Raw genomic sequence first — 115,343 nt, 5'->3', positions numbered from 1 at the left:
CGGCATGGTCTTCCAGCGCTTCAACCTCTTTCCGCACAAGACCGCCCTTGAAAACATCATGGAAGGCCCTATCCATGTCCTGGGCGAGCCTGTGGCAGACGTTCGTAACCGTGCCCTTGAGCTACTGGCCAGGGTCGGTCTGTCGGATAAAGCCGATCATTATCCTTCACAATTGTCGGGCGGCCAGCAGCAACGAGTCGCGATTGCGCGGTCAATGTGCATGCGACCCGATTTGATCCTCTTTGACGAACCAACCTCTGCACTTGATCCGGAACTGGTGTCCGAAGTGCTTGACGTCATGAAGGCGCTTGCCGCGAGCGGCATGACAATGATCGTGGTCACCCACGAACTGGGCTTTGCCCGCAACGTCGCCAATACCGTTGCCTTCATGGAGGCCGGAAAGATGGTCGAAGTCGGTCCTGCGGCCGAGGTGTTGGGAGCACCGAAAAGTCCGCGCACTGCCGAATTCATCAAGGCCGTTCACAGTTAATGCCAGCAGGAACGGCCAAAACCGTCGCCTTGCGATAATCCTATCAACCCAACCACGTTTCAAAACAAAGGGGAACAACGTGAAAACAGCTCTTATCTCTCTCGCCGTCATTCTGGCTTCGACTGCCGCGCAGGCAGAAGGCCTGCCGGAGCGCATCAAAACCGCCGGCAAGGTTATCGTCGCGAACCAGCCTAACTACCCGCCAATGGAATATAAAGACCCTGCTACCAACACGCTGATGGGCGTCGACATCGATCTCGGTCTGGCACTTGCCAAGCAGTTGGGCGTCAGCGTCGAATGGGCCGACATTGGCTTCGAACAGATGGTGTCCTCGCTCCAGACGGGTCGTGTCGACCTGATCCACAGCGGCATGAGCGACTTGCCCAAACGACGCGATACGCTCGATTTCGTTGACTACATGAAGTCCGGAGCGCAGTTCTACACCTCAGTGTCGCGCAAAGACGAATTTAAGACTCTTACTGATTTCTGCGGCAAGACCGTCGGCATGAGCCGCCGCACGTCCTTCCCAGAAGAAACTGCAAAATGGAGCGCCGCCAATTGTGAGGCCAAGGGTCTGGCGGCAATCAAGGTGGTTGGCACCGAGGGCTCGGCAGACGCGCGTGCACAGCTCAAGCAAGGCCGTCTGGATGGCGCAGTACAGGGATCGGAAACGCTGCCTTATCTCCTCAACCTCGAGAAGGACACCTACGCTGTTGTCGGCGAACCCTTCACGGCAGTGTTCCAGGGCATTGCATTCCCCAAGAAAGATACTGAGCTGCGCGATGCCTATGCTGCTGCCTTCAAGGCTCTCATGGCATCTGGCGAATATAAGTCAATCTTTGCCAAGCATGGCCTGGAAGGCACCCTGCTTGACGGCCTCTATATCAACGGCGAAGCCGTCAAGTAATCGACCTGCAGAGATCAACGAAAGAACGCCCGACCGCCTATAAGCGGTTGGGCGCACCCTTCGCTTTGCCCTTTTTGCCCGAAAAATTCCCTTCAATCGAGCATTGCCATGAACCGTTCTCTCGCCGACACGCCGGTCGACAGGCTGGCCCAGTTTGTTTCTGCCCTCGATTACGATAACTTGCCCGAAGACGTTGTCACCAAGGCTAAAGTCCACATTGCCGATACGCTCGGTGCGGCTTTGGCCGGTGCGCGATCGCGCGAGTTTGCCATTGCAGTCAAATCGCTTCGGCCAGATGGTCCGGTGCGGCTATGGGGAACCGGTCTCGCTGCCTCTCCTCGTGACGCATCACTTCTCAATGGCTGCGCCGCGCATGCCTTTGAGCTGGACGATTCCGGCGGTTGCGACCATTCCGGCGCTGTGGTCATGCCTGCCCTGTTTTCAGCACTGCATCATATCGGCCAGCCTGTCAGTGGCAGGCAAATGATTACTGCCGTTGTCTCGGGCTACGATGTTGGGCGCCGTATACTTGAAGCAACCGGGGGCTATGACGCGCACAACAGTCTCGGCTGGCACTCCACCGGCACCTGCGGCACGCTGGCTGCTGCGGCGGCGTGCGCTCAACTGTTCGGACTCGATGCTGCCGCGACACGCGATGCCATCACACTCGCCACCAGCTTCTCATCCGGTCTCTGGGCCTTCATCCACGACGGATCTCAGGCGAAGAAACTGCACGCTGGGCGTGCGGCCGAAGGCGGCTTGCTGGCAGCACAACTTGCAGCCAATGGCTTTGCCGGACCATCCCGCGTCTTCGACGATGTCTGGGGCGGCTTCTTCAAAGCGTACAATAAGTCGGCCTGCCAACCAGAATTTCTGGCCGAAGGTCTAGGCGATGTCTGGAAAATCAGGCGCGCTGTCCTGAAACCCTACGCTTCCTGCCGCGGCGCGCATTCGGCCATCGACGCACTTGAGGATCTCCTGAACGAAACGGGACGCAAGGCCACGGAGATCGTACGGATCGATCTGCGGATGAGTGCAATGCTCAAAGACATGTGTGGCGCAAAGGTTGGGGGCGCGATGGCGCCGACGCAGATGAGCCTGCCCTATGCGCTGGCAGCGCGTTGTGTGTTTGGGACGGCTGGGCTTCAGGCCTACACTGAGGAAAATCGTCTCCATGCAGGCGTCCATGCGTTGATGGACGGCATGAACGTCAACATTGATGACAGCATGGCTCCAATGGCAGAACCCCTGGTGACGCTGACGTTCGGTGATGGAGTGGAGATAGAGCGGATGGTGCCTCGTGCCACGGGCTCAGCCGAACGGCCAATGCAATCGACTGCGATCGAGGCAAAGTTCCGCGAACTGGCCGGCATGAGCCTTTCGTGCGAAAATCGAGACGCTCTTTGGAACGCGCTTGGCGAACTTGAAGACGTCAAGGACTGCTCCCTGATCGAAGCCCTTATGGTCGGCAATGCCGACAGCATCCCTACCTTCCGATGAAAGCGTGAAACATGACGTTCGACCTCTCTCCCCGCCCATTGAACCCGGCTCCCCCGACACCAAAGATGATCTGGCCAAATGGCGCCAAGAGCGCTCTGTTTATCGGCTTCGATGTGGATGCCGAAACCGCATGGATCGGCAATAATCCGTCTAACATCGACAGAATGGTGACAACCTCGCACGGCGGATATGACGCGCGGGTTGGCATCGCAAAAATCCTAGAGCTCCTGGACGAACTGGGCTTGAAGGGTACGTTCTTCACACCGGGATGGACGGCCCTTGCCCATCCTGCTCAGTGTGAAGCGATGGTCGCGGCCGGTCATGAAATTGGTCATCACGGTTACCTTCATAAACTACCGGATCGCACGAAACTCGATGAAGCATTCGAGGAAATTGATCGCGGGTTTGAAGCGTTGCAGACCGCGCTTGGGGTACGTCCGGTTGGCTACCGTGCACCGTCGGGCGAAAACTTTCCGGAATTGCTCGCCTATCTCAAAAAGTCAGGCATCCGTTATTCGAGTTCCTTCCGCGACGACATCCTCCCCTATCGTCATGCTGGCGCTGCCGGAGCGGTCGGTCCGGTCGAAATCCCGGTCAACTTTGCTTTCGACGACTGGAACTTCGGCATGAAAAGCCGTCTTAGTCCGGGGACGTTGTTCGGCCGTGAGGCGGTCCTGCCACTCTGGATCGATGAATTCGAAGCAACTCATGCCTGGGGTGGCGTTACGACGCTTGTCCTTCACCCTCAGGTTTCCGGTCGGCCGATGCGCTGGCACATTCTCCGTGACTTCCTGAAGCACGTTCTCGACAAAGGCGATGTCTGGATCGCGACCGGCAAGGAAATTACTGACCATTACGAAGCGCTGGAGTCCGCCTCCGGCACCACTCGCAGTTGATCGAGCAATACGGTTCGAGGCACGCGTCCAAAGGCAAGGACCGCCGCAACGACTGCGGCGATCCAAATTCTATAGCAGTGGTGAAAGCAGACCATCCACCGGTCATTGTGGTGATTTTGACGCCGCACTTTCGATATAGGCGATCAGATTATCCAGGTCTTCAGCTTTGCTGACACCCGCCGAAGCCATCTTGTTTCCGGGTATTTTCTTCTTCGGTGCGCTTAGAAAATCGCGCAATTCTTCAGCCGTCCAGATCTGTCCGTCCTCACCGGCCTTCTTCATCGCATTGGAATAATTATAGTCGGCAGCGCTTCCAGCGCCACGGCCGATGATGCCATTGAGTTGCGGACCGACCCTGTTTTTTGCACCTTCGCCGATGGCGTGACAGGCGGAACAGCGCTTGAAGACTGTTTCACCCTTGGCGATATCGCCCTCTGCGAAAGCGGGGGCGCTGCCTGCGGCCAGAATTGCTGCCGCGAAGAACATCACATTACGCATCTTATCATCCTTGTCTTGCCGTATGGGAACGATCCGCCCGTAAACCGAGCGGATCGGACGATCGCGGTGTCAGGTGGTGCCCCACGCTGGTGTCCCCTTTTGATAGGGAACACGATCTTCGAAGCCGCCGGGGATTTCGTCGTAAACGAGCACTTCCGTCGCGCCGACTTTCGAAGTAAAAAAGCCGAGTAACGTCAATTGCTTGACGAGCGTGAACGGGTGCGGCGCGGTCGGCGTTTGCTCCGTTCTGGCTTTTTTATCCAGTGCAGAGAGAAGCGCCTGCCGCTGCTCTCCCGTCAGGTCCAAAAACGCTTTCTTATGGTCTGCCTGGCTGCGGCTTTCGATCTCCGTGATTGCCGAGAGGAAAAGTTTTCTCTGCTCTCCCGTGTAACAATCAGCGGCGTAAACAGCCATGAATTCGCCGACAGCAGCATCCTTCGCACCCGGCGTGGATGTACGGGGGATAATGGTTTCCGCAACTTCGTCCAGAAACAGGATGTCTTCCTTGCTGAAGACATGGCTTTCCCCTGCCGGCTTGGTGGCGTTTTGCGCCGCCGTCACAACGTCCGCACCAATCAAGGGAAGACCGGTTGCGATGGCGATCATTTTCAGCAGTTCGCGTCTGTTCATCACAGATTTCCCTTCTTGAGTTCCGAAACGGCAAAATCGGCGGCACGGGCAGTCAGCGCCATGTAGGTCAGCGATGGATTGACGCAGGATGCCGACGTCATGCACGCCCCATCGGTCACGAAGACGTTTGGTGCGTCCCAGACCTGGTTGTTACCGTTGAGAACGGAGGTTTTCGGGTCGCGTCCCATACGGGCCGTTCCCATTTCATGAATACCCATGCCAGGAGCGTAGGTGCCTCTGCTTGCCTTCACATTCTTGATCCCGACCGCCTCGAACATTTCAACGGCGTCGTTGACCATGTCTTCACGCATATCGAGTTCGTTTTGCTTCATCTCGACATTCATCGACAGGACAGGCAGCCCCCATTTGTCCTTCTTGTCGTGGTCAAGCTTCACGCGGTTTTCGTGATAGGGCAGCATTTCCCCAAAGGCGGTCATGCCGATTGTCCAGGCACCCGGCTCGGTCAGTGCCTCCTTGTAGTCGGCGCCGATATTGAGTTCGGCGATTTCCCGCTCCCAGCGGGTACGGCTGGCTGACCCCTGGTAACCGAAACCGCGCAGGTATTTGCGCTTGTCGTCGCCGGTATTGCGGAAGCGCGGAATGTAGAAACCTGCCGGACGACGACCCTTGAAATAGAAATCCTCGAAACCCTCGACCTGACCGGTGGCGCCCATCCGGAAGTGGTGGTCCATCGCATTGTGGCCGAGTTCGCCCGAGCTGCTGCCCAACCCTCCTTCCCACACATCCGTCGCCGAGTTCATCAACACCCAGGTCGAATTCAGGGTCGACGCGTTCAGGAAGATCACGTCGGCGGTGTACTCGTAGGTCAGGTTCGTTTCTGCATCGATGATCTCAACGCCGCGCGCCTTCTTCTTGTCCTTGTCGTACAGAATCTCTTTCACGATGGAAAACGGGCGAAGGGTGAGATTTCCGGTGGCGACTGCGGCAGGCAGGGTCGAGGCCTGTGTGCTGAAATAGCCGCCGAAGGGACAGCCCAACCGACACTTGTTGCGGAACTGACAGCGCGTACGATCCTGATCGGGAAGCTCCTGAGTGATGTTTGCGCAGCGGGAATTGATCAGGTGGCGTGTGCCCTTGAAGGCGGTCTTCAACCGTCGAGCAACATCCTCTTCCACAAAGTTCAGCGGAATAGGTGGAAGGAATTCACCATCTGGCAGAATGTCCAAGCCATCGCGGCTTCCGGAAATCCCGGCAAAACGCTCGACATAGTCATACCAGGGGGCAACGTCCTGGTAGCGAATGGGCCAATCGACGGCGATGCCTTCTTTGGCGTTGGCCTCGAAATCAGTTTGGGACCAGCGGTAGGTCTGGCGCCCCCAGAGAAGCGAGCGGCCGCCAACGTGATAACCGCGGAACCAGTCGAAGCGCTTTTCCTCGACATAGGGTGTTTCCTGCTCATTGGCCCACATTCCAAGTGTGGCCTCTTCCAGCAGATAATCGCGGCTGAGGACGGGATATTTCGCCTTCATTTCCTGCGTGGCACGGTTGCGATGGGGATAACCCCAGGCTTCCTTGTCAGCGTTCTGATAGTCGGTGATATGCTCGATGTTTCTGCCGCGCTCCAGCATCAGAACCTTCAGGCCCTTCTGCGTGAGCTCCTTTGCAGCCCAGCCTCCACTGATGCCCGAGCCGACAACAATCGCGTCGTAATGATTGTTTGCCATGATAACTCCTCCGATTGGTAGTGGGTAATATGTCGACGAGACAACTAGCTCCCCGTCGCGATGCGGCGGGAACTTCGGTCTCCATCTATCGAACCTGCGCTCCCCGGCGGAGCGATCGCCGGGGAGCTGTTCTGGTTTTACTGAAGTGTCGGGAGGCGCTCGTTCAGGAACGCGTTGCCCTTGGTCAGAACAGCTTCGGCATCAAGCGGAAGGTCGTGTTCAAGAATGAACCATTTTGCACCAGCCTTTTTGGCGGCCGGCAAGATTGTCTTCCAGTCGAGAACGCCGGTTCCAAGCGTTGCAAAGCCACGCTCATTTTCCGCCGTGCCCGCAGGCGCATTGTCCTTGGCATGGATCGCGAAGACCCGGCCATTCAACGTTTCGAGAAACTGTGCCGGATCGTTACCGCTACGGGCAACCCATGCGACATCAAGTTCGCTCTGCAGCTTCGGGCCGGCTGCATTGAGCAGCAGTTCGAGAGCCGTCTTTCCATCAAACTTCACCAGCTCGAAATCATGGTTGTGGTAGGCCATCGCAAGGCCAGCAGCCGACAGCTTGTCCGCATATCCGCCCAGTTCCTTGCCGAAAGCAGTCCAACCGGCTGCATCCTTCGGGCGATCTTCTGGCTTGAGGAAAGGCACGGTTACAACAGGATTGCCAACAGCCTTCTGCTCGGTGATGACCTCATCAAGATTGCCGCGAAGCTTGTCGATCGGCACGTGCGATGAAATGACCTTGATCTTGTGCTTTTCCAGAAGCGTGTTCAGCTCGTCTGCGCTGACCTTTTGCATGTCCACCGTCTCTACGGCCGCGACACCAGCGCGGTTGAGAATGGTAAACTGCTCTTCAAGCGTGCCAGCATTGCGCAACGTGAACATTTGAGCGGCGATCGGCAGCGTCTTGCTGTCATCGGCAAAAACCGGGTTTGCGACACCGGCCACCAGGCCGACGACAAATGCCATGCTTGCGAATTTTGACTTGAACGTTTTCAAACGCGTAACTCCCTTTCCGTTTGACCAATGCGAACGACACACGTGCTCTTGCCCTCCCCGACTTCACAGCCGGGAAATCCCACAGCAACCTCCAATGCCTGGTGTCGTCCTTCTCCGATGTCCTGCGGTCTAAATGTCGATCGTGACCCACGACGAGCTTCGACTGGATCGGACGGCCGCATCAATGAATGCGAGCCCCGCAAGACCGTCCTCTATACCGGGATAGGTTGCGTCCCCGGCCGATGTCTTTCCCTCCCTTTTGGCGATGATTGCATCTGCGGCTTCGCGGTAAATCGTTGCGAAACCCTCGAGATATCCTTCCGGGTGCCCAGACGGCACACGGCTAACGCGGTTGGCGGCAGCACCTGCACCCGCGCCATTGCGCGTGATGAGCCGTTTCTCTTCTCCGTAAGGCGTAAACCAAAGTTCGTCAGGCACTCGATGGTGCCATTCGAGCCCACCCTTGTCGCCGTAGACGCGCAGCGACAAAGCGTTCTCGTTACCGACCGCGATCTGGCTTGCCCAAAGCATACCCTTCGCGCCACTCTCGTAGCGCAGCAGAATGTTGGCGCTGTCATCGAGTTGCCGGCCCGGTACGAACGATGTCAGGTCGGCGTAAAGGCTTTTCGGGATTTCGCCAGTGACGAATGCAGCCGCATTGAAGGCATGCGTGCCGATATCGCCAATGGCGCCTCCAGCACCCGAGCGGCTTGGATCGGTGCGCCATTCGGCACCCTTTGCACCCGTCTTTTCCACTGCTTCAGTCAGCCAGTCCTGCGCATATTCCGCCTGGACATGACGCAGCTTGCCGATGGCGCCGTTGGCGATCATTTCCCGCATCTGACGCAACATGGCGTAACCGGTGTAGTTGTGCGTCAAGATGAACAGCCTGTCGGAGGCGCCGACGATCCCGGCCAGTTCTCGCGCCTCTTCGATCGTCGCCGTCACGGGCTTGTCGCAGATGACGTGGATACCTGCGTCAAGGAAGGCCTTTGAGGGCGCGAAATGCAGATGGTTCGGGGTCACGATGGCGACCGCCTCGATCCCGTCTTCACGAGAGGCCTCGGCCGCCGCCATTTCCTGAAATGTCGCATAGGATCTCTCCGGTGCGATGCCGAGCAGGACGGCGGAAGCGCTGGCCCGTTCTGCATCAGAGGAAAGCGCCCCGGCCACCAGTTCGTACCGATCATCCAGTCTGGCCGCGATCCGGTGTACAGCCCCGATAAAGGCACCCTGACCACCGCCGACCATACCGAGCCGGATCCGCCGGCTATCGAATTTCGCTGTTGTGGAGGACATGACTACCCCTTTCAAAGACCAAGCAGACGACGGTTTGCGGCATCATCGACGCCGCTTTTGGCGAAGTCGTCAAATGCCCGCTCGGTTATACGGATGATGTGGTTCTGGATGAAACCGGCACCTTCCCGCGCTCCGTCTTCGGGATGTTTCAGTGCACATTCCCATTCAAGAACGGCCCACCCGTCGAAGTCATATTGGGTGAGTTTCGAAAACACGGCGCCAAAATCGACCTGCCCGTCTCCAAGCGAACGGAAACGCCCCGGCCGATCGACCCAGCTCTGGTAACCACCATAGACCCCGGAACGGCCGGTCGGATTGAACTCGGCATCCTTGACGTGGAATGCACGGATGCGCTGGTGGTAAACGTCGATAAAATCGAGGTAGTCCATCGCCTGTAGGACGAAATGCGATGGATCATAGAGGATATTGGCACGCACGTGGTTGCCGGTCGCCTCGAGAAAGCGCTCGAAGGTGATACCGTCGTGCAGGTCCTCGCCCGGATGCAGCTCATAGCAGACGTCGACGCCATTTTCTTCGAACGCATCGAGGATAGGTGTCCAGCGTTTGCCAAGTTCGGCGAAGGCCATCTCGACAAGGCCGGCGGGACGCTGCGGCCACGGATAAACAAAAGGCCAGGCAAGCGCGCCGGAAAATGTGGCGTGGCTCGAAAGGCCGAGATGTTGAGAGGCTTTCGCCGCGCATTTGAGCTGATTGACGGCCCATTCCTGACGCGCCTGGGGTTTCCCACGCAACGCGGCCGGGGCGAAACCATCAAACATTTCGTCGTACGCCGGATGAACGGCAACCAGTTGACCTTGAATATGGGTGGAAAGCTCAGTGATCTCGACACCTGTATCAGCCAGGCGTCCCTTGATATCGTCACAATAGGTTTTCGAGGCTGCAGCTTTTTCGAGATCGAAAAACTTTGGGTCGGTCGGCACCTGGATGCCCTTGTAGCCGAGCGAAGCCGCCCATTGGCCGAGATTGTCGAGCGTGTCGAAAGGCGCGTTCTCTCCGACAAATTGTGCGAGGAAAATCGCCGGGCCCTTGATCGTCTTCATATCCGTACTCCTTGCAGTCTCAGTTCGGCATTGGCAGTTATTTATCCGGCAGGCGGCAGGGCGCGACGGAGCCGCGCACCACCAATTCGGTATCCAGTATGATGGTTTCAGCAGCACGTTTGCCGTTCAGACGGTCGACCATCAGCGCCATGGCTTTACGGCCCATTTCCTGTCGGGGCTGACGGACCGTCGTCAGAGGCGGCTCGAAGGCATTGGCAAAGATAATATCGTCAAAGCCGATGACAGAGATGTCGCTCGGTACGGACAGCCCCCTGGCACGCAACTCACTGATGGCGCCAATCGCCATCTGGTCACTCGATGCGAAAATCGCAGTGAAGGAAATGCCGTTTTCGATCAGGGCGGCGATCGCCTGCCGTCCGGCTTCGATGCTGTAATCGCCAGTCACCACCAGTTCATCGGAGAAACCGATCCCTGCTTCCAAAAGCGCATCCTGATAACCGTCGAAACGTTCTTTCGCCAAGCTCTCCGGGAAAGGACCGGCGAGATGCACGATCCGTTTGTGACCGGCTTCGATCAGATGCCGCATCGCATTTTGGGAAGCGGCGCGGTTGTCGACCTTTACAGTTGGCAGCGTGATTCCGGCGACGGTTTCCGACGCAATCACAATCGGCGGCAATGCATCGCCCTGATCAAGAAGGTCTGAAGGGAACTGCCCGGTCATCAGGATAAGACCGTCGGCGTGTTTCTGACGGACCATGTCGATGTGGGTCGCAACACGATTTTCATCGTTGCGGGCGTCACCCATGAGAACCTTGTAGCCAGCCTCGCCGGCCGCTTCTTCAACACCCTTGTAGATTTCGAGATAGAACGGGTTGCCGATATCGCGAACCAGGAGAATGACGGTGTTGTTGGATTGACGCCTGAAGCTTGCCGCCTGGGCGTTAGGGACAAAGTTCGCCTGCCTTACGGCGTCAAAAACCTTTTTTCGAGTTTCCGGGCGCACCTTGTCGGGTTGTTGCAACGCCCGCGATACCGTCGCGATCGAAACGCCGGCGAGCGCTGCAACTTCTCTGATATTCGAACTTTGGTCTTTGCTCATCTCAAACACGCAACTGCTTTTGGCGTCCATAAAGCAGCATCAGCGCAAGCAACGTGACACCGAATATGATCTGCCGGGCCCATACATCAAGGTTGAGCGTTATCAGTACGCTTTGCAGAATGGTCAGCGCAACTGCCCCGGCCATGGTTCCGATATATCCACCGGCACCGCCGGCAAGAGAGGTGCCGCCGATAACCACCGCGATGATGGATGGCAGAACATATTGGTCGCCGACGGAGATGAAGGAAGTACCGGTATAACCGATGACACAGACCCCGGTCAGACCGGCGAACAGGCCCGAAAAACCGTAAAGCAATGTGCGGATCAACGAGACCGGCAATCCGACAAGTGTAGCCGCGCGCTCATTTGAACCTACGGCGTAGATGGCAAAGCCGAATGCCGTTCTGCGCAGGACGAACATCATGATCGCTGCAATGCCGAGCCAGACGAAAAGGACGCCGGGAATGCCGAAAACCAACGGCTTGTTGATGAACCCGGCAAGGAGCGGAGCCGCAGCACCGGAAGGAACACCCTGAGAATAGACGACCAGTCCACCCTGGATGACGGCCGTCATGCCCAGTGTCATCACAAGTGGTGGGATGCGCACGAAGGTGATGCCGATACCGTTGATGAGGCCGATCAGGAAAGGAATGCCACCGGCGACCAGTATCGCGAGTGGAATGCCAATGTTTTGGCCATTCATCATATTACCGGCCAGCACCGCACCAAGGGAGATCATGGCGCCGACGGAGAGATCGATACCTTCGCGACCGCCGAGGATCACAAGGTTCTGTCCTGCTGCAACAATACCGAGGATCGCGGCGATCGTCAGTAGTCTAACGATCTGTGAGCCCTGTGCAAAACCGGGAGACAGCAATTCGCCAACAAGCAGCAGGAAAGCCGATGCGCCGATTGCAATGGTCAAGGGATCGGTAAGGAGAGATTTGATTTGCAGGCCCTTATTGGTCATATCAACGCCTCGTCACCAGTACGCCGCCGGCAAGCGCCGTCAGCACTATCAAGCCCTGCACCAGTGTCTGGTACTCGAATGGCAAGCCCGCAAAGAAAATCACATTCCCGATCATGCCAAGGACGAGTGCCCCGGCGATCGATCCCGTCGAGCTGCCGAACCCACCGGAGAGCGCCGTCCCCCCAAGCACCACCGCCGATATGGACGACAACGCAAGGCTCGCACCGAGCAGAGGGTCACCCGATGCGGTTTCGCCCGTAAGACACAGTGCCGCCAGTGCCGAAAACAAACCGGAGATCATGTATGCACCGATGCGAATACCGGAGAGACGCAAGCCTGTTTGGAAGGCGCCGGTACGATTACCGCCGACCGCTAACAAATGGGTATGAAACGGAATGCGCGACACGATCAGGGTAAAGGCGATCCCGGCAATCAGAACCCACAAGACGAAGGGTAAGCCAATGAAGTTGCCCGAATAGGTCTGCCAATAGGCTTCCGGGACGGGAAGCCCGGCCTGCGGCAAAACCCAGATTGCCAAGCCGGCAAAGATGATACCAGTTGCGAAGGTCGTCACGATTGGCTGGAAACGCAAGCCGGAAATGAAGAGACCGTTGACCAGACCGCAGAGCAGACCGACGGCAACACCCGCTGCCATACCAGCGATGACAGCACCTCCAGAGCCACCTAGCGCGGCAATGACGCTGACGGTGACGACATTGGCGAGCGCCACGATGCTGCCGACCGACAAATCGATGTCTCCCGCCAGGATCACGTAGGTTTGTCCAATGGCAACCAGGATCAGGGGGAGAAATGTCGTCAGGTTGGATTGCAGTACGGCAGGCTGAACGAAGGACGGCTGCAAAACCGTGTTCACGGCAACAAGGAGGACGAGAACGACGAGAGTGATGATCCAGGGTTGCTTGCGCAGAAGGCCGGGGGAAATCATGCGGCGTCTCCATAGGCGGCGCGGGTCATGTTGACAGATGTCATTTCAGCTCCGGTCAGTTCTGCAGAAATACGCCCGCCGTTGAACACCAGAATGCGGTCGGCATATTCAAGAATCTCAGCGTCTTCCGAGGAGTAGAAAAGAATGGTCGCACCTGCATCGGCCTGCTGTCGCATCAGCGCAAACAGATCGGCTTTTGCGCCGAGGTCGATCCCTTTCGTCGGGTCATCGAGCAGCAGAAGTTTCGGCGATGTTGCGAGCCAGCGCGAAATGAAGATTTTCTGCTGATTGCCGCCGGAAAGCGTGCCGATTGGCATGTCCATTCCGGCAAACTTCGTTTTCATATCGTCGGCGACTTTTTGCACCTGCGGCTTCAAAGTTGCCGGCCGTATCAGTTTCATTTTCTCGCGCACCATTAGAGCGGCAACGAGATTTTCGAAGATTGACCGTCCCTGCAAAGACGCATCGCGCCCGCGATCGCCAGAAACATAAGCAAAGCCATTGTGAACCGCCTGCGTAGGTTTGCCGATCGCAATGGCCTGCCCTTCGAACTGGATATCTCCGGAAGCGAAGGGATTGGCGCCGAACAGACCTTTCAGCAGCGCAGACTGTCCCTGTCCTTGCAAACCTGCCAAACCAAGGATTTCACCCGCAAACGCCTCGAGCGTCACACCACGGACGCCCTCACCGGCTGCATTGTCGACCTTCAAACTGGCCTTTGCATCGAGGCGCCCATGCTGACGAGCCGGCGCGGCACGAACATCACCAACCATGTCATGCACAACGGCTTCACGCGTAGTGGTCGACGTATCGAGCTCGGAGATGGTCGCACCGTTTCGCATCACAGTGATACGGTCGCAGACAGCAAACACCTCATCGAGACGATGGGATATCATGATGGTGGAGACACCCTCGGCCTTCTTGGCCTTGAGAATTTCGAAGAAACGCTGTGACTGACGGCCATCGAGTGCCGCTGTTGCCTCGTCCATGATCATGAGGCTGGCATTCTGGGCGAAGACCTTGAGGATTTCGACAAGCTGACGCTGATCAGGTGGTAGATTACCAACGATCGCATCCGGCTCCAGCCCATCTCCAGCGACACCGTCGAAAAGCGAGATCAGTTTGTCCGTTTCTTCTTTCAGCGCCTTGCGATCGACGAAAACACCGCGCTTCGGCTCGCGTCCAAGGAAAATATTGTCGGCGACGGAAAGCTGCGGAATGAGGCTCAGCTCCTGGTAAAACAGGGCGATCCCGGCATTTTCTGCGTCGCGGGGGCTCTTGAAGCGCACCTCGTCGCCATTGAAGCGAATTGTACCGCTGGTAGGCACCACTGCACCTGCAACGATCTTGCAAAGCGTACTTTTACCGCAACCGTTCGCGCCCAGAAGCGCATGGATTTCACCGCGGCCGACCGTCAGTTTACCGGCAGAAAGCGCACGCACGGCGCCAAAATTCTTCGTTATGCCGGCCGCTTCCAAAGCGTTCGCCATCGCATGTCTCCGAATTGTTCTTGTCATTGGCGGACGTCGAAACAACGCGCTGCCCGCAATCGAGATTCCAAAATTCGGGCTGGCTGCTAGCGCCAGCCCGAAGGCGGTCTTACTTGAAGAACTCGCCAGCCTGTTCCGGCGTCACTGTTGCCGTGACGGACCAGTAGCCCGGTTTGCCTTCAGCGGCCTTGATGTTGTCCGCAAGGTTCTCGTTGTTCACGAACGGGATCGGAATGTAGATGGCGTTCCCGTAGGTGCCGCCAAAGATGCCGTCCTTGAACTCCTTGCCCTGAAGCTTCAACACCGCAACGTTGAGCGCACTGGCCATGACGCCGGGAGGGTTGACCGATGCACCGGAATTGAACTTTTCCGCTTCCCAACGGGTCATGAAGTCCTTGCGGATTTCGCCGGTGGCAGCAATGTCCTTCGCCTTGCCTGCAGATTCGATGGCGCGCCAAGCGCCATCAGCCATGCCGTCCTGCACCCATACACCGCTAATGTCGGGATAAGTCGCAAGAAGGTTCTGCATGGCCTGCTGGCCCTGTGCCTGATCCCAGCTCGCATTGGCTTCGTTCAGGACCTTGATGTCAGGGTACTTTTTGAAAACTTCGCGATAACCGGCGACACGCGCTTCGTTTGCAGGGTTGCCAGCGATGCCGTTGATGGCAACAACGCTTCCCTTGCCCTTCAGCGTATCCGCAAGCCACTGGGCCGACTGAGCTGCCCAGGCCTTCTGGTCGATACCGACATAGATCGCATCTTTCGAGGAAACCTCTGCGTCAGTGGCGATCACGAGGATATTGCGAGCCTTCGCCTGGGCAAAGACCGGATCAAAAGCAGTTGGGCTACCCGGGTTGATCAGGATTGCATCAACGCCCTGGTTCATGAAATTGCGGATGTGTCCGATCTGGCCCTGAACGTCGACATTGCCGCTCTGAACAACCACTTCGACCTTGACGCCCTTTTCACCCCACGCCTTCGCGGCAGCCTGAGCTTCCTCGATCATCTGCGTGCGCCATTCGCTTCCGACGAACGAATTGGAAAGACCGATCTTGAAGCTCTGTTCCTGCGCGTGCGCGGACGTGCCCGCTGCCAGCACCATCGCGGCAGCAGCCATCAAATGTCTAAACATGAAATTTGCTCCTCCAAGCAACGGAAATCGATAATGAAACCGTTTACATCAACGAATGTAACCGGTTTCATTATCGTGTCAATCCCTGACCTCTTTTTTCCGCACCGGTAGCTCGGCGCTTCCGAGCCGCATGTCTCATTGTCACGGCGAAACGCCCAAATCCGCGCGTTTTGAGGGAGATATGCGTTGTAAGAGAGAGTTTTTGATAGGGAGCACCAAATTCACAAGGGTAAGTTTTTATGCCTGATAGAGCACTGAAAACTTCCGCTTGGGTCTTGTTGCGTGACCGGCTACCTTTTGATTTCAGACGGAACTCAAATCAAATGTCATCGGTTAGCAAAGCAAAAAGATTGCGGGCGGAGCAAGGCATTGAGCAAGGAAGAACCAAGGCTTGCGTGGTGGATGGTGCGATGGTTGTTACTGGCGCTCGCCATTCCCGGAGCGTCACAGTTGGCGCTGGCCGAAGCGCCGCGGCTCGGCCCCTTCGAACTGCCCAGATCACGCGCACTGACTATTTTCCAAAATGAGACCGCCTTCGACGCCAGAGAGGCCCTCAACGGCTCCTTCTCTTCTTCCCAAGCCTGTGCCGACATTCCCTATGGGCTGTGGATTGAAGTCGAGGGCAAAGGCGACTGCATCAGATATTATCCTCACGGATTGGCGGATGGTGAAAACCGCAAGGTTCTGGTCTATTTCGGCGGCGATGTAATGTTGCGCAACTCAAAAGGTGTGCGCTTCATCACCGGCTCCTACATCCGGCAATCGCCCGCAACAATTGCAGCCGAAATGGCGGAATGGTCAAAAAAGGCGGGGCATCCCGTAATTTTCCTAGCACGGCCCGGAATATATGGTTCTTCTGGCGACCACAACAACCGCCGGCACCGGCGCGAGCTTTCCCTGATGAGCCAGGCACTCGACAGGATCAAACAGAAGCACGATGTATCGTCCTTCATTTTGACTGGACATTCAGCCGGTGGTCAGATTGTAGCGGGGCTTTTGAACCAGCGCACCGATGTTTCTGCGGCTGTCATCACGTCCGGACTGGTCTCGGTGAAACAGGTATCCAAATTCTGGGAACGGCGGCGTCGCCTTCCCGGCAAACTTCTCTACAATGCCGCAGCCTTCTATGATCCCGTGGACGAGATTTCCAACGTTTCGACCGCCGACCGCCCGGATATTTATGTCCTCTCTGATCCCGAAGATCGTGTCGTGCCATTCTTCAGTCAGCTATTCTACGTCAGGCGCTTGCGTACAGCGGGGTTCGAGCCGCACCACATCTATGCTCATGCGACTGATCCACAGCGTCATATCCTAGCCTACCACGGCCGCCTCGCAGCCGCATTAATCTCGAAGGGACAATCGACCGCCGAAGTTCGCCGTGCCGTCCACGAGATGGATCTCGAACAGTTCAAATAAGATCATGCGGCGAAACTGCCATCGGCATTCGTCTTCAGCCAATCGACCATTTCATGCACTCCGGCGCTGTTCGAACCTTTGAAGAGTACAACGTCCATATCCTCCAGCTCTTTACGAAGAACGCCCTTTAGGGCGTCGCACGAGCCCACTTTTTTGCCACGTAAAGAGACGGGAAGCGCACGCCAGAAATCTTCGTACAGATGACCGATAACATAGACCCGGTCGATTGAAGTCTCTTTCAACACGGTAGCGAGTTCGGTGTGGTAGCCGGAAGCCCCAGGCCCTAGCTCCGCCATCTCGCCGAGGACTGCAATCTTTCGCCCACCCCCTTCGTGGTCGTTCAAGCGTTCGAGGGCGGCGCGCATTGAGCCGGGATTGGCGTTGTATGCGTCATCGATCATTATCAGTCGCCGGCCATCGAGCGACAAAGATGTTTCCTCGCCACGCCCAGGAAGCGCCGAGAAGCTCTTGAGCTTTGCAATAGCTGCCTCAAGGGGGTAACCGAGCGCCGAAATGGCAGCAAGAACAGCAAGGCCGTTGAGTGCCATGTGCCGGCCAGCCGCGCCAACGCTATAGGTAACGTCTCCCCCCTCTATGTGGGCGCAGGCATCTCCGCTCCCCGCATCGTATCGTGTTAGTTGGAAAGCACAGCCATCCGACGTGCCGTAGGTGACAATGTCGAGCCCACGGCTGCGGGCTGCATTATGAACAATTTCCCATTCCAGCATATCGCGATTGAGCACTGCCTTGTCGCCCGGAGCCATACCGAGGAAGATTGCGCTTTTCGTTTTTGCGATATCCGAAATCGTACTGGACTCGTCGAGGTGGGCCGGAAGGATATTGGTAAAGACGGCAACCTTTGGACGCGCCATCCGTGCGCTGACCCCCATTTTACCCACTGCCAATTCAAGCACGACATGGGGCGTATCCCACGGGATCGAGGCGAGGTTCCAGGCAACACCGGTTGGTAGGTTTGCATTGTGGTGGCTTTTGCCCACGCGCCCCCACGAAGAAAGAGCATGGGCGAGCATGCTAACAACGGTGCTCTTGCCGGCACTTCCCGTCACACCTAGCACGGTGCCACTCATCTGACTCCGCGCATAATTCCCCAGAGCAAGGACGGCGCGCATGCCGTCATCGACCTGCAGCACCGGCGCCGGATGCGCTTGCGCAAGGGTCGCATCTGTCGTGATGAGGCCTGCCGCCGTCCGCATCCCCCTCACGGTATTTACGGGAACACCGGCATCGCCCCTTTGACTGCGTACAACCACAAGCGCACCCGGCTGCATGGCTGGTGCATAGGTGCAGAGCCCGTTTGGAGTCCAGTCCGCCGGCGGTCGACGAATCCAACGACCGCCGGTCGCAGCCTCAACATGCGCCGCCGTCCATTGCCGCTCCTGGTGAAAGACTTCGGGCTTTGTCCGAACAGCGCGTTGACAAACAAGCTCGCGAAACGACGCCTGCTCCCCGAGGTAGGTGAGATAGGCGACAAAACCGGAAAGATAATGTTCGACATCATCGATACGCACACGGAAAGCATGGTGCCGAATGAAAAATGATCCGGCTATGCGGTCGGGTTTTCGGCAGTACATGGCCATTTCCGGCCAGAAATGGCCGTTCAGCAAATGCTGCACACGTTTTTCAAGCGCCCGCTCGAAATGTGCAAGATCGATGTCCTCGAGGAGGTGGTTCAGTTGAGGTTCGGCTGCTATCCGCGACAGCGTTTGACGCGCCGCCATCATCAGCTCAAGCAAGGTGGGAAACGTCGTAATCCGGTTTTCGACAAAGTCGAGATAGCCGGCAATATTGCGAATAGCGAAGCGGAAATAACGTTCTTCCGGTCTATGGCGGGTCAGTTCATTGACGCAATAGCCAAGCCAATGGTCGTGGTGTTTCCAATGGTCCTGGGCAATGAAGTACTCAAAGGCTTTCTCAACGGTCGCGAGCCACCCCGGATCGAGCGTGAGAGCGTAAAGGCGCATGAGCCCGAACGCTGCCTCGCCCTCATAATAGATGGTCCGGTATTTTTGCTTGATAGCGAGATCCGGATAATTGAGGACATGCACGAAAGACCCGGTTTTGCAGTTCTGCATGTGTCGGATGCCATGAGCAAGTTTGTCGGTCAGGCAGCGCCATTGGTTGCCACCGGTTGCCTTCATGTATTGAACGAACGCCAGTATCGCTACGGCGTTCCCGCCCAACTTGATCTCGTTGTCAGCCTCCACGACAAAGGCAGCCTCCTGTCCATCGGGAAGGACAGCGGACTTAATGAGCGTTTCAGCCAGGTATTTGAGCGCGCGCTCAATAGCCTCTTTGAGGAAAGGAGAACCCGTCACCTCCCACGCTTCAATCATCGCATAGGTCGTACTGGCATGGCGTAACGCATTGTAGGCATGGATGCGCCTGTCGAAGCAAGCGTGATAACCGTAGACGAAACTGCCATCATGGTTGACCTGGCGGGCAAGATAAGCGGAGGAATCCTGCACCAGGGACAGGATCACGCCGTTATCAAGTCGTTCAACCGTCCGTCTGCCTGTCTCAAGGCCCTTTCCGTCGAGCCGATGCAATCGGCCTGCCTTGTCGCAGAACACGCCCTTTGTCTGCAGAAGATAAATCGTTTCCTCATCTTTAAACGCCGGCGGTGACAGGTCCTGAAAACGGGCCGCAGCGTAAAGCCTGAAGTTGTTTTCGTTCACCACGGCATGACTGACGCTGTTGCCGCCATAAAGCATTGCATTGGCATTCAATTCCTGTTCGGTGAACGCGAAGCGGAAATCTGGATCGAGAGCCAGTCCGAAACGGAAATAGTTGCGTTTGACCTTGCCAAGTAGAGCTCGCAAGCGCTTCCAACTCGTTGCCTCGGCAACATCTATCCAGTCCACCCGAAGCCAATCTCCTTTGATGCCCTCGGTCTTCATCGTGGCAAGCAGTGAGGTTATTCCCTTTTGCCACGCAGATTCGAATGAAGGACCGGATGCGTTGATGACACGCGCACGTCTTTCGCCATCCGATACCGAAAAGAACAAAGTTACGGCTGGAAGCGGCGTTTCCAAAGGCTGAATGCCACACCGCAGGAACGTTCTGATGCGAGCGAGTTTTTCTTTCACGTCCTGCGGCTCGATTACAGATCTCGCAGCGGTTTCAACGTTCACGTAACGCCTCCCGAGCCTTGTTGAAGGGCTTGATAAGATATTCCAGCACGGTCTTTTCGCCTGTGTGGATGTCAACCGTTGCGACCATGCCCGGTACGATTGGAAACTCCCGGCCGGCCGCATTGATCAGCGCGTCCTTCTCCGTCTTGATAAAAACGCGGTAATAATAAATCTCCCGGTCGACCTCATCCTGAATGGTATCGGGTGAGATGGTCGTCACCTGCCCTTCGAGACTACCGTAAACAGCGTAGTCATAAGCACTGATTTTGACGCTCGCGCGCTGTCCAGGATGTATGTAGGCGATATCGCGAGGGGAGATCCGCGCTTCGATGAGAAGCTCATCACCCAGCGGAATGATATCCATGAGCTTGCCGTTTGGCGGCACCACACCACCGATGGTCGAAACTTCGATGTTCTTGACGATACCGCGCACCGGAGAACGATGGGTGAGTCGTGAAAGGCTGTCTGTGCGACCAGTTACGACAGGCGAAAGCGAATTGACCTCCGCGTTCATTTTGGTCAATTCTTCACGGGCCTGCACCACATATTCCGATTTGATCTCAACCTTCTTGAGTTCCATTTCCACGATCTGTCTGCGCAGGCGAATAACCTCCACGTTGCTCGCAGCGCCAACAGCCCGGAGCTCTTCGTTAAGTGTCAACTCGCTGCGGACAAGGCCAAGGGATTCCTCAACCCAGTGCAAGGACTCCTCCAGAGCGCGCTTTCGCGCCGTGTAAAGCTCTGTCTCGGCGGTGATGAGCGCGGGATAGGCATCGAGTGCCGGCGGAAAGGCAAGTGATGTGCTATTGACCTCTGCTTCGAGCCGTGCAGAAGCGGCAAGCGCGGCCCGATATTTGGCTGCACTTTCTTCCACGTCAGATGCACTTCTGGTGGGATCAAGTTGAGCAAGGATCTGTCCCGGCTCGACAACCTGGTCTTCACGGACATGCAGCGTCGCAAGAATACCGCCTTCAAGAGACTGAATGACCTGCTCTCGGCTGGTCGGCACAACACGGCCATCCCCACTGGAAACTTCATCGAGCGTGGCGAAATAAGCCCATATCAGCAGGACAGCCAAGAGGACGACGAAGACCTGCACGACACGTGTCGATCGGGACAGATTTCGTCCATCGTCGTCGCCAAACACCCACCCTGTCTGCCCGGAGAACTCGCGATTGCCGACTGTCGCCATTCATATCTCCCCGATTGTCTTGAATGGGAATCCCGCCACGCTGGCGCCTTTGTTTACGCCGGTCGCTTTCCCTCTTGCGATATTTGGGGGTACGACCTTGTTCACACCCCGCAACGTGTTGAGGATCTCCTCTTTGCCACCGTCGAGCAGTACGTGACCGCTTTCGACAACCAGAATACGGTCGACCAGTTCCAGAACACGCATTCGATGCGTGGCAACAACGACTGTTTTTTCTTCGTTCCATACCCTGAAACGGGCAATGAACTGGCGTTCGGTGGCCTCATCCATCGCAGCGGTCGGCTCATCCAGGAGAACAACGGAGGGATCTCGAATGAGAAGCCGTGCCAATAGCAAGGCTTGTTTTTGTCCACCAGAGAGACCCCGCCCCCCTTCAAGAATGGGATGATCAAGGCCACGTGGAAGCTTACGCACGAACTCATCAGCACCGGTCATCGCGAGCGCGTCGAGCAACACCGTTTCTGGAGCATGCAATGCGCCAAGGGTGACATTCTCACGGATCGTGCCGTGGAATAGCCGCGAATCCTGGGTCAGTAGTCCGACATTGCGACGCACATCTGCAGGATCGATCTGTGACAAGGCGAGATCGTCAAGCATGACTTCTCCGGCAGCGGGCTCCACCATGCCGGCCATGGCCATCAGCAGGGTAGATTTTCCCGCACCGTTCTTTCCTAATATTGCGATCTTTTCACCTGGAGATACTGCCAGATCGGCGACAGCAAGCGCGGGTTTGCCCGCCCCATTTCCGTAGTGGAACGCCGCTGCCTTCAATCGGTAAGCGCCTCGAAGCGTAGGCGCGCTGACCCGCGTTTCGGTTTCCGGATGGTCCGAAGGCATGCGCAGGATCGCATCGATACTGTTAAGACCGACGCGCGCCTGTTGAAATCTACCAAGGATCTGCGTGAGCTGCGCCATCGGTGCCATCATACGTGAACCGAGGATGGAGCAGGCGACAAGTGAGCCGGTAGTCATGTCTCCTTCCATAACGATTGGCGCACCGACAAAGACGACGGCTGCAAAAGTGCCGGTCTGGACAGTGTGGCTCCAGGCGGAAAGACCATTAGTGATGGCGCGCAACCGCAATTGGCCATCAGCCGACACGGCGTTGTAATGGTTCCATCGCTGCTGGAAATGATCTTCTGCCTGCAGGGATTTAATATCCTCGATCCCCTGCACCGCCTCGACAAGCATGGCGTTGCGCAGCGATGATTCCCGCATGGCCTCGTTTGCGGCCGCACGCAACCTGCCTTGGAGCAGGAGGCCGGGCAACAGCAGCAACAGCAACGCTGCTACAGGAATGGCCACAAGTGGCCCGCCGATCAGCCAGAAAATAAAAAGAAACAGGAGGAAAAACGGAAGATCGGCAACGGCAGCCACGCTGGTGGACGTCAGCAGTTCGCGAACCTGCTCAAGATCTCGCAATTGTGCGATGAAAGTGCCCGTGGATGTTGGGCGTGCCTGGTTCTTTACGCGTAACGCATGGCCAAAAACGAGATCGGAAACGCGCATATCTGTACGCTTGCCCACAATATCGATGATGCGAGTGCGCAAGCGTCGCATGATGAAATCGAAAAGCGCTGCGAGCAGCACTCCAACGAAGAGCACATAAAGCGTGTTGAACGATTTTGAGGGTACGACCCTGTCGTAGACCTGCATGGAAAACATAACGCCCGCCAGCGCCAGAAGATTGGCAACCAGCGAAGCCAGCATGACATGTCCGTAGGAGCCGATGTCGCGCAAGGCTATGACGCGGAACCAGTGTTCGCGATACGGAGCAATGTAGTCGTCAACGCGTTCATCCGCCGTTCCACGTTGCGGCCGGGCCACGACCACGAAATCGGTCTGCGACAAAAGCGCATCAACCGGGAGCGTGGCTGCACCACCACCCTCGCCGCTGACAACCACAGAGGTATTCCGGTCGGAAGAAATCGCCGTAACGACACCCACCGCACCGTCGGCCAGTTGGAGGATCAGCGGGAGGCGCCAACTCGTTAGAAGATGTGGCGAGGGCGCAGTCTTTTTGATCCTCAGCCCCAACTTGCCGGCCATACGCGCAAGCCCGTCTTCCGCATTGGCGATGTGCAGTGTACCGGCGAGCTGTTGAAGCCCGCCGGCAGAAAACGGCACGCCATAGTGACGCGCTACAAATTGAAAGGCTTCGCTCCAACCTTCCATATCGATACCGGTCACGTCGGCATCTGGATGTTCATTCGTCATGTCGGAAAGAGGCATTTATATTCCTCTGTAGCGGCACACGGCCATCTAAGGCGCACAGGCCGTTCCTAAATTTCAAACTACATTCGAAGCAGTGGTATTCCATTCATCTTCAGTTACGAGGTGTCCAAACGGATCGAGTGGGACGTCCGACGTGTCTACGGCAACCATCGTGTCGAGAGTTTCCCCTGTGATCGTATGGTCGGCATCAGCATCGACCGGCTCGGACAGCGACGTCAGCCCGTCGAGGGAAACAGTCAAATCCTCGGCGCTGTCTTCGACAAGTTCGGAAAGATTATCCTGACTGTCAGGCTGCGCATCCGACGGAAGAGCATCATCGCCGACGGTCGCGTCAATGGTGTTCAGACCGATGAAATCATCTGCCGCGAACATCATTGCCTGATCGGGAACACCCGCGCCTGATGGCTCCACGTTAACAACCAGAGACGACTGCTCAATAGCACCAGACGGATGGACAAGCTGATATTCAAATGTGTCCGTTTGCGCTTCGGCGAAATGCGCCAAATCAGACGCCGGCGCATAACTGTAATTTCCGTCGGCATCGACAGTGAGGGTGCCAAATTCGCCCTCGATGGTCATCGCACCGGTGACCTTCACGTAACTCGTGCCATCAAAGATCTCGAACGCCGTAAATGTGGAGCCCGTTTCGTCATTGGCGAGCAGATTGCCACTGTCGCCGACCCCATTCTCGAATTCAAACTGATCCGTGTAGGTGACGTCAATGTCGGTGGCGATCGTGGCGGAGACATTAACTAGCGAACCGGTCAGTGTTGAGTGGATACGATAGTTGCCCGCCGTAAAATCGACCTCGGAAAGATCAATCGATGCCACGACACCAAGTCCACCTACAAGAACATTGAAGGTATCGGTGGCGACCGTTTCCCACGTGCCAGGGGCAGTCTCCCTTTGAAGCGAGACAGCCCCACTGGATAGGGCCGCAAGCAGCACCGACACTGTGACACTACCTGAAATCACCATGCTGTCGGTGATGACGAAGGTCGCGCTGTCATATGTGCTCGTTTGTCCGAGGCTGCCCGAGAGCAATGTCGAACCGCTAGCCGTGAAGAAATCGGTGTCCGTCACGTTGTCCCATACGACGGATGCCTCAGCACTATCGCCTGTCGCTGCAAACTCAAACACTGCCGGAAGCCCCGGATCAGTGCCATTCCATGTCATGGTGACGCTATCACTGCCGATCTGCACGTTCAGCGTTGCGGTGCCTGTGTTACCGCTGGCATCTACGAGCGTGTACTCGAACTGGTCGACCTGACCTATTCCTGCACCATTCGCGAGGGGCGTATAGGTGAAGGTACCATCGGGGAGGATCGATAATTCTCCAAAGTCGCCCTGGATAACGGTCCCTCCGGGATCAACGGACTGAGCATCAACGCTCTGCACGGTAGTGCCCGTTGGCACGTCATCATTATCGATGACGTTTCCACTCACTTCGACAGCTTCGTACCCTCCGGCCTCCGTGAAATCGTAATCGGTAGCCGTCACTGTCAGGGTACCACCCACGCCGGCGCCAAGCAGGCCATCATAGCCCATGAAGGCCCGATATTCTCCCGCATCGAGTCCTTGTACGGTACCGCTCGCTCCGCCGAAAAGATCAAGGGACAGAATCGTGGCGCTCGTTTGACCATCAATACTGGTCCACTGTTGTGTCGTCGCATCCCACTTCTGCACGACGAGATTGTAATCGCTGAGGACACCTGCCCCGAGAATGCCGTTGAAATCGAAAGCTAGGTTCTGCGTGTGACCACTTTCCACTTCAAACTCTACGGTATCGGCAAATAGCTGCAGATCGATCCCCGCAAGACTGACGACAGCCAGATAAGTCTCGCTGCCATGCGGTACGCCCTCGGTAACGGTCGGCAGAATATTCACCTGGGCAGATGCCACATCGTCCGTCGGCTCGAGATCTGCATCGGCGTCCGCATCAGCATCTGCATCTGCATCTGCATCGGCGTCCGCATCAGCATCTGCATCTGCATCTGCATCTGCGTCGGCGTCAGCATCTGCGTCGGCATCGGCATCGGCATCAGCGTCAGCATCTGCATCCGCGTCGGCATCAGCGTCAGCATCTGCATCTGCATCTGCATCTGCATCTGCATCCGCGTCGGCATCAGCGTCAGCATCTGCATCTGCATCTGCATCCGCGTCAGCGTCAGCGTCGGCATCAGCATCTGCGTCAGCGTCAGCGTCCGCATCCGCATCGGCATCTGCATCTGCATCCGCGTCAGCATCAGCATCCGCGTCGGCATCTGCGTCAGCGTCAGCGTCAGCATCAGCATCAGCATCGGCATCGGCATCTGCATCAGCGTCAGCATCCGCATCAGCGTCAGCATCTGCATCCGCATCAGCGTCAGCATCTGCATCCGCGTCGGCATCTGCATCCGCATCAGCGTCGGCATCTGCATCAGCATCTGCGTCAGCATCCGCATCAGCGTCAGCATCAGCATCTGCATCGGCATCTGCGTCAGCATCCGCGTCCGCATCCGCATCAGCATCTGCGTCGGCATCAGCATCTGCGTCAGCGTCCGCATCGCCATCATCTCCCGATGAACTGCCACCGATGGCAGCACCACCTGCGAGAAGTCCGAGTGCAGCTAATCCGAGAACGGAGCCACCACCGCTCGCAGAAGCACCAACAAGTTGATCGACACCTTCAATCTGCGAAAACTCGAAATCTGCCAAACCATCGCTGTTTTCGCCAAGCCAAAGATTTCCATTCTCGTCCTCAAGCACGAGTTGGCTATGTTCGCCGTCAACCTCTCGATAGAAATTTCCGATCCGGACGGTCTCACCGGACCGCATGCGAAGCAACAGGTCATCTCCATCACGAACGAAGTCGGCGACATCATTGCGGGACGCGCGAATTTGCACGAGGCTCGGCTCATCAATCGTCAATTTGTCGAGTGGAACGGTCCGAGAATTTCCGGCGGCCATATCGGTTACGATTGCAACCATAAAACTGTCCTCCTGCAACGCGGCAACATTCGGCGACAGAAAACCACTGCCGCTTGAAACGCCAAGCAACATTCAAAAAAATGGATTTTTGCGAACGGCTGAACCGCTGCAGAGATAGAGCCCGAAATCCTCCAACTCTACTCTTTTGCCTCGAAGGGAAGCTTCCCTCTCAAGAACCTCTCCCGCTTCCATAATCGCATAAAAACGAGGCATCGCAAGACAAAAAACAACCCCTGAGAGCATTAGCGTGTGCTTGTTAAGGATTCTGCTTCAGCCACCTACGGAAATTCATCCCTCAAAAATGATTGGTTTTTGATCCACTCGTGGGCTTCATAGAGCGTGAAAATTTTCAATCGAATGATCTTTTGGCAACCTTTTTGCGTCGCGCGATACTCGTTAAAATAGCACCGCTTTCAAACCAAACGAAAGGACGGCTGATCCTAAGAAAGGACCAGAAAAAGGGGGGGGGGCTGGAGTTTGTAATACCGCAGGCAAAATAGCCATTTCCAGCAATTTGGAATGACGCAAGACAGCCACAAAAATTGACAAAAATCAAAAAGATAAAGGTCATTTCGCGGCGATGGCAGTGGTATGCTCTACAAAGATGTACCTTGGACGGTCTGGCCTTCCAATGAAAATGCTTCGCGCATTCGTCCGGCACTGAAGGTGCAGTCGATGTTCAACCTGTGCAGATCATATTGAATGTTAGAGATATCGAACCTTGCTGCATGTAATTCCTGATCGGCATTCAGCAGATCGAGCAGACTGCGCGTTCCCAGTTCAACATATTGTGTCCGATAAAGGTCCCGTGTCTGTCGCATCGTGGATTGGCGTGTTGAAAGCGAGCGGCTCAAGCTTTCTTTGCTCGAAATCTGACTGCTTGATTCCGTCAGGTTTCTCAGAATATCGACCCGCGCACGAGCTTCTGCCGCCTGCGAAGCGCCAAGTGCCTGCACTGCCATATTCCGCCGGGCACTTGTTGCACCACCATTATAGAGGCTTCCTGTGACCTTCAATCCGATAGTGTAGTCAGGGTCAGGTGAGCCAATCTCCGAAACATCAACCCCAACTCCCGCGTCCAGTGACAAGGTAGGAAGGCCTTCGGCCTTGGCAAGGTTTATCTGCGCGGCCGCTGCCTCGCGGTCTGCCTCTGCCTGCATAACTGCCGGAACACGCGACCAGTCAAGTTGTGTGGAACCGCAGGATTTCGAAAGCCAGCCTGGCATTTTGTTCGAGACGTCGATACGTCCGCTTATTCCGCTGACGTTAGCCAAAACGGCTTCCCAGCGCGACAGTTGCCCGTCGATTTCCAGCAACGTGGCTTCTGCCGCCTGCACACGTGCTTCAGCCTGCAGAAGGTCGGAGCGCGTACTTGCGCCCTTGTCAGTCCGAGACTTCACCAGTTGCACGATTGCCTTGGTATCATAGATCTGATCACGAGCCACACCTCGTAGTGCGCGGTTGCGCTGGATTTCGATAACAGAGTAGGCCGCTTCGCGTGCGAGATCATCCACCGCCATCAAGACCTGCGATTTTCGGCCTGCAATTCCGGCCGTCGCAATCTTTATCTTGTTGTCGACCTTGCCAAAATCGTAGAGCATCTGGGAGACGTTGAGGCTGAGATCTGGGCTATATCGATCCGATCGATAGGTATTGTAGGAGGAGTCCAGCCCCCAACTGACGCTTGGAAGATAACCGGCCCTCGCCTCGTTGACCGACTCTGTTTGCTGACGTAACCGGCCAACGGTTTCCGTAACGGCTGGGTGCCATTCGACAGCCTTCCTCACAGCAGTCTCGAGTGACAGAGGCCCTCTATGCTCTGACTTGCGATATTGCACGGGTTCGGTTTGCCGCTCTGTTGATCCCGTCACACCAGGCAGATCGATCCTTTGTGATCCGCCCGTATGGTTGGCTGAAATGTCTGGACTTCCTGGTGATCCCTGTCGGTTTTTTACATTCGAACCGTTGGCGCACCCCGTTGCGAGCGCGCAAAGGGCGATCGTGCACAGAAAGGGTGAAAACCAAGAAAACCGCATGCAACGTTCCACCTTCAAAACAGAAGAATGAGCAACTTGCCAGCACGCAGAACGGAAGAATGGCCACTGAAGCGCCGATACAGAATTCGGCCTTGAGCGGCAAAGCTAGGAGAGCATGGTTAACGGTTGGTTAATAGTTGCACCCAAGCATTGCAGGGTAGAAAGCACGGGTTAGCATGGTTGTTGCCTTTCCGGTATGAGAGCGCCCCATCTGATCGGGCCGAAATCCGGCCAGATCATAGGTTTCGACTTAGTTTCCAACCTAAAATCCGCTGATGATTTCTATTTTTGAACCATCCGAAAACCGGTTGAACCGGAAGTTATGCGGGTCAACGAGTGGCGCGGTACCCGCCACGATATCTGCCATGAGCCTGCCGGCCGCCGGACCGATACCAAATCCGTGTCCGGAGAACCCTGTCGCGATGAAGAAACCCGGGATTTGATCAACACCCGAAATCACGGGGATTGCGTCTGGCGTGACATCTATTTTCCCTGCCCATCGCTGTGCTATTTCGGCTTTTTCAAAGGCAGGAAAGGCCTTGCGCAAATTTGACAGTGCCTTGTCCTGAAGACTGAACGACGGTTTGGGGTCGAGAACACGGTTATATTCGAAAGGCGAAGCCTCATCGTTTTTCCATCGGCGAGGAAGCCGTGCTTCGTCTAGGAAACCCAGACCGCCTCGCAACATCAAAGCACGCCATTCATGGCCAAGCGCTGGGAGGAAATCGCGGAAGAAACGGAAGCTATCTGGGACAATATCGACGATATTCTCGAAACCGTTGGCGATCGTGTAACCGCCGTCCTGTCGTTTGCGAATGGCAAACCCATTTGTCCAAATCGCCGATTCCGGCCCGCCTTCCATTGGTTTCGTCCTGATGACGGAATTGATGACCTTCAACTGTGGAAGCCTGATACCGGCGTTTCCGGCAAACAGGCTCGACCACGCACCACCGGCCAGAACCGCCGCATCGCAGGCAATGTAACCGCGCTCTGTAAAGACACCACACACCTTGCCAGCTTTGGTATCGATGCCTCTTACGGCACATTCAGTCATGATGTGGGCGCCACGATCACGAGCCGCCTGCGCAACAGCCGGAGCTGCCTTCTGCGGTTCGGCCCGCCCGTCAACGGACGTGTATAACGCCCCCTTGATATCGAGCTTCGAGCCAGGGTTCATTTCTGCGAACTGCTGCGGCGTCAGCATTCTCGTATTGAGTTGATAACCTTCAAGATTGCGCATCCAGCGCTCATGATCTTCGACCTCCTTGTCGGTCAGGCAGGTAAAAGTGATGCCTGCTTGCGTGTATCCGACATCCCTGCCGAGCCGCTCGTTCATGCCCGGCCATATGCGCAATGCTTCCGCCATCAGCGGCACTTCGCGCGGGTCTCTGCGGGTTATGCGCACCCAACCCCAGTTGCGGCTCGATTGCTCATGACCAACGCCACCCTTTTCGCACAAAGCGACCTTGAAACCCCGCTCTGCCAACTCGAGCGTCGTCGACGTTCCGATGATGCCACCGCCAATGACGACGACATCCACCTTCTGCGGCAGATCGGTATCTCCATGAAACGGAACGACGAAGGGACCGGGCATTTTTGAAAACTCCTGAGATATTTTGAGTATCGAAGACTGGCTAACCGTGAAGCTCGAGCTTCGCCTGGGGGGTATTTGAGCCAAATCGGTTGAACTTGAATGAAGAGAGGTCATGAGTAGGCTGACGGCCCGTCACGAGATCGGAGAGTATTTGGCCCGTGACTGGCCCAAGGCAGAAACCATGGCCGGAAAAACCCATGCCGATGACGAGGCCGGAAATTCCGGGTGCATGGTCGAGAACAGGTAGCGCATCCGGAGTAAGATCGAGAAGACCCGCCCAACACTCCTCGATCGGTGTTTCGGAGAGACCTGGCAGCAAATGGTCGAGCGTTTTGATGATCGCGTTCAAACTAGACAACGGCGGACGGATAAGCGGTCGATCTCCGGCGCTTGTCGTGACAGTTTCCATGCTCCCCGACCAGTCGAGCATACCGCTTGTGATCCGAAGACGACCGTTCACTTCCTGCCGGCCGGCCCAGTCTCCGCCGCATACGCCGATGACCTGATCGAGAACTGGTGGAACGGGTCGGCTGCGAATGACCGCAACCATCGGGGTGCGGATCGGGACAGAAAGGCCGAGCGGTTCGAGCAGTGCGTTTCCAAGCATTCCACCGGCGAGCACCACGCTGTCGACACCAAGTTTGCGAACATCCGTCCTGATGCCCACGACCCTGCCGCCAGAGACGGCAATCGCCTCGACGTTTTCGCCCATAGCCAGCGCTACGCCATGTCGCGACAGCGCCGCGATATAGGCAGCACTGACCGCCTGCGGATCAGCGTGGCCATCCGTCGGGCAAAAAGAGGCCCCGGGAACGGCCTCTGAAACTGCAGGTGCGATATCCCTCACCGCCTGATTATCCGCTAGGAACGCAAGGTCGAGGCCAAGTCCCTGCTGTTCGGAAACCATCGAACGGATTACCCCGTATTCGTTCCCGTTGCGGGCAAGTCGCAGATTGCCACGTCGAGTGTAATGCGTTGGAGCACCAAGCTCCTCATGCAATGTCTGCCAAATATTGACGGCATCGAGAGCAAGCGGCATTTCCGCCGGATCTCGGCCAGATTGCCGCACACCAGCAAGCGTCCAGCCAGATGCCATGGCCGCCGGGCCGAAACGATCGACCAGAACGACTTTGGCTCCCATTTTTGCCAGGGTATAAGTGGTCGCGCAGCCGCTGATGCCCGCGCCGATGACGGCAACATCAAATCTGTCCATCGCTGGTTCCCCTCACCGTCTGCTATCACGAGCCCAGACGATCACGCCGCTCATGATGGCCCTTGGCCATCACCAAAGGCCTTGTCGCACCTGTCCACAATGCGGCTAGGCACAGATCAGGCGTTACCCGCGCCGCCCTTGGGCACAACCATCGCGAATTTGCGGAAGGGCGTAAGAACAGTCAGCGAGATTGCAGCGTTGACTGGAATCGTGACGATATCTCCAACGCCAATGCGACGGATCTCGCCATCTGCCACCTGGCAATCCGCCTCACCTTCCATCACCACAAAGGTTTCGGCCAGAGGTCGGGCGGGATAGGCATAAACGCCGGGCGGCGCGATCCAGACTGCAGCTTTTGTGGCGGTTTCGGCGTCGCCTTCATCTACCCAGATCATGTTGCGATAGGATTGTGCACCATCCGCAGCCTTGGCCGCTTCCATCAGGCCAGTGTCATCGCCGACTTTTGCATAGATCGTCATCTGCTTGTTCCTTAAAAAAAAAGAGAAAATCAGTAGTGAGGGGGCAGCTCGACGCCACCGCGTTTGCTCATGAAATTGTCGACGAAGCGCATCTCGCGCAGCTTGTAGGTCGGGCCGTAATCCATCCACCACGGTGCTTCCTCAAGCGGTTCGACTTCGAGATCGAGGTCTTTCTCAGGGATGCCGATGGCCCAGTCAGCAAGGATACCGCCAAGCATCGTGCCTGTCGGGACGCCACGACCCGATAGCCCGGTGAGCGCCACGACGCCAGGCGCAAGCCCGTAAAGGCGCGGCACCGTGCGGTACTGCATGTCGAGCTCACCGAACCAGAGATAGTCCCAGCGCACATCCTCGGTTATTTGCGGGTGCAGCCACTTCAGCTTGTCCGTCATAACCTTCTTCGTATAGTCGAGGTCGCGTCCACGCGGTCCCATCAGAAACATCGAGGCGACGATGCGGTTATCTGCTGACCACTTGTAGCAATAGAAGTCACCGCGCCCATCAATCATCGAGGTGTTGCGTGGAAGAACCGTTTCTCTGAGCCTGTCCGAAAGAGGATTGGTGGCGCAGACGTAAACCGGCAAAATGCGGAAGCTTTTTTCAAGTTTTGGCCAGCCGTCGACGGTATAAGCGCCCGTCGCAAAGATCACCTTGTCGGCGATAACATGGCCGGTGCTGCTCGTGACCTTCCACTTGTCACCTTGCCGCTCGCATCCGATGGCAGGTGAACTGGTATAAAGTTTCGCTCCTTCCGAAATCGCTGCACGAGCCAGTCCGCGTGCATATTTCAGCGGGTGGAGGTGCGCGCCTTCTTCGTGAAGCCAGCCGCCATACATGCGTGGCGAACCGGTAATCGCGATTGCCTCGTCACGGCTGAGAACGCGGGTGCGCGCGCCGACTTCGTTGTAGCCGTCGGCCTTGTGCTGCAAATGGGGAATATGTCCCGGCCGCATCGCTCCAATGACAAGACCATTTTGAACCCATTCACAGTCGATATTGTAGTGACTGATATATTCAGCCGCCTTGTCTGCCGCCCTCGTCTGCCGTTTGATCAGACGCTCTGCGAAGGGCTGACCAACCAACGACCGAACCTTTTCCAGTTCGTAGTAGGAAAAGGTCGGGCTGCAATGGCCGGCATTACGGCCCGAACCGCCGTAACCGGCTTCCTCCCGTTCAAGGATAGCGACGGAGACGCCCTTCCGTGCAAGCTCGATTGCCGTCGTCATGCCGGTATATCCCGCACCGACGATACAGACATCAACCTTCTTTTCTCCGGAAAGGCGTTCCGTCTCGGGGGCAGGCGGGGCCGATGCGAACCAGTAGGACGCATCGAAAGGCGAGAACTTTGGCATGTTTGATCCTTCTGCCTATATGCTTGGCTTCATAGGTCGATTTCTGAGATCATGGACGAGCGGCGCGGCTCCCATCATCAGGCGCTCCATCCCGGAATGGCATCCACAAGGCTCTTCGTGTACGGGTCCTTCGGAGCCGAGAAGAGTTCGTGGGCAGGAGCAAGCTCAACGAGACGCCCCCTCTGCAATACGGCAATACGGTCGCAGATCTGACTTGCGACCCGCAAATCGTGAGTGATGAACATCATCGAAATGCGGGTTTCCTGCTGGATTTCGTCGAGAAGCTGCAGGACTTGCGCCTGGATCGAAACATCGAGAGCCGAGACGGCTTCGTCTGCGATCAGCAGAACAGGATTGAACATCAAAGCACGGGCAATACCGATACGCTGGCGCTGACCGCCTGAAAATTCGTGCGGATAGCGTTCAAGTACCTGTTCGGGCAGACCAACCCTTTTCAGCAACCGGACGGCATTGGCGCGCGCTTCACCAAGCGAGGTTCCAAAGCTCATGGGGCCGCAAACCAGCGAATGTTCGATGGAATGGCGTGGATTGAGCGAGGCGAACGGGTCCTGAAAGACCATCTGGATATAGGGCCTCTTGCGCCGGAAACTGCTTTCCTTGAGCGGGACCACATCTTCACCATCGAGAATGATCTGTCCGGAATCACTGTCCAGCAGCTTCATGATCATACGTCCAAGCGTCGATTTTCCCGATCCGGATTCACCGACCACCCCTATCGTCTCGCCCTTGCGAAGAGTAAGGCTGACGCCATCCACGGCCTGCACGGTGCGTGCCTTGCCGAATAGACCGCCACCCGTCTTGTACGTCTTGTGGAGATCCTTGATGTCGAGAACTGTCGGCGCGTCATCCCGCACGGGTTTGCGCGCCTCTGTCCGCATCGTTGGAATGGCGGCGAGCAGACGCCGGGTATAGGGTTCGCGCGGGGCATTGAGCACCTGCTCGGCCGAGCCATGCTCAATGAGCCTCCCCTTTTCCATGACGATGACCTTGTCAGCAATATCGGCGACCACACCGAAATCGTGGGTGATGAACATCACCGCCATCTTTTTCTGCCGCTGCAGGCGTTTGATGATTTCGAGAATTTGCGCCTGCGTCGTCACGTCGAGTGCGGTCGTCGGTTCGTCTGCGATGAGCACGTCCGGATCGAGCGCCAAGGCCATGGCAATCATCACACGCTGGCGTTGGCCACCCGACAATCTGAACGGATACTGGTGCGCCATTGCAGGCGGATTGGGCAAGCCAACCATTTCAAGAAGCTCGATCACCCGCCCCCAGCGGTCAGCAGGAGCAGCATCCGGGTGGGTCAGCATGACCTCTTCGATCTGCCGGCCGATCGTCATCAGCGGGTTCAGCGCCGACAGCGGATCTTGAAAGATCATGGAGACCACGCGGCCGTTAAAGCTCGAACGATCCTTTTCGCCGAGAGCCAGAATATCGCGATCGTGCAGGCGGATCGAACCGCTTTCGACCTTGAGTGGCGGCGGCAGCAATCCCATCACGGCATTGGCCGTAACAGACTTTCCAGAACCGGATTCGCCAACGATGCAGAGAATTTCGCCGGCCTCAAGCGTGAAGGATATGTTCTGGACAGCATGCGTGCGGTCGGCAACGCGTGGCAGGCTTACAGTCAGATCGTTTACAGTCAGGACAGGGGTCATTGGCAGCCTCACTTTCCATCACCGCGGACATCGAGCGCATCGCGCAGCCCGTCGCCGACAAAGTTGAAACCGGTAACCGCCAGCGTGATCGCCATGCCTGGAACGATTGCAAGCCAGGGAGCCTTGTCGAGATATTGCTGAGCACCGTTCAGCATGTTGCCCCAAGAGGGTAACGGCGGCTGGATGCCGTAACCGAGGAACGAGATATAGGCTTCGAGAAGAATGGCATTGGCGATGGTGAGGTTCGCTGAAACGATGATCGGGCCCATGACGTTCGGCAGGATTTCTCGAAACATCACACGGCTTGGCGCCAGGCCCAGCATCGTTGCGGCCAGAACGAATTCCCGGTTGCGAAGCGAGCGAACTTCGGCATCGACCACGCGAGCCACCTGCATCCAGCTCGTGATCGCGATAATGACAGTAATCATCAGCGGGCTTGGCTTGATAAAGGAGGCAAGCGTCAGCATCAGGAACACACTCGGGAAAGCGAGGAAGCCATCGACGATGCGCATCAATACCGCACCGATACGACCACCGTAGTAACCGGACACCGTGCCGACCAGCACGCCAATAACGGTCGATATAAGCATCGCCGCGACGCCCGCGGTCAGTGAAACTCGGCCAGCCATGAACAGCCGTGCCGCGACGTCACGCCCAAGAGGGTCCGTGCCGAAAATATGCGCCCCGGTCAGAGGGGGAGCGTTGCGCGCCCGCAGATCGATAAAAAGCTGATCGTAGGGGATGAGCCAGGGGCCTGCGATACTGGCAAGGATCAGTATCGTTACGATGATCAGTCCAAGCACGGCCAGTTTGTGCCGCATGAAGCGTGCAACAACACGGTTGCGTGGACGAACAGGAAGGACAAGATCTACAGTAGCCATCTCCGTCTTCCTCATGCCAGCCGGATGCGTGGATCGACGATTGCTGAGCAGATATCCGCAAGGAGGCTGCCCAGAACGGTAAGGATGGCAGAAAACATCAGCAGTCCCATGATCACGGGATAGTCGCTGTATCCGAGACTATCGAGGAAGAGACGCCCCATTCCCGGCCAGGTGAAGACCGTTTCGGCCACCAGTGCGCCGCCAAGCAATTGCGGTATCTGCATGCCCGCCAGCGTTATCATCGGAAGGAGAGCATTGCGGGCGACGTGACGGCGCATGATGGTCTTGGTGCGCACCCCCTTGGCCCGTGCCGTCTTGACGAATTCCTGGCCGATCGCCTCCAGCATGGACGAGCGCATGTAGCGGCTCCAGATGGCGATGTTGACGAGCGCAAGGACCAGCGACGGCAAGACGAGGTGGTGGGCGTAATCCAACAGGGACTGGTCGCCGATCGTGTACATGTTCCCGGCCGGAAACCAGCCAAGTCTGAGTGAAAAGATATAGATGGCGACGAGACCGAACCAGAAGGTCGGTATAGAGAGCGCCACCATGGTCGCAATCGTCATCGAATAGTCGAAAGCGGAATATCTCTTGATCGCACTTTTCATACCGATCCAGACACCCAGTCCGATCGCAATCGCTGTTGAGGTACCCATCAATAACAGCGTCGCGAAGAGATGACCGCCGATGATCGACAGGACGGGACGCCCGTCGCGGAACGAGTTGCCCCAATCACCGCGAACCAGACCCCACAACCAGTCCAGATACTGGATGAGGATTGGCCGATCGAGCCCCATTTCGTGGGCGATGCGGTCGAGATCGACCTTGCTGATACCTGGCGTCAGCGCGAATTTCGACATCGGCCCACCCGGCGCCAGCATCAAAACGCAAAAGCCGATCAGGGAAACAATCAGGAACAGGACAAGGCTTTGCCCCAATCTGCCGAGCAGAAAGCGCAACATATAAAATCTCCGTCGTCGCGGTCGTAGCAGGAGGTAGGTCGGGCCTTGAAGGCCCGACCTGGCTAATTAGCTCCAGCGCCAGCTGTTGACATTCCAGCTGTCGATACGAACGTTGACGTTCGGCACGTAACCTTCGAAGCCCTTCTTGAAACCACGGAGGTCTGTAAATTGGTGCAGCGGCAGGAAGGGAAGTTCATCGCGGACCAATGCCTGTATCTTCGCATAGGTTTTTTTCCGCTCTTCCGGAACGAAGATGGCCGCACCTTCAGCAAGCAGCTTGTCGACATCCTCGTTTTTCCACTGCCAGGTATTTTGCCCTGCTCCGCCCTGCGCGGCGATCGACTTCGAACTGAAGTAATCGGATGTATCCGGATCGCCACCAGTCAGGAACACGATACCGGCAATCGCGCTCTGATACTGGGAGAGCATCCAGTGATCACCCCACATCACGGCCGGAGGAAGATTTCGGATCGTCATCTCCGCACCGATCTGGGCAAAGGTCTGCTGCAGAAACTGCTGCATCTGTTCGCGCAGGTGGTTGCCTGACGTCGTCGAGTTTTCAAACGATAAACGCAGACCGTCCTTGGCACGGACACCATCGCTGCCAAGTTTCCAGCCGGCTTCTTCCAGCAGTGCACTGGCCTTTTCGATGTTGAACTCGTGCTTCGGCAGGTCGCCATTATGGTAATAGGCCTGCTGAGGCATGTAGCTTTCGGTCGCAACAGGCAAGCCGAAATAAAGAGCATCGATGATCGATGCCTTGTCGACGGCCATATAGAGCGCCTGACGCACGGCCTTGTCCTGGAAGACCGGCAAACCGAGGTTCAATGAGAAGGTCTCGACCGGGCTGCCCGGGGCCTTAACAACGGTACGATCGGCAAGCGCGGACGCCTCTTCGTAGTGATCGGCACTGATCCCCTGCAGACCGACCACATCGAGGTCACCGGTCTTGAACTGAGTATACATTACCGTGAGGTCAGGAATATATTTGACAATCAAGCGCTCCACGAAGGGGCCATCGCCGTAATAGGACGTGTTGGCAGCCATTTCGATGTAATCGCCCGCAACGCGTTTTGTCCATTTGTAGGGGCCGGTACCGATCGGTGCGTTGTTGAACGGCGTGTTGTTGAGGTCGGCTGCGCCATCAAAGGCGTGCTTCGGCACGATGAAGGTTGAGGCCAGTATCGACGCATAGGGAGCATAAGGCTTTTCCATCGTCCAGGTCAGCTCCGTCGGCGAAACAACGGTCAGATCGCGAACGAGTTCGTGGCCAGTGTGGCGCCAGCTGTTGAACTTCGGGTTGACCAGAAGTTCCATGGTGAACTTCACGTCCTCAGCCGTCAGTGGCTTGCCATCGTGCCATGTCACGCCTTCGCGCAACTTGACCTTCCACTTCAGGCCATCTGCGGAAACGCCGCCATTGGCCACGGTCGGCACTTCGGCTGCCAGGCACGGGACGAACTCGCCACCATCGTCAACGCCGAACAAAGGATCGAACAGCGCGAAATACACGCCCTCGTCAACTTCGATATGGAGCAGGTGCGGATTGAAGACCGTTGGTTCCTGGGAAAAGCCGAGGACGATCTGGCCCTTCGGCGCGGCCTGGGCACGAACGACGCTGGAGCCGAGAAGGCCAGACATCGCCGTCCCGGCAACACCGATGCCGAGCATGGCCAGAACCTGGCGTCTGCTGGCATGGAAGTCATTATTTCTGGTGGTCATTTTTGTTCCCCTTATTATTAGAATTGGTGGCGTCCGTTAAAAGGACGATGCAATCCTTGCCCGATTGATCGGACAGGTACTTATGACTCCCTAAGCAAGGGCTTTGCCCTTTGCGGCCGGCTGGGCGGGCATCAGATCCGCCGTCCCGACTTCTCTTGTCGAATTGCAGCGCCCGGCAAGGCGCCATGATCTCCTCAATAGAGTTGTTCGGCCCGCCAGTTGACGGTGATTTCTGCAACGCTTGCACGGTTTGGCAGGTTGATGGCGTAGGCAACGACATCGGCAACTTCATCTGCACTTGTCATGCTCGCTGCCTTCTCTGGCGCAAGCGCCAGACCCATATCGGTGGCGACAAAGCCCGGGCAGATCGCCGTTGCTCTAATGCCCTGCTCGAAGCCTGCCTGGCGAAGTCCATGGGCAAGCGCGACCGCTGCATGTTTGGTCAGCGCATAAGCGGAGGAATCCACTGACGCCACACGTTTTCCCGATAACGACGCGATGATGGCAATGCGGCCGCTACCGGATTTCGACAAGGCGGGAAACGCGTACTTCGCCAGTCTCTGTGGCGCCCTGACATTGACCGCCCACATCGCATCCAGAGACGCGTCATCAATATCGATGACGGACTTCGCGACCATCACGCCAGCGTTGGCGACCACGGCATCAATGCGACCGAACCGAGCGAGTGCTTCATCGACCCACACGGCTTCCCCACCCTCCAGGGCGTCGTAGGGGTGGGTATGGATCGCCACATCGTCCGTCCAGTCATCCTGCGGTTGGCGTAATCCAAGCGAGATTTTCCAGCCATCGCGAAGGAGACGTTCAGCAATCGCCTTGCCTATACCCCTCCGCGCGCCACTGATCAGCGCTACGCGTTCCTCTGCCATCAACTCTCCCCTACCGGATGGGGCGCCATAACGAAACGCCAGTATATGCGCCGCAGAACACTCATCGCCTGCTCGTACTCGTCATCCGAAATGTCGGATAGGAACTTGCGGGACTCCTTTATGCGTTTGCGCAATTCGACAACGCATCCCTCGCCTTCCTCCGTCAGGAACAAAGACCAGGAACGAGAATCCTTCCGGCCGGTCTTTCGGCGAATAAGCCCGGCTGCCTCCAGACCGTTCAACGTGCGCGCCACCTCTGCGCGGTCGCGCAAGTTGATCTGCGCAATCGCGGACGGGTGAATGCCTGGGTAATTGGCGATCATGAAGAGCGCCGTAACTTTGCCAGTGCCACGAATGGCTTCCATATCGGCAATGCGGGCGTCCCAATCGCGGCTGACTGCGATGTTAATGTCTCGAATGAAGTAGCTGAACGTATCGTTCAGGACATCGAGATCAATCGTCTCCGGAGAGACGACAATCCCTTCGCCAGGCCATTCGACATCTTCGTTTGCACCAATGTCATTCATGAATCTGCCATCCATTTGATTGAGATAATCAACTATAATTTAGTTGAGAGTGTCAAGCACTTTGCCTGAAAATATTTTGCCGGCTTGTCGATTTGAGGACAGGTGGCTCCTTTCGCGGGGGCACACGAATTTGCTCCAGACAAAAAAAGACGTCTGGCGACACCTTGCTTTCCGTTTGTTTCGATCTCACTGCATGTCCGAACAAGGGCAAAACAGGTTCAAATTGCCTCAGGCCCGCAGGCTCACTCTTCAAGAGGTCGCTGCGGCGTTTAATTCCGCGAACTCGCTCAAGGTCGACTCCCAGGCTAGCGGCTCTGGAAAAGCTTTCGACATGCGCCACCTTTGTCGCGCTGGTGGTCGGTGCAATTACGCCTTGCTGCGCCATGAGCGCAACAGCAACCTCGGCTGACCGTACGCCATGTGCGGCGGAAACCGTATCAAGCGCGGCGAGACCTGCCGCGCGAATGTCGGCTCACATCTCGACAGTTTTCGCGTTCACGAAACCCGAACGCCCGGCGAACCAACCATTGACAGCAGCAACAGCACCCAATCCAACAAAAAGGACCGCGCACCAGGCAAAGCTGCCCGTCCAGCCCCGAATGACGCCAGCAACAAGCGGACCGATGGCCGCCAAAAGATAACCAACGCACTGGGCCATACCCGAGAGATGAGCGGCAACATGTGGGTCGCGCGAACGCAATACGATCACCGTCATTGCTGCAGCGATCAATCCTCCCTGTCCAATGCCCTGCAGTACAGCCCAGAACCACACGGTCGAGAGCGGAGCAAATAGCAGGCCAATCAAAGCGACAACTGCGAACGCGCAAAGCGTAACATTGACGACACACTGGTTTTTACCGCGAACGGCGATATGCGGCACGACAAGGCACGACGCTGCCTGCACCATTACCGATACTGATACGATAGCGCCGGCGGTGACACCATCAAGACCGCGGTCACGCAGGATTGGGACGAGCCAGCCAAAAACGCTGTAGGCAAGCGCAGACTGAAAACCCATGAACATCGTGACGTTCCAGGCCAACCTGTCTCGCCAGAGACCTTCGACACGAAAGCCGCTGCGTGCCGATTTGTCCTTAGCCAACAGCACCTGCGGCAACCAGAGGGCACCGACCAGCAGTGCCGGAAGCGCCCAGATCGCCAATGCGCCATTCATTGAACCGCCAAGCATTTTCTCCAAAGGCAAGGTTAGCCCTGCAGCGCTCGCCGCCCCGGCGCAAAGCGCCATGGTGTAAAGGCCCGTCATCAAAGCAGCATTCCTGGCAAAGTCCCGTTTTACGAGACCCGGCAGAAGCACATTACCGATTGCGATGCAGCCACCGGCAAGCGCCGTTCCGAGGAACAGGGCTGGAACAGAATGCAGACCACGCAAGGCCGTTCCAAGCGCCAGGAACAGCAACACCCCAAGAAGGGTCCGCTCAGATCCGATACGCTGGGCTAGGCGAGGCGCCAGCGGCGAGAAGGCGCCAAGGCAAAGGACAGGCAATGTTGTCAGGACACTCGCCGCAAACGAAGACAGGCCAAGTTCACTACGGATTTCCGGAAGCAATGCCGATGCACTGGAAAAAACCGGACGAAGATTGAATGCGATGAGTACGAGGCTAGCGCCAAGCAGAACACGCCCCAAAGCACTCTGTCGTGGCGGGACGGGTGCCGGCACCGTGTCGATTTCGGCATCGACCAAGGTATCCTCGACCGGATCGTGGCCCTGGGTCTTTGGTGCCCCTAGAAATGAAGCAGTCATGATATTTTACAATCTGTCGAGAGTTGAGAAGATAGGAGCCATAAAACGGCGAACCGCAACAGCGGCTTTGTCGGCATCACCGGATTCGATCGCGTCGACGATATCCGCATGGGCTTGCATATCGGGTTCGGGCACTTCTGCGCGCAGTGTCGCCTGAATTGTCTCCGCGATGGAGACCGAAAAGAACTCGTAGATTTCGACCATCGCGCGGTTTCCAGACGCCGCAACGACAGCCTTGTGGAAGGCGAGATCGCGCACGATGAACGCGGAATTGTCGCCGCCCTCGTAGTTGCCCCGTTCTGCCAGCAGGCGCCGCAATTCGCCAATGATGTCGGGTGTTCGTCGTATCGCAGCCAGTCGTGCAGCCTCGACGTCCAGAGCGCAACGCGCTTCAAACTGGTCGCGTAGACTTGCACGCCGCGCCATGGTCAAGGTTTCTGTCGGGTCGGTTACGGAAAGCACATAGGTGCCAGAACCTTGTCTTGTTTCGAGGAAACCCTGTGCCACGAGGACGCGGACCGCCTCGCGCACGGTACCGCGACTGACAGAAAGCGTTGCCGACAGCCCTGCCTCGTTCGGAAGCTTGTCGCCGATCGCCCAGCGACCCGCTACAATCTCACCTCGTATGGCTTGAGCTGCCTCGTGTGTCAGACTGGATTTGCTAACGGTTTGCATGACGATCTCTATTCATCAAGTCATCAGATGACTTGATGAATAGAGATCGTCATTGAAGGAGTCAATCGGTGCGCAGACGCGAGCTAACACAGCAATCCGCAGACATTGATTGCCCATCCATCCGGCGTTATCAGTTTCGCCTACGGGACAGAATCCACAAAAGATAAACCCCACCGATCATGCCGGTCATAAGTCCGATCGGCAGGTTGAGATTAAGTGGCAGTCGTTGCGCCAGGAGATCCGCGCAAAGCAGAAGTGTGGCCCCCATCAAAGCGCTCGATAACAATGGCACCTGGGGTGCATGCGTCAGGCGTCGGGCAAGTTGCGGAGCAATCAACGCAATGAAGGCTATGGGGCCGGCGGCCGCTGTAGCAATGGCAGTCAGCCCGACACCCATCATGACCATTAGAAAGCGGGTGCGCTCCACATTGACACCGAGCTGCCCAGCCGTATCGTCGCCCATTTCGATGACGTCCAGTCGACTTGCATAGGTGAGAACGAATGGAATAACCGCGAAAAGGCCAATCGCCGCCGGTACGACATGCGACCAGCTTCGCGTATTGAGTGAACCGCCTAGCCAGAGCTGTGCGGACATGGCCTGGTCAAGGTCCCCTTTCACAAGTAGCACCGTATTCAGGCCTGAAAGAACGGCACCGACCCCGATACCGACGAGCACAAGCCGATAACCGCCACTCGATTGCCCTTTCATCGCCAGGCTATATACAAGTCCAGCAGCAGCGAGCCCCGCCACCACGGCCGCGGCCGCAGTCTCCAACGCTCCAGCATCAAAAAGAATGATCTGAACGATGGCGCCCGTCGCGGCGCCCGTGGTGAAGCCGAGTATGTCGGGTGACCCAAGCGGATTGCGTGAAATCGACTGAAAGATTGAACCGGCCGCGCCAAGACAAGCTCCAACCAGCGCGGCTGTGAGAACCCGTGGCAGCCGGACTCCAAGCACGATGCGCTCGGCAGCGGGATTTTGAGTGGCACCAAGGAGCGTTTCCAGCACCTCCTTCGGACTGAACTTGAGACTCCCTGTTCCCAGAAGAAGCATGGCAACAATCGCAGCCGCTAGCAGCAAGCCGAAGCAGACAATGATGCTCCTTGGTCTCCAGATGATCGACACGTTGCCGAAGCGGAACACAGGCGGAAAACCACTTCTCATGCTTTCCCCAAACGAAAATGACGGGCGGCACAGATGAAGAACGGTCCCCCGATCAACAGAACGACAATTCCCGCAGCAATTTCCTCGGGCGCAACCACGATACGGCCAACGATATCGGAGAGCAGCAGAACGCATCCCCCAGTCAGCCCGGATGCCGGTATGATCCAACGGCAATCAGGTCCGATGACGCTGCGTGTTATCTGTGGTGCGACCAGGCCCAGGAAGGTTATCGGACCGGCTGCTGCGGTTGCAGCCCCTGCCAGAAGTGTCACCGCGCCACACGCCCCAATCATTGTAGCGCCAGCGCTGGCGCCAAGTGACCTGCCAAGCTCTTCTCCCAAGGCGATGGCATTCAGATTGGAAGAAATTGCCATGGCGATGATGGAACCGAACACGACTGCAAGGGCTAGCACGCCCGCAATGTCGAAGCCCCTTCCTTCGACCGAGCCCGCGGCCCAGTTTCTGAAATTGTCGAGAACGTCTGCCGGCGCATTCAGGACGACGACACCAGTGACCGAGCCAAGAACGATGGAGAGCCCCGCACCCGCAAGCACCAGACGCACCGGATCGGTTCCACTTCCTCCGGCACGACCGAGCAGCAGGACCGCGCAGGCAGATGCGGCTGCTCCGGCAAAGCCCAACCAGACGTAGCTAGCGATGTCATGGATGCCGAGAACCGCGACACCAAAAATAACAGCGGTCGCGGCACCGGCGTTAACACCGAGCAAACCCGGCTCGGCGAGCGGGTTGCGGGTGACCGCCTGTGTGAGAGCACCGGCTACGCCAAGCGCAACACCGGCCAGCATTGCAATAAGCGTTCGCGGTGCGCGCAAGGACCAAATGATCAGATGCTCATCGATGACCGGATTATATGCCAGAAAAGAAGCCCTAACCGTCTGCAGGTCGATGTGCCTGGAACCGAGACCAAGGCTTGCGACCGAAAGCACGATCAGGAAGCCAAAGAGCCCCGCAGTGACCGCAATTCGACGTGCGCGACGTGACGTCATGGTTTGCGCATCGAATCGACAACAGTATCAATCATCTGACGTCCCGAGTAATAATCGATGCGAAACGACGACTGACCGAGGGGATAGACCCGCCGATTGATGACTGCCGGAAGGTTGGCGAGGATAGGGTCTGCCAGAAAAGCGTCAACATCCTTCGGGTTTGCGCGCAACAGGAAAACTGTATCGCCTGTGATCGCTGCCGGCAGATTTTCGTGGGAGATGAAGTCAAAGTCGCTTGACCTGGTGACGCCTCCACGCAAGGTGTCGGGAAGCCCCGCCACGGTCATGCCGAGCGATGACAGGACTTGTGCCTGTGCGCTCTCAGGCTTGCCGATCGAATAGCTGCCACCGATGTTATAACCGACGACAGTGACCTTACTAGCCGCCAAGGCAAGCTTCGTGGCCGCGTCGGCTGCGTACTGATCAAATTCCTTTATGGCCGCTTCAGCTTGCTCTTCCCGTCCGGTCGCACGTCCCAACTGACGCGCGACATCTTGCCAGCCGTGATTGGCATAATCGACAATCATCACCGGCAGATGCTGGTGGTTCAGCTCCGCATAATGTTGAGCGACGCTGTCGGCACCGGTTGATGAACCGATGATCAGATCCGGATTCCATCCGATAACCGCCTCGATATCGAACACAAGATTTCCGTAGAGAACCTCAACACCGCGTTGATGAGCGACGTCTGACCATTGTGAAAAGAAGCCGGTCGGATCGGTCATGCCACTTGGCGTTGTTGCAGCCGAAGCCACCACCGGCGCCCCGATGGCAAGGAGGATACCTGTCAGGCTCGGTGCCGTTGAAATGATCCGCTGAGGCTTGGCCAGCAACGTCAGCTTTCCCTTGGCGTGTTCGATCTCACGCGGCCAATCCGGTTGCGCAGAAAAAGCATGACGAAAGGGAGCGGTTGCGGACAGTGTCAGGCAAAGTCCGATGAACAGAAACGTTCGGCGTCTGGCCATAAGGTGCTCCAGCTACAGGCGCGGCGCAGGCGCTCGGGAAGCGCCAACCGCAAAACATGATGAATCCAGTCAATATTTTTCGGTGGCCATATTGCAGAATGCATTCCGCAATGCAATACGCCAGTAGACAACGGTCCATAGTCAGGGAACGAACGAATGGCGCGACTTCGAACACAGTCGGTGACGTTGCGATACGATAAACGAACCGTATCCACAGACCTCTCCGTAAGCATTCCCGACGGCGGTTTCACGGTTATCGTCGGTGCCAACGCGTGCGGGAAATCGACCTTGTTACGCGGCTTGTCCCGACTTCTGAGGCCTGCGTCAGGAGAGATAATTCTCGACGGCAAAACCATTGAAACCTTCACGAGCCGCGAACTCGCCCGGCAACTAGGCCTGCTTCCCCAAAGTGCAACGGCGCCTGTCGGTATTACCGTTGCGGAACTGGTTGGTCGCGGGCGTTTTCCACATCAGTCGTTTCTCAGACAATGGTCGACCGCAGATCAGCTCGCGGTCGAAAATGCCATGCAGGCGACCGGCGTCAGCCAGTTGGCTAACGTTCTGCTGGAAGAACTGTCAGGCGGCCAGCGCCAGCGCGTCTGGATCGCAATGGTCCTGGCACAGGACACATCCATCCTGCTGCTCGACGAACCCACCACGTTTCTCGACATAGCCTTCCAGATCGAGGTTCTCGATCTCTTGGCCGAACTCAACATCAAAGGCCGGACGATCGTCGCCGTGTTGCATGATCTGAACCATGCCTGCCGTTACGCCACACACCTGATCGCCATGCGTGATGGCCGAATCGTCGCCGAAGGCCGCCCTGCGGATATAGTTTCCGCAGACCTTGTCGAAGATGTCTACGGGCTATCATCAATGATCATCACCGATCCCTATTCCAATACCCCCATGATCGTCCCAAAGGGACGGCTCCAGATGCTCAGGAACGACGCGCCATGAACCAGTCCAAACTTCATATCGGATTTTGCCTGGCGCCGCTTTGGCTTCAGGTTCCATCTGCCGAGACCGACAAGACTGGAATACCGCCGGACCCGGTTGATTTCGCGACTTCTCTTGCCAAGCGGGCGGAAGCTGCAAAGCTCGATTTCGTTTTTCAGGTCGATTACGTCGGCATTCTCAAACGCGCACGTAAAGCCAGCGGTCTAGCGCCGGTCGGCCTCGAGCCTACGGTCCTCTTTGCTGCGATTGCCCGGTCCACGACACATATCGGGATGGTGACGACAGCATCGACCACGTTCAATCTTCCCTATGTCGTGGCGCGCCAGATGCAATCTCTGAACTGGATCAGCAATGGACGTACCGGCTGGAACATCGTCACGTCGATCGAAGGCGCCGAAAATTTTGGCGACGAGCCCATGCCATCAGCTGAAACCCGCTACCGAAAAGCTGCAGAATTTACCGATGTCGTCCGCCGCCTGTGGCGAAGCAATCCAGGCAACATGCCCGGTAAAGAGCCTCAATCTATCGAACATCAAGGTGAGTTCTTCAGTATCAAGGGACCACTCAATGTTCCCTGCCATGCATCCGGCGAACCTCTGCTTTTCCAGGCCGGCGCCTCAGACATCGGCCGCGACTTTTCCGCGTCGATCGCCAATGGAACATTTGCGGCGACACCGGACATGACCGCCGCGATCGACCTCAGGAGCGATCTGCGCAGACGCGCTCGCGCTCATGGGCGGAAAGCGGAAGACATCAAGGTATTGCCCGGTCTCCACTTCTTCCTGGCAAAGACACGCGAAGAAGCCGTTGCCTTGCACGAGAGAGCCCACGCCCATCTCAGCGAAGACTACCGTCGGCAATCGGTCAAGGCTGTCCTCGGCCTCGATCTCGCCGATATGCCGCTCAATGCAAAGGTGACCGCTGCAATGTTGCCGTCAATCGACCAGCCTGTGCGCAGCCGCACCCATGCCGATCTTTTGCGCCGCTTCATCGAGCGAGAGGAACCGTCAGTCGCACACATCTTGAAACGTCCGGAAGTCGTCGGCTCCGCCCATTGGGTGTCGGTCGGCACACCGCAGGACGTTGCCGAGGAAATTGCCGAATGGCACGACGCGGGAGCCTTGGACGGCTTCATCGCCTTGCCCGGAGGCTCTCCCGCATCGCTTGCATTGTTTTTTGACGAACTGGTGCCGCTCCTGCAACAACGCGGACTTTTCCGCGCTGAGTACAAAGGTGCAACGTTACGCGACCACCTCGGCGCATCGACAGAAAACGACCTTGTCGAGCTTTAGCATCAAGACCTGGCCGGCAAGCCTGAATCCGATGTCGCCAGCCGGCCAGCCTCCAGCAACGCCGCAAAATGCCCCTCGGATCGCGCCGTTTTGACGAAGGAGACGGTGGTAACAACACAGGCAATTTCGCCGTGGGCATTGAAAACCGGCACGGCCTTTCCCGTCAACGCGTTGAAAAGATGCTCATCGAGTTCGGCGCCGCCCTTTTTGCGGATTTCCGAAAACTGCTCCTCGTCCGGGCGTGCGCCCCGAAAGGCGTCCGGTTGGAGTTTGCGCACCGCATCGATGCGATCTGCCGGAAGATAGGCCTGGAACACCAGACCGCAGGCCGTGTTATCAAGAGGAAGAACGTCTCCCAGCGAGACAGTGCTGATTGCAAAGCTGGAGCTGCGGTACCACTGAACAATCGTCGGGCCACGATCGGTCCAGATTGCTACGCCACAACTGGCGCCAATCGTTGCCGCTAGCGTTTTCATATGACGTGCCGCGACTTCAACCGGGCTTATGCGCCGCAGTGCACTGATACCGAGGCTCAGAGCTGCCGGACCGAGATCGTAGGCACCTGTGACCTGATCCTGGGCGACCAGCCCCTCTTTCACAAGGCTCTGCATGTAGCGATGCGCGGTTGAGCGTCCGCTTTTGGCGCGCCGCGCCAGTTCGCCGAGTGCGAGAGCTGATTCGGACTGAGCCAGAATGGTCAGGAATCGCGCTGCGATCGAAACAGACTGAATGACACCAGATCGTTTGTCCGCTTCGCCGCCGTCTTCATTGCCTATACCGTCGTTCAAAACCCAATCTCTCCCACTGCATCTCGGCATCCCCGCGCCATTTCATATTGGCCCGACCTGAGCATTACATCGCTGTCATGCCAGAATCCCGACGTTTGCGGCAATGCTCTTTTCTTACCCGTTCTCCTGCCTGTTGCCAATTTGGCACAAAAGCACCATCACACAACAATGTTCACATTATGGAATGCATTCCCTATTGCGGAATATCATCGCACGAGTTACCGAACATGAGTTTTCAACTCCAGTTTTGAGATCTTTTATGACATCGCGCCCCATCCTTCGTTTTTCGAGCAGCGTCAGCATCCTGACACTCGCACTCCTGACCGCCTCTCCCGCACGATCGCAGGACGCGACGAACCAGAACGAGGACGCCACAGTTCTGAAACCGATCATCATCACCGGGGAAAAGGTGGCACGTGATCTGAAGAGCACAGCCTCCTCGGTTGCGATCAAATCAGCGCGAGAAATCGAGAAGGAGAAGACAGGAAACGCGACCGTTTCGGAGGTTATTGCGGACACCGCCAACGTGGTCTTCCCCGACAATGTCAGTGCCCCGATCATTCGCGGACAGGACACACAGGGACCGAACACCGGTGCTACGGCCTTCTTCGCCGGCACTGTTCCGCGCGCAACAATCAATGTCGACGGCCACTATCTCGGCTACAATGAATTCATTTACGGTGCGACATCCGCGTGGGATGTCGAAAGCATCGAAGTCTTCCGCGGGCCACAGACGACATCGCAAGGCGCCAATGCGATCGCTGGCGCGATCGTCGTCAACACCAAGGACCCGACGTTCACGCCAGAGGGCGCCTACCAGGCCGAATTGGGCAGCTACCACACCAAGCGCGCATCGCTCGCACTCTCTGGTCCCATCGTTGGCGAGGACCTGGCTGCCCGTATCGCGATTGATTACTCGGGGCGCGATACATTCATCGACTACATCAATTCCGGATTTGCCAGCAAAGGCACAGATCAGGATTTCATGGAATTCAACGCTCGGCTGAAGTTCCTTTGGGAGCCTTCCGAGATCCCGGGGCTCAGCACCAAGCTCACGCTTTCGCACAGCAACGCCAACCGCCCCAGCCAGGAAGCGGCATCGGTCCCGTTCGATGCGCTGAACCACACGACAACAACAATGCCGAGCTGGAGACAACGAACCGACACAGCTATCTTCGACATCAGCTACGATTTTGAGAATGGTGTGAAGGTGTTTAACCAGACGCAATTCACGGATTCGAACGCCAAGCGCCGGGTCGGTGTGGTGAATAATGGTGACGCAGATGTGGATCAGACCAATGTGTCGGAAGAAGTCCGCGTCACATTCGGCGAGCAGGATGACACACTAAGCGGTGTCGTCGGCATCTTCTACAACCACACACAGGCCGACGAGGCGCTCTACCTCGCTTATAATGGCAAGACGACCTCGACCTTCGATGACCAGAAGGACAATCTTGGTCTTTTCACCGAAATGACCTATCGCCTTAGCGATCAGTGGTCCTTGACGGGTGGCCTGCGTTACCAGCGCGATCAAATTCAACGAAGCGGCACCTCTGTCTATGCGGCAAACCCCGTCGATTTCGATACGACCTTCTCCGCAGTCCTGCCGAAAGCATCGATTGCCTACGCCGTCACGGACGACTGGACCGTCGGTGCTCTCGTCAGCCGCGGATACAACCCCGGTGGTGTTTCTCTCAACATCTCTGCGCAGAAATGGATGGAGTTCAAAGAGGAGAAGCTCTGGAACTACGAGCTATTCACCCGTGCGAACCTCCTTGACGACCGGCTGACGCTGACTGGCAATCTGTTCTACATGGACATGAAAAACGCCCAATATAACATTCCTGTCCAGGTGACTTCGACGCTGACCCAGTCTTACACGATCAACGCAGAGGAGGCGCACGCCTACGGTCTCGAGATTGGCGGCGACTATCGGGTTCTCGATAATCTGACATTCAAGGCGAACGCCGGTCTGCTCAAGACCGAAATCGAACGGATGTCCAGCAACACGACTTACGAAGGCAACGAATTCGCCAAATCACCGGGCTATATGGTCAGCTTCGGCGCGAGCTGGGATGTGACCGACAAGTTCAACGTATCAGGTCAGGTTCGCCATCTCGATGGCTATTATTCCGACATTGGGAACACGAAAGCCTATGTCATCGAGCCCTATACAATTGCCGATGTCCGTGCGAGCTATCAGTTCCGTGAGGGGCTCGAAGTCTATGGCTACGTCAAGAATGTCTTCGACGAACGCGCGCCGACATACATGCAGCAGAACCGCGGCATCGGCGGACTGGAGGCAAGCATGACCGCGCCACGCGTGTTCGGTATCGGCGTCAAAGGTTCGTTCTAATTTGCGACTTCAAGGCCGGCCGCTTGGTTGCAAGCCGGCCTTGAGTTTGAATTTCACCGGCCGGCGATGGTTCGGCTGTTTCCTGACTATCACCCGTCGATAAGATGGCCGTCGAGAATGTCGATGCCGAAGAGCGTTCCCGCAAACATCAGGAACAGCACGATCGTCTGCTTGCCCAGCGAGCCTCTCAGGAACCGGAAGGCAACTTCCGTATAGATCGCCTGCGCAAGGCGCTTTTTATAGGTCGTGTTCAGCCGCGGAAACCATGCCCGGACAGGAAGAAACGTCTTGTCGCCAATACCGTCGATCAACACGAGCGTATTGCTTTTTTCATCCAGCACAATGTTCTTCAAATGGACGTCGGCGGCGACGACGCCGCTTTTTACGAACCAGTCCAAAAACTCGTTGAGTGCTACGTCAGTCTTCGCATCGTAACGACCGGTCTCCAGCGTCTGGTCCAGTGTCATCGCCAATGATCCGTTTTTTTGGGTGACTGGCTGCACGACAAGGCCCGTTCCCTTGTCGGTTTGCACCAACCCGGCAAAGCGTTGAAGATGGCGCGCCGTCCGCATGCCCTCCCTCGAAGCCCTTTCGTATTCATGTAATTCGCGTCGCAAGGGGATCATGGTCTTATAAAATCGGCGCAGCGCCGCCAACAGTTTCACCCGTTGAAAATACCGCCGTGGCGGCGGTTCCTTGGCCTGGACTTTGACAATGAGATCCGTACCGGGAAGCGCATAAAGTTCGCGTGACATGCCTTTGGCGATTGGCTTGTCAGCGAGCTTCACCGAAGACGCCAAGATTCCTTGTCCACCCACGATTATCGACATGATCACCTCCACCCGTCACAAAACTTTCACATTCCGTATACGGCAGGTTGTACTGCAGAAAAAGCCCGCGAACGACGATACAGTCGGGAGATCGGCAGCCAATCACGCCTTCGTTACCTCTGTAACATGCGCTCGCATGCAGTTCTCCTGCGGTTTGGCTGTTGGTATCATCGGCAAAACCATATCCTGCAACATGCCGGGAATTGACAACAAGACAACCATCGGACACGTTGACAGTATGAGTGCATTGACTGATTGGTTGTCAGAAAGTAGCCCGATCAGTCGCAAAAATGCGGCTGAAGCGGTATTCGAAGAGCTGCGTTCTGCGATAATTTCCGGCCGTATCGAAGTTGGCAGGCGCCTGCCATCTGAAGCTCATCTCGCGTCGAAATACGGTGTCAGTCGTCCGGTTATTCGTGAAGCCCTCCGATCACTTCAGACGTTAGGGATGACACAGACGCGGACAGGAAGTGGCACGTTCGTGACGACAGCCACGCCATCAACCGATCTGAGTTATAGCGGTTATTCTGCACGAGATCTGATCGAAGCGCGCCCGTTCATCGAGGTTCCTGCCGCTGGCTGGGCCGCCTTGCGCCGCACGACAGAGCAATCCACGCGCCTCCTAAAACTCTGCGATGATATGGAGAAGGAAGAAGACCCGCTTCGCTGGGTCAGGCTCGATTCCGATTTCCACATGCTCCTGGCAGAAGCGTCCGGCAATGCCGTGTTTTCCAAAATTGTCATGGATGCACGCGATGCACTCATGCAGCAGTCCGAACTGGTCAACCTGATGGCCAGTCGCCGTGTGGCATCCAACCTCGAACATCGACAGATTGCAACAGCGGTCGATGCTGGCTCGCAAGACGACGCCTCGCGAGCCATGGAGCTTCACCTCGGTCAGGTGAAGCTGGCAGTCACCGAGATTATCGGCGCAGTTCAGCCGGATCGCTGACCGGTTTTTGGACATTCGCCAGAACTTCCGGACGCAGCGCTTTATCCAGCTGTTCGGCAGTCAGGTGCCCCCGTTCAAGCACCACCTCGACAATGGTTCGGCCGGTCTCCAGCGCTTCTCGTGCAACCTGGGTCGCCGCATAATAGCCGATCAGCGGGTTGAGTGCGGTCGCCAGACCGAGCGATTGCTCCAGGCGCAGAGCCATGATGCCCGGATTGGCCGTGATGCCATCGACACATCGCTCCGCAAGGATGCGGCAGGCCGCTTCAAGATGGGCGATACTGTCGCTGAGCGAGCGTACGATCACCGGCTCAAAGGCGTTGAGCTGCAACTGGCCGGCTTCGGCAGCCATGGTGATGGTGATGTCATTGCCAATGACGGAGAAGGCGACCTGATTGACAACCTCCGGGATCACCGGATTGACCTTGCCCGGCATGATGCTTGAACCCGCCTGCATGGCCGGAAGATTGATCTCTCCGATACCGGCGCGCGGTCCCGAGGATAACAAGCGCAGATCGTTACAGGTCTTCGACAACTTGACCGCAACTCGCTTTAAAACCCCAGACAGATGCACGAATGCGCCAGGATCCTGCGTGGCCTCGATCAGGTCGGCAGCAGTAGTCAGCGGCCGTCCGGTCAGCCGCGAAAGGTGTTTGCACGCCAGTGCGGCATATCCTACAGGAGCATTGAGGCCGGTACCGATCGCGGTCGCGCCAAGGTTGATTTCATGCAGTAAGGTCGCAGATTCAAGCAATCGCGCGCGGTCTTCTCCAAGCATAACCGCAAAGACGCGGAATTCCTGGCCGAGCGTCATCGGAACCGCGTCCTGCAATTGGGTACGTCCAACCTTCAGAATTGGATCGAACTCCCTTGCCTTTCGCTCGAATGCTCCCTGCAATAACTCCATCGACACTGCCAGCGTGTCGATAGCTTCGATCGTCCCGACGTTGATGGCGGTCGGATAAGCGTCATTCGTCGACTGACTGAGATTGACGTGATCATTGGGATGCAGGTGCGCGTAGTCACCCTTTGCATGGCCCAAAAGTTCGAGAGCGCGGTTGGCAATCACTTCATTGGCATTCATGTTCGTGGACGTGCCGGCGCCACCCTGGATCACATCGACAACGAACTGATCGTGCAAGGCCCCGGCCCTGATCTCCCTGCAGGCTGCAACGATGGCATCCCGCCGCTTTTCATCGAGAAAGCCGAGTTCGAAATTCGTTTCGGCTGCGGCTTCCTTAACGTAAGCCAGACCGCGGATAACGTGGGGGTACTTACTGATCGTAATGCCGGTGACGGGGAAGTTGTCGACGGCCCTCGCCGTATGGACGCCCCAATAGGCATCCACCGGAATTTCTTTCGGGCCGAGAAGATCTTTTTCAATGCGTATCGCCATTTCTGGCATCCTCCACAATTAACAATCTGTCATGCTGTAAGACAGATTTTGACACATAAGCTTGCCTCGGTGAAATGGTCAAATGAATTTCATCGAACTTGACGAAAGCCCAATCATGGTTTTAAGAAGGCGAAATCTGTATTACAGCATTACAGGATTCCGCGACGATATACGCGAATGAACGAAATCATCCCTCGCCTTCTGGCAAGATATGAGAGCTCTAGGGAGGAGCGTTTCAGTGAATACATCAACACAGATCAAGGCTGAAAAAGGCATCGAGTTTGCCGAAGACCAGGGCTATCAAAAAGCCCTCAAACCGCGTCAGATCCAGATGATCGCCATTGGCGGTGCAATCGGCACCGGGCTTTTCCTCGGAGCTGGCGGAAGACTTGCGGCAGCCGGACCTGCCCTCATCTTCGTTTACGCACTTTGCGGTTTCTTTGCGTTTCTGGTTCTGCGCGCGCTCGGCGAACTGATCATGCACCGCCCGACTTCGGGCTCTTTCGTTTCCTACGCCCGCGAATTCTACGGCGAGAAGATGGCTTTCGCCGTCGGCTGGATGTACTGGCTGAACTGGGCTATGACGGCGGTCGCTGACGTGACCGCGGTCGCGCTCTACATGAATTTCTTCAAACAGTACGTGCCCTTCCTGGTGGGCATCGACCAATGGGTTTTCGCCTTTGTCGCTCTGGTCGTCGTATTGGCGATGAACCTGCTTTCGGTCAAGGTATTCGGCGAACTTGAGTTCTGGTTCAGCCTGATCAAGGTTCTGGCGCTCGTCACCTTCCTGATCGTCGGCGTCTATTTCGTGATCTTCGGCACCCCGATCGAGGGCCACGTCACCGGATTCAGTCTGATCAGCGACAATGGCGGCTTCCTGCCGAACGGCATATTACCGGCATTCGTGATTATTCAGGGTGTGATATTTGCCTATGCCTCGATCGAATTGATCGGCACCACTGCGGGCGAAACTGAAGACCCCCGCAAGATCATGCCGCGCGCTATCCGCACCGTCGTTGTTCGCCTGCTGGTTTTTTATGTCGGTTCCGTCGTTCTGCTTTCTCTGCTTCTGCCCTATAGTGCTTACAAGGCTGGTGAGAGCCCGTTTGTAACCTTCTTCGGCGCCATCGGCATCGAAGGCGCCGACATCATCATGAACCTCGTTGTGCTCACGGCCGTTCTGTCGTCGCTGAATGCCGGCCTCTACTCCACGGGACGCATTCTGCATTCAATGGCGATATCGGGCTCCGCTCCGGCCGCACTTGCAAAGATGAACAAGGCCGGTGTCCCCTATGGTGGGATCGCGGTCACCGCAGCGGTCACGGCAATTGGTATCGTTCTGAACGCGATCGTGCCAGCCATGGCGTTCGAGATAGCCCTCAATCTGGCGGCACTCGGTATCATTAGCGCCTGGGCAGTGATAGTACTTTGCCAACTGAAACTCTGGAGCCTTGCACGTCAGGGCAAGATGAAGCGGCCGGATTTCGCGATGTTCGGCGCCCCCTACACCGGTATCATCACGCTCATCTTCCTGTTCAGTGTGTTGGTACTCATGGCGCTGGACTATCCGGTCGGCAGCTGGACGATTGGTTCCCTGATCATCATCGTACCGGCCCTGATCATTGGCTGGTTTCTCGCTCGTGACCGCATTGCGGCCATCGCTGCCGAAACAGCCGCCAAGCAAGCGGCGGCCGATGATCGGATCGCTTCGTGATCGGCTCTTTGAACAAACCACTGGTGGCGGTCATCGCCACCGGTGGCACCATCGCCAGCAAGCGTAACGCCGATGGCTCCAGCGCACCCTGCCTCGACGGCGACAGCCTTCTCGGCTTGCTTCCTCAATCCAACGTCGACCTAAGAGCCATCGATCTGATGGCAAAAGATTCGGCAAGCCTTACATTGGCCGACATGCAGTCGATCAGTAGTGCGGTGGGAAAACTGCTGGCCGACGACACGATCGATGGTATCGTTGTCCTTCATGGCACGGATGCGATGGAAGAAAGCGCCATGCTGGTGCAACTGCAAAATCGCCTGACGAAACCGGTCATCTTCACCGGTGCGCAACACACTGCCGATCATCCCAAGGCAGACGGACCGGCCAATCTCGCTGCAGCGGTTGCTGCTGCAACTGACCGCAAGAATGCCGGGCGCGGTGTTCTGGTCTGCTTCGGCGGACGCACATCCCCTGCCTGGGGACTTTACAAGCATTCCGCCGACGAGATCGACGCATTCCGTCAATCGACCGCGCAGGAGAACCCGCAAGGTCTTTATTCCGGAGATGTCGGTGCGCTCCGTATCGATATCATTGCGATCTATCCCGGCTGCGACGGCGCTCTCATCGACGCGAGCCTCGACGCCGGCGCCCAGGGTATCGTGCTTGCCGCGCTCGGTTCGGGCAATGCCAATCCCTCGATTGTAGAAGCTGTTCAGCGCAGTTCAGCACGCAATGTGCCATTGGTGGTTTCCAGCCGCGTGCCGCAGGGTAAGCTGACCCCATCCTACGGCGGTGGCGGTGGTGGGCACGATCTTAGCCTGGCAGGCGCCACGCACTCATCCAACCTTCGTCCGGGACAAGCAAGAATTCTACTGGCAGCCCTGATAGCGGGAGGTGCTACAGAGCACTCGATAAAGGACGCATTCGCGTAAACGACAACAAAATCTGAACCGGCCTGGCCCGAGCGGTCAAACTGGTGCAGGAATATCACGCAAACATAAGAAGAGTAATTCTGTCATATTAAATGGCCTGCCTTGGCTGGATTGGCTTTGATAGCTGTCCTACGACACGCTTCACGATCAGTTCTCAACCGGCAGACCCGAGCAATATGACAATCGACCTCGTCAGATTACTGGAATCTTTTGTCCGCTTGCGTCCGCAACTGATATCCTTTTCAAGACAACGCCGCATGGATCAGGGGCTGGCGGAAGACCTCGCTCAAGATACCTGGATAAAGCTCCAGACCTCCAATCAGCCTGCTGGCGTTGACAATCCATTGGGATTCATTCGCAAGACAGCCCAAAACACGACAATCGACTATCTGCGCAAGGAACGTCGGCGCAGAAACATAGACGCTGAGATCGAAGAGATCCTTTCAGAACCGTGCGATCACGTTTCTCCTGAGAGACTTCTTATGGGGCGGCAGACACTGAAGGCCGTGACCGATGCACTTAACCAGATGCCGGACAGAACACGGCGAATCTTCCTGATGAGCCGGGTCGAAGGCCTCACACATAAGCGGATTGCAGAAATCGAAGCGATCACCGAAGAGGCCGTGTATTATCACGTCAGACGCGCACTGGAACGCCTTGCCGTTCTGCGCAACACGCTTGAGCGATAGCTGCCAGTTTTCCGGTTGTGATAGTAGCGCGCCCTAACGGGTTGTGTGATAACGGCATTGCCATGCATCGTTGGCCTGCTGCGGCAATAGTGGTTTCCATTTGAATGACGGACAATGACATCAACAGATCTGAACGCCACCGCGCTGAGTCCGACGCGCGTGACTGGCTTGTCCGCCTGAGTTCCGGGACACTGAGTGAAACCGAGCTGGAACGGTTCAAGGCCTGGCGTGATCACCGACCAGAAAACAGAGCCGCGTTTGACCGCGAGAGGCATTTCTGGAAGCAAATGGATCTCTTGGATGGGGCTACCGATATCCCTCAGCTCCCAACAACCTCATCCATGACCCGGCGGGCGATGATTGGCGGAGGTGCTGCGGCTATGGCAGCATCTGTGGCAATCCTGACAGCGCCCGCGATCAATACATGGTGGAAAGCTGACTACATCGTACCGGCCGGAGGGCAACAGGAACTGCCTTTGCCCGATGGAACGGTCATCGCACTTAATTCGGGAACCGCGATAAAGATAGATTATCGCCCCAACCTTCGTCTCGTTCACCTGTTGCGTGGGGATGCAGAATTTGGTGTCACGCGCGATCGAAGCGGAAGCCGGTTCCGGATTGCCGCGTCGAACGGCATCACCGATGTTGAAGAAGGCCAGATCTCGATCAACATGGTACGCGACACGACAACCGTCGCGGTCGTAAGCGGCTATGCCCTCGTTGCCAGTCCCGTCTCCCCAGATGTCGTTGATATTGCCGGATCGATGTTTGTCGACCTCAAGGCCGCGCAGCAGACACGTTACGCCTCGGGGATGGCACCTGACCGACCATCCACCGCCGATATGGAAATGGTGCTTGCCTGGCGGCAAGGAAAGATCATTTTAGAAGGCAGGCCCTTTGCAACCGCCATCGACGAGATTGCCCGTTATGTTTACGAGCCCGTCCTTTTAAGGCCGGGGATCGACAGATCGGTCCAGGTCAGCGGTGTTTTCTCGACAAGCGACCCGGTGGCGGCTTTACGCTCGGTTGCCCGTACTCAGGACCTATCGGTTCGCCGTATTCCTGGTGTGGCAATCATGATCTCGTGATTATTTTCAGAAAAATCAGAAACTCTCTTTAGGTAAAACCTTCGCTCACGCGTCAACAATCTAGGTGGGCCAGAAAGCGGCCTGCTCTGATGAGGTTTATGCGTAGGGGCGATGCAATGAGCGGGACTATTGGTAGCGATAAGATGGGCGGACGAGGCAAAATGCTTCGGGTGCTGATGGCGGGTGTCGCGATCGGAATTGTCGGAACCAGCACAGCTTGGACCACCAGGCCAGCCTTAGCTCAATCAGTACAAGTGGTTGATTTCAACATTCCCGCAACGTCGATGAACCTCGCACTTCGCCGATTTTCAGCACAGTCCGGGCTGCAGATCGCTTATGAAACGTCGATTGCGGCGAACACGACGGCACCGGCGATAGAAGGACGGCTGACGCCGCAGGATGCTCTTTCCAAGCTTCTGGCAAATTCTGGCCTGCGTTATGCGTTCAGTGGCGGCAACGCCGTGACGATTTTGAGCGCTGCCTCTCCTTCCTTGGGAACCGGCCAGACAGGAACGACAACCCTCGGACAGATTGTTGTCGACGGGACAGGCGGTGCCTTTAGCCCTCTTGAGGGGTATCGTGCCAGCAGCTCCTCATCCGGGACGAAAAGCGATACTCCCATCGTCGAGACCCCCCAATCCATCAGTGTGGTGACGGCAGACCAGATTGCCAATCAAAAGGCCACATCACTGGCCGACACGTTGAGCTACACACCCGGGATAACAACGCAATCTGGCGGTTTCAGCCGGATGGTCGACGATTTCATGATCCGTGGCTTCAACACTGCAAGCGGCAACACCGGTAATCTGCGCGACGGGATGAAGTTCCAGTCCAACGTGTATGACGGCGGCCAGGAGCCATACGGCCTTGAGCGTGTCGAAGTCATGCGCGGCGCGTCATCCGTTCTCTATGGCCAGGTCGCACCGGGTGGTATCGTCAACGCCATTTCGAAACGCCCAACTGCGACACCACTGCGCGAAGTGAATGTTGAATACGGCAGTTACAACAAGAAGCAGGTATCGGGTGATTTTGGCGGACCTATCGATAATGAAGGCGTACTCAGCTATCGCCTGACAGGCCTTTACCGTGACGCAGACAACTGGGTCGACAAGACCGATGACGACAAGGTTTACATCGCGCCCGCGCTTACCTGGCGGCCAGATGACGCCACGTCACTGACGGTCCTCGGCAGCTACCAACACGTCGACACGCGTTTTGCACCGCCATACCTGCTCTCCGACATCACATCCGGTTGGCTTGATCGTGACACATTCACCGGAATAGACAGCTTCGACACCTACAAGTCGGACATTTACACAATTGGCGGCGAATTCGAACACGAGTTCGAAAATGGTCTCAAACTTCGCAATGCCGCCCGCTATTTCAAGGCGGATATTCAGTGGGATTACATGATGCCCAATCTGGCGCCGATCAGCGCGAGTGGGATCATGACGCGATTGGCTTCGGCTCGCGCTGAAACGTCCTACGGCGTAACGTCGGATAACTCGCTTGAATACGAGTTCGATGCCCTTGGTGCCCAGCATACCCTGCTGGGTGGGTTTGACTATTATCGCCGGTCCTACGACAGCCACCGCTATCGTGGTGCAAGCTACAGCACGCTCAACCTCTCGAGCGGTGTTAATACCGGCAGACCAAACGTCAGCTACGCGGTTGACCGTGGCTCCGACAGCATTGGCGACCAGTACGGCATCTACCTTCAGGACCAGATCAAATTTGAGGATCACTGGGTGCTCTTGTTGGGAGGTCGTCACGATTGGGCGGATTCATCCACCCGAAGCTATCAGAACGGCTCGATCGTAGAGCAAAGCGACAGCGCCTTCACCGGCAGAGCAGGCCTCGTCTATCTCTTCGACAACGGCCTGGCCCCTTATCTCAGCGTCAGCCAGTCTTTCCTTCCGCAGGTTGGGTCAGACTACATCACCGGCAATGCTCTCAAGCCGAATGAAGGTTTGCAATACGAGGCGGGCGTCCGATATCAGCCGGTCGGCACCAATCTGCAGTTCAGTGCTGCGGTCTACGATCTGACACAGGAAAATGTCGTATCCTATACGGCCAGTGGCCTCGCTTATCAGCAGGGAGAAATCCACTCTCGCGGATTGGAACTCGAAGCGCGTGGAGATATTGGCAACTGGGGCATCGTCGCGGCTTACACCTTCACGGATGCGGAGATTACGCAAAGCGCCAAGCCTGCCGAGATTGGGCAGCAGGTAGCTCTTGTTCCACGCCACAGTGTTTCCCTCTGGGCAGATTACGGACTTGATGACCTGGGACTAGAAGGCGTGCGTGTGGGCGGCGGGATGCGTTATGTCGGGGAAACCAATCTGACGGACAACATCGCCAATGTTCCCGGTTACGTCATGTTCGACGCGATGGCGACCTTTGACCTTGGAAAGTTGAACGCGGATCTCGACGGACTTGATCTGAAGCTCAATGCCCGCAATCTGTTCAATAAAAAATATTATACGTGCGTTTCGACGGACGGATGCCGTTTCGGCGAACCGCTGACTGTGTCAGCAACTCTTTCCTACAAATGGTAGGGTCATTAGAGATCCGCAGACGAGATTTCCTGAGGGCTGTACCTGCGGCCCTCGGGTGTTTGTCATTACCGTCACGCTCTTTTGCACAGGATAAAGCGGACCGTTTTGTCAGTCTGGACCTGCTGATTACCGAATTGCTGCTGACAATCGGCGCCGTGCCCGTCGCAACATCGAATATCCCACTTTATCAGCGCCTTGTAGCAAACCCTTCGATGCCTGACAGCGTCTCGGACCTCGGTCCACTCAATGAGCCAAATCTGGAATACCTCCAGCGCTTGTCGCCATCGCGCATTTTCGTCGCCGATTGGCAGGCAGCAGGCCTTGAAACAGCGACGCGCATCGCTCCAGTGACCCCTATCCCCGTTTTCGCAGGCAAAACCCCTGCCATCGCCCACTGCGAGACTCTGATCGCCAAGCTCGCAGACATGACGGGGCACGCCTTCGCAGCCCGAAGTGCCGTAGCCTCTATGCGGTCTGAAATTGACGAAACCCGCGCTCGGCTGAAGTCATTTTCGAGGCCCGTTTACGTCTGCCGGTTCAACCGAGACGGCCGAAATCTCGCACTGTTTGGTGGTAACGGCTTGTTGGGCGACATGCTGAAACAATTGGGCCTGCGCAATGCCTTTAGCGGTCGGGTCAACGCCGCCGGTGTAACCAACGCGCCCCTTATTCGCCTGGCGGACGAGCCGGACGCTGTCATCATCCATTTTGACCGAGGACAGGAGACGGACATTGCCTTGCAGAGATTAGAGGCCGGGGCTCTCTGGCACGTCCTGCCGGCTGTAAAAAAGGGCCGGGTCATCCGAATGCCGGTTATTTATCCGAACGGCGGCATACGTTCCGCAGAGCGATTTGCAAACCAGCTCGGACAAAAACTGGGAACGATCACGGATGGCTGATTTCGTGGCCCGGCAGCAAGATCGCCGTATGTCGCTGATCTTGCCCACTCTTCTCTTGGCTGGCCTTGCCCTATTCGCTTTCAATCTGCAACGCGCAGGCTGGCCAGACGTATCTCCATTCCCCCATCTGCCGACGAACGAATTGAAATCCGTTCAATTGCTTTACGGCACTGTTCCTCGTTTCATTGTTGCCTTGGCAGGTGGATGTCTTCTAGGCCTAGCCACCGCGCTGATGCAGCAGGGCCTACGCAACCCACTCGCCGAACCAGGAACAATCGGCCTTCTGGCCGCATCGCGGTTTGCTGTCGCCCTCAGTCTGATCTGGCTGCCTACCATCATAACGAGCTTTGTGATGCCGGCTCTCGTCGGGGCGCTCGTGGGATTGGCTGTCGTTCTTGCTCTTTCCTATCGCGGATCTTTTTCGCCGCTCTTTCTGATCCTGAACGGATTGATCCTGGGCCTTCTGCTCGAGGCTTTCACCTCCATTCTGATACTCACACATTTCGATGAACTCGGCGATCTGCTTCTCTGGCAAGCCGGTTCTTTGGTACAGGACAACTGGAACACCGCATCCACTTTGACGATAATATTAGCTGCTGTCGTCGGCGGCATCGCAGTTCTGCGAAGACCCTTGTCACTCCTTGATCTGGACGACGCTTCAGCGGGCAGCCTTGGACTTTCGCCAAGAATTGTAAGGTTTGTTGCGGTGGCACTCTCGGCCACCATCGCTGCAATCGTCACTTCACAGCTTGGCGTTCTGGCGTTCGTTGGTCTTGGTGGATCAGCACTCGCAAGCCTCTCAGGTGCACGCCGATTTTCGCAACGGGCGGTTTACAGCGCACTTCTGTCGGCCGCACTTCTGCTGTTAACTGATCAGGCCATGCAGGTTCTGGAGACGGTTATCGCCATTCCAGCCGGGACAGCAACAGCACTCCTCGCTGCTCCCCTCATTTTGCTTCTACTCCGCAAGGTTCGCTCGCCCGTGACTATGGGAGAAACACGCGACCCTCATATTCGTGAGAGAACTGGGCGGCTGTGGTTCATCTTCTGCCTTGCGATATCATGCCTGACAGTCATTATTATTGGCAGCGTCACCATCGGAAGAACGCCGGATGGGTTCTTCATTGCGACAAACGCCGAACTTAACGAGTTGCTGCCTTGGCGTTGGCCGCGTGTGATGGCAGCCGGCGCGGCCGGGGGCATGATTGCGATGGCTGGATGTCTCATGCAGCGGATGACCGGCAACAGCCTCGCCAGCCCAGAACTTCTCGGGGTGTCTTCTGGTGCCGCACTCATCATGCTGCCGGTGATCTTTCTTTTGCCACCACTGACCCGGCCTCAGACAATGGTCATCGCTGCTGGCGGGTCGCTGCTATTTCTTGTCATTGCACTTAGACTTGCCAAACGATCCGCCTACGCCCCAGAGAGACTTCTTCTTTCCGGTCTCGCGGTCACAGCTCTCAGCGGCTCACTTTTGTCTATGGTCGCCTATTTTGGTGACATCCGGCTCACTCGACTGGTTGGGTGGCTTTCGGGATCGGCCTATTCCGTAACGCCATGGGATGCGTTCATGACGCTGATATCGTTTGTCATGATTTTGGGAATCCTTCCGTTCGTTCGACGCTGGCTTACAATGCTGCCTCTTGGCGAAACGACGGCAACGTCCCTCGGCGTCAATACCAGCGCTGCGCGCCTGACGATCATCATCGTGACAGCGCTTTTAACAGGTGTGGCAACAGTCATCATTGGACCGATCAGCTTTATCGGACTGATGGTTCCTCATCTCGTCAGACTTCTCGGCATTCACAAACCGATTGGACATATCTACGGATGCGCAATATTTGGCTCCGTTTTGATGATCTTTTCAGACTGGATCGGCCGGATCGTTGCATTTCCATGGGATGTGCCTGCGGGGATCGTGGCGAGCGTGATCGGGGGGGTGGCTTACGGCATCACGGTCAGGACCCGCCGCTAACCGTTCAGGTTCGGACGCGTGCGGATCTTTCTGCTCAGTACCCCGTCATCTCAAGGTACCCCTGTCCGGAAACACTACCCTGAAACTGGATGGGCCCCTCCCAGTATGGCGTGGTCGTACTCATCCAGGATTTGTCGTTCAGCGCTTTCGTTGTGATGTCGAACCCTCGACTGGGTATTCTGACGCGCCACTCGACCGGGATTTGCTTGCCGTTGACATCTGCGGACCTAAGCGGATCGAACGAAATATCCTCAGACGGAATTGGCGACACCTTTCCGTCAGCTGAAATCCAGTTTGCCGACGTGTAACCCGCGCCGCTGTCGCGCAGACGAAAGGCCATGACCTTTTCGCCTGTTGCAAGGTGCAATGAAAACCAGTCCCAGCCTGTCTGGTCTGCGGCAAGCGGCTGAGACGACCATTCCCTATCCAGCCATGCCTCACCTTTGACGTCGACAGATCGCCCATCGAGCACAACAGTTCCGCTGACCTCGTAGAAGGGCTGCGAATAATAATAGCTCGCCTGTCCAGCCAGCGATTTCACGGAGTAACCGCGATCTCCCTGAAGGACCAGCGGCCCCTTTGCCTTGAGCTCGAAACGGTACTCGAAATCCTGCCCGGTTGCGCTGAGCGTCATTTGGTCGAGCTGGTCATTGCCCGCCCCCGTGGCCATCATATTCCAGTCGTCGATCCATGCCTCGAAAGGTGCAACGACAACGCCTGCCTGCCCTACGCCACCCCGCCCCAGCAGTTCCGCAACGTGGTGGCGGCTGGCTGTCGTGACCGCGGCATGACCGATCCAGATTTGCGGATCTGACCATCCCGGCCTTTCACCTGAAGCCAGGGCCGATCGAAACAAAGTCCATTGCGCGCCAAGCCTCTCTCCAGCGACGGTCTCGAGATTGGCTGTCAGATACCACCACTCGATCCTGTAGTCGGAATGAGGTCCATGATCACGCGGAAAGGTGAGCGGGACACCGCGTTGCGGAACAGAAAAGCCCTCGGCATTCGAACCCAGACCTGCAAAGCCCTGTGCAAATGTCATGACCGGGAAAAACGCCAGCACGGCGAATGCGACCAACGCCAAGAACTTCGATCTAACGCTCATTGGCAAACACCCTTAAAAGATCCGCTGGATCGGTTGTTGCCAATCGGCGTACGGGCAGCAGCACGGACAGGATCGCGGCGACCAGAGCGATCATACCAAGCCACAACCAGTCCATCGGAAACAGGATCAACGGCAGGCGCCAGCCGAACGCCTCAACATTGACGACGGACAGCAGCACCCAGGCAAGAGCAAGTCCCACCGGGACGGCGGCAACAAACGTGGCAAACCAGAGGGCGAGCGTCCGGGCGATCTCAAGCAAAGCCAGGTCGCGACGTCTAAGCCCCATCGCCCAGACTGGGGCAAGCTGTGGCAGCCGGAGAGATGACAGGGTCAAAAGGCTCGAAAACATCGCAAAGCCTGCAACCGCGAGCGTGAGGACGTTGAGAGCGCCTGTCACGGCAAAGGTCTGCTCGAAGATTGCGGCCGATTGCCGCTTCAGGGAAAGCTGATCAACGATATTGGTCTCGGGCAGACCGAAGTCCGCAGCCAGACGGCGTCTGAATTCCGCGACGGTCTCCGGCGCCATTCGCAAACCATAGCGCAACTTCGCAACGGTGGGGTAATGACGTACGAGAGCATCCAATCCCACCATCACCTGACCGTTTGGGTTGCCGTAATCGGAAAAGACCCCCACCACCTTTGTACGCCAACCTCCGGGAAGCTCGATCTCCTGTCCAAGTGTCGCCCTGCCAGCGCGCCAGAGTTGCTCATTTACCAGTGCGCCTTTTCCATCGGCGACATCATCCCAGGCATCTGGCAGACTGACAATGATCGGCCAGTTGTCGCGATAAGTCGGATCATCGGCGACACCTGCTATCTGCATATGGCGGCCGGCAACGTCTGCCTCAATGCTCCAAATGGGAAGAACCGCACTGACATGGCTCGGAAGCCATTGCCTGAGGCGCGCAGCCTCGCGCTCATCACGCGCCGTGACATAAACTTCCGCAGCAAGCCGCTGATCAAGCCAACCGAGAAACGTCTGGCGAAAACTCGAGACCATCGTTCCAACTCCAATGTTGGCAGAGAGTGCAAGTAAGAGAGCCATTAACGCCAGTGACAGGCCTGGAAGCTGCTGGCCGGTGTCTGCCCAGAACCATTCGACCAGTACAGACCGTGACATCCGCTGGGCAGCGCCCATGCAGAATGCCAGGCCAGCTGGCAGAATCAGAGCCACCCCCAGAAGAAGGCTGCCAAGGAGTACAAAGCCCAAATAGAGACCGTGCCCGACAAGAGCCAATACCGCCGATACGAGTAGGAGCATCAAGCCGCTCACCGCTTGGATGGTGAGGCTCCGTGTCGAAGCCCTTGCCCAGGCTCTTTGCTGCGCAGACGCCAGGATTGGCATCGACCAGACCCGCCACAAGCTCTGGACCGAAGAAAGTGCCGTGCCGAAAAGCGCCATTGCCAGCCCGGCCGCCCACCATTCCGGTCTCAAGGACAAGGCACCCGGAACACTCGCGCCATAAAGCCCGCGTAACGTAGCAGAAACACCCGGCAGCAATGCCGAGGCGACAAAATAGCCGATGATCACACCGATCAGACCGGACAGAAGCGCAAAAGCCGCGATCTCGAGAACCAGCATGGCCGTCAGCGCACGGAGAGAAACGCCGGCCGACCGGAGCGTACGGAACGTGCCGCGCCGCTGTTCGAAAGACAGTCCCGTCGCCGAATAGACGATGAAGAGACCGACAACAAAAGCCAGAAAGCCGAATGCGGTCAGATTGAGATGAAAACTGTCAGTCAGACTGGAGACGTCGGGGCGTTCGCCTGCGGCACGTATCGACAGTTCCGGTGCGAGCGTTTCGAGCGAGGTGAGACCAGGTCTTTGTATGGGCGCAACAACAATCCTGCTTAACGCACCGCCCCGGTTGAGCAGGCGATCGGCAACACCGATGTCGACGAAGGCCGCGTCGTCGGGAAGATCCGTGGCTGTCTTAATGGACAGACCACCGACATCTTTGAGGCGGCTGGCCGTTGCGGCGGAGACAATCAGTTGCCCCGGCTCTCCGACGAAGGCAACGAGATCAGAGGTGCCGGTGACACGAAAACCACCTCCTCCTCCACTTGCCGGCATACTCAGCGGATCGATACCGATCAGCCGGATACGAACCTGCCCGAACCTACGATCACCTTCGATGACAGGCGAAACGTTCCAGCCAGCCCTTCTAAGCCTTGAATAGACTTCTGTCGGAATGCCTCTGCCGTCCCTGTCCACCAGTTGAACAAAGTCATTCTGTTCCAGAACCGATGCTGCCCGCCCATAACTTGCCCGCGCCTCAGCGTTGATCGCCTGCACCCCGGACCAAAGCGCCGTCGCCAGTGCCACACCAAGAATGAGCGTTACGAACTGAAGGGGCCGGTAGCGCCAATGCGAAAGGAGCGCCCGGAAGGCGGGCCAACTCATGCCACCACCTTTCCGCCATGCAGCAGGACGCGGCGATCGAGCTTGTCGGCCACGCGGCTCGAATGTGTAACAAGAAGAAGCGCCATTCCAGCGTTCCTGGTGAGGTCAAGCATGACGTCGATAACGATATCAGCCGTCACTTCGTCAAGATTACCGGTCGGTTCGTCAGCGAGTACCAGCGCAGGTCTTGCCGCGAGTGTGCGGGCAATCGCGACCCGCTGTTGCTGACCACCGGAAAGCTGTTCCGGATAACGTTTCAGGAACGGGTCAATGCCGAGCGCCTGAACCATTTCACGTTCCCAGGCAGGATCAAAACGACCGGCAAGCTTGGCATGGAAAGAGACATTCGCGGCAACGTTGAGGCTTGGGATCAGATTGAATTGCTGGAAGACGACGCCGACATCAACGCGGCGATAATTGGCACGGCCGGTATCATCCAAGTGGGCGATCTCACGCCCATTCACAACAATCGTGCCGCCATCGGGTTTGTCGAGGCCTCCGACAAGATGGAGCAAAGTGCTTTTGCCACTGCCGGACTCGCCGGTCAGTGCAAGGCTTTCGGCCGAATTCAGGCGAAGATCAACACCACGCAATATCTGCGTCGGACCTTCCGCCGTTAAATAGGATTTGGTGATATCGGTCAGTATCAGGGTCATGGATGTCCCGGGCGCAAGCCATGTGTGTTTCGCCTGACTTTATCGGGAACTACACTCACTCGGCAATAAAGCCGTTTCGCTCACGCCAAACGCTCTATACCTGATAGAAAACCACGAGGCGCTTACGCGGCCTCGTGGTTGCCGTGATGATAAGAGAGATTACCTCAGAATTCCTGCCATTCACTCATGTCGAGTGCATTGGCACCCGACGTCATGGCATAGCGCGGCTTCGGCTGACGTTGCTGCGAGACGACAACCACTGGTGCCGGACGTGCCTGATTGGCGACCTTGAACCGGCCGACAAGCTGCGACAGCCCAGCCGCTTCTGCCGAAAGCTTGTGCGTAGAGGCAGAGGTCTCCTCAACCATGGCTGCATTCTGCTGCGTGACCTGGTCCATCTGGTTGACGGCTGTGTTCACCTCGGCAAGCGCAGTCGCCTGTTCCTGCGATGCTGTCGCGATAGAGTGGATGCGATCATTGATCTGGGCAACGTAGTCGCTGATTTCGGTCAAAGCGCCGCCTGTGTCCTCAACGAGCGTGACACCAGACTGAACGCTGGTGGCGGAGCGGCTGATCAGAACCTTGATGTCCTTCGCTGCCACGGCCGAACGCTGCGCCAGTTCCCGTACTTCCTGGGCGACAACCGCAAACCCCTTACCGGCTTCACCCGCACGAGCTGCTTCGACACCGGCGTTCAAGGCAAGCAGGTTGGTCTGGAATGCGATTTCATCGATAACATTGGTGATCTGAGCAATTTCGTCGGAGGCATGCTTGATTTCCGCCATGGCGGTGATGGCACGACCAACGACGTCCGAGGACTTCCCGGCGCGGTCCTTGGCTTCCGACACAATCCTGGTTGCTTCGTGAGCACGATCGGTCGATTGCCGCACCACTGTCGTGATTTCGTCTAGAGCTGCGGAAGATTCTTCAAGCGCCGCGGCCTGCTGTTCGGTTCGCTTGGAAAGGCTATCCGAAGACGTACGAAGTTCTTCGCTGTTCGCGTTCAACGTATCACTTGCGGTGCGAATTTCGCCCACGGTTTCCTGAAGGCTCGCAATCGTGTTGTTGACGTTTTGCTGAAGCTGCTGGAACACGCCCTTGAACTCGCCCGTCATCGTCTGGGTGAGATCACCGCCAGCCAGGAGGCGAACGACCCGGTTGGTCTCGTCTACGCCGGTTTCAACCGACTGCACGAGTGTGTTGATATTGGCGGCAAACTGGTCAAGAGCGTCATCACCATAGCTCGTTCCCACTCTTCTTGAAAAATCGCCGGCTGCCGCAGAGGTCACGACCACAGCCATCCCCTGCTGCAGGCTGTCGCTCTTTTGCCGCATCGCCGCTTCCTGGGCGTTCATGCGCTGCACCTCAAGGCCGTTCTGCTTGAAGACCTCGACTGCCGCTGCCATTTCACCGATTTCGTCTGAGCGCTGCAAAAACGGTACGTCCGCGCGGAAGTCGCCAGCGGCCAAAGTCTTCATGACGCTCGTTACGGTTCTTATCGGATTGCTGATCTGATGCGTCGCGATGTAGAACGCGATCGCTCCGCCGCCAGCAAGTCCGATGATTGTGACGGCGGCCATAATGACCAGTACGCTGGACTGAAACGCCTGGAGGTCGGAACTGATTTCAGCAAGCTTCGCCTGGTTCTGATTAACGACGTCGTCGATTTCTTTCTGATAATGCTTTCTGTTGGCGCGATTTTCTTCGGTGTTGCCGTGAATGTTCGAGGCCGCTGGCCCCTCAGTTACGGCGATGCGTGCCGTCTCTGTCCGGAAGCGGGTAAATGCCGTCGCTTTCTCACGCAGCTCCGAAAAGTCCTTTTTCTGCTCTTCAGGAACCAGAGGCTCCCAGGCATCAAGCAGCGTGTTCATCTTGGCCAGCGATGCGAGCGCACCATCCGCAAACGGCTTTGCCTCTTCGACTGTGGTTGCGGCATACGTGCCGCGAAGGTCCATGACGACCGCCGTGACAAGCTTGTTGAGCGCTTCGCCGTTCAGCGCACGATTGGCTGAATTTTCAAGCCGATCGACACGGGCATCGTAAATGCTGAGGGTGTAAAAACTGATGGTGCCAATGGTGAGCGCAGTCAGCGCCATCACCGCGACGATCGAATAGATCTTGCCACGAATGTTCATGGTTGCTCCGGAAGTATGCAGAATTTTTGAGGGAGGTTGGAGCCTTCATGGCTTCGCGATCGCTTAATTAGTCATAGATGATTAACGCAATATGACCTGGCGCCAATTGATTTGCCGCCTTGAAAACTAGTTGTTGGCGGCACGTTTGAGGCGTGAGATCGAACGTAATACCGGATCGCTATCCAGCTTGAAGTCTTTTTGAACTGAAGAAGTTCGCGAGCGCGGCGCAAGGCGTCATCAACTCATACGCCGGCGGAGAAAGGGCGCGACTGTCGCCAGGGGGCGATTGCGGGAAAAAGAAAGTACAATGTGTCTCAGGAGACAACTGCCGGGCACGCATATCGCTACGCCCGGCAGGTCTGGTGCTTATTCGACCTTGGTATTCTCGATGCTCAGGCCCGACTGGAAGGTCAAGAAGCCCGGCATGTTGGTAAAACCAGTCACACCTTTTTTGATGGCGTAGTTCTGCTCGCGCCACATGAAATAAACCAGCGGTGACAGCTCCAACGCGCGATCGACGAATTTGTCGTAGATCTTTTCCCGCTCGGCCTTGTCGACCGTTGCCCGTCCCGTATCCAACAGCTCATTGATTTGCTGATCGTTGAAGTAAGGGGAATTGTTAGTTCGGACGAGCTTGTCGCCACCGTAATAGTAGTTGCTCAGCCAGTCAGCGTCTGTGATTTCACCCAGACTTCCCAGCACTGTAAAATCATAGTCTGCGGAGGTTGCCTTCGCCATGCGGCTGGCCCAATCCGGCAGATCGAGCGTCACCTTGATGCCAATTTTTGCGAGTTCAGACTGGATTGCGACTGCGGTGTTCTGGTGGAAGCTATATTGCGACGACGCCAGCAGACGAACCTCGAAACCGTCTGGATAGCCCGCCTTCGTCAAAAGCTCTTTCGCCTTGGCGACATCATGTTTGAAGTAGTTCGCCTTGGCGTCGGAATACCCCATGTATCCCTTCGGAATGGCAATGCCATAAATCGGGCTTCCCAGACCGTTGAACGCCGTATTGATGATGACACTGCGATCCACGGCATAGGCAATGGCCTGTCTGACCTCTGGCTTCGAAAACGGCTCGAACTTGGTGTTGAATTGCAGCCCCATGAATGGACCGGTATTTCTGAGAAGTTCTGTCTCCGGACCTTTTTCCAGGTCGGCGGCATCCTTGGCAGGTACGTAGTCGATAATATCGACATCGCCAGACTTTAGCGCGTTTACGCGAGTGTTTTCATCACTGTAGAAGACATAGTGCACTTCATCGAGATCAGGCTTGCCCTGCTTGTAGTAGTCATCGAATTTCTCGACAACGATTTCGCGTCCACGGGTCCAGCTTCCAAACTTGAATGGTCCGGCACCAACCGGCGTCGCAGTCGGGTTGTTTGCGTTTTTCGCGAGCCATGCGGCAGGGACGATGACCGATTCCGGCAACGCAAGATAATCAACGAGGGCGACCGACGGCTTGGATAGCGTGAGCTTTACGGTCTTCTGATCCGGCGTCTCAATCTTCGAAATGATAGAAAGCTCGTTGCGGAAGGCAGCCTTGCCGGCAGGATCAAGCATGTGCTCCAGCGATGCTTTCACATCGGCGGCGGTAACGTCCGTTCCGTCGTGGAACTTGGCAGCGCGCAGGTGGAAGGTGAACTCCTTCGCATCGGGACTGACGTCGTAGCTTTCGGCGAGTTCTGGCGAAATCTTGCCATCGATACCGTAATTGACGAGCCCACGATGAATGGCGAGCTTCACTGTGCGTCCGGACGTCCCAGGCTGGACCACGGTATCGAGCGTCGACGGCTCGCCGGATAAACCGAAATACAGTGTGCCATCAGCCAAAGCCGCCGTGGCAGCTAAGCTCAGGAAACTGCTGGCCAAAGCCAGACGGAGAAATCTCTGCATAATTGTTCCCTTTCGTTGTTGTTTATCAGTTTTCGCGAAGTCTGGGGTCCAGGTGATCGCGCAGCGCGTCACCGAGAATGTTGATGGCAAGAACCGTGAAGGCGAGGCAGACCGAAGGCCATACGACATACATCGGGTTCTGACTGAGATAGCCACGTGCCGTTCCGATCATCTGCCCCCAGGACGGTTCCGGCGGAACGATGCCGAGCCCCAGGAAGCTCAATCCAGATTCCAGAAGGATTGCGGCGGCAATCGTCAGTGTTCCCTGAACCACCAGCGGTGAAAGGATGTTTGGCAAGATCGCCTTGAACACGACGCGCAGATAACTTGCGCCCATGGCATGTTCTGCCTCGATGAATTCCTGACGAATGACCTGCAATGTGGCGGACTGTGCGACGCGGGCAAATTGCGGGATGAAAATGATGCCGATAACGACACTGAGACTGACGACACCGCTGCGCCAGAAACCGACAGCCAGAAGCGCCAGAAGGATTGCCGGGAAGCTCAGCATGATGTCGACGGCGCGCATGACGAAAAATGCGGGCACAGGACGGCTGTAGGCACCGATGATGCCAAATGCCGTGCCGCCGATGGCCGCAATCACCGTCGAGACGACCGCAACGAGGATGGTCGGTCGGATGCCGACGAGAAGACGGGAGAGGATGTCACGGCCGAATTCGTCTGTTCCTAGCAGATATGCAACGGAACTCGTCTGGTTCACGGCGTTCTGATTGATCAGCAGCGGGTCATGCGGCGCGATCGCCGGCCCGACCAGAGCGACTGCGAGAACCGCGAGGACGACGAGCAGGCTTGCAAGAACGAGCGGACGGCGAAAAAGAAGAGACGTCATCATGCGCGCTTCCGACGAATACGTGGGTCGAGCAGGCTATAGAGAAGGTCGACGCACAGGTTGATGAGAATGAAGAGAGCGGCGATCATCAGGATGCTGCCCTGCACAAGCGGATAATTTCTGTTCGATACCGCCGTAACCAGAAGCGTGCTGAGACCTGGCCAGTTGAAGAGAGCCTCGACGAGAACCGTTCCGCCCATCAAGTTGCCGAGTTGCAGGCCAACGATGGTCACGATCGGGATTGCCGCGTTTCGTAGAACATGGAGCCAGATCACTCTACGCTCACGCATGCCGCGTGCACGCAACGAACGAACAAAGTCACGACCGAGTATTTCGAGCATCGAAGACCTGGTCATCCGGGCAATCGACGCGGCCAATCCGAGGCCAAGCGTCAAGGCCGGTAACACGAGCTTCTGGAAATGCAGGAATGCGTTGCGGGAAATGTCTGTGTATCCACTCGACGGCAGCCAGCCGAGGTTCAGGCTGAGCAACAGGATCAGGAGTGAACCAAGGATGTAGACCGGTACGGAGATGCCGAGTGTCGACAGAGATGTCAGCAGACCATCGAGAAAACTTCCGCGGCGCAAGGCGGCGGCAATGCCGACAGGAACACCGATAAGTGCCGCAATCACAATCGCAGCAACGGCCAGTTCCATCGTTTTTGGCAGGCTGGCTGCAACGTATTCGATGACAGGATAGCCATCGAGCGAGTTGCCGAGATCACCGGTCGCGGCCCCTCCAAGCCATTTGACATATTGCGACAAGACAGGCTGGTCGAGGCCAAGCTGCTGGCGCATCGCAGCAACCGTTTCCGGCGATGGGTTACTTTCTGGACCAAGCAGCAACAGGACCGGATCGCCAGGCATGATATACATGATCGAAAATACCAGCGTTGCGATCACCCAAAGCTGAATGAGGGCCGTTACCAGCCGTGAGCCGAGGACGATGATGAAGGAAGTGAACGCTTGCATCGTCAGGCCTCCATGAGTTTGGATTGCGCCTGGCCGATTTTCGGCACCGCGCTGAGGAGTGTCCGCGTATAATCCGCCTTCGGGTTGTCGAAGACGTCACGCGCAAGGCCTGTTTCGACGATCTTGCCCTTTTGCATGACTGCAATCGTGTCGCTGACGTGACGGACGACCGACATGTCATGAGAGATGAACAGATAAGTCAGGTCGAACTCGTGCTGCAGATCCTGCAAAAGGTTCAGGACCTGAGCCTGAACGGAAACATCCAGTGCAGAGACCGCCTCGTCACATATCAAAAGCCGCGGATTGAGCGCCAGCGCACGGGCAATCACGATACGCTGACGCTGACCACCCGAAAACTCGTGCGGGAAACGACCGATCGCATTCCGAGGCAGGCCAACCGCATCAATCAATTTGGCGACACTCGCAACACGATCACGACCGCCCTGATGAATGTCGATCGGCGCGGCCACGAGGTCCAGAACGGTTTGCCGCGGATTGAGGGAACCGTAGGGGTTCTGGAAAACAAGGGCGATGTCGCGGCGCGCGGACCGCATCACGCCGCGATCCAACGAAACAAGATCACGACCGTCGAAATTGATCGAGCCGCTATCCGGTTCGATCAACCGCATTACCAGTCGCGAAAGCGTCGATTTGCCACAACCGGATTCCCCGACAAGACCAAGTGTCGAACGGGGCGCGATCGAGAGGCTGACCTTGTCGACCGCACGGAATGCCTGGGGCGTGGCAAGTGCGCTTTCCCGGACCCAATAAGTTTTCGTCAGGTCGCGAATTTCCAGCAATGGGGTGAGTGATGTATCCGCGGATGCGCGCGGTCTGGCCGGTGTTTTGGCAACACTGCTGGTAATGATACCGTCGTGGCCACGCACGATGATCGGAAGCTGGGTCTTGGGCACCGACATTGACGGCATCGAGGCGATCAGTGCCTTGGTGTAATCGTTCTTAGGATCGGCAAAAAGATCGGCGGTGGCCGCCTCTTCCATCAGGTCGCCGTGATAAATGACGGCGACGCGGTCTGCGACCTCATAGATCACGCCAAGGTCATGGGTGATAAGCAGCACCGCAGCGCCGATTTCGCGATTGAGGCCGCGCAGCAACGTCAGAACCTGTTTCTGCACCGTTACATCAAGTGCGGTCGTCGGCTCGTCGGCAATGATGACTTCCGGTTTGCAGGCGACCGCCATGGCAATCATCACACGCTGACACTGACCACCGGACAGTTCATGCGGATAGGAACGCATGCAGCGCGCCGGGTCGTGTATGCCGACCTTTTCCAGCAGCTGCAGTGCGAGCTTTCCAGCTTCACGACGCGATACATTCTCATGCAGCAGGATCGCCTCAACAATTTGCTGCCCGCAGGTGAAGACGGGATCAAGCGACGCCATCGGATCTTGGAAGATCATCGAGATCCGCTTTCCGCGAAGCTTTCGCAGCACGTCTGCCCGAGCGGTTAGAATGTCCACACCGGCAAATTCGACGCGGCCGCTCGTCACGACGGCATTGCGGGGCAAGAGGCCCATCGCAGCCAGCGACATGATTGTCTTCCCGCTCCCGCTTTCGCCGACGAGGCCGAGTATTTCCCCAGAAACCAATGAAAGGGAAACACCCTTCACCGCCGGGCGCAATTCAGACCCGGATCTGAACGCAACGGAAAGATTGTTTATTTTCAGAATTTCCCTGCCCGGCATACCGCGATCCAATCTGCGATGCGCTCCTGACAGACAGGAGCAGGTTCCCGTTTTTTGCTCACTTATGGAGCTTATTTTTTAACATTAGGCACAAAGCTTCAAACTGCGTCAAGCATACGTTTGCATTTTTGGCGTTTCTTTTCATTTTTGGGAGTTTTTGCAGCTTTTTTAGAATTTCTCCCAAAAAGCATCTTGCCAGATCGAAAAACCGCGCATACCGTTCATGCAAACGAATGCATGACCGCTGGCCAGGCTGGAGGGAACGATAATGACCGCTGGAAATTCCGGCCGGGTGGCGCTTGTCACCGGCGCTGGCAGGGGCATTGGATTGGCAATCGCCCAAGAACTTGCAGCAAACGGCTACCGACTAAGCCTTGGCGCACGAAGTGTCGCAGCCCTCGAGGCCGCCTTCGGTCCCGAGAACGAGCAATTCCACTACGCCTCCTTCGACGCCTATGATCCGGCGAGCGCGGAAGCATGGGTTTCTGGCGCGGTGGAAAGATTTGGAAGAATTGACGCACTCATCAACAATGCGGGCCTGGGTGAGCGCGTCGCGCTTATGGACGACAATGACGAGGCGCTCGACAGGTTGTTTGCGGTCAACGTCAAAGCTCCCCTGCGGATGACACGCCTGTGCATGCCGCATCTGGAAAAGACCGGGACCGGCAGGATCATCAACATTGTTTCAATGTCCGGAAAGCGGGTTCGCAATGCCTTTGTCGGGTACAACATGACGAAGTTCGCGGTCATGGGGCTGACGCACACCACCCGCCATGTTGCGTGGGACAAGGGTGTCAGGGCAACCGCCATCTGCCCAAGCTTCGTACGCACGGAGATGAGTGCTTACACGAACAAGGTCACGCCAGACGAGATGATCCAGCCGGAAACACTGGCGTCGCTTGTTCGCACTGCAATCGAATTGCCCAACACTGCTGCCATGGCCGAGATGCTGGTGAACTGCCGCCTCGAAGACATGCTTTAAACACTATGCCGAGGTCGAACCCATGAGCCGCATTATTCCGGACGCCGTTCCGTCCAGTACGTCCCTGCCAAACAAAGTCGATGTCGTCATCATAGGCGGCGGCATTGTCGGCGTTTCGACAGCGCTTGAGCTCGCAGAGCGAGGTGTCTCGGTCGCATTGTGTGAAAAAGGCCTGATCGCCGGCGAGCAATCCGGGCGCAACTGGGGCTGGGTTCGCCAGATGGGCCGCGATCCTGCAGAGCTTCCACTTGCGATGAAAAGCCTGGCGCTCTGGAAGGGTATGAACAGCCGTATCGGGGAAGAAACCGGGTTCCGGCAGACCGGTATCGTCTATCTGTGCAGGAATGCACGCCAGGAGGCGGAATATGAAGCTTGGCTGGTCCATGCTCAAAAGTTCGGGCTGGATTCCAAACTTTTGCGCAGCGCCGAACTCCGTCAACATCTGCCAGGCATGACGGAGGGTTTCACAGCCGCGATGCATACATCGAGTGATGGACGCGCCGAACCTTTTAAGGCCGCGCCTGCCATAGCCCGTGGCGCCATGCGCGCCGGCGCCCATATCCTGACCGGCTGTGCGGTTCGTTCGATCGAACGTGCGGCAGGCAGGGTCAGCGGTGTCGTGACAGAACGTGGACCAATCGCATGCTCCTCAGTCATCCTTGCGGGGGGTGCATGGTCACGGTTGTTTGCCGGCAACATGGGGATCGACTTTCCTCAACTGAAGATCCTCGGCACCGTTGCCCGTGCAACAGCGGTCGATGGCGTCCCGGATCTTCCCGTCGGAGCCGACAATTTTTCGTTCCGGCGCCGCCTCGACGGGAGTTTTTCGATCGCGATGCGCAATGCCAACATTGCACCGATCGTTCCGGACAGCTTCCGCCTTTTCACCGATTTCGTGCCCACCCTGATCAAAAGCTGGCGTGAACTGACTTTGCGGGTTGGAAACCGCTTTTTGGAAGAATGGAGAACGCCGCGATCCTGGTCGGCGGACGCCATATCGCCGTTTGAACAGGTTCGCATTCTCGATCCGGTTCCTTTCGAGCGTTTCAATCGCGAGGGGCTAGAGCACCTGATCAAGGCATTTCCCGCATTTGCGGGAAGTCGCATCACCCAAAGCTGGGGCGGCTTGATCGACGTCACCCCGGATGCCGTGCCGGTCATCGGCCCGGCGGGCAACATTCCTGGCTTCTACATTGCCAGTGGCTTTTCCGGGCACGGCTTCGGCATAGGGCCGGGCTCCGGGCGTCTGATGGCAGACCTGGTGACCGGCGCGACCCCATGCGTCGATCCCGCACCTTTCCGCTTTGATCGTTTCAAAAAGACCAAGGCAGCCTGATCCGCTTTCGAACAACCTTGGCCAAAGAGGGTAACGTAATGGCATTGAGAATTGGCGTGGATTCTGGTGGTACTTTCACCGATGTCTGCCTCTTCGATGAGGCAACAGGCAAGCTCGACATCTGGAAGGTGCCGTCGACCCCTGATGATCCTTCCCGCGGGATCGCAAACGGTGTTGCAGAGGGTCTTTCCACCGTTGGCAACACGGCCGGCAATATCGCTTTTCTAGGACATGGCACGACAGTCGCCACCAACGCCCTGATTGAACTGAAGGGCGTTGCGACCGGGCTGATCACCACTGACGGTTTTCGCGATCTGCTTGAGATCGGTCGCCAGAAACGGCCAAGCCTCTATGATATGAACGCGGAAAAACCGGAGACACTGGTCAGCCGCGACCGCCGACATGAGGTTCCCGAACGACTGAAAAGCGACGGTTCCCAAGATCTTGCTCTCGATGAGGCAAAACTGCGTGCCGCCGTTCGCGAACTCGCACAGGACGATGTCAAGGCAATCGCGATCTGCTTCCTTTACGGCTTCCTGAATACCGCGCATGAGCGCCGCGTGGTCGAGATGATACGCGAGGAGATGCCGGATGTTTTCATCAGCGCATCCCACGACGTTGCGCCGGAATTCCGCGAATATGAGCGCATGTCGACGACCGTCGTGAATGCCTACCTAGGCCCCGTCATGCAGCGTTACATCGACCGCCTCAAGCAAAGACTGACAGAGCTCGGTGTACCGGTTGCGCCGCAACTGACGCAATCGAATGGCGGCGTTATCGGCTTCGACATGGCTGCGCAACTTCCGGTCCGCACCGTGCTGTCGGGCCCAAGCACCGGCGTCGTCGCGGCCCAGGCGGTTGGCAAAATGGCCGGCTTCGACAACATCATCACCTTTGATGTCGGCGGCACATCGAGCGACGTTGCGCTCCTTCAGGGCGGCATTTGCAAGCTGACCGGAGAAGCCAACGTCCATGGATATCCCATCAAGGCACCGATGCTCGATATTCACACGGTCGGTGCCGGCGGCGGTTCAATCGCTTTTGTTGACTCCGGTGGTCTTCTCAAGGTCGGCCCGCGCTCCGCAGGCGCCGATCCCGGTCCCGTCTGCTACGGACGCGGCAACACGGAAGCAACGGTGACCGATGCCAACATCGTCTTGCAAACCCTCAATCCGGTCGAAATTCTTGGCGGACGCATGAAGGTCAGGCGCGATCTCGCTGTTGAAGCCATCCAGCGCCTCGCTGACCAGCTCGGTCTTGGCCTGATGGAAACCGCACAGGGCATCATTTCCGTCGTAACGGCCAACATGGCCAAGGCCATTCGTCTGATCAGCGTGCAACGCGGCCACGACCCGCGCGATTACGCTTTGATGGCGTTTGGAGGCGCAGGGCCACTGCATGCTGCGCGCCTCGCCAAAGAGCTGGATATGAGCCGTATCATCGTGCCCCTTACCCCAGGCACGCTCTGCGCGCTTGGCCTGCTCCTCACCGATCTGCGTTCCGACTTTGCGGTGTCGCGCTTGATGAAGGTCGATGAAAGCGCCGTCGACCCCATGGTCAGCGGCTTCAACAGCCTGGAAACACAGGCGGCATCCTGGTTCAGTCAGGAAGGAATCGAGGCCGACCGGCAGGTCATCAATCGTACGGCCGATATGCGCTACGTCGGCCAGAACTATGAATTGCAGGTCCAGGTCCCTGCGGGACCGGTCGGCAGTGACACGCTTGAAGCGCTGGTAAAGGGTTTCGAGCAAGCGCACCTGCAGCGCTTCGGCTTTATAGCCGAGGGCGAGGCTATTCAGATTGTTACCCTGCGCCTCGAAGCCGCTGGCCTCGTCAACAAGGCCCAGTTCACACCGCAGCCGGATGCTGGCCCGGCCTGCGATGCCGCCATCATCGGCACGCGCGATGTCTATATGGACGAAGTCAGGGATTTCGTGCCCTGCCCCGTCTACACCCGTGAAAAGCTCAAGCCCGGCAACCGGATCGCCGGTCCGGCGATCGTCGAGCAGATGGACACCACAACTGTAATCTTGCCGGATATGCAGGGCGTGGTCGACCCTTACCTCAACCTCATTCTGGAGATGCGCGCATGACCAAGATCGACCCAATTACCGTCGAAGTCATCGGCAGTGCACTGACCTCGATCGTTGAGGAAATGGGAGAGGCGCTGGTCCGGGCCAGCTACTCCACCAACATCAAAGAGCGACGCGACTGCTCGACGGCCCTGTTCGATCGCAATGGCAACACCCTCTGCCAGGCTGAACACATCCCGATGCATCTCGGCAGCTTCATTGGCATCATTCCGCACATCAACAAGCGTTATCCCGCCGATGACATCAAGCCCGGCGACGTCTTCATCGGCAACGATGCCTATGAGGGCGGCGCAACCCACCTGCCCGACATTGTTCTGGCCGAGCCGATCTTCCATGGCGACACCATGGTGGGTTGGGCCGTCAACACCGCTCACCACGCCGATTTCGCCGATCGTGGTCATGCTCATATTTACCAGGAAGGCATTCGCATTCCGCCGGTGCGGCTCTACCGCGAGGGTGTCTTGCAGAAGGACCTTCAGGACCTGTTTCTTCTCAACTGCCAGGTTCCTCACGAACGCCTATCCGATCTCAGGGCACAGATGTCGGCGAACCGTCTCTGCGTTCGCCGTATGCAGGACCTTTGCACGAAGTACGGTGCAGACAAGGTTCTGGCCGCGGGCGACGCGCTGCAAGATTATGCCGAGCGCAAGATGCGCGCCGGTATCGCAGCCATTCCGGATGGGACCTACTCATTTACCGACTATTTCGACAGCAATCAGTTTGCCGCAGTGATGGAGTTTAAAGTCGACATCACCGTCAAGGGCGACGCGATGCATCTGGCCTTCGACGCGCCACCCCAAGTTGCTGCCGGCCTCAACGTGATCTACACCGCCCTGCTCGCGACCTGCTACTACGCTGTCAAAGCTGTGATTGATCCGACAATCCTGCCCAATGCCGGCCTGTCTCGGCCGATCACGGTGGAAGCACCCTATGGATCGCTGCTTAACTGCAAACATCCGGCTGCCGTCGATGGCCGCATCGCAGCGTGCCAAAGGGTCGCCGATCTCGTCCAAGGTGCGCTTGCGAAAGCCTTGCCCGGCAAGGTGACTGCAGCAGGAAATGGTGCCTGCACCGGCGCCCTCTTCACCGGCACCCGTGAAGACGGCTCGCTCTGGGTTTACCTCGAAACAATCGGTGGCGGCGCTGGCGCGAGGCCGACGGCAGATGGCCTGAGCGGCGTACACGTCCACATGACAAACACCTCCAACCTGCCCGTCGAAGCGCTGGAGCTGGAGTATCCCCTCACCCTGCTGCGCTACGAACTGGTCAACGGATCGGCCGGTGCGGGCACGTGGCGCGGCGGTATGGGCCTTCGCCGTGTCTACCGCATCGAGGCAGATTGCCGCTTCAGCGTGGAAGGTGGCCGTATCGCTGTCTATCCCTGGGGCCTCGACGGCGGCTTACAGGCGACCGGCTCTCAGTTCGATTTCGGAAATGGCCAGAAAAACCTGCCAGGAACCGTACAGCTCAAGGCCGGCCAAATCGTCGAATTGGTCACTCCTGGCGGCGGCGGCTACGGCGTGCCATCGGGCCGATCCGTCGACGACATTGAACGGGATTTGCGCGAAGGCCGGATCACAGCCGATTTCGCAGAACGTATCTACGGCTACCAAACTCAACACGAAACACATCGGGCAGCGATCGCCTGATTGTCGAACACCACTCGAAAATGGAAGGAATTCAAACGTGGTCAAGGTAACGAAAGTCAAGTCGGGCAGCCTTTACGAAGAGAAGGAAAGCTACTCACGCGTCGTGGCGGTGGACAATTGGGTATTCGTCTCAAATACGGCTGGCCGCAATTATAAAACCCGCGAAATGTCGACCGACCCCGTAGAACAGGCCAAGCAATGCTTCCACAACATTGAAGGCGCGCTGGCCGCCGTGGGAGCAACACTCGCTGACGTCGTACGCTCGCGGGTCGTCATCCCGAACGTGGACGATGCCCCGTCGGTGATGGCCTATGTCGGTGAAAAATTCCGTGGCATCGATCCATGCAGCACCGTTACATGCCCTCCGCTTGGAGGTCCTGATTTCCGCGTCGAGATCGAAGTGACTGCATATAAGGGTGTCGGTGCGGCCGGCTCCGAATATATCAACGTAAGCCTCTAAAAAAGTACCGGCCAGTCCCAGACGGACTGGCCGGTACTTTAGAGCATCCTTGAGTTGAGCCATCAGCTTTCAGTTTTCTCACCCTGTCTGTAAGATGCGCCGAAACCGATAAATTCGAGGACTTCCTTTTGGCCGATACCAATCCCACCCAGGTAGACGATTTCCTGCCAGCGGAACGGCGTGAAAAAATCATGGAGTGGTTCGCGGCCAATCAGGTGGCGTCGAGCCAGGAACTCGCCAAACGCCTTAACACGTCGATTTCCACAATTCGGCGCGACCTGGACTACCTGGCGACACAGGGCATTGTTCGCCGAACCCATGGCGGGGCCGTGCGTGTTCGCCGCAACACAACATATGAGCCCCTCGTTGAAGAGGCTCGCCAGACGTCTGTTGAAGAAAAACGGGCCATTGCTGCCGCTGCCGCCAAGGTTTTGCAGCCCGAGCAAAGCATTCTGATCGATTCCCGCTCGACACTTCATCAGTTTGCCTATGCTGTTGCCGATCTGACGATACCGCTGACCGTTGTGACCAACGATGTCCACGTCGCCTTTATTCTTGCCAACAAACCCCACATCAAACTTGTGGTGCCTGGTGGCATCTGTCGCCCCGGCGCCTACTCGCTACTGGGAGAAACCGGCATCAACTTCGTCCGCGAACTCCGCTGCGACCACTTTTTCCTTTCCTCGCAGGCCGTCGACACCGAATGTGTCAGCGACACTTCACTGGAACTGGTCCAGCTTCAAAAGGCGATGATTGAAGCAGCTGCAGAGACTACGCTTCTCGTCGACAGCAGCAAGTTTGGCAGCCGGACGATTTACCGCACGGCTCCCATCGAGAGCCTCACCCGTATTATCACCGACGAAGGCCTCGATCCCGAAGAGAGAGCCAGATATTCCCTCCTTGTACCGCAACTCGTGATCGCGCCTTATCTGGATGAGCCACAGGAGGAAACCGAATGAGAGTGCTGACATCCAAGACTGCGACTGAAGCATCGTGAAGGGTATGGAAACTCAAAAAGAACGGCCCGCAGCGGCGATCACGATCGTCGACATCGCGCGACTGGCTGGCGTCAATCCTTCCACGGTGAGCCGTGCATTGGCGGGTTCTGAAGCAGTTACAGAACAGACCCGCAAGCGAATACGCGAGATCGCGCAGGCCAATGGCTACGTTGCCAATCACAACGCCCGGCGCTTGAGATCGCGCAAGGCTGGTCAGGTCCTTGTTATGCTGCCCAACATTGCCGCCTTCTCGCACCCTCAAATCATTTCGGGGATCGAGGATGCGCTGGAAGAACACGGCATCGGTGTTATCGTCGGAAGCACGAAGGGAAATGCCGAGCGCGAAACCGCGCTCGCGGAGCAACTCGTCACCGGAGCAGCAGATGGTGTTATCGTCCTCACGGGACGAATTCCTGAAAGCATATCGGCGTCTCCGCACTATCGACACCGCATCATTGCCATTTCACGTCCTGTCGACACCGCGGATGTCGCCTTCGTGGGGATCGACGACAGGCAGGCCGCATATGATGCGACCCGGCATCTCCTCTCGCTCGGCAAATCGGAAATCGTTCATTTGAGCGGTCCAAGCGATAGCCCGATCTTCACCGCACGCGCCAGAGGATACACCGATGCAATGACTGAAGCGGGTTTGGCAGGCAGGGTTGAAGTCATCCATCTCCCCACCTTCACGATCGATGCCGGTCGCGCCGCTATGCAGCAATTGCGTTCAAGAGAAGCGCCTCTCAACGCGATCCTCTGTGCAAGTGACGAACTTGCTTTCGGAGCAATCCAGGTCGCGAAGGAACTGGGAATCAGGGTTCCAGAGGATGTCGCATTTGTCGGTTTCGACGACCATCCTGTCAGCGGCGCCTTCACGCCGCCTCTCACCACAGTCAAGATACCCCGCCATTCGCTTGGTTACACCGGTGCAAAAGCCCTGATGCAGCATCTGGAAGACGGCAACGTTTCCTCAACCACAGAATATCTTCCTCATACGCTTTGCATAAGAGAAAGCTGCGGCTCGAAACAGTGAGACAATCTTATACAGCAATGTGTTTTTCCGAGCAGAAGATTATCCTCGAAGCGCATCCACGAACAGCGTTCTGAACGCCTCTGCATCCACGCCCGTGACCACCGTACAATTCGGCACGCGTCCCGCAAGATGGCGCTCGCTGACCGCTGCGACCACTTGGCCAGCCGCAGCGCCGCTATCGGTGTAGATAGAAACATGCGCGTCGACCGTCTTGAAGATTTCAGGCTCCAACATATAGGCGATGGCAGCGGGATCGTGCAGGCACGGATCTTTTGAGCCGTAATGGATCAGCAAATGCGCAGCCTCGCGTGCAACGGGCGTGTCAATTGCCTGCATCTGACGGATCATATCCTCGGTGACGGTTGCCTGACGGGTAACGTCAAGACCGAGCATCGTGATTGGGATGCCACTGTCGAAAACGATGGCGGCTGCGTGCGGGTCGACCGCGAAGTTGAATTCGGCCAAAGGCGTTGTATTGCCCGGGCAGAATGCGGCACCACCCATTATGGTAACTGCACTGACGAAATTCGGGAGGTCCGGATCGAGAAGCAGCGCCATCGCCAGATTGGTGAGCGGACCTGTCGCGCAGATGTGCAGTTGCCCTTCTTGACGTGCGATCCGCGATATCGCGTTTGCAGCATGCCCCTCGCGCAGCGCCATGCTGGCTGCAGGCAATGTGCTACCAGCAAGCCCATCTGAACCGTGCATGATCGAAACACGGCCACGTGACGCCATGATCGGCCGGGCTGCGCCGGAGTAGACGGCAATATCCTGCCGTCCACACAGTTCAAGAATACGTCTTGCGTTGTTGACGACCGGCTCCAGTCCGACATTACCAGCAACGCAAGTGACGGCTACCATATCAAGCGCATCGGTTCGGCCGAGAGCCAGAAGCATTGCCAGCGCATCGTCGGCACCGGGATCACAGTCATAGAGGAAACGTAAATCGGCCATGACGTGTCTTAGTCCTTGTCGATCAGGAAACGGGCAGCGTCAGGTGCCCAACCGAAGCGTACTGTCGAGCCGACCTCCACGTCACCGGCCGTGGCAGGCGCACGGGCGATGATTTCCTGCTTGCCAGCATCGATAATGACACGCAGTTCCGAGCCGCCATAGACGGTCTCGCGGACGCGTCCCTCGCACTCACCGTCACCCAGTGTGATGACTTCCGGGCGAACGACAATAGCGCCTTTCGTGCCGTCAGCCGGTGCTGTACCAGGAATGGGCAGGATACCGATCGCCGTCTCGAGTTTGCCGGCCTTCACCGTTCCGCGAATGATTGAAGAAACCCCAATGAAATCTGCCACGAAAAGGTTCTGCGGCTCATCATACATCTGACGAGGTGTGCCGAGCTGAGCGATCTTGCCATCATTCATCAGGCAGATGCGATCGGAGAGCGCCAGTGCTTCTTGCTGATCATGGGTCACGAAAATAATCGTAGCACCGGTCTCGCGGTGAATGCGTTTGATCTCGATCTGCATGACTTCACGCAGCTTCGCGTCAAGCGCGCCGAGCGGTTCGTCCATCAGGATGATGGCAGGATCGTAGACCAGGCAGCGCGCGAGCGCGACGCGCTGTTGCTGCCCGCCCGAAAGTTGCCAAGGAGAGCGCCCGGCCGCATGGGCGAGGCCAACAGTTTCGAGGGCCTTGGCAACCTTGGTATCGATCTCCGACTTTGGCAGACTACGCATTTTGAGTGCGAAACCCACATTTTCTGCCACCGTCATGTGCGGGAAGAGCGCGTAGTTCTGGAAGACGACACCGATGTCACGCTTGTTGACCGGCGCATGGGTCTGATCCTTACCGTCAATGATGACATTCCCGGATGTGGGCTCCTGCAGGCCGCAAATGAGTTGCAGCAGTGTGGTCTTGCCGGAACCGGATGGCCCCAGCAGTGTCAGAAGTTCCCCCTTACGGACTTCGAGATTGACGTGATCAAGGGCAATGGTTTGGCCGTAACGCTTGGCGAGGCTCTGAACCTTAAGCTTGATGTCCTGAGTGGTGACAGAAGCGGCAGACATATTGAATGGAGTTCCTTTGGTCGTGATGGGGGAGGCAGACGTGCGCATGTCAGCGCGGCCTTGCCTTTTCAGCGATGACGAAAAGCACTGTCACCACCGCCACGATGAAGACCGAGGCCGCAGCCAGGGTCGGTGAAATACTGAGAATGATATCGTCCCACATCTGCTTTGGCAGCGTCTGCTTGACGCCTGCCCCCACAAACAGCGCAATAGTCAGCTCTTCGAAGGAGTGCAAAAGCCCAAACAGGAATGCCGCAATGGCGCCACCCTTTACGAGGGGAAGAAGGACGAGGCGAACCTGCTGCCAGCGGCTTGCGCCGAGCGTGGCTGCCGCCTGCAGAAGGCGCCAGTCGAACCCGCGAAATGTCGTCAGCAGAATAACGAAAACAATGGGCATGGCCGAAAGTGTGTGGCCCAGAATGATTCCTGTATCGGTTGCGATCAGACCAACCTTTGCCAGCACATAGAAGAGCGATACCCCGATCACGATATTGGGTACGATCATCGGCAGCATGAACGACAGGAAAATCAATCCACCGGCCTTGCGCTGCGTGCGCGCCAGGCCATAGGCCGCAAGACCCGAGATGATGGTCGCGACAATACCGGTCGCGATCGCAACGATGACGGAACGCGTGGTGGCACCCATCCACTGGTCAGAACTCAGATAGGTCTGGAACCAACGCAGCGAGAAACTCTTCGGCGGGAACTCGAGGAAGCTCGAGCCAGAAAATGCCATCGGTGGGAAAGCCAGCACCGGTATGATCAGAACCGCAATGACGATCCAGACGAAAACGGTGAAGACCGTCCGACCGAGACGGACCGGAAAAAGATTTGCGATGAAATCGCTGACGCCCGCGCCGATCTCCACAACGGCGCCACCGATAGCACCGATAACACCCCCGCGTTTTACCGCGGCACCGTTTCCGGAAACGGCCGACATGCCGAAAAAGCGGTCGTAGACGGCAATGGTGATAAGGGTCACGGCAAGAAGAAGTGCGGCAAGGGCACCGGCAAGGCGCAGGTTGAAGAGTTGCTGTACCTGGGTGATCATCATCTGGCCGATCACCGTTTCGCGCGGAGATCCCAGCAATGCCGGGGTAATGAAGAAACCAAGCCCCATGACAAAGATCAACAAACCCGCCGCGGCAACGCCCGGCATGGAAAGTGGCACGAAGATACGCCAGAAGGACTGGCTGCGGCTTGCCCCCATCGTCATCGCCGCCGGGATCAGGCGGCCATCGATCGTCAGCATGGTTGGTAGCATAGTAAGGATCGCGACCGGCAACATGGCATGCGCCATGCCGAAGATCACGGCACCGCGTCCATAAAGCAGGTCGAGTTGCGTATCGAAGCCCATGCCGGTCAGCATCTGGGCGACGATGCCCTTGCGGGCGAGAAGCACGATCCAGGCAAAATTCTTCAACAGCGGACTAACCCAGAAAGGCAGAAGGACCAGCCACATGGCCATTCTTCGGCGGCGTTCCGGCATTCCTGCCAGCCACACCGCGATCGGATAGCCGACCAAAAGGCAGACAATTGTAACCTGCGCAGCAATGGCAAACGTATTGGCCAAAACCTTCACATAAACGCCAGCAGAGAACATCTGCTCGTAAACGCTAAGGTCGAAGGAACCGGACTTCGGATCGACGAAAGATTGCCAGATGAGTGCGCCTGCCGGAAGGATCAGCAACAGCGCCATATAGACAAGCCCCGGCGTCGAGAGCCAGAGGCTGTCCAGCCGCAGGCGCTTGCGAGAGATTGTGTCTTTGGCAGAGAGTTCAGCCATTGGGGGTCCTGTTCGTTGAAATGGCCCGTCCCGCGCATCGCGGAACCGGGCCACCCATGTCATTTATGGAGCCCCGCCGATAGGCGGGACCTGAAGCTCAGGCGGCGCAGATCAGCCAAGGATCCACTGTTCGAAGCGCTGGGTCAGCGCATCCTGATGTTCAGCCCAGTATGCAGCATTGAGAACCGTCAGCCCCTTGATGTTGGCAGGGGCAGTCGGCAGAAGCTCTGCCTTTTCCGCACTCAGATGTTCATAGGCCTTCATGTTGGTCGGGCCGCAGGCAAGAACGTCAGTGTAGGCTGCCTGACGCTTGGGATCGAGGCACCATTCGATGAACTTGCGGGCAAGATCCGCCTTTTCAGTGTTGCCTGCAATCGTCCAGCCATCGATGTTGAAGAGGCCACCGTTCCAGACGATACCTGCCGGTGCACCCGCATTGATCGCCGCCTGGGCGCGGGTCGACCAGGTCGACATCATGTCCAGTTCGCCGTTCTGCAAAAGTTGCGTCGCATGCGCGCCGGATGTCCACCAGATGTCGATATTGGACTTGATCTTGTCGAGGCTCTTGAAGGCGCGATCAACATCAAGCGGGTAGAGCTTGTCGAGCGGAACGCCATCCGCGAGCAACGCCATTTCCAATGTGGTCACCGGGCTGCGCCACAGGCCGCGACGGCCCTTGAACGCCTCGGTGTTCCAGAAATCGGCCCAGCTCGACGGGACCGTCTTCACCGTATCTTTGCGATAGCCCATGGCGAGCGCGAAGATGGCAACACCGGCAAAGTCGGGCTCGAAGGTATGCGGGGTGAAGTCGTCCTTGTTCGGCACTTCGATGTTCAGCGGCAGCATGTAATTGTCGCCAAGTTTACGGATACGCAGAACGTGTTCAGGCGTCATCAGTGCAACGTCAAACAGTTTCGTATCCGTATCGATCGCCATCTTGTACTGCGGGATCGGGTCAGGCTCATTGGTGTTGGTCTGGATCGTGACACCCGTCTCGGCAGCGAAGGTATCATAGAACGCAACTTTAAAGCCTTCGTAGAAGGCACCGCCCATGTCGCGCACGACAAGCGTTTCGCCAGCGAAAACACGGTTGCCTTTGAGAAGGACCGGCGCCGCAAGTGCCATGGCAGCAAGCCCTGTCGTCGTTTTCATAAAGCTGCGGCGTGAAACGTTATTGTTCATTTTACCCTCTGAGTTTGTTTAAACCTTCATCAATTACTTTTCCCGTCCGCATGGCTTCGGTAAATTACATTTTTCCGTGCATCTGCTTTGGTACATGCGAAGCAAGCGGGCGCCGGCTTGCACAAAACCGAACAACGGCCGATGCAAGAACGCTGTCGCAGATGTGAAGCTGGCTTTCCTCAATGAATTCGTCGGGACGGTGTCCCTGCTCCATGCTACCGGGCCCACAAATCACAACCGGGACGTCAAGCGCCTGAGCGAACAAGCCGGCCTCCGTGCCAAAGCTCACCCGACATTCCTTGCTGCCCTTGGGCAGACATTGGGCAAAGGCCTGAACAACTGGATGATCTCCATCGATCGAATGGCCGGGATAGTTGCCGTTGATTTCAATGTCGATTGCCGCTTCCTTGAAGCGCTCCTTATAGGGAGCAACTGCAGCGGCACCGGCCTTTCGGACCTGCTCTGCGAGAGCAAGCGGGTCGTCTGCGGCCATCATCCGGCATTCCATCAGAAGCTCGGCATGATCAGGCACAAGGTTGACTGCAGTCCCGCCAACCAACTTGCCCACATGCACCGTTGCGTAAGGAACTGAGTATCCTGGCTCGCGCGGACCACGGGCCTCGATATCATCCTGCAGGCGGCGCAAACCCGAAATGAAATCAGAGGCTATATGCAACGCATTCAGCGCAAGAGGTGCTTCGGCCGAATGACGCGGAACACCGGTCGCTTTTACCTGGAACGCCATCTTGCCCTTGTGACCCAAGCCGAGCTGCATTGATGTCGGCTCACCGACCACAATCAGATCGGGCAGGATATCGCGGGCCGCAATTTCTTCCAGCATGGGCCTGACACCAACGCAGCCGATCTCCTCGTCATAGGAAATCGCAAACCAGAGCGGCGAGGCGAGGCGCGTTCCATCGATGCTTTCTGCCAACGCCAAAGCAGAGGCGACAAAGCCCTTCATATCGGTCGTACCGCGACCGTAAAGCCTGCCATTTTGACGCGTCATCGCGAAGGGCGGAACAGTCCAGTCCTGACCTATCACCGGCACCACATCAACATGGCCGGAAAGCATGAGCCCGCCCGGAACATCTGGTCCCAGACGCGCCAACAGGGCCGCTTTCTGTCCGGTGGTGTCATAGAAGCGTTCACAGACAGCGCCAGCATTTGCCAGCGCTGAGTCAATTTCTTCTATCAACGGCAGATTGGTATCCGAACTCACAGTGGGATAGGCGACCAGCCGCGCCAACCAGTCCTGCGTCGCGGTCACAGCTTTGCTTCCGCAGCATCCATCGCCGCGTTAATGTCGCTGATAAGGCCAGCAACTTCCGCTTCGGGAATGGATAGACGCAGACGACGCTCGAGCGAGGTGAAAATGCCGAAGAACGAGTTCGAGCAATGGTTGAGCATGCGCATTGCGTCGTCGTTGGAAATACTGCACCGCTTCGTCAGATACGCCGAGATATGTTCGCAGGCGATGGCATTCGGCAGAACGTAAGCCGGTTGCGTATCATAAGCGATCCGGCGGAACGGAAGAACCGAAGGCTTGATTGCCAGATCGGCAGAGAGTTTCGGATCACGAGAGGACGCGCCGACAACGATACGAGCCTCTACACCCTCGAGCACCCAGCGACCAAGGGCCGGGTCCCAGATCGCCAGATCCGAACCTTTCAGGATGATTTCCACCCGTTTGCTTTCGCCAGCCTCCAGAACCGGCTTGGCGAAGCCTTTCAGTTCCTGCGGCGAACGCTTCAACCGCTTACCGCGAGCCTGCAAGTAGAGCTGTGTGATTTCGGCACCGGCACGATCACCGGTGTTGGTAACGGTGAATGCAACAGTAATCTCATCGCGAAGCCCGATCTCTGATGAGGAGAGCGTGAGATCGGAATAAGCAAACGTCGTATAGCTCAGGCCGTGACCGAAGGGGAAAAGCGGTTCGATTTCGCGCAGATCATAGGAGCGGTACCCGACATGGATGCCCTCTCCATAGATGTGCCGGCCGTTTTCACCGGGGTAGTGCAAGAAACCCGGCACATCGGCCAAACGCTTCGGGAACGTGACGGAAAGCTTGCCGGACGGATTGACTTTTCCCGTCAAGACATCTGCGACGGCACCGCCCATGGCCTGGCCTGAATAGAAGGTGACCAGCACAGCGTTGACCTGTTCAATCCACGGCATTTCGACTGCATCGGGGCAGGCAATCACGACAGCGACCTTGTCTGAAACGGCTGCCAGTGCAGCAATCATCTCATCCTGTCCGGGGCCTAGCGCCAGCGTGGTTCTATCTGAACCTTCACCATCATAGGCGCCTTCCGTCGACGTATAGACGAGAACAAGATCGGCCCCTGCTGCCAACGCGAGCGTTTCTGCGTCGGCTGTTTCCCGGAAAGTCAGAGCATGACCTGCGCCGAGCGCCTGTTGTAGCTGCTCCAGTGGCTGATCGACCATCGTCGGTATTGTCGTCGCGCAACCGGAACCCTGAATAACAGGTGTGCCCGCATCACGGCCGACCACCAGGATATTTTTCATGGCAGGCTGGATTGGCAGCAAAGCCTTATTGCGGACGAGCACCATGGAAGCCGCAGCCATTGCCCGCGCTTCGGCATGATGGTCGTTTGCCGTGTAAACAGGCACCGGCGCCTTGGCACCAGCATTACAACGCTCGATCATATCGAGCATCCGCTGGCACGACAGATTGGCAACTTCTGCCGGTATGGATCCATCGTTGAGCGCTTCCAGCAGATCCGCTTTGCGGCGTGGGCTTTCCGGCATATCGAGGTCACCGCCAGCCATCAATGAAACGGCACGATCCTTGATGCCATGCCAGTCGGAAACGACAACGCCTTCATAACCCCACTCTTTGCGCAGAACCTGATCGAGAAGCCAGGGGTCTTGAGACGCCTGAACGCCGTTCAGACGATTGTAGGACGACATGATCGTCCAGGGCTTCGATTGCTTGATAGCGATCTCAAAACCCTTGAGATAGATCTCGCGCAGCGCGCGTTCTTCAACGACGCTGTCCATCGTCGTGCGTTCAACTTCGGAGTTGTTGCAAGCGAAGTGTTTGAGCGAGGTACCAACGCCCTGAGACTGGATGCCCTCGATAACGGCAGCCGATAGTTTGCCTGTCACCAATGGATCTTCCGAGTAATACTCGTAGGAACGGCCGGCCAGGGGTGTGCGACGGAGATTGATGCCAGGCCCGAGAAGCAGGTGGACACCCATGGCTCGGCATTCTTTACCGAGCAATTCTCCCAGCCGTTGCATCAACCCTACGTCCCAGCTGTTGCCCATTGCCGAGCCGTTCGGAAAACAGGTTGCCGGCTTCATTTCGCCCCAGGCGATCGCGACATCGCTGGCACGCTGATTGACGACGGAGAGAAACGCATCGAGGTCCATACCACCGCGTTCATCGCTGTCGATCTGTGGAATTGAGTAACGAACGCCGTAGGTACCGTCAGTCATGACAATTGGCTTGATGCCGTAAGCAGGCACTGCCGCCGTCTTCCACATGCCGAAGCCGGAAAGGAGGTCGACCTTTTCCGCATTGGTCATCGCTTCAGCGATCGATGCAGTGTTCTGGTTTGCGGACTGGCTCTTCTCTAACATGCTTGGCTCCGTAATGCGGCGATCGCCGACCTGTCAGTGCGGCGTTGGCGCGCACACTGTCAGTCGATGGCAAAAAAGAAAAATAAGATATTCGGAACTGGTGCTTAGAAAAAAACGAGCCTAGCGCTATTCCGTGCGGCGCAGATTAAGGATCGGCGCTTCCATACCTGGTACGTAGTTGTCAGAAATCAGGTTACGGCAATGCTCTTCAAAAGTACGCACAAGCCGGGTGGAAACCTGCTGGCCGATTCGGATGAGGCCTATGCGCATGGGCTTGTGTTCACCTGACAGCCGAAGACTGACAAGCCGCTTGCCGTCCAGCGCCGCCTTATTCTTCGGTCGGACATTGGCAAGCGTGTAACCGTAACGGTTGCCAACCATCGTGCGGATGACCTCCTGATGCTGGATCTGCGCAACGATGTTGGGTGTTGCACCGGCGGCTGCGAACAGTCCGAGGAAATAATCGCGTGAAAGCGGCAGATCGAGGAGGATGAACTCGTGCTCTTCGAGTTCGGAGAGCGAGATCGCTGAGCGCTGCGCCAACGGATCTGTTTCCGCCACCTGAACGTAAGGGGGAAGCTCGGCAAGCGGCGTAAACTCAAACCCTTCAGGAACAAGAAGATCGTAAGAGAGAGCAATATCGAGCTCGGCGCGCTCCAGCCGCGTCAACAAGGTACGGTGATCGGCTACGGTCGGCCGGACGGTGACGCTCGGATAAGCCGCCTTGAAGCTTTGGCTGACTTCCGGCAAGAGCATGGGCGCGAACGTCAGGAGACATCCAAGCGATAGGGTTCCACGGATTTGCTCGGTGGCCTCCGACGCCGCCGTGTAAAGGTTCTGAACCTGCTCGATCACCGCTTTTGCCTGCAGCAATAGCTTTTGACCGGCGGGCGTCAAAGACAGACCCTGCGCGTGGCGTCGAAGGAAAAGCTGGGTGTTGAGTTCGATTTCCAACTGCGAAATCGCAGTAGAGATAGACGGCTGCGAGACGTGGATCCGGTCCGACGCCAAGGTGATCGACCCGGCTTCGGCCGTCGCAATGAAGTATTCGAGCTGACGCAAGGTGAAACGCATTTGAGGCCCCGGTGCCGAGTGCCGCGCAGGCTGCGCGACGGTATGCCTATGCCGAATTTAACGGCTACGGAGGGGAGTTTAATATTTGCCGTTTGTTGAAATGTAAATCTTCTAACAGCGCTCCTCCGGTAGACGCCTGATCGTACGCCACTGCACTGCTTTCGCCAATCCTAACCAGTGCTGCAGCAAATCGTAATTTTCCGAATGCAACGCGTTCGCTAGAGCGGAACGATAGCTGACGCCGATCGGCGGGTTGCGGCGAAACAGAAAAGGGCGAATGCATGTCAGTCGAAAAGATCCATACGCTGGTTGTCGGAGCTGGCCAGGCCGGCGTGGCCATGAGCGAACATCTGAGCCGCAACGGCGTCGACTATCTCGTCCTTGAACGCGGCCGCATTGCCGAGCGCTGGCGGTCGATGAGGTGGGACTCTCTCGTGGCCAATGGCCCGGCCTGGCACGATCGCTTCCCTGGCATGGATTTCCCGGGGCACCCGGACGCATTTGTACCCAAGGATGGCGTCGCCGACTACTTCGAAGCCTACGCAGGGCTGCACAAAGCGCCGATCCGCTGTGGCGTTGAGGTGGTCAAGGTCGAGCGTCTCGAAGACCGTCCGGGTTTTCGCGTCGAAACAACCGATGGTGTCATCGAAGCCCTGAATGTCGTTGCAGCCACCGGACCGTTTCAAAAGCCATCCATTCCACCAATCGTTCCTGCGGATGCCGGTGTCACGCAGATGCACTCGAGCGACTATCGCAACCCCTCCCAACTCCCCAATGGTGCAGTGTTGGTTGTCGGCGCCGGCTCCTCCGGCGTCCAGATTGCCGAAGAGCTTATGCTTGCCGGTCGCAAGGTCTATCTTTCCGTTGGCCCGCATGACCGTCCTCCGCGTGCCTACCGTGGCCGCGATTTTGTCTGGTGGCTTGGCGTTCTCGGCAAATGGGATGCACAGGCCCAAGCGCCGGGATCGGAGCATGTTACAATCGCGGTCAGTGGCGCACGCGGCGGCAAAACAATCGATTTTCGCCTGCTGGCGTCACAGGGCATGGTTCTGACAGGCATGACCGGCGCTTACCGTGACGGGTCGCTTTCTTTCGCAGACGATCTCAACCGTAACCTCGATCGTGGCGATCAGAACTATCTCTCATTGCTCGATGAGGCAGATGAATTTGTCATGCGCAATGGTCTTGATCTGCCGGAAGAGCCGGATGCCCGCACCCTCGGACCAGGCGTTGACTGTGTGAGCAATCCTTTGCTTGAACTGAACCTGCACAAGGCCGGTATCACGACCATCATCTGGGCGACCGGATTTACCTCGGACTATAGCTGGCTTCAGGTCAACGCCTTCGATGACGCTGGTCGCCCAAAACATCAGCGTGGCGTTTCTCCCGAAAAGGGCATCTATTTCCTCGGACTGCCTTGGCTGTCGGGCCGTGGTTCCAGCTTCATCTGGGGCGTGTGGCACGATGCCAAGCATGTCGCGGACCACATCCTCATCCAGGAGAATTATCTGGCCTACGCCCCACAGGACTAACCGTTCCATACGACCAAAACGATATCGCCGCATAAACCACGGAGAAAAGAATGGCACATACGCGCATTCGCAAGTTCAACACCAAAGAAACCTATCCGGAGCAGAATCTCGATAACGACCTCTGCCAGGCTGTCGTTGCGCGCGGCACGGTAATCTTTCTGCGTGGCCAGTGCCCGCAGGATCTCGATACGGCCAAAAACATCGACAGCCATGATCCGGTCGTACAGGCCCACAAGGTCATGCAGAACATCCGCCAGCTCGTGCAGGAGTCCGGTGGAGAAATGGAACATGTGACCAAGCTGGTCGTATATCTGACCGATGTGCGTTACCGCGAAGCGGTCTACCGGACCATGGGTGAATATATCAAGGGCGTCCATCCTGTTTGCACTGGCCTCGTTGTGGTTGCGCTGGCGCGGCCGGAATGGCTCGTCGAAATCGACGCAACAGCCGTTATCCCTGACTGAGTCAAAGACGTTTTGACAGACTATCGGCCAGCATCATCCGCTGGCCGGTGCCCTTCTCGGATGGTGAAAGCACGTCCGACGGTTTCCGGATGGAGTTTCCTATGACATTCTCGATTGTTGCCCGCTGCGAACTCACAGGCCAGTTCGGCGTCGCCATCTCATCTTCATCTCCGGCTGTTGCCGCTCGCTGCGCCTGGGCGCAGGCGGGAACCGGCGCAGTTGCAACACAGAACGTCACGAATCCCGCTCTTGGCCCTCGCATGCTCGATGCCCTCAGAAGTAGTGCAAGCGCGGCGGATGCCGTTTCGATCGCCCGAGATAGCGATGGTTTTCCGGGTTACCGCCAGCTTCTGGCCGTGGACACCGAAGGCAGGACAGCCATCCATTCCGGCGAGAACGCACTCGGTATCTGGACTTCGGCGACGGGCAAACAATGTGTTGCGGCCGGCAACCTGCTGGCAAACGACGGGGTGCCAAAGGCCATGATCGAGACATTCGAACTGACAGAAGGCGCCCTGGGCGACCGATTGATTGCTGCGCTCAACGCAGCAATGACTGCGGGAGGCGAAGCTGGACCCGTCCATTCCGCCGGTCTTCTGATCGTTGATGACCAATCCTGGCCCTACGCCGAACTGCGCGTCGATTGGCTGGACGACGATTGCCCAATCCAGGCAGTGTCGCGTGCATGGGAAATCTACAAGACGCAGGCCGCCGATTACGTTACTCGCGCCCTCAATCCGCTCGCGGCACCTTCATACGGCGTACCCGGCGACGAATGACCACAGTATGCAGCGCCTGAGGTCACTCCAACAGGCGCTGAACATGTTTCAGTTCAGTTCCGGATGTTGACCGACCAGCCGCTCCCGTTTCTGTTGAAGAAGCTCCATCTGCTCCTTCAACTCCTCCATTGCTTCATCGATCTTCTCAACACTTTCCTCGATGTAGGAATAGTGTTCCGCAAGCAGTGCCCTCGCCTCCTTGCGATTTGAAGCATTGGGTGTGTCGCCATAAAGCGGCCTGTTGGCTGTTTCCTTGAGAAAGAACGTCGTCACAAGACCAGCGACAGCAGCCACCATCAAATAATAGGCTGGCATGTAGATGTTGTCGGTTGCTTCGACCAGCCAGGCCGCAATCGTCGGCGTCAGACCTGCCACAATAATCGAGACATTGAATGAAAGAGCCAAGGCGCTGTAGCGGATACGAGCGGGGAAGAGCGCTGGAAGCGTGGCTGCCATGATGCCCACCAGGCAGTTGAGGCCGACTGCGAGGATCAGAAGCCCGAAGAAAATTCCGACAACATGGCCGCTCGCGATCAGGTGAAATGCCGGCCAAGAGAGGAAAAGGATGAGTGTGCTGCCGACAGCGAGGAATGGTCGGCGGCCGATCCGGTCGCTCAGCAAGCCGACGAGAGGCTGCACGAAGAGCATACCGATCATGACGGCAATGATGATGAGAGCGCCATGATCCTCGGTATATCCCAACGTCTTTGACAGGTAGGTCGGCATATAGGTAAGCAGCATGTAATAGGTCACGTTGGTGACGAGAACCATGCCGATGCAGATCGCCAGCGACCGCGGATGCTTGTTGAGAATTTCCGCGAACGGAACGGTTGGCCGGTCCTGCAGCGCATCCTTATCCTCCTGTTCGGCACGCTTCAGACGCTCGGTAAAGGCGGGTGTTTCCTCGGCTGCGTGCCTTAAGTAAAGGCCAATCAAGCCCAGCGGGGCAGCGAGAAAGAATGGAATGCGCCAGCCCCAGGAGAGGAAGCTGTCCTCCGACATTGCAGTACTTAAAACAACCACCAAACCTGCGCCAAGCACGAAGCCAGCGATCGACCCGAAATCCAGCCAACTCCCCAAAAATCCACGCCGACGATCCGGCGAATACTCCGCAACGAAGATCGCAGCGCCCGTATATTCGCCGCCAACGGAGAAGCCCTGCGCAAGTTTACAAAGTAAGAGAAGAATGGGCGCCCAAAGGCCGATTGTCGCATAGCCCGGAATAAGACCGATACAGAATGTACTGACCGCCATGATAATGATGGTAAGCGAAAGGACCTTCTGGCGCCCAAACTTATCTCCCATCGCGCCAAAGAAGAGGCCACCAAGCGGCCGAACCAGAAACGGCACGGAGAACGTTGCAAGCGCCGCAATTGTTTGAACCGCCGGCGAAGCATCAGGAAAAAACACCTTGCCGACTGTCGCGGCCACGAAGCCGTACACACCGAAGTCGAACCACTCCATGGCATTGCCAAGAGCAGCAGCGGTGATGGCTTTTTTTAGCTTTGAATCCTCAATGACAGTCACATCACTGAGCGTCAGTGGATTGGTCTCGATTGTATTGCTCACCCCTGCCCCCGGAAATGATTTTGCGACGATACTTGTCGAGAGCAGAAACGCATGAAATCTGCAGCAGGTTCCGAGAGGGTGGTCGCGAAGTGGTGTATCAAGACTTACCGTCAGCTAATGCTTGGATTTAACGACACGTTCGGTTGTGTTCCCTATTTACCATGACAATCTGGCTGTGTTTTAATCTCGGCATCATGGTAGGGAAACCAAGGTATTTCGGGGCATCTGCCCTTCAGGCTTTTTGCCTCTTGCTGAGTGTTTCTGTTCTTCTGCTCCTGGCTTCCTGTGCAAGGCCGGGCCCGGGAAGTTTGAAGGTCGTTGGACCGGCGCAAGGTGCCGTCCAGCAAACTATTCTTGTCGTCACAACGCGCGAACCCGATACGTCGGGCAAGAACAGTTTTACGAGCGACAGAGCTCAGCAACCTACCTATCTTCGCATGGTCGTTTCGGTGCCACCGGGACACCGGCCGGGAACAATCGAATGGCCGCGTGGCGTTCCGAACGCTAGCTCTTCTTTTGCTGTTATCGACAGCAAAGTCATTTCACGTCAAGAATTCCTCAGCATGGCTGCGGCCAGTCCTTCAGCTTTCGTCTTTGTTCATGGCTACAACAACAGTTTCCAGGAAAGCCTGTTCAGGCTCGTCCAGATATCCGCCGATGCCGACGTGAGGAGCACTCCGATCCTGTTCGCCTGGCCATCGCGAGGTAATTTCTCAAGCTACCTGGCGGACCGGGATGCGAGCAATTTCTCACGCGATGAACTCGTCCAGACGTTGGACGAGCTTGGCACCAGAAAAGTCGAGACCAAGATTTTGGCACACAGCATGGGAAGCTGGCTGACTGTTGAGGCGTTACGGCAATTGCGTCTTCAGTCAAAAGCCCATTCTCTTGGTAAGATCGACCGGGTCATCCTTGCTGCGCCTGATATCGATATCGATGTCTTTCAAAAGCAACTGAAAGTCGTGGGAAGCCTGTCGAAACCGATCATCGTGCTCTCGACACAGGACGATCTGGCTCTCGCAACATCACGATGGCTCGCAGGCGCCTCTGCGAAAGCCGGAGCGCTTGATATAGACGATCCCCGCACAATTGCGCTTGCAGAGGAACGCAATCTTCAGATCATCGACATCAGCGATGTACGGGCACCAACGAGGATCAGGCACGACAGGTTCGTCACGCTTGCAACAATGCTACCCAGAATACCCCTGCAGGCCTTGACGGCTGGAAGGGTCGGAACAGGAACGCTCTCCGTCTCGTCCGCAGGCTCAGAGGACGAACGCATCCTCAGGCAGGCCGTTGAGTTGCTGGACGAGGATGCGGTTCAGTCAGCACCACGCAGGTCTGCAGATCCGACGCAATAACGAGAGAGGAATGGCGAATGCAAAAACATCGCAGATTATTTCTTCAACTCTGTGGGACACTGTTGCTTGTCCCAACCGCGGCCTTATCCCAGCAAGCCGGGCCGCGCGCTCCGGTGGGAAGGCGTCCACCGCCACCACCGGACCTGAAAGAAAAAACACCCCCGCCTCGCAAGGGATATCGCTGGGTTCCCGGACGTTGGGTGTGGAGCATCCGCCGCAGCCGACATGTATGGGTCCCCGGACAATTTCAACGCCACCGATCATAAAGCACGCCGACCACTGGCAACAGGAGCATCCGATCGATGATCCTGCCGCTTTCAGCCGGCCCGACCAGTCAGGGCCGGTGAATGTTGCTACGCTTTATGTTGGCTTCGGCATCGCGACGTTGAACAACTCCGAAGATCGGCAGGAGTTGCCATAGCGCCGAAACTCCAATCAACGTATAGGCGATACGCGCAAGGATTGCGCCAGAACCTCCCAACAGCAGGCCTATCGGATCGAACTGGAACAGGCCGATCAGCAGCCAATCCAGTCCGCCGATGACAATGAGGAGCAACGTTATGGCGTTCAGGGTACGCATCTCTTCAGCCCTCTCCAGGCGCCGATCAATTTAGCAGATCGGACGGCACGATAAGCCGGGCCGCCCATTGCCGGTTACAGAGGAAAAACGTCATCTGTTGAGGCAAACGTGTCCGCGCGCGCCATGGAAACAAATGCTACCGGGACGATTTGCCGATCCCCACCGGACCGGGTCCAGATAGCGCGCACGAACCCATCCGCTGCGCATGCCTCGCGGCTGCACATGGCACCAACGGCCTGATGTCATGCAACGAGTGACATTGACGCGCTCTCGCACCCGCAGGCGCCCGACAACACGATAAGAAGAACTGGGGCCAGCGCGAAGCTGAACGTTGTTGGCGGTGACCACCGCTGGTGCCGCCTGCACAGGCACGATGCCAGCCCAAAGCATGCTCCCCGACATGAACGTGATCGTCATCAATTTCCAGAAATTCATAACCTGATCTCCTTCAGACACGTGCGGGCTTTTCGCCCGTTAAATCCATCTCCAATTTTTCTGTGTCGTTACTTCTGACAGCATGCGACCTCCAAGGCTCATTGAAAGGTTTTCACGAGCATCTCGACGGCGTCTGTGACATCGAGCGTTCGAACAAAATTACCGTGCTTTAAAAAATTGAGCGTCTCGACGACGACGATCGGATTGAACATCATGAAGGTATGTGTGGTGTGCAAAACGAGGTGCTCTTGAGCACCATCCAGTCGGGTCGATTCAACCGTGACCTTGCCGTCGTTGGGCCCATCATGAATAGCATCAAAAACAGGATTGAGCGACACGTCGCCTGCAATAATGCCGAGCGAAAAATCCGGCCTGGGCAATCTGTCCAATATCGAATTTGCATCCGTTCCCAGTTCCAGACCAGCAGGACCGTTGAGCCACTCGAATGGTGCCATGTCTCCGAAGACGTCCACGATCTTCGACCCGTGATTTGGCGGAGCGAGCATGACAACCCGCCCGAGAATCTCAGGTCTGTGATCCATCAGCCAGAAGCGCAAAATGATCCCGCCCATGGAATGGGTCACAAAGCTTGTTCGCCGGGAACCGCACTCTTCCACCGCATCGCCGACATGAAGCGCGAGCTTCGAAACGGTGGTCGTGGTTGAAGGATATTCGACGTTCAAAACGTAATACCCCGCCTTCGAGAGAACTTTCTCCATCATCCAAAACGACCCACTCCCGCGGGCGAGGCCGTGAAGCAGGACAACACACTCACTTCGGGCTTCGTCCTGGGCCTGTCCCCTGTTCTCTACGAATGGCGCAAAGAAGAAGACAGACACGGCCAGAAAGCGCTGCATGCACCTCTTCATTTTTACATTCATAACCGCACTGCTTGTGGCCATGACGTCGCTCTCAGGCAGTATTGGCGGTTTCGTTGTCTGAAAGGATGGTCGCGATCCATTTTGTTGAAGCAGCCATCGAGCAGAAAACTGTGAATGCGATCAATATCGGAACCCCTATGAACGCCCCGGCCAACCCCCACATGAAGCTCCAGAAGAACACCGCAAAGATGACCGCAAAAGGCGAAATGGAAAGGGATGCACCAGCCAGTCTCGGCTCGAGATAACTACCGATCACAAACTGGATGATGTTGAGGCTTGCAAAGATGAGCAAGGCCGGTTGCCATGTATCGAACTGGGCTATGGCAAAAAGCGTAGGCAGGGTTGTCGCTACCAACGGCCCGAGAAAAGGAATGTAGTTGAAGGCGAAGGCGATGACACCCCAGGCCGCCGCCAGTTCCAATCCCGCGCCAAGCGACAGGAGCCATACGAGCAATCCTGTCAGAACGCTGGCAAAGGTCCGCACCAGCATGAAGCGGCGAAATTTCATCGCGATGATGCGGTTTGCCGAAAGAATGATGTGACCATAGGGCTGAGCGGCCGGCAATCGCAAACGAGCGGCGAATTCCTGAACCTCCAGCAGCCCCAGCATCACGAAGATCAGCACCAGAAGAGAAAAACCACCGAACTGGTTCAGGCGGCCGGCCGTTCCCTGCATGACGGAAAGCAGTCTGGAAACATTAAACCAGTCACCAATCGGCCCGGCTATCGCAATACCATGCTGCTCAAGCCAGTCGACGACCGCCATGTAAGCCGCCTGTAAACGGTCAGCATTCGTAAACAACCATTGGCCAACTCTGCTTAATCCCCAGGCAAGAGATGAGCCAATCGCCGTGATGAAGCCGACGGTGATGATGAGTGTGATCAGTAGCGCCAACAGACGCGGAAGCCTGCTCTGCAAGGCGAGCTGGCAAGGCCAGACGACAGCAATGATGAACAAAGAGAAAAAGAGCGGAGCAAACACCGATTGTGCCGCAAACAGGAGGGCGACCAAAAGAATGCCGGAAACGAGCATTCCGGCCATCGGTCTGCGAGGCTCTACCTGCACATTACGCTCCTTCAAAGTATGTTCTTATGGATGCGGCCATCCTTCATAACGACGGAAAGGTTTTTCTGGGGATTTTCGAGCAGGCTGATATCATCGAGCGGATTACCGTCAACGACAATAAGGTCTGCCAGGGCCCCCGTCTCGATGACACCAAGCTTGCCAGGATAGGGATTTCGGAGACTGGAAAGGGCAAGCAGTTCGGCGTTACCTGATGTCGCCATCTGCAGGGTTTCAGCGTTGGAGTACCAGTTTTGAAGATGTGTCAGCATGAAGTTCTGGCGCGGCCCAAGCTCCGGCGAAAACAGCACATCAGATCCCCATGCCGTCTTGATCCCGTACTTCCGGGCAAATTCGTAAATCTTCGGCGTACCAGCGAACAGTTGCTGGATGCGCTCCAACGCCGGTCCACTTTGAGGTGCTGCATCCTCCATCGTCAGGAAAGGTTGTGTGCTGAGCCATGCCCCTTTGTCAGCAATCATTTTTGCCGTCTCATCGTCGACCAGATGGGCGTGTTCGATACAGGTAACCCCCGCTGCCAGCGCTCGCTGGACTGCACGGGGTGTATAGGCGTGCGTCGTGACATAGGTATTCCAGTCCTGGGCAACCTCGACTGCGGCCCGAAGCTCTTCTTCGCTGAATGCCGTCATATCAAGCGGGCTTCGCGGCGATGACACCCCACCGCTTCCGACCATCTTGATCTGCGACGCGCCCTGCAGAAGTTGCTCTCGAACCCGCAACCTGATGTCGCCGACACTGTCGACAATAGCTGCTGCACCCATCAATTCACCGGTGCTGAGCTGTGCTCGATCCCGTGGGATTTCCGTTGGCAACCGAAGATCGCCGTGCCCACCGGACGTCGTTATCATGGCACCGGACGGATAAATGCGCGGCCCTGGTATCATGCCACCGTCGATAGCCTGCTTGAAGGAGAAGACCGGCCCTCCAAGATCACGCACCGTTGTAAAGCCGCGCAGAAGGGTCCGCTCGGCCTCGGCAGTCGACGCCGCAAAAATGATCCCCGGATCACCGGCCAGCAGGACGTTCAGCGGAACCGCTGCAAAAATTGTGTGCCAATGCGCGTCGATCAATCCCGGCAGCAGGACACCATTGCGGCAATTTATGACAACCGCGTCTGTTGGCACCGGGTTGTTTGCAGGATCAACGGCAGTAATCTTCTGGTTCTCGACAACAACCTGCACGCCTGTTTGGACTGTGCTCGATTTTCCATCGAAAAGACGCACGTCGCGAAACACGGTCGTTGATGGTGCGCTTTGAGCCGCGGAGGGCCTAGGCATTGCGCCAGAGAGCATAGCAGCGCCTAGCCCCGCCAGAAATCCGCGTCTTGAAAGGGCTTCCAGCCGGCGCGATACAATCTGCAGCGACGGGTTGAAGCACGCACAACCGGAATTGTGAACCAGATGGCTATATTTCTGTCCGAAACTTTGCATGAGGTATGGTCTCCCCAACAAGGTTGCCCACCACCGCTATCATGGCGGCCTCCCGATACGGCAAATCAGAGAGCGCGGCGTCTGGACGCGCTCCCTGTTTTTCTATGAATACTCAATAGTCGACGGCATCACGGACAATCGGGCATGTCATGCAATGGCCGCCGCCCCGGCCACGGCCAAGCTCCGCTCCTGTAATGGTGATGACTTCAATCCCCTCCTTGCGAAGCAGGGTATTGGTGTAGGTGTTCCGATCATAAGCGTAGACGACACCCGGTGACGCGCAGACAAGGTTTGCGCCACTGTCCCACTGGGTCCGTTCACGCATGTAATCGTTGCCTCCCGTCTCAACGACGCGCATCTTTTTAAGGCCGAGAGAATCCCGAACCGTATCAACAAAACTACCCTTGTCCTTATGCAGCTCGACACCGCCATTGCCGTCCGGGCGGAATGAAAATGCCTCGATACCGTTGACGATATCCGGGTAGAGCAGCACGCAGTCCCGATCAGCGAAGGTGAACACGGTATCAAGGTGCATGGCGGCGCGCAGTTTCGGCATGGCAGCGACAATCACGCGTTCCGCCGCGCCTTTCTCGAACAAGGCTGCTGCGACCTGACTGATGGCCTGGCGCGATGTTCGTTCGCTCATCCCGATCAGAACATTGCCTTTACCGATCGGCATCACGTCGCCGCCTTCCAGCGTCGCTAGTCCCCAATCCTTGGTTGGATCACCCCACCAGACATTGACCTTGCCCGCAAAGTCCGGATGGAACTTGTAGATAGCAGACGTCAGGATCGTTTCCTCATGACGGGCCGGCCAGTAAAGCGCATTCAGGGTAACACCACCGTAGATCCAGCACGTCGTATCACGCGTGTAGAGCGTATTTGGCAACGGTGGCAGCAGGTATTCATTCACTCCCGCAGCATCGCGGATCAACGCGAGCTGCTCTCCTCCAATGCTGTCAGGAAATTCAAAAGTCGAGAGACCGCCTATCAGCGTTTCCGCGAGTTCGCGGTCCGCCAATCCTTCGAGATATGACCGAACCTCGTTGATGAGACCCAGTCCAATCTGATTGGGCACGACCTGATGGTCGAGAATCCAGGCTTTCGCTTCCGGCACGGCAAGCGTTTGTGTCAGGAGATTGTGCATCTCCAACACCTCGATCCCCCGGTCACGCATTTTCGTCATGAAATCGAAATGATCGCGCTTGGCGTTTTCAACCCAAAGGACATCGTCGAAGAGAAGCGCGTCACAATTGGTCGGTGTCAGTCGTTGGTGCGCTCGGCCGGGCGCGCAAACCATTACCTTGCGCAGTTGCCCAACTTCGGAATGAACGCCAAAGGGTGTCGTCTGTGTCATGACCTTCGCCTCTCAGTTTAGGGTGTAATGATACCTGTCAGCAAACCGTAGGCCCCAACCAGGCCACCGATGAGCGTCACTGCAAACACGATGAGTTCGGCCGGCGTGAACAAAGTGAGCCTCTGTTCCCGTCGCGCCCAGAAGTAGAGAATGGTGCCGGGAACGAAGAGCACCGCGACCAGCAGGACATATTTCAACCCAGCGGCAGCAAACATGAACAGTGTGTAGACAACCGCCACCCACGCGAAAAACTGATCGCGTCCGCGCTGTTCAGGTGTGGTTTCGTAGCCCTCACCTCGACGCGCCAGCAAAACGCCGTAACCAGCAACAAGAAGATAGGGCAGAAGAGCCGTCACACTTGTCATGTCGAGCATGAAGTTGAAGGCATCTCGTGACCAGTAGGTGGAGATCACGAAAAGCGACACGACAATATTGGTCAGCCAGAGCGCATTTGCCGGGACGCGATTAGCGTTTTGCGCCGCAAACATCTTTGGCATGTCCTGCGATTTGGCTGCGGCGAAAAGCACCTCGGCGCAAATGAGAGACCACGCGAGATAGGCACCGAGAACGGAAACTAGCACGCCGATGGAAATGAATACGGCCCCCCAGTGTCCGACGACGGCTTCAAGTACGCCCGCCATCGAGGGCTGCTGAACTGCTGCAATGGCTGATTGGGGCAAGGCTGCATAAGGCAGCAACGTGACCGCGACCATAAGCCCCGTGACGCCCACGAAGCCGAGGATCGTGGCAGAGCCGACGTCGGATCGTTTTTGCGCAAAACGGGAATAGACGCTGGCACCCTCGATACCGAGGAATACGAAAACGGTGATCAGCATCGTGTCTCGCACTTGTGCGACCAGCGATTTCACCGGCATGTCTGCGCCACCGAAAAAGTTGTCGGAGAACTGCGCATAGTTGAAGAAGAAGATCAGCGCCAAAATGAAGACGAGGATCGGCACGACCTTGGCAACGGTGACAATCGTATTGATGAACGCTGCTTGTTCCACGCCGCGCAGGATCATGAAATGAAACGCCCAGATGCCGACAAGCGACACAACAATCGCCGTGGCACTGCTTCCGTCACCAAAAAAATCGGGGAAAAAGCGTCCGAGTGTTGAGCCGATGAGGACCCAATAAAAGACGTTTCCAAGGCAACTGCCAAGCCAATAGCCAAAGGCAGAAAGGAAACCCATGTAGTTCCCAAAACCTGCCTTGGCATAAGCGAAAACACCGGAATCAATATCGGGCTTTTTCTCGGCCAGAGCCTGGAAGACCCGCGCAAGCATATACATGCCTGTTCCGGCGATAGCCCAGGCGATAATCGCACCAAAAGGTCCTGTGGCAGTTCCGAAGCGGCTCGGAAGATTGAAAATACCCGCCCCAACCATGGAGCCGACAACCATTGCCGTTAACGAAAATAACGTGAGTTTTTGTTGCGACGCTGCCATAAACCTAACCCTCTCAGCCAAGTATAAAGTCAGTCAAAGCCCACCAATGGTAAGCAAATTATGCGTTCAATTTTCGGAAATTACGCTTATATACTCAGATATCCTTTTGTAATTCCGAATATAACTGCAAAAAATCCAACACTCAAAACCGCAAATACAAACCACTCTACATGGTTAAATATAGTTTCACCCTGCTCATTCCTTGCCATAAGGAAAAGAGCTGTCCCCGGGACATAGATCAACGTCGTAAGAAGGAGGAACTTGAACCCGGCGGCATAAATAAGCCCGGCAGTGTAGATCAGGGCCAGAAATGACTGTACCGTTTCGGCACCATTGCCCTTGGACTGAATGACAGACTTATCGCCCTGCAAGTTGGTTTTCACGCCGAATGCCGCAACGAGAAGATACGGCACGAGGATCATCGAACTCGTCATCGCCACCGCGAGCATGAAGGCGTAATCCGAAAACATCGAGATGATGAGGAAAACCTGAACGATGATGTTTGTCAGCCAAAGCGCATTGGCGGGAACACCTGCCGCATTTTCCCGCGCGAGAAAACTTGGCATGGTCTGGTACTTGGCGGCAGAGTAAAGGATTTCTGCTGCCAGCAGCACCCAGGCGATGTAGGCTCCAGCGACGGAGATGACCAAGCCGATGCTGACGAAGACCGCTCCCCACGGTCCGGTCACGGCTGCCAGCACCCCTGCCATTGATGGATTGCGTAACTCTGCAAGGTCCTCTTTGGGCATGACGCCATATGAGAGCAGTGTGACCGCCAGCATAAGAGCGAGAACGAACAGAAAACCGGTGACGGTTGCCGTGCCCACGTCCGAGCGTTTTCTCGCATATCTTGAGTAAACGCTTGCGCCCTCAATACCGACAAAAACGAAAACGGTAACAAGCATGGTGTTTCGCACTTGAGTGGAAAGTGACCCTAACCCAGCCTCATCGGCGCCCCAGAAGCTTTCTCGAAAGATCTCCCAATCGAAGGCTATCAAAACCAGCAGAAGGAAAACGAAGATCGGCAAGATCTTGGCGATCGTCACGACTGTGTTCAGAGCCGCTGCCTGCCGGATACCTCTCAAGATGAGACTATGAAACACCCACAACAATACGGACGACGTCGCAACGGCAATCAAGGTGTTGCCGTCACCGAAAGCCGGGAAAAACAGACCAAGCGTCGACTTTACCAGGATGAAGTAGGTGACGTTTCCAAGTAGCGCGGCTGCCCAATACCCTAGAGCAGACAGGAAACCGAGATAGTTGCCGAAACCTTCCTTCGCATACATGAAGATACCCGCATCCAGATCCGGACGCCGCTGCGCCAGGCTCTGAAAAACGAATGCAACCATCAGCATGCCAATTCCGGCGATCGTCCAGGCGACGATCGCGCCAAGAGGACCAGTTGCCTTTCCAAATGCCTGCGGTAGCGAGAATATTCCGGCTCCGACCATGGAGCCGACCACCATGCCCGTCAACGTCACCAGAGATAGCTTTGCTTCACCGGCTGCGGACATCTTCATTCCCCTCCGGTTGTCGTCGTATGTTTGGATTGCACGCCCACGCCAAACCAGGAAGATTTGACCCTTTCGCGCAGCGTCTGAACAAGGACGTAGAGAAGCGGGATAATCAGGATGCCCACCAGGGTCCCAACCAGCAGGCCGCCGAAGATCGAGACGCCAATCGCCTGACGGCTGGCCGCTCCGGCCCCGGTCGCAAAGACCAGCGGAAGGACACCCAGCACCGAGGCCATTGCCGTCATGAACACAGGCCGGAAACGTTGGTATGTGGCCAGTCTGGCAGCCTCAGCGATCTCCAGTCCGGCTTCACGCCGCTCCTTGGCGAATTCGACGATCAGGATCGCATTTTTTGCCGCCAGACCGATCAGCAAAACAAGGCCGATCTGTGCGTAAACATTCAAATCCAGACCGGCGATCAGAAGACTGCTCAATGCACCTGCCGCTGCAGCACACACGGAAAGTATGACGGCGAGTGGGACCGACCAGCTTTCATATTGGGCGACGAGGAACAGGTAGGTGAAAACTATTCCCATGATGAGCAGCAGCGCGGTTTGCGCGCCGGCCTGACGTTCCTGCAACGCCAACCCTGTCCACTCGAAGCCAAACCCTGACGGAAGGGTCTCGGCTGCAACGTTCTCCATCGCGACAAGTGCGTCGCCGGTGCTGACACCGGGACCCGGCTGACCATTGATCGATGCAGCAGGGAAAAGATTGTAACGATTGATAGAGCTTGCGCCATATATCGTGGAAACGGATGCCACAGCCTGGATCGGCACCAATGCACCGTTTGACGATCTCACTCTCAGGCGTTGAATGTCTTCGATGCGCGAGCGGAATTGCGTATCATTTTGAAGCCGCACCTGAAATACGCGGGACGAGAGATTGAAATCATCAATGTAGGCTGAACCAAGCTGTGCCTGCGCAGCGCTGAAGATCGCCGCCGGTGACACGCCATAGAGTTCGGCCCGGTTGCGATCGATGTCCATGAACAATTGTGGAGCGTCAGCGGAAAACGTGCTGAATACGCCGGCAAGAGCTGGGGTCTGATTTGCCTTGCCAATGAGACCGCGCATGACCTGAGCAAGTTCGCCGGGCTCCTGCCCATCAAGTGCCTGCAGCCGGAAATCAAACCCGCCCGTGGTACCAAGGCCAGGAATGGCAGGTGGATTGAATGCGACGACCGAGGCATTGGAGAAAACGGTAAACTCGCGCCGCAGTTTCCCCAGAATAGCATCCGCACTTTCGTCTGAATTACGCTCGCTCCACGGCTTCAGCGCGGCAATCACCATGCCAGCATTCGATCCGCCGCCACCGATGAGGCTCATGCCTGAAATACCGATGACGTTTTCAACACCTGGCGTATTCCGGAGAATTGTCTGGACCTGCGACACGGTTTGTTGCGTACGCCCTATGGCAGCGGAATTGGGAAGCTGAACGTTCGCAAAAAGATACCCCTGATCCTCCGAGGGAATGAACCCGGTCGGTAAGACCCGTACCAGCGCATAGGTGCCGGCAAAGATCCCCAAAATGATCACGATCGACACGACGACACGCCGCGATAGCGCAAGCAGCATGCGGACATAAAAATCCCTGATCCAAGCCAACCCAGAATTGAATTGTTCGAAGACCTTTGCCCGCTTGGTCGCCGGCGGCTTCAAAAGCATGGCGCACAGTGCCGGGCTGAGCGTGAGGGCATTGATGGTCGAAAAGCTGATCGTGACCAAAATCGTGACTGCAAACTGCCGGTAGAGCTGCCCGGTTATTCCCGGCAAAAACGACACCGGAACAAACAACGCAGCAAGAACGAGCGTCGTTGCGATGATTGGGCCCGTCACCTGTTCCATTGTCTTGAGCGTCGCATCAGTGATCGACAGCCCTTCTTCCTGCATGATGCGTTGCGCATTTTCCGCAACGATAATCGCATCGTCGACAACAAGGCTGATCGCCAGCACCATGGCAAACAGGGTGATGGTATTGGCCGAGTAGCCGATGAAATAGAGAACGGTGAAGGCACCAATCAACGAAACCGGAATTGTCAGTGTCGGGAGAATTGTCGCCCGCCAATCCTGCAGGAAGACGTAGACGACAGCGACCACCAGAACAAATGTGATCGCAAGGGTTATGATGATCTCTTCGATCGTCGCGTTGAGGAAACTCGTCGTATCGAAGACGACCGTATATGCGATGTCCTCCGGAAATTGCTGCTGCAAACGCTCCAGTTCCACTCTCGCAGCTTGTGAAACCGACAAGGCGTTCGCATCTGCCGACTGATAAAGCACGATGGTCGCACTCGGCTTTCCGTTGAACGTCGATACGGTATCATAGGACTGAGCACCAAGCTCGACCCTCGCCACATCCCGCAATCTGACGATTGCGCCATCGGTATTGGTCCGTACAACAATGTTGCCGAACTCCGAGGGATCGCTCAATCGCCCCTTTGCCAGGATGGTAAGTTGCAGTTGCTGGCCATCGGAGGTTGGTGGTGATCCGATCTGGCCAGCCGAAGCCTGCGCGTTCTGGGACTGAACCGCGGCACTTAAGTCGGCCGCCGTGACACCCAGCGCTTGCATTCGATCTGGATTCATCCAGATGCGCATGCTGTAGGCAGGACCAAAGACACCGGCATCGCCGACACCTGAGATACGAGCCAATGCATCTCTGATGTTTATCGAAGCGTAATTACTGACGAAAAGCTCATCCCGTGTGCCTTTGGGAGAGTAGATTGCAACCCCCATCAGCATGCTTGACGACCGGCTTCTAACCGTAACGCCCGTTTGCGAAACAACCGCCGGCAAGCGCGGCGTTGCCGTCGCCACTCTGTTTTGCACGTTGATCTGTGCTATCTCGGGATCTGTCCCCACGGCAAATGTCACGGTGAGCGAGTAGGTGCCATTGTTGGTGCTGGATGAAGACATGTAGAGCATGCCATCAACGCCATTCACCTGCTCCTCGATCAGCGCGCCGACACTTTCAGCCATGACGGTGGCATTGGCGCCAGGGTAACTCGCTGAGACCTGCACTTCGGGAGGTGTGATCGGAGGATATTGCGTGACCGGGATCTGCGTCATCGCAAGGGCGCCTGCAATCACCATGACGATTGCAATCACCATTGCAAAACGGGGAAGCCGGATAAAGCTTCCAGGGCCAATCATGGCTTCGTTCCCGTGCTACTGAGATCGGTTGCGGGCATCACCTTGAGCGGCATGCCCTCAGCAACACTCTGCAGGTTTCCGGTAATGAGCCGCTCACCCCCGACAAGACCCTCTTCGACGATCCAGTTTCCAGACATCTGATTGTCGGCCCTGATACGACGCAGTTCCGCCTTGTCGCCTGCACCAGCCAGCAGCACGTATTTTCCGTCTCTGTCTTGCTGTACGACCTCCTGCGGAACCACGGGCTTCATAACCGGCGCATCTTCGCTGACGACGACCGTCACGAACTGGTTGGGCACCAGCAAAGCATCCGGGTTCGAAAACGACGCTCTGATCGCCAGTGTCCCTGTCTGTAAATCAACCTGATTGTCCAGAAACTCAATCTCGCCCGACTGGATATAAACCTGCCCGTTCGACAAACGCAGGCTTGTCTTGAAGTGCCTGGCGAGTTCTTCCTTCGACGCCCCACCAGCAGCGGCACGAAGGTCGAGGATAGAGCGATCACTGACGGAAAAAACAACGCGAATAGGGTCCATCTGCACCACGCGGGCAAGCACGGTGGTCGCGTTGCCAACGAAGCCCCCCACAGAAACATTCGATACGCCTATTCTTCCCGCAATCGGAGATGAAATTCTCGTATAGCTGAGGTTCAGCTTTGCCTGATTTACCTTCACATCGGCGGAGCGAAGGCTGGAGGCCGCAGAGTCGCGGGCAGCCTGACTTTGATCAAGAACCGCTTGAGAAACGCTGCCCCTGGCAAGGGACAGGTTTCGAGCTAGACTTTGTTCGGCATTGACGAGATTGGATTGCGCAGCATCTCGTGTCGCTTGCGCATCATCGAGAGACAGTTGATAGCTCTCTTGTTCGATCACAAACAGAGGTTGGTCTGCCGTGACCGATTGGCCTTCCTGAAACAGCCGCTCCTTGATAAATCCGGGCACCCTGGCAAGAATATCAACCGAATTTGCGGCTTCTACGCGCCCTACAAATTCGTACTTCGGGGCCACATTCATTAACTGGACGGGCTGCACCTCAACACTCTGCAGAGATTGCGCGTTGAGACTGAGAGGGAGGGCTGAGAGCAATGCGACTGTAAACAGCCTTCTCAAACTCCCAATAATGGGGATGTCATGCTTATGCATTTAAAACTCACGCTCAATCACAGTTGCAGGCAGTAAACTGACGACGTCGATCTTGGCTTGGAAGTTTTGCGGGAAGTCCGCGATGCACGTTTAAACTTTAAAAAATACAAGAACTTAGAATTGCATTCATTAGCAATCCTGAATATCAAATACCACTTAATCGCGCGGAACGATAGCTAAAATTTACGGTCGCAACCACAAGAAGTAGTGAGTTATTCCGTGGACCTACCTAGAATGGCTTTGATCATCGGTTGGTTCGATTGGCTCTGAGGTTCCGTGGGTGGATGCGGTTGCGATAATTTTCATCGCCGCGGCGAGCAAAAGAATGGAAACGGGTAGAACAAGCGCGTTCCAATCCGGCATATCCTCCATCTCCGCGACAAGCGTTACGAAATGTACGACCAGATAAAGAATGATCATCTGGAAAAAGAGGTTCTTGAGCTCTGCGACGTCTTCGATCACCATCCAGCGTGGAAGTTGCGCTTTCCAGGGTGCGTTTGGGCTCACAACAAAGCCAACCGTGATCGCGCATCCGAAAATGACGAGAACGATAGCGAACAACAACTTGTCCACGCCCTGTAACACCGCGGCAATGATTGCCTGGTCCGGATTGGCACGCACTTGAACGAAGGCGTTGCCAATGGCCAGCAGACCTTCCCAGAACATGAGAAAGGACGCTGCAATCACGCCGATCGACGCAAGACCCATGACGTAGCGAAGGCTAAGCAAAAAAGACAACATTGCATCGTCTCCCCTAGGAGCGCGAGAGAAACCATTCGAACCCAGGTCACCCCACCTCCAACGAGGACACTGTGCCTCAACTCTCAGTGGAAGTGCAAGAACACTTGTCATCGCCGCCATATTTCGAAAAACTGGAAACCAATCTGTTTCCCTGGTTCAATCGGAGTTCCAATTTTGTGCTAAAAGGCTTTTCGACAATCTGGAGTTTCGATTTGTAGTGCGTGCAAAAACCGACTGGTGGCGCTCTTGATAAACGACTTCTTCCCATGGCTTTACGACACGTTATCGATATCGGTTCGCCTGGTAACCGCTGTCGTGTTTGGAACAATCATCGGCCTAGAGCGACAATGGCGACAGGGCACGACCGGGTTGACGACACATGCACTCGTGGCCTTTGGCGCTGCAGCATACTGCGCACTACCCGCCATCCTCGAAGTCAACGAGGACATCCGAATGGGCGGGCAAGTTGTAACGGGAATAGGCTTCCTTGGCGCTGGCCTGATCATGCGCGACGGTCTCAACATTCGTGGGCTAAGCACATCGGCGACCGTCTGGGCGACCGGCGCTATCGGCGTTCTGGCAGGCTACGGAGAGATCTTCGAGGCTGCTGAAGCAACGCTCCTGATCTTGTTGATCAACATAACCTCCCCCAAACTGGTTCAGCTTGTCGAGCGCTTCGTACCCCATCGCCCGCTCGAGGCACAACGACATACGATAGAAGTTCGTACGACCACAGAAAGTGAAGCCGAGGTCCGGGCGAGCTTGATGACACAAACCAGCGATCATCAACTGACGGTCAAGTCATTGGCACGGCGGGTCAATTCATTGGATCAGACCATTACCATTGATGTCGTGATATCAGGAGAAGTAATCGACAACGAAGTCATGAGCGTTCTCGTTCAATCGCTTAGCCTGTCGCCAAACATTCTGTACTGCGCTTACAGATAATTTGGCGGCGGTACGTCGTCTTGCACATCCCGTAGCCGGAGCAATGACATGCCCAACACCATCGAAGACCATTTCGCATTGCTGCCGAATTCAAACGGCTCACATTCCGTGATCCCAAAACCTCGACTCTTTCACTACACAACGCTCGCCGGATATCTCGGTATCGTGTCACAGAAAGCAATCTGGGCAACCAACATTCATTATCTCAACGACTCGGAAGAATTTTCGTACGGTCTACGCTATCTGACCGAAGAACTTGCAGCCGCGTCCACCCACGCCGACCATGCCGGAAAATCGGTCCTTCTTCGCGCTATCGAGCTTGTGGATCTCTATCGGCAAGGTTTTGTTTATACAGCTTCTTTTGCAGAAGACGATGACCTGCTCAGCCAATGGCGAGGTTATAGTGGCGGCGGCGGAATATGCCTCGGATTTGTGGCCAGCGACTTGCAGGAGATCGCTGCAAAGGCAGAGTTTCGACTGATCCGGTGTATTTACGAACAATCGCAGAAAGCCCTACTGGCGCAAGAGTTCGTTGCCAATTGGCTAGACGCTATCCGCGCGAAAACCACACTTTCGGACGATGACGTCGAGCAATTGGCGCATGAACTGGTCACGCGCTACCAACAACTTGCCTGCGCCTTCAAGGACCCATCATTTCGGGAGGAGAACGAGTGGCGCCTTGTCTCAAAGTTCGTCCCACTCGATCACCCGTCCGTGAAAGTCCGATGTACTGCGACAATGCTCGTTCCCTATTTTGAAGTCTCACTTGACCTCGGTCTCGACAATGAAGGCCGCAGCAACATTGGGATCGACAGCATTGTTGTCGGGCCAAGTTTACAGAGAGAGCGTATCCTCCAGGCTGCCACCATTGCCGTCCGGGAGTTCAGCGAGATCAGCTTAAGCCTGTCGGAGATACCGTACAGGTCGCTGTGATCGCCAGCTGAGCCTGTGTTTTTCAAGGACCCAGGCGGATGATTTGGTGTTTGGTGGTGTTTTGTTTGCGGCTTTGACTTGGGGATTTGTGCTTTGTGGGGATATTGGTTGCGGGGGCAGGATTTGAACCTGCGGCCTTCAGGTTATGAGCCTGACGAGCTACCGGG

At 56.7% G+C, this 115,343-nt stretch carries 92 protein-coding genes and 2 pseudogenes (1 of these 94 running past the window's edge); 31 read left to right on the top strand and 63 right to left on the bottom strand.

Annotated features, from left to right (window positions below):
• The 4 genes from ACIQT8_RS21460 to ACIQT8_RS21445 all read left to right on the top strand — a co-directional run.
• Positions 1-490, top strand: the 3' portion of a protein-coding gene (locus ACIQT8_RS21460) for an amino acid ABC transporter ATP-binding protein (RefSeq protein WP_400969459.1). It extends 281 nt beyond the left edge of the window; 490 of the gene's 771 nt are visible here — the last part of the coding sequence; its start codon lies off the left edge, out of view; it ends in the stop codon at positions 488-490.
• Positions 491-569: 79 nt separating this feature from the next.
• Positions 570-1,397, top strand: coding sequence for an ABC transporter substrate-binding protein (locus tag ACIQT8_RS21455; RefSeq protein WP_400969457.1), 828 nt, complete (start codon positions 570-572; stop codon positions 1,395-1,397).
• A gap of 108 nt (positions 1,398-1,505) precedes the next feature.
• The gene (locus tag ACIQT8_RS21450; protein WP_400969454.1) at positions 1,506-2,897 is read left to right on the top strand and encodes an MmgE/PrpD family protein; all 1,392 of its coding nucleotides are present in this window, start codon (positions 1,506-1,508) and stop codon (positions 2,895-2,897) included.
• A gap of 11 nt (positions 2,898-2,908) precedes the next feature.
• Complete coding sequence (locus tag ACIQT8_RS21445) at positions 2,909-3,793, top strand: polysaccharide deacetylase (protein WP_400969451.1); 885 nt, start codon at positions 2,909-2,911, stop codon at positions 3,791-3,793.
• Between the two features lie 102 nt (positions 3,794-3,895).
• On the opposite strand, the gene ACIQT8_RS21440 is transcribed toward ACIQT8_RS21445, so the two are convergent.
• The 11 genes from ACIQT8_RS21440 to ACIQT8_RS21390 form a co-directional block, all read right to left on the bottom strand.
• Positions 3,896-4,291 (bottom strand): c-type cytochrome, encoded by a 396-nt coding sequence (locus tag ACIQT8_RS21440; protein WP_400969448.1) that lies wholly within the window; start codon positions 4,289-4,291, stop codon positions 3,896-3,898.
• A gap of 69 nt (positions 4,292-4,360) precedes the next feature.
• Complete coding sequence (locus tag ACIQT8_RS21435; RefSeq protein ID WP_400969445.1) at positions 4,361-4,921, bottom strand: gluconate 2-dehydrogenase subunit 3 family protein; 561 nt, start codon at positions 4,919-4,921, stop codon at positions 4,361-4,363.
• Positions 4,921-6,606 carry a GMC oxidoreductase gene (locus ACIQT8_RS21430; RefSeq protein WP_400969442.1) on the bottom strand — a complete coding sequence of 562 codons (1,686 nt, stop codon included), beginning with the start codon at positions 6,604-6,606 and terminating at the stop codon, positions 4,921-4,923. Before ACIQT8_RS21430 ends, ACIQT8_RS21435 begins: the two co-directional genes overlap by 1 nt.
• A 137-nt stretch (positions 6,607-6,743) precedes the next feature.
• Positions 6,744-7,598 carry a sugar phosphate isomerase/epimerase family protein gene (locus ACIQT8_RS21425; RefSeq protein ID WP_400969439.1) on the bottom strand — a complete coding sequence of 285 codons (855 nt, stop codon included), beginning with the start codon at positions 7,596-7,598 and terminating at the stop codon, positions 6,744-6,746.
• Positions 7,599-7,727: 129 nt separating this feature from the next.
• Complete coding sequence (locus ACIQT8_RS21420) at positions 7,728-8,897, bottom strand: Gfo/Idh/MocA family protein (protein WP_400969436.1); 1,170 nt, start codon at positions 8,895-8,897, stop codon at positions 7,728-7,730.
• 11 nt (positions 8,898-8,908) lie between these two features.
• The gene (locus ACIQT8_RS21415; protein ID WP_400969433.1) at positions 8,909-9,958 is read right to left on the bottom strand and encodes a sugar phosphate isomerase/epimerase family protein; all 1,050 of its coding nucleotides are present in this window, start codon (positions 9,956-9,958) and stop codon (positions 8,909-8,911) included.
• Between the two features lie 37 nt (positions 9,959-9,995).
• A complete protein-coding gene (locus ACIQT8_RS21410) occupies positions 9,996-11,018 on the bottom strand; it encodes a LacI family DNA-binding transcriptional regulator (RefSeq protein WP_400969430.1) in 1,023 nt (340 codons plus the stop codon).
• Position 11,019: 1 nt separating this feature from the next.
• Complete coding sequence (locus ACIQT8_RS21405; RefSeq protein ID WP_400969427.1) at positions 11,020-11,988, bottom strand: ABC transporter permease; 969 nt, start codon at positions 11,986-11,988, stop codon at positions 11,020-11,022.
• Position 11,989: 1 nt separating this feature from the next.
• The gene (locus ACIQT8_RS21400; protein ID WP_400969424.1) at positions 11,990-12,934 is read right to left on the bottom strand and encodes an ABC transporter permease; all 945 of its coding nucleotides are present in this window, start codon (positions 12,932-12,934) and stop codon (positions 11,990-11,992) included.
• Positions 12,931-14,424 (bottom strand): sugar ABC transporter ATP-binding protein, encoded by a 1,494-nt coding sequence (locus ACIQT8_RS21395; protein ID WP_400969421.1) that lies wholly within the window; start codon positions 14,422-14,424, stop codon positions 12,931-12,933. Before ACIQT8_RS21395 ends, ACIQT8_RS21400 begins: the two co-directional genes overlap by 4 nt.
• 109 nt (positions 14,425-14,533) lie before the next feature.
• Positions 14,534-15,556 (bottom strand): substrate-binding domain-containing protein, encoded by a 1,023-nt coding sequence (locus ACIQT8_RS21390; RefSeq protein WP_400969418.1) that lies wholly within the window; start codon positions 15,554-15,556, stop codon positions 14,534-14,536.
• Between the two features lie 282 nt (positions 15,557-15,838).
• On the opposite strand from ACIQT8_RS21390, the gene ACIQT8_RS21385 reads away from it, so the two are divergent.
• The gene (locus ACIQT8_RS21385; RefSeq protein ID WP_400969415.1) at positions 15,839-16,972 is read left to right on the top strand and encodes an alpha/beta hydrolase family protein; all 1,134 of its coding nucleotides are present in this window, start codon (positions 15,839-15,841) and stop codon (positions 16,970-16,972) included.
• Between the two features lie 2 nt (positions 16,973-16,974).
• Here ACIQT8_RS21385 and murF read toward each other — a convergent pair whose 3' ends face one another.
• The 22 genes and pseudogenes from murF to fepB all read right to left on the bottom strand — a co-directional run bounded on the left by murF (position 16,975) and on the right by fepB (position 45,445).
• Complete coding sequence (murF, locus tag ACIQT8_RS21380) at positions 16,975-20,124, bottom strand: UDP-N-acetylmuramoyl-tripeptide--D-alanyl-D-alanine ligase (protein WP_400969412.1); 3,150 nt, start codon at positions 20,122-20,124, stop codon at positions 16,975-16,977.
• Positions 20,114-21,316, bottom strand: a complete 1,203-nt coding sequence (locus tag ACIQT8_RS21375; RefSeq protein WP_400969409.1) for an HlyD family efflux transporter periplasmic adaptor subunit — start codon at positions 21,314-21,316, stop codon at positions 20,114-20,116. The genes murF and ACIQT8_RS21375 overlap by 11 nt, the downstream gene beginning before the upstream one ends.
• Positions 21,317-23,566 carry a type I secretion system permease/ATPase gene (locus tag ACIQT8_RS21370; protein WP_400969406.1) on the bottom strand — a complete coding sequence of 750 codons (2,250 nt, stop codon included), beginning with the start codon at positions 23,564-23,566 and terminating at the stop codon, positions 21,317-21,319. It abuts the gene before it with no gap.
• Positions 23,567-23,623: 57 nt separating this feature from the next.
• On the bottom strand, positions 23,624-25,471 hold the full coding sequence (locus ACIQT8_RS21365; protein WP_400969685.1) for a BapA/Bap/LapF family large adhesin: 1,848 nt from the start codon (positions 25,469-25,471) through the stop codon (positions 23,624-23,626).
• On the bottom strand, positions 25,453-26,115 hold the full coding sequence (locus ACIQT8_RS21360) for a hypothetical protein (RefSeq protein ID WP_400969697.1): 663 nt from the start codon (positions 26,113-26,115) through the stop codon (positions 25,453-25,455). Before ACIQT8_RS21360 ends, ACIQT8_RS21365 begins: the two co-directional genes overlap by 19 nt.
• Positions 26,116-26,254: 139 nt before the next feature.
• Positions 26,255-26,518 (bottom strand): annotated as a pseudogene (locus ACIQT8_RS21355) (BapA prefix-like domain-containing protein); the annotation flags it as partial.
• A 617-nt stretch (positions 26,519-27,135) separates the two neighbouring features.
• Entirely contained in the window at positions 27,136-28,575 is a 1,440-nt protein-coding gene (locus ACIQT8_RS21350) for a TolC family outer membrane protein (protein WP_400969403.1), read from the bottom strand.
• 262 nt (positions 28,576-28,837) lie between these two features.
• Positions 28,838-30,169 carry an NAD(P)/FAD-dependent oxidoreductase gene (locus tag ACIQT8_RS21345; RefSeq protein ID WP_400969400.1) on the bottom strand — a complete coding sequence of 444 codons (1,332 nt, stop codon included), beginning with the start codon at positions 30,167-30,169 and terminating at the stop codon, positions 28,838-28,840.
• A gap of 40 nt (positions 30,170-30,209) precedes the next feature.
• The gene (locus ACIQT8_RS21340) at positions 30,210-31,382 is read right to left on the bottom strand and encodes an NAD(P)/FAD-dependent oxidoreductase (RefSeq protein WP_400969397.1); all 1,173 of its coding nucleotides are present in this window, start codon (positions 31,380-31,382) and stop codon (positions 30,210-30,212) included.
• A gap of 116 nt (positions 31,383-31,498) precedes the next feature.
• Positions 31,499-31,861, bottom strand: a complete 363-nt coding sequence (locus ACIQT8_RS21335; RefSeq protein WP_262526957.1) for a cupin domain-containing protein — start codon at positions 31,859-31,861, stop codon at positions 31,499-31,501.
• A 29-nt stretch (positions 31,862-31,890) separates the two neighbouring features.
• A complete protein-coding gene (locus ACIQT8_RS21330; RefSeq protein WP_400969394.1) occupies positions 31,891-33,213 on the bottom strand; it encodes an NAD(P)/FAD-dependent oxidoreductase in 1,323 nt (440 codons plus the stop codon).
• A gap of 77 nt (positions 33,214-33,290) precedes the next feature.
• Positions 33,291-34,892, bottom strand: coding sequence for an ABC transporter ATP-binding protein (locus ACIQT8_RS21325; protein ID WP_400969391.1), 1,602 nt, complete (start codon positions 34,890-34,892; stop codon positions 33,291-33,293).
• Positions 34,893-34,900: 8 nt separating this feature from the next.
• On the bottom strand, positions 34,901-35,773 hold the full coding sequence (locus tag ACIQT8_RS21320) for an ABC transporter permease (protein WP_138791786.1): 873 nt from the start codon (positions 35,771-35,773) through the stop codon (positions 34,901-34,903).
• An 11-nt stretch (positions 35,774-35,784) separates the two neighbouring features.
• Entirely contained in the window at positions 35,785-36,735 is a 951-nt protein-coding gene (locus ACIQT8_RS21315) for an ABC transporter permease (protein WP_138791787.1), read from the bottom strand.
• Positions 36,736-36,801: 66 nt separating this feature from the next.
• Positions 36,802-38,457: a peptide ABC transporter substrate-binding protein gene (locus ACIQT8_RS21310; protein WP_400969387.1), complete on the bottom strand. Its 1,656-nt coding sequence runs from the start codon at positions 38,455-38,457 to the stop codon at positions 36,802-36,804.
• A gap of 194 nt (positions 38,458-38,651) precedes the next feature.
• Positions 38,652-39,344 carry an SDR family NAD(P)-dependent oxidoreductase gene (locus ACIQT8_RS21305; protein WP_400969384.1) on the bottom strand — a complete coding sequence of 231 codons (693 nt, stop codon included), beginning with the start codon at positions 39,342-39,344 and terminating at the stop codon, positions 38,652-38,654.
• On the bottom strand, positions 39,344-39,871 hold the full coding sequence (locus ACIQT8_RS21300; protein ID WP_400969381.1) for a MarR family winged helix-turn-helix transcriptional regulator: 528 nt from the start codon (positions 39,869-39,871) through the stop codon (positions 39,344-39,346). Before ACIQT8_RS21300 ends, ACIQT8_RS21305 begins: the two co-directional genes overlap by 1 nt.
• A 472-nt stretch (positions 39,872-40,343) precedes the next feature.
• The gene (locus ACIQT8_RS21295) at positions 40,344-41,633 is read right to left on the bottom strand and encodes a CynX/NimT family MFS transporter (RefSeq protein WP_400969379.1); all 1,290 of its coding nucleotides are present in this window, start codon (positions 41,631-41,633) and stop codon (positions 40,344-40,346) included.
• 6 nt (positions 41,634-41,639) lie between these two features.
• On the bottom strand, positions 41,640-42,308 hold the full coding sequence (locus ACIQT8_RS21290) for a FadR/GntR family transcriptional regulator (protein WP_400969376.1): 669 nt from the start codon (positions 42,306-42,308) through the stop codon (positions 41,640-41,642).
• 130 nt (positions 42,309-42,438) lie between these two features.
• Positions 42,439-43,473 carry a FecCD family ABC transporter permease gene (locus ACIQT8_RS21285; RefSeq protein ID WP_400969373.1) on the bottom strand — a complete coding sequence of 345 codons (1,035 nt, stop codon included), beginning with the start codon at positions 43,471-43,473 and terminating at the stop codon, positions 42,439-42,441.
• Positions 43,470-44,480, bottom strand: a complete 1,011-nt coding sequence (locus ACIQT8_RS21280; RefSeq protein ID WP_400969371.1) for a FecCD family ABC transporter permease — start codon at positions 44,478-44,480, stop codon at positions 43,470-43,472. The genes ACIQT8_RS21285 and ACIQT8_RS21280 overlap by 4 nt, the downstream gene beginning before the upstream one ends.
• Positions 44,477-45,445: a Fe2+-enterobactin ABC transporter substrate-binding protein gene (gene fepB / locus ACIQT8_RS21275; protein ID WP_400969368.1), complete on the bottom strand. Its 969-nt coding sequence runs from the start codon at positions 45,443-45,445 to the stop codon at positions 44,477-44,479. Before fepB ends, ACIQT8_RS21280 begins: the two co-directional genes overlap by 4 nt.
• Before the next feature lie 156 nt (positions 45,446-45,601).
• Between fepB and ACIQT8_RS21270 the strand changes: the two genes are divergently transcribed.
• Positions 45,602-46,405 (top strand): ABC transporter ATP-binding protein, encoded by an 804-nt coding sequence (locus ACIQT8_RS21270; protein WP_400969365.1) that lies wholly within the window; start codon positions 45,602-45,604, stop codon positions 46,403-46,405.
• The gene (locus tag ACIQT8_RS21265) at positions 46,402-47,697 is read left to right on the top strand and encodes an NtaA/DmoA family FMN-dependent monooxygenase (RefSeq protein ID WP_400969362.1); all 1,296 of its coding nucleotides are present in this window, start codon (positions 46,402-46,404) and stop codon (positions 47,695-47,697) included. Before ACIQT8_RS21270 ends, ACIQT8_RS21265 begins: the two co-directional genes overlap by 4 nt.
• Before the next feature lie 2 nt (positions 47,698-47,699).
• Here ACIQT8_RS21265 and ACIQT8_RS21260 read toward each other — a convergent pair whose 3' ends face one another.
• Positions 47,700-48,485, bottom strand: coding sequence for an IclR family transcriptional regulator (locus ACIQT8_RS21260; protein ID WP_400969359.1), 786 nt, complete (start codon positions 48,483-48,485; stop codon positions 47,700-47,702).
• Between the two features lie 259 nt (positions 48,486-48,744).
• On the opposite strand from ACIQT8_RS21260, the gene ACIQT8_RS21255 reads away from it, so the two are divergent.
• Positions 48,745-50,841, top strand: a complete 2,097-nt coding sequence (locus ACIQT8_RS21255) for a TonB-dependent receptor (RefSeq protein WP_400969356.1) — start codon at positions 48,745-48,747, stop codon at positions 50,839-50,841.
• Positions 50,842-50,930: 89 nt separating this feature from the next.
• Here ACIQT8_RS21255 and ACIQT8_RS21250 read toward each other — a convergent pair whose 3' ends face one another.
• Positions 50,931-51,671 (bottom strand): YrbL family protein, encoded by a 741-nt coding sequence (locus ACIQT8_RS21250; RefSeq protein WP_400969353.1) that lies wholly within the window; start codon positions 51,669-51,671, stop codon positions 50,931-50,933.
• Positions 51,672-51,909: 238 nt separating this feature from the next.
• On the opposite strand from ACIQT8_RS21250, the gene ACIQT8_RS21245 reads away from it, so the two are divergent.
• Positions 51,910-52,623, top strand: a complete 714-nt coding sequence (locus ACIQT8_RS21245) for a FadR/GntR family transcriptional regulator (RefSeq protein ID WP_400969351.1) — start codon at positions 51,910-51,912, stop codon at positions 52,621-52,623.
• On the opposite strand, the gene ACIQT8_RS21240 is transcribed toward ACIQT8_RS21245, so the two are convergent.
• The gene (locus tag ACIQT8_RS21240; RefSeq protein WP_400969348.1) at positions 52,595-54,019 is read right to left on the bottom strand and encodes an aspartate ammonia-lyase; all 1,425 of its coding nucleotides are present in this window, start codon (positions 54,017-54,019) and stop codon (positions 52,595-52,597) included. The genes ACIQT8_RS21245 and ACIQT8_RS21240 overlap by 29 nt on opposite strands.
• Positions 54,020-54,257: 238 nt before the next feature.
• Between ACIQT8_RS21240 and ACIQT8_RS21235 the strand changes: the two genes are divergently transcribed.
• From ACIQT8_RS21235 to fhuB, 8 genes and pseudogenes are all read left to right on the top strand, one after another.
• Entirely contained in the window at positions 54,258-55,733 is a 1,476-nt protein-coding gene (locus ACIQT8_RS21235) for an amino acid permease (RefSeq protein ID WP_262526975.1), read from the top strand.
• Positions 55,730-56,665, top strand: a complete 936-nt coding sequence (locus ACIQT8_RS21230) for an asparaginase (RefSeq protein WP_400969345.1) — start codon at positions 55,730-55,732, stop codon at positions 56,663-56,665. The genes ACIQT8_RS21235 and ACIQT8_RS21230 overlap by 4 nt, the downstream gene beginning before the upstream one ends.
• Positions 56,666-56,757: 92 nt before the next feature.
• A complete protein-coding gene (locus tag ACIQT8_RS21225) occupies positions 56,758-57,354 on the top strand; it encodes an RNA polymerase sigma factor (RefSeq protein WP_400969342.1) in 597 nt (198 codons plus the stop codon).
• Between the two features lie 104 nt (positions 57,355-57,458).
• Positions 57,459-57,608 (top strand): annotated as a pseudogene (locus ACIQT8_RS21220) (FecR/PupR family sigma factor regulator); the annotation flags it as partial.
• A 126-nt stretch (positions 57,609-57,734) separates the two neighbouring features.
• Positions 57,735-58,442, top strand: coding sequence for a FecR family protein (locus tag ACIQT8_RS21215; RefSeq protein WP_400969682.1), 708 nt, complete (start codon positions 57,735-57,737; stop codon positions 58,440-58,442).
• A 116-nt stretch (positions 58,443-58,558) separates the two neighbouring features.
• Positions 58,559-61,000: a TonB-dependent siderophore receptor gene (locus tag ACIQT8_RS21210; RefSeq protein WP_400969339.1), complete on the top strand. Its 2,442-nt coding sequence runs from the start codon at positions 58,559-58,561 to the stop codon at positions 60,998-61,000.
• On the top strand, positions 60,946-61,899 hold the full coding sequence (locus ACIQT8_RS21205) for an ABC transporter substrate-binding protein (protein ID WP_400969336.1): 954 nt from the start codon (positions 60,946-60,948) through the stop codon (positions 61,897-61,899). The genes ACIQT8_RS21210 and ACIQT8_RS21205 overlap by 55 nt, the downstream gene beginning before the upstream one ends.
• Positions 61,892-63,874 (top strand): Fe(3+)-hydroxamate ABC transporter permease FhuB, encoded by a 1,983-nt coding sequence (gene fhuB, locus ACIQT8_RS21200; protein WP_400969334.1) that lies wholly within the window; start codon positions 61,892-61,894, stop codon positions 63,872-63,874. The genes ACIQT8_RS21205 and fhuB overlap by 8 nt, the downstream gene beginning before the upstream one ends.
• A gap of 34 nt (positions 63,875-63,908) precedes the next feature.
• Here fhuB and ACIQT8_RS21195 read toward each other — a convergent pair whose 3' ends face one another.
• From ACIQT8_RS21195 to ACIQT8_RS21160, 8 genes are all read right to left on the bottom strand, one after another.
• Positions 63,909-64,979 carry a lipocalin-like domain-containing protein gene (locus ACIQT8_RS21195; protein ID WP_400969331.1) on the bottom strand — a complete coding sequence of 357 codons (1,071 nt, stop codon included), beginning with the start codon at positions 64,977-64,979 and terminating at the stop codon, positions 63,909-63,911.
• Complete coding sequence (locus ACIQT8_RS21190) at positions 64,969-67,383, bottom strand: ABC transporter permease (RefSeq protein WP_400969328.1); 2,415 nt, start codon at positions 67,381-67,383, stop codon at positions 64,969-64,971. Before ACIQT8_RS21190 ends, ACIQT8_RS21195 begins: the two co-directional genes overlap by 11 nt.
• The gene (locus ACIQT8_RS21185; RefSeq protein WP_400969325.1) at positions 67,380-68,039 is read right to left on the bottom strand and encodes an ABC transporter ATP-binding protein; all 660 of its coding nucleotides are present in this window, start codon (positions 68,037-68,039) and stop codon (positions 67,380-67,382) included. The genes ACIQT8_RS21190 and ACIQT8_RS21185 overlap by 4 nt, the downstream gene beginning before the upstream one ends.
• A 164-nt stretch (positions 68,040-68,203) precedes the next feature.
• Positions 68,204-70,174: a methyl-accepting chemotaxis protein gene (locus ACIQT8_RS21180; RefSeq protein ID WP_400969322.1), complete on the bottom strand. Its 1,971-nt coding sequence runs from the start codon at positions 70,172-70,174 to the stop codon at positions 68,204-68,206.
• A 366-nt stretch (positions 70,175-70,540) separates the two neighbouring features.
• Complete coding sequence (locus ACIQT8_RS21175; protein ID WP_262526985.1) at positions 70,541-72,070, bottom strand: ABC transporter substrate-binding protein; 1,530 nt, start codon at positions 72,068-72,070, stop codon at positions 70,541-70,543.
• A 25-nt stretch (positions 72,071-72,095) separates the two neighbouring features.
• Complete coding sequence (locus ACIQT8_RS21170; RefSeq protein ID WP_400969319.1) at positions 72,096-72,923, bottom strand: ABC transporter permease; 828 nt, start codon at positions 72,921-72,923, stop codon at positions 72,096-72,098.
• A complete protein-coding gene (locus ACIQT8_RS21165; protein ID WP_138791819.1) occupies positions 72,920-73,891 on the bottom strand; it encodes an ABC transporter permease in 972 nt (323 codons plus the stop codon). Before ACIQT8_RS21165 ends, ACIQT8_RS21170 begins: the two co-directional genes overlap by 4 nt.
• Positions 73,892-73,893: 2 nt before the next feature.
• Positions 73,894-75,597 (bottom strand): ABC transporter ATP-binding protein, encoded by a 1,704-nt coding sequence (locus ACIQT8_RS21160; RefSeq protein WP_400969316.1) that lies wholly within the window; start codon positions 75,595-75,597, stop codon positions 73,894-73,896.
• 268 nt (positions 75,598-75,865) lie between these two features.
• On the opposite strand from ACIQT8_RS21160, the gene ACIQT8_RS21155 reads away from it, so the two are divergent.
• The 7 genes from ACIQT8_RS21155 to ACIQT8_RS21125 all read left to right on the top strand — a co-directional run bounded on the left by ACIQT8_RS21155 (position 75,866) and on the right by ACIQT8_RS21125 (position 84,148).
• Positions 75,866-76,579, top strand: coding sequence for an SDR family NAD(P)-dependent oxidoreductase (locus tag ACIQT8_RS21155; RefSeq protein ID WP_400969314.1), 714 nt, complete (start codon positions 75,866-75,868; stop codon positions 76,577-76,579).
• A gap of 22 nt (positions 76,580-76,601) precedes the next feature.
• A complete protein-coding gene (locus tag ACIQT8_RS21150) occupies positions 76,602-77,915 on the top strand; it encodes an FAD-binding oxidoreductase (RefSeq protein ID WP_138791822.1) in 1,314 nt (437 codons plus the stop codon).
• A 38-nt stretch (positions 77,916-77,953) separates the two neighbouring features.
• Positions 77,954-80,008 carry a hydantoinase/oxoprolinase family protein gene (locus tag ACIQT8_RS21145; RefSeq protein ID WP_262526990.1) on the top strand — a complete coding sequence of 685 codons (2,055 nt, stop codon included), beginning with the start codon at positions 77,954-77,956 and terminating at the stop codon, positions 80,006-80,008.
• Positions 80,005-81,657 (top strand): hydantoinase B/oxoprolinase family protein, encoded by a 1,653-nt coding sequence (locus ACIQT8_RS21140; protein ID WP_400969311.1) that lies wholly within the window; start codon positions 80,005-80,007, stop codon positions 81,655-81,657. Before ACIQT8_RS21145 ends, ACIQT8_RS21140 begins: the two co-directional genes overlap by 4 nt.
• Before the next feature lie 37 nt (positions 81,658-81,694).
• Complete coding sequence (locus ACIQT8_RS21135; RefSeq protein WP_138791825.1) at positions 81,695-82,117, top strand: RidA family protein; 423 nt, start codon at positions 81,695-81,697, stop codon at positions 82,115-82,117.
• A 128-nt stretch (positions 82,118-82,245) separates the two neighbouring features.
• Complete coding sequence (locus ACIQT8_RS21130) at positions 82,246-83,076, top strand: DeoR/GlpR family DNA-binding transcription regulator (RefSeq protein WP_138791826.1); 831 nt, start codon at positions 82,246-82,248, stop codon at positions 83,074-83,076.
• A gap of 43 nt (positions 83,077-83,119) precedes the next feature.
• Positions 83,120-84,148, top strand: coding sequence for a LacI family DNA-binding transcriptional regulator (locus ACIQT8_RS21125; RefSeq protein WP_400969308.1), 1,029 nt, complete (start codon positions 83,120-83,122; stop codon positions 84,146-84,148).
• A gap of 39 nt (positions 84,149-84,187) precedes the next feature.
• On the opposite strand, the gene ACIQT8_RS21120 is transcribed toward ACIQT8_RS21125, so the two are convergent.
• The 7 genes from ACIQT8_RS21120 to ACIQT8_RS21090 form a co-directional block, all read right to left on the bottom strand.
• Positions 84,188-85,102, bottom strand: coding sequence for a nucleoside hydrolase (locus ACIQT8_RS21120; protein ID WP_400969305.1), 915 nt, complete (start codon positions 85,100-85,102; stop codon positions 84,188-84,190).
• 8 nt (positions 85,103-85,110) lie between these two features.
• Positions 85,111-86,169: an ABC transporter ATP-binding protein gene (locus ACIQT8_RS21115; protein ID WP_400969302.1), complete on the bottom strand. Its 1,059-nt coding sequence runs from the start codon at positions 86,167-86,169 to the stop codon at positions 85,111-85,113.
• Between the two features lie 49 nt (positions 86,170-86,218).
• On the bottom strand, positions 86,219-87,955 hold the full coding sequence (locus tag ACIQT8_RS21110) for an ABC transporter permease subunit (RefSeq protein WP_400969299.1): 1,737 nt from the start codon (positions 87,953-87,955) through the stop codon (positions 86,219-86,221).
• 111 nt (positions 87,956-88,066) lie between these two features.
• Positions 88,067-89,137: a polyamine ABC transporter substrate-binding protein gene (locus ACIQT8_RS21105; RefSeq protein WP_400969296.1), complete on the bottom strand. Its 1,071-nt coding sequence runs from the start codon at positions 89,135-89,137 to the stop codon at positions 88,067-88,069.
• Between the two features lie 64 nt (positions 89,138-89,201).
• Complete coding sequence (gene argE, locus ACIQT8_RS21100) at positions 89,202-90,407, bottom strand: acetylornithine deacetylase (RefSeq protein ID WP_400969293.1); 1,206 nt, start codon at positions 90,405-90,407, stop codon at positions 89,202-89,204.
• On the bottom strand, positions 90,404-92,746 hold the full coding sequence (locus tag ACIQT8_RS21095) for a glycoside hydrolase family 3 C-terminal domain-containing protein (RefSeq protein ID WP_400969290.1): 2,343 nt from the start codon (positions 92,744-92,746) through the stop codon (positions 90,404-90,406). Before ACIQT8_RS21095 ends, argE begins: the two co-directional genes overlap by 4 nt.
• 126 nt (positions 92,747-92,872) lie before the next feature.
• Entirely contained in the window at positions 92,873-93,820 is a 948-nt protein-coding gene (locus ACIQT8_RS21090; RefSeq protein WP_138791834.1) for a LysR family transcriptional regulator, read from the bottom strand.
• A gap of 281 nt (positions 93,821-94,101) precedes the next feature.
• Between ACIQT8_RS21090 and ACIQT8_RS21085 the strand changes: the two genes are divergently transcribed.
• The 3 genes from ACIQT8_RS21085 to ACIQT8_RS21075 all read left to right on the top strand — a co-directional run bounded on the left by ACIQT8_RS21085 (position 94,102) and on the right by ACIQT8_RS21075 (position 96,595).
• Entirely contained in the window at positions 94,102-95,352 is a 1,251-nt protein-coding gene (locus ACIQT8_RS21085) for a flavin-containing monooxygenase (RefSeq protein ID WP_400969286.1), read from the top strand.
• Positions 95,353-95,402: 50 nt separating this feature from the next.
• On the top strand, positions 95,403-95,816 hold the full coding sequence (locus ACIQT8_RS21080) for a RidA family protein (protein WP_400969283.1): 414 nt from the start codon (positions 95,403-95,405) through the stop codon (positions 95,814-95,816).
• 101 nt (positions 95,817-95,917) lie between these two features.
• On the top strand, positions 95,918-96,595 hold the full coding sequence (locus ACIQT8_RS21075; protein ID WP_400969279.1) for a DUF1028 domain-containing protein: 678 nt from the start codon (positions 95,918-95,920) through the stop codon (positions 96,593-96,595).
• Positions 96,596-96,643: 48 nt separating this feature from the next.
• On the opposite strand, the gene proP is transcribed toward ACIQT8_RS21075, so the two are convergent.
• Complete coding sequence (gene proP, locus ACIQT8_RS21070; RefSeq protein ID WP_400969276.1) at positions 96,644-98,164, bottom strand: glycine betaine/L-proline transporter ProP; 1,521 nt, start codon at positions 98,162-98,164, stop codon at positions 96,644-96,646.
• 563 nt (positions 98,165-98,727) lie between these two features.
• On the opposite strand from proP, the gene ACIQT8_RS21065 reads away from it, so the two are divergent.
• Positions 98,728-99,525, top strand: coding sequence for an alpha/beta hydrolase (locus ACIQT8_RS21065; RefSeq protein ID WP_400969274.1), 798 nt, complete (start codon positions 98,728-98,730; stop codon positions 99,523-99,525).
• 17 nt (positions 99,526-99,542) lie between these two features.
• On the top strand, positions 99,543-99,791 hold the full coding sequence (locus tag ACIQT8_RS21060) for a YXWGXW repeat-containing protein (protein ID WP_138791839.1): 249 nt from the start codon (positions 99,543-99,545) through the stop codon (positions 99,789-99,791).
• A 68-nt stretch (positions 99,792-99,859) separates the two neighbouring features.
• Here ACIQT8_RS21060 and ACIQT8_RS21055 read toward each other — a convergent pair whose 3' ends face one another.
• The 11 genes from ACIQT8_RS21055 to ACIQT8_RS21005 all read right to left on the bottom strand — a co-directional run bounded on the left by ACIQT8_RS21055 (position 99,860) and on the right by ACIQT8_RS21005 (position 113,295).
• Positions 99,860-100,105 carry a DUF378 domain-containing protein gene (locus ACIQT8_RS21055; protein ID WP_400969270.1) on the bottom strand — a complete coding sequence of 82 codons (246 nt, stop codon included), beginning with the start codon at positions 100,103-100,105 and terminating at the stop codon, positions 99,860-99,862.
• A gap of 90 nt (positions 100,106-100,195) precedes the next feature.
• Positions 100,196-100,495: an SH3 domain-containing protein gene (locus ACIQT8_RS21050; protein WP_353505695.1), complete on the bottom strand. Its 300-nt coding sequence runs from the start codon at positions 100,493-100,495 to the stop codon at positions 100,196-100,198.
• A gap of 143 nt (positions 100,496-100,638) precedes the next feature.
• Positions 100,639-101,397 carry an esterase/lipase family protein gene (locus tag ACIQT8_RS21045; RefSeq protein ID WP_400969267.1) on the bottom strand — a complete coding sequence of 253 codons (759 nt, stop codon included), beginning with the start codon at positions 101,395-101,397 and terminating at the stop codon, positions 100,639-100,641.
• A gap of 55 nt (positions 101,398-101,452) precedes the next feature.
• A complete protein-coding gene (locus ACIQT8_RS21040) occupies positions 101,453-102,463 on the bottom strand; it encodes an AI-2E family transporter (protein WP_138791862.1) in 1,011 nt (336 codons plus the stop codon).
• Between the two features lie 35 nt (positions 102,464-102,498).
• Positions 102,499-103,935, bottom strand: coding sequence for an amidohydrolase family protein (locus ACIQT8_RS21035; protein WP_400969264.1), 1,437 nt, complete (start codon positions 103,933-103,935; stop codon positions 102,499-102,501).
• A 112-nt stretch (positions 103,936-104,047) separates the two neighbouring features.
• On the bottom strand, positions 104,048-105,292 hold the full coding sequence (locus ACIQT8_RS21030; protein WP_138791843.1) for an arginine deiminase: 1,245 nt from the start codon (positions 105,290-105,292) through the stop codon (positions 104,048-104,050).
• A gap of 17 nt (positions 105,293-105,309) precedes the next feature.
• Positions 105,310-106,740 (bottom strand): basic amino acid/polyamine antiporter, encoded by a 1,431-nt coding sequence (locus tag ACIQT8_RS21025; protein ID WP_400969260.1) that lies wholly within the window; start codon positions 106,738-106,740, stop codon positions 105,310-105,312.
• An 86-nt stretch (positions 106,741-106,826) separates the two neighbouring features.
• Positions 106,827-108,257 (bottom strand): basic amino acid/polyamine antiporter, encoded by a 1,431-nt coding sequence (locus tag ACIQT8_RS21020; protein WP_400969257.1) that lies wholly within the window; start codon positions 108,255-108,257, stop codon positions 106,827-106,829.
• 2 nt (positions 108,258-108,259) lie between these two features.
• Entirely contained in the window at positions 108,260-111,412 is a 3,153-nt protein-coding gene (locus tag ACIQT8_RS21015) for an efflux RND transporter permease subunit (RefSeq protein WP_400969254.1), read from the bottom strand.
• A complete protein-coding gene (locus tag ACIQT8_RS21010) occupies positions 111,409-112,554 on the bottom strand; it encodes an efflux RND transporter periplasmic adaptor subunit (protein ID WP_400969251.1) in 1,146 nt (381 codons plus the stop codon). The genes ACIQT8_RS21015 and ACIQT8_RS21010 overlap by 4 nt, the downstream gene beginning before the upstream one ends.
• 225 nt (positions 112,555-112,779) lie before the next feature.
• A complete protein-coding gene (locus ACIQT8_RS21005) occupies positions 112,780-113,295 on the bottom strand; it encodes a YqhA family protein (protein ID WP_400969248.1) in 516 nt (171 codons plus the stop codon).
• A 246-nt stretch (positions 113,296-113,541) separates the two neighbouring features.
• Between ACIQT8_RS21005 and ACIQT8_RS21000 the strand changes: the two genes are divergently transcribed.
• The gene (locus tag ACIQT8_RS21000) at positions 113,542-114,243 is read left to right on the top strand and encodes an MgtC/SapB family protein (protein ID WP_400969245.1); all 702 of its coding nucleotides are present in this window, start codon (positions 113,542-113,544) and stop codon (positions 114,241-114,243) included.
• Between the two features lie 48 nt (positions 114,244-114,291).
• Positions 114,292-115,176 carry a DUF2971 domain-containing protein gene (locus ACIQT8_RS20995; protein ID WP_400969243.1) on the top strand — a complete coding sequence of 295 codons (885 nt, stop codon included), beginning with the start codon at positions 114,292-114,294 and terminating at the stop codon, positions 115,174-115,176.
• Positions 115,177-115,343: the final 167 nt, after the last annotated feature.

This window comes from Agrobacterium sp. NPDC090273 (genome assembly GCF_044772305.1).
In the GTDB taxonomy this organism is placed as follows: Bacteria; Pseudomonadota; Alphaproteobacteria; order Rhizobiales; family Rhizobiaceae; genus Agrobacterium.
This window is presented reverse-complemented; position numbering and strand designations above follow the sequence as displayed.

Bases quoted from the DNA above. Each gene is read 5' to 3' on its own strand.
- ACIQT8_RS21450 (WP_400969454.1), top strand. From the start codon at position 1,506: ATGAACCGTTCTCTCGCCGACACGCCGGTCGACAGGCTGGCCCAGTTT.
- ACIQT8_RS21445 (WP_400969451.1), top strand. From the start codon at position 2,909: ATGACGTTCGACCTCTCTCCCCGCCCATTGAACCCGGCTCCCCCGACA.
- ACIQT8_RS21440 (WP_400969448.1), bottom strand. From the start codon at position 4,291: ATGCGTAATGTGATGTTCTTCGCGGCAGCAATTCTGGCCGCAGGCAGC.
- ACIQT8_RS21435 (WP_400969445.1), bottom strand. From the start codon at position 4,921: ATGAACAGACGCGAACTGCTGAAAATGATCGCCATCGCAACCGGTCTT.
- ACIQT8_RS21430 (WP_400969442.1), bottom strand. From the start codon at position 6,606: ATGGCAAACAATCATTACGACGCGATTGTTGTCGGCTCGGGCATCAGT.
- ACIQT8_RS21420 (WP_400969436.1), bottom strand. From the start codon at position 8,897: ATGTCCTCCACAACAGCGAAATTCGATAGCCGGCGGATCCGGCTCGGT.
- ACIQT8_RS21415 (WP_400969433.1), bottom strand. From the start codon at position 9,958: ATGAAGACGATCAAGGGCCCGGCGATTTTCCTCGCACAATTTGTCGGA.
- ACIQT8_RS21410 (WP_400969430.1), bottom strand. From the start codon at position 11,018: ATGAGCAAAGACCAAAGTTCGAATATCAGAGAAGTTGCAGCGCTCGCC.
- ACIQT8_RS21405 (WP_400969427.1), bottom strand. From the start codon at position 11,988: ATGACCAATAAGGGCCTGCAAATCAAATCTCTCCTTACCGATCCCTTG.
- ACIQT8_RS21400 (WP_400969424.1), bottom strand. From the start codon at position 12,934: ATGATTTCCCCCGGCCTTCTGCGCAAGCAACCCTGGATCATCACTCTC.
- ACIQT8_RS21395 (WP_400969421.1), bottom strand. From the start codon at position 14,424: ATGGCGAACGCTTTGGAAGCGGCCGGCATAACGAAGAATTTTGGCGCC.
- ACIQT8_RS21390 (WP_400969418.1), bottom strand. From the start codon at position 15,556: ATGTTTAGACATTTGATGGCTGCTGCCGCGATGGTGCTGGCAGCGGGC.
- ACIQT8_RS21375 (WP_400969409.1), bottom strand. From the start codon at position 21,316: ATGGCGACAGTCGGCAATCGCGAGTTCTCCGGGCAGACAGGGTGGGTG.
- ACIQT8_RS21370 (WP_400969406.1), bottom strand. From the start codon at position 23,566: ATGCCTCTTTCCGACATGACGAATGAACATCCAGATGCCGACGTGACC.
- ACIQT8_RS21360 (WP_400969697.1), bottom strand. From the start codon at position 26,115: ATGCGGACGCTGACGCAGATGCTGATGCCGACGCAGATGCTGATGCGG.
- ACIQT8_RS21350 (WP_400969403.1), bottom strand. From the start codon at position 28,575: ATGCGGTTTTCTTGGTTTTCACCCTTTCTGTGCACGATCGCCCTTTGC.
- ACIQT8_RS21345 (WP_400969400.1), bottom strand. From the start codon at position 30,169: ATGCCCGGTCCCTTCGTCGTTCCGTTTCATGGAGATACCGATCTGCCG.
- ACIQT8_RS21340 (WP_400969397.1), bottom strand. From the start codon at position 31,382: ATGGACAGATTTGATGTTGCCGTCATCGGCGCGGGCATCAGCGGCTGC.
- ACIQT8_RS21335 (WP_262526957.1), bottom strand. From the start codon at position 31,861: ATGACGATCTATGCAAAAGTCGGCGATGACACTGGCCTGATGGAAGCG.
- ACIQT8_RS21330 (WP_400969394.1), bottom strand. From the start codon at position 33,213: ATGCCAAAGTTCTCGCCTTTCGATGCGTCCTACTGGTTCGCATCGGCC.
- ACIQT8_RS21325 (WP_400969391.1), bottom strand. From the start codon at position 34,892: ATGACCCCTGTCCTGACTGTAAACGATCTGACTGTAAGCCTGCCACGC.
- ACIQT8_RS21320 (WP_138791786.1), bottom strand. From the start codon at position 35,773: ATGGCTACTGTAGATCTTGTCCTTCCTGTTCGTCCACGCAACCGTGTT.
- ACIQT8_RS21315 (WP_138791787.1), bottom strand. From the start codon at position 36,735: ATGTTGCGCTTTCTGCTCGGCAGATTGGGGCAAAGCCTTGTCCTGTTC.
- ACIQT8_RS21310 (WP_400969387.1), bottom strand. From the start codon at position 38,457: ATGACCACCAGAAATAATGACTTCCATGCCAGCAGACGCCAGGTTCTG.
- ACIQT8_RS21305 (WP_400969384.1), bottom strand. From the start codon at position 39,344: ATGGCAGAGGAACGCGTAGCGCTGATCAGTGGCGCGCGGAGGGGTATA.
- ACIQT8_RS21300 (WP_400969381.1), bottom strand. From the start codon at position 39,871: ATGAATGACATTGGTGCAAACGAAGATGTCGAATGGCCTGGCGAAGGG.
- ACIQT8_RS21295 (WP_400969379.1), bottom strand. From the start codon at position 41,633: ATGACTGCTTCATTTCTAGGGGCACCAAAGACCCAGGGCCACGATCCG.
- ACIQT8_RS21290 (WP_400969376.1), bottom strand. From the start codon at position 42,308: ATGCAAACCGTTAGCAAATCCAGTCTGACACACGAGGCAGCTCAAGCC.
- ACIQT8_RS21285 (WP_400969373.1), bottom strand. From the start codon at position 43,473: ATGAGAAGTGGTTTTCCGCCTGTGTTCCGCTTCGGCAACGTGTCGATC.
- ACIQT8_RS21280 (WP_400969371.1), bottom strand. From the start codon at position 44,480: ATGACGTCACGTCGCGCACGTCGAATTGCGGTCACTGCGGGGCTCTTT.
- fepB (WP_400969368.1), bottom strand. From the start codon at position 45,445: ATGGCCAGACGCCGAACGTTTCTGTTCATCGGACTTTGCCTGACACTG.
- ACIQT8_RS21270 (WP_400969365.1), top strand. From the start codon at position 45,602: ATGGCGCGACTTCGAACACAGTCGGTGACGTTGCGATACGATAAACGA.
- ACIQT8_RS21265 (WP_400969362.1), top strand. From the start codon at position 46,402: ATGAACCAGTCCAAACTTCATATCGGATTTTGCCTGGCGCCGCTTTGG.
- ACIQT8_RS21255 (WP_400969356.1), top strand. From the start codon at position 48,745: ATGACATCGCGCCCCATCCTTCGTTTTTCGAGCAGCGTCAGCATCCTG.
- ACIQT8_RS21250 (WP_400969353.1), bottom strand. From the start codon at position 51,671: ATGTCGATAATCGTGGGTGGACAAGGAATCTTGGCGTCTTCGGTGAAG.
- ACIQT8_RS21245 (WP_400969351.1), top strand. From the start codon at position 51,910: ATGAGTGCATTGACTGATTGGTTGTCAGAAAGTAGCCCGATCAGTCGC.
- ACIQT8_RS21240 (WP_400969348.1), bottom strand. From the start codon at position 54,019: ATGGCGATACGCATTGAAAAAGATCTTCTCGGCCCGAAAGAAATTCCG.
- ACIQT8_RS21225 (WP_400969342.1), top strand. From the start codon at position 56,758: ATGGCCTGCCTTGGCTGGATTGGCTTTGATAGCTGTCCTACGACACGC.
- ACIQT8_RS21215 (WP_400969682.1), top strand. From the start codon at position 57,735: ATGGCAGCATCTGTGGCAATCCTGACAGCGCCCGCGATCAATACATGG.
- ACIQT8_RS21210 (WP_400969339.1), top strand. From the start codon at position 58,559: ATGAGCGGGACTATTGGTAGCGATAAGATGGGCGGACGAGGCAAAATG.
- ACIQT8_RS21205 (WP_400969336.1), top strand. From the start codon at position 60,946: ATGCCGTTTCGGCGAACCGCTGACTGTGTCAGCAACTCTTTCCTACAA.
- fhuB (WP_400969334.1), top strand. From the start codon at position 61,892: ATGGCTGATTTCGTGGCCCGGCAGCAAGATCGCCGTATGTCGCTGATC.
- ACIQT8_RS21195 (WP_400969331.1), bottom strand. From the start codon at position 64,979: ATGAGCGTTAGATCGAAGTTCTTGGCGTTGGTCGCATTCGCCGTGCTG.
- ACIQT8_RS21190 (WP_400969328.1), bottom strand. From the start codon at position 67,383: ATGAGTTGGCCCGCCTTCCGGGCGCTCCTTTCGCATTGGCGCTACCGG.
- ACIQT8_RS21185 (WP_400969325.1), bottom strand. From the start codon at position 68,039: ATGACCCTGATACTGACCGATATCACCAAATCCTATTTAACGGCGGAA.
- ACIQT8_RS21180 (WP_400969322.1), bottom strand. From the start codon at position 70,174: ATGAACATTCGTGGCAAGATCTATTCGATCGTCGCGGTGATGGCGCTG.
- ACIQT8_RS21175 (WP_262526985.1), bottom strand. From the start codon at position 72,070: ATGCAGAGATTTCTCCGTCTGGCTTTGGCCAGCAGTTTCCTGAGCTTA.
- ACIQT8_RS21170 (WP_400969319.1), bottom strand. From the start codon at position 72,923: ATGATGACGTCTCTTCTTTTTCGCCGTCCGCTCGTTCTTGCAAGCCTG.
- ACIQT8_RS21165 (WP_138791819.1), bottom strand. From the start codon at position 73,891: ATGCAAGCGTTCACTTCCTTCATCATCGTCCTCGGCTCACGGCTGGTA.
- ACIQT8_RS21160 (WP_400969316.1), bottom strand. From the start codon at position 75,597: ATGCCGGGCAGGGAAATTCTGAAAATAAACAATCTTTCCGTTGCGTTC.
- ACIQT8_RS21155 (WP_400969314.1), top strand. From the start codon at position 75,866: ATGACCGCTGGAAATTCCGGCCGGGTGGCGCTTGTCACCGGCGCTGGC.
- ACIQT8_RS21150 (WP_138791822.1), top strand. From the start codon at position 76,602: ATGAGCCGCATTATTCCGGACGCCGTTCCGTCCAGTACGTCCCTGCCA.
- ACIQT8_RS21145 (WP_262526990.1), top strand. From the start codon at position 77,954: ATGGCATTGAGAATTGGCGTGGATTCTGGTGGTACTTTCACCGATGTC.
- ACIQT8_RS21140 (WP_400969311.1), top strand. From the start codon at position 80,005: ATGACCAAGATCGACCCAATTACCGTCGAAGTCATCGGCAGTGCACTG.
- ACIQT8_RS21125 (WP_400969308.1), top strand. From the start codon at position 83,120: ATGGAAACTCAAAAAGAACGGCCCGCAGCGGCGATCACGATCGTCGAC.
- ACIQT8_RS21120 (WP_400969305.1), bottom strand. From the start codon at position 85,102: ATGGCCGATTTACGTTTCCTCTATGACTGTGATCCCGGTGCCGACGAT.
- ACIQT8_RS21115 (WP_400969302.1), bottom strand. From the start codon at position 86,169: ATGTCTGCCGCTTCTGTCACCACTCAGGACATCAAGCTTAAGGTTCAG.
- ACIQT8_RS21110 (WP_400969299.1), bottom strand. From the start codon at position 87,955: ATGGCTGAACTCTCTGCCAAAGACACAATCTCTCGCAAGCGCCTGCGG.
- ACIQT8_RS21105 (WP_400969296.1), bottom strand. From the start codon at position 89,137: ATGAACAATAACGTTTCACGCCGCAGCTTTATGAAAACGACGACAGGG.
- ACIQT8_RS21095 (WP_400969290.1), bottom strand. From the start codon at position 92,746: ATGTTAGAGAAGAGCCAGTCCGCAAACCAGAACACTGCATCGATCGCT.
- ACIQT8_RS21090 (WP_138791834.1), bottom strand. From the start codon at position 93,820: ATGCGTTTCACCTTGCGTCAGCTCGAATACTTCATTGCGACGGCCGAA.
- ACIQT8_RS21085 (WP_400969286.1), top strand. From the start codon at position 94,102: ATGTCAGTCGAAAAGATCCATACGCTGGTTGTCGGAGCTGGCCAGGCC.
- ACIQT8_RS21080 (WP_400969283.1), top strand. From the start codon at position 95,403: ATGGCACATACGCGCATTCGCAAGTTCAACACCAAAGAAACCTATCCG.
- ACIQT8_RS21075 (WP_400969279.1), top strand. From the start codon at position 95,918: ATGACATTCTCGATTGTTGCCCGCTGCGAACTCACAGGCCAGTTCGGC.
- ACIQT8_RS21065 (WP_400969274.1), top strand. From the start codon at position 98,728: ATGGCTGCGGCCAGTCCTTCAGCTTTCGTCTTTGTTCATGGCTACAAC.
- ACIQT8_RS21060 (WP_138791839.1), top strand. From the start codon at position 99,543: ATGCAAAAACATCGCAGATTATTTCTTCAACTCTGTGGGACACTGTTG.
- ACIQT8_RS21055 (WP_400969270.1), bottom strand. From the start codon at position 100,105: ATGCGTACCCTGAACGCCATAACGTTGCTCCTCATTGTCATCGGCGGA.
- ACIQT8_RS21050 (WP_353505695.1), bottom strand. From the start codon at position 100,495: ATGCTTTGGGCTGGCATCGTGCCTGTGCAGGCGGCACCAGCGGTGGTC.
- ACIQT8_RS21045 (WP_400969267.1), bottom strand. From the start codon at position 101,397: ATGCAGCGCTTTCTGGCCGTGTCTGTCTTCTTCTTTGCGCCATTCGTA.
- ACIQT8_RS21040 (WP_138791862.1), bottom strand. From the start codon at position 102,463: ATGGCCGGAATGCTCGTTTCCGGCATTCTTTTGGTCGCCCTCCTGTTT.
- ACIQT8_RS21035 (WP_400969264.1), bottom strand. From the start codon at position 103,935: ATGCAAAGTTTCGGACAGAAATATAGCCATCTGGTTCACAATTCCGGT.
- ACIQT8_RS21030 (WP_138791843.1), bottom strand. From the start codon at position 105,292: ATGACACAGACGACACCCTTTGGCGTTCATTCCGAAGTTGGGCAACTG.
- ACIQT8_RS21025 (WP_400969260.1), bottom strand. From the start codon at position 106,740: ATGGCAGCGTCGCAACAAAAACTCACGTTATTTTCGTTAACGGCAATG.
- ACIQT8_RS21020 (WP_400969257.1), bottom strand. From the start codon at position 108,257: ATGTCCGCAGCCGGTGAAGCAAAGCTATCTCTGGTGACGTTGACGGGC.
- ACIQT8_RS21015 (WP_400969254.1), bottom strand. From the start codon at position 111,412: ATGATTGGCCCTGGAAGCTTTATCCGGCTTCCCCGTTTTGCAATGGTG.
- ACIQT8_RS21010 (WP_400969251.1), bottom strand. From the start codon at position 112,554: ATGCATAAGCATGACATCCCCATTATTGGGAGTTTGAGAAGGCTGTTT.
- ACIQT8_RS21005 (WP_400969248.1), bottom strand. From the start codon at position 113,295: ATGTTGTCTTTTTTGCTTAGCCTTCGCTACGTCATGGGTCTTGCGTCG.
- ACIQT8_RS20995 (WP_400969243.1), top strand. From the start codon at position 114,292: ATGCCCAACACCATCGAAGACCATTTCGCATTGCTGCCGAATTCAAAC.